The following is a 113190-nucleotide window of genomic DNA, read 5'->3' as shown; positions in this document are numbered from 1 at the left end:
AGCCTGTGGGACGTCAAGTACGGCCTGGACTGGGGCTTCCCGGACAACATGCGCCTCGTGATCCAGATCGAAGCCGTCAAGCAGTGATGCCTCAGTGATGCCTCAGTGATGCCTCGGGGCCCGCGCGGCCCCGACTCAGACCGCACACGGACGCAAAAAAGGGCACTGCCGTTCAGGCAGTGCCCTTTTTCCATGTGACCTTGTCTCGCGGGACCTGTCCAGGTCGGGACCGGGCGCGCTGCCCGGCCGCAACAACCGGATCAGTGTGCGGCGTTCAGGTTGCGGCGACGCAGGCCGGCCGTCGGCATGCGCTTGACCGAACGTGCCAGCCAGGCCAGCGGCCAACCCAGCACCACCACCGCCGAAGCCACGACGGCCGCCGCCAACAGCGCAGGCGTGCAGACCAACACCAGCGACAAGCGCACCAGACCAGCCAGCGTGGCGAGAGTGGACAGGTCGGGTTGGTTGGATGTGCTGTTCATGTTGACTCCAAACGTGGTGGGGAGGGTCAGTCGACGCAACGGGTCATGCGCCTGGGTCACCTTGAACTGCGTGATCCCGAAGACCCGAATATATGCGCCATATCGCCCACTGTCACAGAAATCGTGATCCAGGTCATGAATGAAGGCTGATGTCAGCTTTTTTCAGATTGACGACCATGTGACTGTCGCCCGCCGGCGACAAGAGCGTCCCCGCGCGGCAGTTGTCCGCAGGATTCCACGATCACAACGGATGGTTACCCCCTCGACCCGGGGATCTGGCCATCTCGCCGTTGACCCTGATGCTCGCGGGGCCAGCGTGAAAAGTTGTGAAGCAGAACTGCACAGACCGCATCCGAACCGATGTACTTCAATTCGTAACTGGTTATTCTTCCCATTTTTTTAGGCCGGAATGGGGCCGAATCCGCAGTGCGCCCCAGAAACCGGGCCCGACGGCCGTGTGAAATCGTTCACACCGCGCGAAACGACGCAGCCCCGCTCGTCACAGGGCTGAAACATCGGGGCAGGCATGGGAGGAATGGCGCCGTGACTGACACCGCCGGATCGGGTGTCGGCCGGATCGGACCGGCGGCGCAGGAGGGTGATGTCCCAGGAGGGTGATGTCCCAGGAGCCGGCGTGCGGCTCGAAGAGGGAGGAAACGCTGGAGCGTCGCGCCAGGCGCGGCGCGGGGACGATCAGCGCTTGCGGTCCATGCGCTGGGCCAGTGCCTGGCTGCGCAGATCAAAGCCGACACGGCCGTAGTCGAAGGACTCGTGCTTGTGACCCTTGTCGGTCGGGCGCTCCGGCGTCAGCGGGCGGCGCGGGGCAGGCTGTTCGGTGCGAAGGAGGTGTTTCATGGCAATGGGAGACATGGTGGGTGATCCTTCCGCTCGGCTGGACATCTGGGGCCAGTCCTTGCGACATGGCCCTACAACGACGTGCCCACGCTGGCGGATGACAGGTTTCAGGCCAGGAACATGTAAGCGCCTGCGACGCCCCACCCAAGGGCAAACACTGAGGCGTTTCCACCGTTCACTCGTTTACTAAACGAATTCCGAATCGCAAACTGGTGACGTGAACCGGAACGACACCCTCACCCTGCGCTGGCCACATGGCCAGGCCCACTGGCAGTCGCTGGGCGGCATGCTGGGCCCTGTGACCTTCGAGGCACCCGGCCACGCGCCCTTCCAGCCCCTGCAGGTCGCCCCCTGGGCCGACGAGCCTGGCGCGGACGCCTTGCCCGGCATCGTCCGGCGCCTGCGTGGCGAGTGGCCCTGTGTGCCCTTCGGCCGCACCGACCGCGTCGACGGCCTGCCGCCCGGCTGGACGCCCCGCGCGCCCGGCGACGATTGGGGTCACGGCTACGCCTCGCACCACGACTGGACGCCGGTCGAGCTGGCCGAACCCACCGCCTTGCGACAGACCATCGAGCTGCCCGCCAGCCAGCCGATCGAGCGCCTGACCCGCACCTTGCGCGCCGACCCCGCTGCGCCGACGCTGCACCTGGACCTGGCGATGCAGGCCCGCGCCGCCTGCACCTTGCCGGTCTCGCTGCACCCGACGCTGCGGCTGGACCTGGGCCGGGTCGCCTTCGACATCCGCCACGCCGGACCGGCGCTCAGCTACCCGGTGCCGGCCGAGCCCTCGTCGCGCTTGCGGCCGGATGCCCGCTTCGACCGCCTGTCCGACGCACCCGCCGCCGACGGCAGTCGGATCGACCTCGCCCGCATGCCGCAGCCGGTTGACAGCGAGGAGCTGCTGCAGCTGATGGCGGTCGACGGCCCGGTGCGGGCCCACTACCTCGACGCCGGCTGGACCGTGGAGCTGGACTGGGACCACACGCTGCTGCCCGACCTGATGGTCTGGGTCAGCCACCGCGGCCGCCCTCAGCCCCCCTGGAACAGCCGCCACTGGGCGATCGGGCTGGAGCCGGTCGGCGGCGTCTTCGACCTCGGTCGCGTCGCCACGCCACCTGCGGATCACCCGCTGGCCAGCCGCACCGGCCTGAGCTTTGGGGCTGGCCAGACCCTGCACCTCGCCAGCCGCATCAGCGCCTGGCCGATGACCCCGGCGGAGCGTGCGCGATGGGCGTGACCATCCGCGACGTCGCCGCCGCCGCCGGCGTGTCCATCGGCACCGTCTCGCGGGCGCTGAAGAACCAGCGCGGCCTGTCCGACGACACCCGCAAGCACGTCCGGCAAGTCGCCCGTGACCTCGGTTACGACGCCAGCCGGCTGCGCTCGGGCCGAGCCCAGCGCCTGGTCTTCCTGGTCCACCGCCACCACAGCAGCTTTGCGCTCAATCCCTTCTTTTCGCTGGTGATGCACGGGGTCGAGGAAGCCTGCCGGACCTATGGCGTCGCGCCCACGCTGCTGGCCGCCGGGCCGGCCGATCCGGTGCGCGACCAGCTGCGCCTGCACGAGCCCGATGCGCTGATCGCCGCCGGCTACTTCGAGGCCGAGCTGCTGGCCCTGCTTGGCGGCCTGGACCTGCCGATGGCGCTGATCGACTCGTGGCTGCCCGGCTGCCCGTCGGTCAACCCGGACAACGTCGGCGGTGGCTACCTCGCCACCCGCCACCTGCTCGACCTGGGCCGCCGCCGCATCGCCTACCTGGCTGGCTCGCTGGCCCACTACAGCCTGCGCGAACGTGAACGCGGCTACCGACGCGCGCTCTACGAGGCCGGCGTGCTGGCCGACCCGGACCTGGAGGTCGTCGCCCCGCCCGGCCTGGATGTCAAGGCCGGCGCCGAGGCCGGCATGCGCGCGCTGCTGAAGTTGCGCCAGCGCCCCGATGCGGTCTTCGCCTGCAACGACACCACCGCGCTGGCGGCCCTGCGGGTCTGCCAGGCCGCCGGGCTGCGTGTGCCCGAGGACATCGCCATCGTCGGCTTCGACGACATCCCCGAGGCCTCTTACGCGCCCGTGCCGCTGACCACGCTGCGGGTCGACAAGGAGGCGCTCGGCCGCGCCGGTGTCGAGCTGATCGTGCACGGCGAGGACCTGCCGCTGGAGACCGTGCACCCGGTCGAGCTGGTCGTGCGGGCCAGCAGCGTCGTTGGCAACCACAGCAGCAACAACAACAGCAACAACAGCAGCAGCGGCACCCACCACAACACCGGCGCCGCGGCCTGACCGCCGGCGACCGTTTCCGTCCACCCACCCACACCAGGAGCATCACCATGCGTTGGGGATTCATCGGCGCCAGCAACATCGCCGAACGTGTTGCCGCCTCGCTGCGCAAGCTGCCGGGCCAGACCTTCGTCGGCGTGTGCTCGCGCAGCGCCGAACGGGCCGCGCAATTCGCGCGCGATCAGGGTTTCGAGGCGGGTCACACCGACCTCGATGCCCTGCTGTCGCAAGGCCTGGACGCGGTCTACATCAGCTCGACCAATGAGCAGCATCACGCCCAGACGATGGCCGCGCTGGCGGCGGGCTGCCATGTGATGTGCGAGAAGCCGATCGCCATGTCGCTGGCCCATGCCGCCGAGATGGTCGACGCCGCGCAGCGTGCCGGCAAGGTGCTGGGCACCAACCACCACCTGCGCGCCCAGGCCACCCACCAAGCCATGCGCCAGATGATTGCCGACGGCAAGATCGGCCGTGTGCACGGCGTGCAGGTCTCGCACGCGGTCTACCTGCCGCCCCATCTGCAGGGCTGGCGACTGAGCGCGCCGGAGGCCGGCGGCGGCGTGGTGCTCGACATCCTCGTGCACGACGCCGACCTGCTGCGCTTCCTGCTCGGCCGCGAGGCCCGCCGCATCACCACCGTGACGCAGCGCAACGGCATGGCGCAGGGCGCGCTGGAGGACGGCGCGATGAACCTGATCGAGTTCGACGACGGCATCCTGGCGCAGACCCACGAGTCTTTCGTCGCCCGCGACGCGATGACGCGGTTGCACGTGCTCGGCACCGAGGGCAGCCTCTACGCCGAAGGCTCGCTGAGCCAGGCCGGCGAGGCCACGCTGAGCTGGCGCCACGACGGCCAGGTCGAACACTTGCCCATGCCCAAGGTCGATCTCTACGAGGTCGGCTTCGGCGCCTTCGTGCGCGCCTGCGCCGGACAAGGCCAGCCGCTGGCCACCGGCGCGGACGGCGAACGCTCGATGGCCATTGCACTGGCCGGCCTCGCATCGGCCGCCAGCGGACAGGCCCGGCTCATCGCCTGAGCCACCGATCCGGACAAGACCCGCAGAACCACCTGGAGACCGCCATGGAAGCCTGGATGAACGACGTGCCGCGTGCCGTCACCGAGACCCAACGCCGGCTGCGCGCCGAGGTGCCCGACCTCGCCGGCCGCCACCGCCTGCTGACCGAAGCCCTGCGCGACGAGGTCAGCGCGATCCGCGCCGAGCAGGCCCAGGGCGGCGCGGTGCCGCAGATCGCCTATGCCGACGTGGCGGCGGGCACCGTCTCGGCGGCCGACATCGCACGCATCAAGCGGCGCGGCTGCGTGGTCATCCGCGGCGTGCATGAGCGGGCCCAGGTCGAGGCCTGGAACGACGAAGCGGTCCGCTACATCGACGAGGTCCGCTACCTCGAACGCATGAAGGACAAGGCCGGGCTGGACCAGTACTTCAGCGCGTTGGCCTCCAGCCGGCCGCAGATCTACAGCCTCTACTGGTCCAAGCCGCAGATGATGGCGCGCCAGAACCCAACGCTGGCGACGACACGCAGCTGGCTCAACCGGCTGTGGACCTTCGAGAAGAACGGCACGCGCTACTTCGAGCCCGACCAGCAGTTCAACTACGCCGACCGCATCCGCCGCCGCGAACCCGGCGACAGCACGCTGGGCCTGTCGCCGCACTCGGACGGCGGCTCGGTCGAGCGCTGGTGCGAGCCGACCTTCCGGCACGTCTACCGCCATGTCTTCGAAGGCGACCCGCTGGCCTTCGACCCCTTCGACGCCGAAGGCCGCACCACCACCCGCGAGATTCCGTCACCGGCGGTCTGCTCGGCCTTCCGCACCTTCCAGGGCTGGACCGCGCTGACCCGCCAAGGCCCCGGCGACGGCACGCTGCAGCTGGTGCCGCTGGCGAAGACAACGCCGTGGATGCTGACCCGTGCGCTGCAGCCCGACGTGCCCGAGGGCGACCTCTGCGGCGCCAAGCCCGGCCGGGCGCTGGGTGCGTCGAAGCAGTGGCATCCGGAGTTGCTCGAAGGCCTCGTGCCGATCCCGCAGGTCGAGCCGGGCGACACCGTCTGGTGGCATCAGGACATCATCCACGCGGTCGAGGACCACCACCGCGGCAGCGGCTACAGCAACGTCATCTACATCGGCGCGGCGCCGTGGTGCGAGAAGAACGCGGCCTATGCGGCGCGTCAGGCCGAGGCCTTTCTGGCCGGTCGCAGCAGCCCCGACTTCGCCCCCGAACACTACGAGCTGGACTTCGCCGGCCGCGCCATGGCGTCCGACCTGAGCGAGCTGGGCCTGCGCCAGATGGGCCTGAAGGCCTGGGACTGAACGACGAAAGATGCCGATGAACACGACCCTCCCGAGCCGCCCGGACTTCCGCTCGCCCGATTTCCTGCGCGGCCACATCCGCCACACGCTGGCCTTCTACGACCCGCGCTGCGTCGACCCGTCCGGCGGCTTCTTCCACTTCTACAAGGACGACGGCACGCTCTATGACCGGCGCACCCGCCACCTGGTCAGCAGCACGCGCTTCGTCTTCAACCACGCGAGCGCGCTGTGCCGCTTCGGCGCGGCCGAGCGGCCCGACGACCTGGCCCGCGTGCGCCACGGCATGGCCTTTCTGCAGGCAGGCCATGCGCAGCCGCAAGGCGGCTATGCCTGGCAGGTCGACTGGAACGGCCAAGGCGCCACCGTGCAGGACGCCACGAACCACTGCTACGGCCTGGCCTTCGTGCTGCTGGCCCATGCCCACGCCATCAAGGCCGGCGCCGACGAGGCCCGCGCCGGCCTGGCCGCCACCTTCGATCTGATGGAGCAGCGCTTCTGGGATGCCGGCCACCAGCTCTATGCCGACGAGGCCACGCCCGACTGGCAGGTCGGCAGCTACCGCGGCCAGAACGCCAACATGCACAGCTGCGAGGCCATGCTGGCCGCGCACGACGCCACCGGCGAGGGCCGCTACCTGGACCGCGCGCTGACGCTGGCGCACGCGATCACGCAGCGTCAGGCCGGCCTGGCCGGCGGGCTGGTCTGGGAGCACTACCGGGCCGACTGGTCGGTCGACTGGGACTACAACCGCGAGGACAAGACCAACATCTTCCGGCCCTGGGGCTACCAGGTCGGCCACCTGACCGAATGGACCAAGCTGCTGCTGCAGTTGGAGGCGCGCCTGCCAGCGGCCCAACGCCCGGCCTGGCTGGCCGAGACGGCCCAGCGCTTCTTCGACACCGCCATGCAGCACGGCTGGGACGATCTGCACGGCGGTCTGGTCTATGGCTTCGCACCGGGCGGCGAGGTCTGCGACGGCGACAAGTACTTCTGGGTCCAGGCCGAGAGCTTCGCCGCCGCCGCGCTGCTGGCGCAACGCACCGGCGAGTCGCGCTACTGGGACTGGTACGACCGCATCTGGGGCTATGCCTGGGACCACATGATCGATCACGTGCACGGCGCCTGGTACCGCATCCGCACGCCCGACAACCGCGCCTATTCCGACGAAAAGAGCCCCGCAGGCAAGACCGATTACCACACCATGGGCGCCTGCCACGACGTGCTGCGGGGCCTCACATGACGGCGCTGCGCCACCTGGTGACCTTCCGCTACAAGCCGGGCATCGATCCGGCCACGCTGGCCGACGCGCATGCGGCCTTCTGCGCGCTGCCCTCGAAGGTGCCGGGCATCGTCGCCTTCGAACACGGCGCGGACATCAGCCCCGAAGGCCTCGGGCAGGGCTACGGCCATGTCTACCTGATGACCTTCGCCGACGAGGCCGCCCGCGACGCCTACCTGGTTCACCCGGCGCATCAGGCCTTTGTCGCCGGCATCGGGCCGCTGCTCGATGCGGCGCTGGTGCTGGACTACGCGCCGCAAGCCGTTGCCTGCGCGGCAGGCACCTGATCCCTCACACGCGTCCCAAGACCCGCGTCCCACGTCCAGCCCGAGAACAACATGACCCACGACCACGACCTGCTGCGCCGCGACCTCGACCGCATCACCGAGCAGGAGACCCGGCTGCGGCTGCCGACCTGGAGCGAGGCGGTTGCCTGGCAGTTGGGCTGCCGCTTGCGCGAACTCGCCGCAGCCCGCGGCAAGGCGATCACGATCGAGGCGCGTCTGGCGCGCGAGACGGTCTTCCTCTGCGCCATGCCCGGCACCGCGCCGACCAATGCCGACTGGGCCCGCCGCAAGCGCAACACCGTCGAGTCGCTGCAGCGCAGCTCCTACGCCGTCGGCCTGCAGTTGGCGCTCGAAGGCGGCGCGACGCTGGAGGCCAAGCTCGCCCTGCCGGCCCGCGACCACGCCAGCGCCGGTGGCTGTGTCCCGATCCGGCTGGCCAACGGCGGCGCCTGCGTCGGCACGCTGACGGTCTCCGGCCTGCCGCAGCGCGAGGACCATGCGCTGGTCGTCGAGGTGCTGGCCGAGCACCTCGGCATCGCGCTCGGCGACATCGCCCTGGCGGACTGAAACCGCACGAAACGGGCACGGCGGCACTGGGTTTCAGCGCCGATCCTGCCTACGATGCCCTGCCGCCGAGAACGCTGTCCGAACCCACCCCATGGCCCGAGGCAACCGCCCCCACATCACGCCGATCGCCGGCCCCATCCTCGGCGAGTTCCTGTTCGGCATCAGCGTGGCCATGGCCGGGCTGTGGATGGCCTCGGAGATTTCCGACGCGGCGGCCGGCGCCTTCGGCATGGCCCAGCAGGTCATGGAGACGCTGTTCGTGCTGTTCCGCGTGCTGGCCATCGGCGTGGGCGTGACCATCACCCAGGCGGTTGGCGGCCACCAGCCCGAGGCCGCGCGCCGCACCGCCCTGGTCGGCCTGGGCGCCTGCACCTGGGCGGGCGCCTTCGCGGCGATGTGGGTGCTGTTGCTGCCTGACCAGATCCTCGACCTGCTCAACGCCCCGGCCGAGGTCGCCGCCATCGCCGGGCCCTACCTGCCGCTGATCGCCCTGGCGCTGCTGCTGGAGGCCTACAACCTGACGATGGCCAGCATCCTGCGCGCCCACCTGCATGCGCGCGAGACGCTGATGGTGATGGTCGCCATGCACCTGACGCACCTGGCGCTGGCCTACCCGCTGATGCTCGGCTTCGGCGACTGGGACGGCCTGGGCCTGCCCGGCTACGCCATCGCCCTGACGCTCAGCCGCGCCTTCGGCCTGTGGCTGCACCTGTGGCTGTGGCGCAGCCGCCTGAACCTGGCGCCGCGCCGGCGTGACTGGTACGTCTGCCCCGCCCGTGCGCTGATGCCGGTGCTGCGCGTCGGCGTGCCGGGTGCCGCGCTGGAACTGGGCTACCGCATCGCCTTCATGATGTCGCTGTCAGCCGCCGCCCGCCTGGGCGTGGCTGCGCTGGCAACCCAGGCCTACACGCTGCAGACGCTCAAGTACGTGCTGCTGATCAGCCTGGCGATCGGCTGGGCCTGCGAGATCATGGTCGGCCACCTGATCGGCGCGGGCGAGTTCCGCAATGCCCACCAGCTCGTGCGCAAGGGCCTGCGCAACGGCCTGCTGGCCTCGGGCACGCTGGCCCTGCTGGCGGCGGTTGGGGCGCCCTGGATCATGCGCATCTTCACGCGCGACCCGGCGGTCATCGAGGCCGCGCAGACGCTGCTGTGGATCTCCTTCGCGCTCGAAACCGGCCGGGTCGCCAACCTCGTCGTGCTCGGCGCCCTGCGTTCGACCGGCGATGTGATCTTCCCGGTCAGCGCCAGCATCGCCTCGCTGATCCTGGTGCTGGGCGTCGGCTCGGTCGTGCTGGGCCGCCACTTCGGCCTGGTCGGCATCTGGATCGCCTACGCCGCCGACGAATGGATCCGCGGCGGCCTGATGTACTGGCGCTGGGAAACCCACGGCTGGGTCCAGCATGCCCGCGCCATCCACCAGCGCATGCGGGCGCCAGGGACGGAGACGCGGTTCTAGAGAGGCGGTGACGGCGGTGGGCCATGGCGGCGTCAACCGCTCGGCATCACTCGCTGGCCATCACTCGCACATCGCCCGCCAGTCCTCGGGCACCGCCACCGACTCGATCGCGTGCGGGTCGCTGCCGTCGCCCTTGCGGCGGGCGAAGACGCGGACCTCGGTGATTTCGACCAGCACGACGTCGGCGCGGCGGATCTGGTGCTTCATGACGAAGCTGCGGCGGCGCCATTCGCTGACGTGGCTCTCGATCTGCAGCACGTCGCCATAGGAGGCCGGGCGCAGGAACTTGGCCTGCGTGTCGGCCAGCGGCGTGCCCAGGATGCCGCGCTCGCGTTCGGTCGTCTTCCAGTCGGGCAGGCCACATTGCACGAAGAAGTGGCGGCTGGCCGCGTCGACCCAGCGGAAGAAGTTGGGAAACCAGACGATCTGCGCCGGATCGCAATCGCCGAACTCGACCCGCAAGGTGTAGGTGTGGCTCTTCATGGTCGTGACCTTAGCAGCGCCCGTCTGCGCGCCGCTGGCCCAGCGCTCAGCGCGCAGCGCCCGGGCTGTCCGCCGGTGCGGCCAGACCGAACAGCTCGGCCACCGCCTCGCGGTAGCGGTCCAGGCCGACGGCGTTGGTGTTGTGGTGCGAGCCGCCCTCGACCAGCACGTAGCGCTTGGGCTCGCGGGCGCGTTCGTACAAGGCCCGTCCCAGCTCGGGCGGGATCAGGCGGTCCTCGCTGCCATGGACGACCAGCAGCGGTGAGCCGATGCGGTCGACCTGCTCGACGGCCTCGAAACGCTGCGTGATCAGCGGGCCGACCGGCAGCCAGCCCCAGCGGAACGAGGACACCACATCGGGGATGGAGGTGAAGGTGCCTTCGACGATCACGCCGGCCTCGTCGTCGACCTGAGCGGCCAGCGCGACCGCGATGGCGCCGCCCAGCGAGTGACCAAAAACCGTGCGGCTGCGGCCGGGCCGCTCGCGCGCCAGCCAGTCCCAGGCGGCGCGGGCGTCCTCGATGGCGCTCTGTTCGGACGGCAGCTCGTCGGTGCTCAGACCGAAGCCGCGGTAGTCGATGCCCAGCACCGCATAGCCCAGGCTGTGCAGCCGGCGCATGCGCATCGCGCTGCTGCGCACGTTCCAGCGGGCGCCGTGCAGGTAGAGCAGCACGGGCGCGTCGGCCTGCGGCTGGTCCAGCCAGAGGCCGTTCAGGCGCACCGGCCGGTCCTGCGTGTCGCGGTAGTCGATCCAGACCTCGTCCATGCCGTCAGCCGCCACCGCACCACCGCCCCAGGTCGCCTTGCCGGGCTGGAAGATCCAGGCCCGCTGGCGCTCGTCGAGGCTGGCGCAACCAACCGTGACGGCCGCGCCCATCAAGGTCAGCGTCAGCAGACCGGCGGGTCGGATGAGGCGGCGCAACGACCGCATGAGCGTTTTCAGGACCATGTGGCGATGTTCCCAGAATGGCCGCACTCCCCCGTCACCACGGGGAATACGACGCGTGGTCGGCCCGTGGTCGGCCCGTCGTCGGCCGGATCCATTCAGATCGCCGCGCCGGGGTCGTCCTGCTGGCATTCCCGGAACACCCGCACCTGACAGCGCGCGCAGATCGCCGGGTCCAGGGTCGGGTGGATGGCCGCCAGCGCCACCTGCTTGTCGGCATGCACATGGCCGGGACCGAGTCGGTCGAGGAAGCCGCTGCGCTGCCACAGCGCAAGGACCTGCGGGCGTGGACGATGGAAGTGCAGGTCACCGCCCATCGCCCGGCGTTCGCGCAGCTCGTGTTCCCAGACCTCGGCACCCGCCGCGTCCAGCGAGTTCATGCTCTTGGCCATGACCAGCAGGTGTCGGGGTGCCTGCTCCGGGCTGGGCGCCTGGCGCAAGGCATGCAACTGGGCGTCGACGTGCGACGCCGCGCCGAAGAAGATCGAACCCTCCATGCGCAGCAGGTGCAGCTGCGGACAGGCCGGCAGCGCGCCGGGCGTGTCGGCGCGGACGACAAAGCGGCGCTCGGGCCCCGTCCGGTCGAAGCCCATCAGCCGCATCGCCGGGCGCGAGCTGCGGTAGAGATAGACCAGCAGCGACAGCCCGGCGCCGAGCAGGATGGCGCTCTCCAGCCGCAAGGTCAGGGTCGCCAGCAGGGTCGCCAGCGCGACGCCGGCCTCGGCCCGGTCGATGCGCCAGAGGCGCCGCCAAGCCGACAGGTCCAGCAGTGACGCAGCCACCACCAGTAACAGCCCGGCGATGGCCGCACGCGGGATCTGCGCCAGCGCGTCGGCCAGCAGCGCCACCAGCACCAGCAGCAGCAGGGCCGATCCGACGGCGGCCAGCGGCGTGCGCGCACCGGCCTGCAGGTTGGGCAAGGAGCGGTTGAGCGAGCCGCAGGACAGGTAGCACTGCATCACGCCACCGACCAGGTTGGACAAGCCCTGGCCGACAAACTCGCGGTTGACGTCCAGCCGCTGGCCCGAACGCGCGGCCAGCACCTTGGCGATCGACAGCGACTGGCCCAGTGCGATCACCGAGAGCGCCAGCGCCTTGTCGAACAGCTCGACCCCTTCGGCCCAGCTCACCTGCGGCAGGTGCAGGCTCGGCCACGGATGGGGCAAGGTGCCCGTGACGACCAGCGGCGCCACACGTCCGGCCAGCAGCGCCTGCGCCAGCACACCCGCCGCACTGGCCAGCACCAGACCGATCAGCAGGTGCGGGCAACGCGGCCAGATGTGGCGCGACGCCCAGGCGCCCAGCAGCGCCAAGGCAGCCACGGCCAGCGCCAGCGGATGGCTCGCCGACAGCGTCGACAACAGGGCCCACACCGTGCGAGCCGCGCCCATGCCGGCCGGCACGCCGGACTCGGTCGCGTCACGCAGCGCATGCACGCCGATCAGCAGCGCCGCGCCGGAGGTGAAGCCCAGCAGCGCAGCCGGCGAGATGAAGTCGGCCAGCCGGCCCAGCCGCATCGCACCGACGCCGAGCTGGATCGCGCCCACCATCAGCGTGACCATCAGCGCCAGCTCGATGTAATGGGCCGACCCGGTCACCGCCAAGGGCGCCAGCATCGCGGCGAGCGCCAGCGAGTTGGCGTTGGTGGGCCCGCTCATCACCTGCCGGCTCGATCCGGCCAGCGCCGCCACGATGCACGGCACCACCGCCGAATACAACCCGTATTGCGCCGGCAGACCGGCCAGCGCGGCAAACGCGATGCCCTGTGGCAAGACCAGCAAGGCCCCCAGCAAGGCCGCCTGAAGGTCACTGCGCAGCGTGGCCCGGTCAACCTCCAGCACCCAGTCGCCCAACAGGCTTGCCAGCCTGCCTGGCCAGCGGGGCGGCGGGGTGGGCGACGCGGGTAAGGGTGCGGGCATGGCGGGCGTCAAGCGTCTGAGGAGGCAGACTTATGCTGCCACACACCCTCGGGAGATCGACGATGAGCGCGCTCGACCAACAAGCCGCGATGACGCTGGACGAGTTCCTGGCCTGGGAGGCGACCCAGCCCGAGAAGCACGAGTTCATCGGCGGCGAGATCTTCGACATGGCCGGCGCGGAGGACCACCACGTCACCATCTGCCTCAACATCGCTGTCGCCCTGCGCCAGCACCTGCGCGACTCGCCGTGCCGCACCTACATGGCCGACATGAAGCTGCGGGTCGACGCGGCCAACGCGTCCTTCTTCCCGGACGTGCTGGTGACCTGCAGCGCCGCCGATCGCGAGCGGCGGCAGGACAAGCGCGAGCCGCTGCTGCTGGTCGAGGTGCTGTCGCCGTCGACCGCCGCCTACGACCGGGGCGACAAGTTCAGCGCCTACCGGCAGGTCGACAGCCTGCGCGAGTTCCTGATCGTCGACCTAGCCCGGCGCCGCAGCGAGGTCTACCGCAAGGGCGCCGATGGCCTGTGGGTGCTGTACCCCTTCGACACCGGCCAGACCGTGCACCTGGCCAGCGTCGAGCTGGAGCTGCCTGCGGCGGTGGTCTATGCCGACGTCGACGCGGCCGAAGGCCCTGCCGCCGCCTGAGTCACTCCTCGAACGGCAAGCCCACGTAGTTCTCGGCCAGCGCGGTCATCGCGGCGGTCGAGTTCACCAGGTAGTCCAGCTCGGCCGTCTGCATGCGGTGGCCGACCTCGCCGCTGTCGCCGGGGCCGGCGGGGAAGCGGTGCATCAGGCTGGTCATCCACCAGCTGAAGCGCTCGGCCTTCCAGATGCGGCGCAGCGCCTTGCGGGAGTAGTCATCGAGGCCGGCGTCGCTCTTGTCGGCGTAGTGCTCGATCAGCGCGCGGCTCAGGTAGCGCACGTCGGCGGCGGCCAGGTTCAGGCCCTTGGCGCCGGTGGGCGGAACGATGTGGGCGGCGTCGCCGGCCAGATAGAGGCGGCCAAAACGCATCGGCTCGGCGACAAAGCTGCGCAGCGGGGCGATGCTCTTCTCGAAGGACGGGCCGGTGGGCAGGCGCTCGGCGGTGGCCGGGTCCAGGCGCGACTTCAGCTCGGCCCAGAAGCGCTCGTCGCTCCAGTCCTCGACCTTGTCCTGCAGCGAACACTGCACGTAGAGCCGCACCCGCGAGGCGCTGCGCATGCTGCACAGCGCGAAGCCGCGGGCATGGTTGGCGTAGATCAGCTCGTCGGACACCGGCGGCACATCGGCCAGGATGCCCAGCCAGCCGAAGGGATAGACGCGCTCGAATTGGCGGATCGCGCCGACCGGCACGCTGGCACGCGCCACGCCGTGGAAGCCGTCGCAGCCGGCGATGTGATCGCAGGCCAGCGTGTGCTCAACGCCATCCTTGCGGAAGGTGACGGTGGGCGTGTCGCCGTCGAAGCCGTGCAGCGCGACCTCCTCGGCCTCGTAGACGATCGGCGCGCCAAGGGCGGTGCGGGCATCCATCAGGTCGCGCGTGACCTCGGTCTGGCCATAGACCATGACCGACTTGCCACCGGTCAAGGCCGCCAGGTCGATGCGGTGGCGCTGGCCCGAGAACAGCAGCTCGATGCCGTGGTGCACCAGACCTTCTCTGTGCATGCGCTCGCCCACGCCGGCCTCGTCGAGCAGGTCGACGCTGACCTGTTCGAGCACGCCGGCCCGAACCCGACCGAGCACGTAGTCGGCACTGCGCTGTTCGAGGATGACGTTGTCGATGCCGGCCCGGTGCAGCAACTGGCCCAGCAGCAGGCCGGAGGGCCCGGCGCCGATGATGGCGACCTGGGTGCGGGTGGGAATGGTCATGGCGTGTCTCCTGGGGATCGGGTCGTGACGGTTCAAAGGAATTGCCGCAGGTGCGCCTGCACCTCCAGCAGCATCGGCAGGCAGCGGTCGAGCAGCTCGGCGGTGCTCATGCGCCCGGCATGGGCGCTCACGTTGATGGCGGCGACGACCTCGCCGCGGAAGTTGCGCAGCGGCACCGCCAGCGTGCGCAGGCCGGGTTCGAGTTCCTGGTCGACCAGCGCGTAGCCACGCACCCGCACGCGCTCGATCTCCAGGCGCAGGCGGTCGCGCTGGGTGAGGGTCTGCGGCGTCAGCGGCAACATGGCCTGGCGGGCGATGAAGGCGTCGAGATCCTCGTTGGGCAAGGCCGCCAGCAGCACGCGGCCATTGGCGGTGCACCAGGCCGGCACGCGGGTGCCGGGTTGCAACGTCGCCGAGACCACCCGCCCGGCGGTCGCCGCCGCCACGCTGATGACGTCATGGCCGTCGAGCACGCCGGCCGAGCTGGCCTCCTGCATTGCCAGCGCCATGCGGGTGAGCTGCGGCTGCAGCAGGCGCGGCAGGCGAGCCGAGTGCATGTAGGACTGGCCGAAGCGCAGCACCTTGGCGCTCAGCGCGAACTGGCGACCTGTTTGGTGCGCATAGCCCAGCCGGGTCAGCGTGATCAGGTGGCGGCGCGCGGCGGCACGGGTCAGCCCGGCGCGCTGGGCGACCTCACTGATCGACAGCCGGGGGCGGTCCTGGTCGAAGGCCTCGATGACCAGCAGCCCGCTCGCCAGCGCAGCGACGAAGTCACGCGGCGAACCGGTGTCGGACGATGGGCCGTCGGCGTTTTCGGGAGTGGGAGGGGTTTCGGAGGGCATGGCGCGCTGCATCAACCTGCGTCAGGTCAAGGAAGCGTAGCGCCGGGGGTGCCAGGCAGCGCCGAAAGTTCGCTGTGCGCACAAGTCCTTCGGCGCCGCGAACGCTGTCGCGGCGGGCTCCCGCCTCAGGGCGGGTCTGACAACACGTTCTCGCCAAGCGCCTGAGGACGTCCGAACAGGTAGCCCTGGAACGCGTCGCAGCCCAGCGCCGACACCCGCTCGAACTGGCTGCGGGTCTCGACCCCTTCGGCCACCACGCGCAGGCCCAGCGTGCTGGCCAGTTGAACGATGGTGCGGGCGATCGCCTCGTCACGGCCATCGGCATCGATGTCGCGGATGAAGGACCGGTCGATCTTGACCGCGCTCAGCGGCAGGCGCTGCAGATAGCTCAGCGAGGAGTAGCCGGTGCCGAAGTCGTCCAGGGCGAGGCCGATGCCCATGCGGCGCAAGGCCTGCAGCTTGCGGATGACGTCGTCGACGTCGTGCTGCAGCACCGACTCGGTCAGCTCCAGCGTCAGCCGGTTGGCCGGCGCGCCGCTGCGGCGCAGCACCGAGGCGATGCGCTCGACGATCTCCGGATGGCGCAACTGGACCGCGCTGACGTTGACGGACACGCTCAGGTGGGCGCGATCGGGCAAGGCCCGCCAGGCGGCCAGCTGGCTGCAGGCCTGCTCCAGCACCCACAGGCCGATCTCGTCGATCAGGCCGGTCGCCTCGGCCAGTCCGATGAACTCGGCCGGCCCCAGCAGCCCCCGCGCCGGGTGCTGCCAGCGCACCAGGGCCTCATGGGCCATGCACCGCCCGTCGCGGTCGACCAGCGGCTGGTAGTGCAGGCGCAACTGGCCGTCGGGGACGGCGCGGCGCAGGGCCAGACCGCAGGCGATGCGTTCGGCCAGACGCTCTTCCAGCGCGGGCGTGTAGAGCCGCAAGGTGTCCCGGCCGGCCGACTTGGCTTCGTACATCGCGATGTCGGCCTGCTGGATGGCGCGGTCAAAGCTGATCTGCGCACCGGGCAGCAGGACCACGCCCATGCTGGCCGTGGCGCGGTGCGGCGTCAGCGCGCCCGTCAGCGGTTCGGCCAGCAGACGCAGCAGGCGCGCCCCCAGCGCCGATGCCCGGCCGGGCACCTCTGCGTCGCTCCAGTCATCCCCACCCAGGCTGCCCAGGTCGACCAGCACGATGAACTCGTCGCCCCCCAGCCGGCCGGCGGTCAGGCCATCGACCCCGGTCTCCAGCCGGCGGGCCCATTGCCGCAACAGCTCGTCCCCGACATCGTGGCCACGGGTGTCGTTGAGTTCCTTGAACTGGTCGATGTCCAGCAACAGCAAGGCCCCACGGTGGTGCTGGCGAACCAGGCGCTCGCACAAGGCATCGAAGCTGCGCTGGATGTGCAGGCGGTTGGGCAGACCGGTCAGGGTGTCGTGCAAGGAGAGGTGGGCGATCCGCGCCTCGTCAACCTTGCGCTGGGTGATGTCGCGACAGACGATGTAGGCCCGCTCGGGCGAGCCGTCGCTGCGGTAGACAAAGCGGGTCGAATCCTCGCGCCAGAAATAGTGACCCCGCCCATGGCGGATGCGGTAGCTGTAGACCTGGTGCGGCAAGCGCCGTTCGAGGGCCACGCGCACCGCCTCGGACACGTTCGCGCGGTCATCGGGATGGACACGTTCGAGCATGACCTCCCGGGACCGTCCGCCGAGGCCCACGGCGGCCTCGTCGCCCATCATGCGGGCGTAGGACGGCGAGGTGTAGCGGATCGCGCCGTCCTCGTAGATGGCCAGGCCGTCGGTGGTGTTCTCAGCCAGCAGGCGGAAGGTCTCCTCGCTGCGCTGCAAGGCGTGGCGGGTCTCGTGCTCCAGCACCCGCAAGAGCCGGGCTTCGAGCGCATGCACGACCACACGCGCCAGGTCGCACAGCACCGCCAGACCCGACGCGTCGAGTTGCCTGGGCACCTGGTCGATGACACACAGCGCCCCCACGCAGGAGCCATCGGCCAGACGCAGCGGGGCGCCGGCATAGAAGCAGATGTGGGGCTCGCCCGTCACCAGCGGGTTGTCGGCAAAGCGCGCATCGAGCCGCGCGTCCGGCACGATCAGCGGTTCGCCGCGGGCCACCACATGGCCGCAGAAGGCGATCTCGCGCGAGGTCTGGGTGGTCTCGCCCATGCCGCGACTGGCCTTGAACCACTGCCGATCGGCGTCGATCAGGCTGACCATCGCCACCGGCATCCGCAGCGCACCAGCCGCCGCGTCGACCAGCGCATCAAAGGCCGGCTCCGGGCTGGTGTCCAGGACGCGCAGCCGATGCAGGTTGGCCAGGCGATGCCATTCATCGACGGTGATGGGTGACACGTCCATGTCGACCTCCACGGTTGCCGAGAGGGCCTTGCGAGGGATCAGGCAAGGAGCGGACCGGGCCAGGACGGCCATCGCCGCCCGAACCAATCTGTCCAGGACAATACCGACAAGCAAAGCGCGCCGCAATGCCGTGGATCAAGGCCGATGACATTCACCCCACATCCGCCGGGTCTCGCCCGTCCCGGATTGACTCCGGTCAAGACTGGGGCAATGCCGCCGCGATCACGGCCCCGCCCAGGCAGACATCGCCCTGGTAGAGCACCACGCTTTGGCCCGGCGTGACGGCCCATTGGTCCTCGGCGAAGGTGAGCGACAGGCCGTCCGCATCCACCGCCGTGATGGCGCACGCGGCGTCCTCTTGCCGGTAGCGGGTCTTGGCCGCCAGGCCGCCGGCCCCCCCCTCGGCGCCCAGACCGACCTGCGGCGCACGGCCCGAAACCCAGCTCATGTCGGCCGCCGCCAGACGCGGCGCCAGCAGCCACGGGTGGTCATGGCCTTGCACGATGTAGAGCGTGTTGCTGGCCATGTCCTTGCGGGCGACGAACCACGGCGCGTGGTCGCCGCTGCCGCGTGGCGCGCGCTTGTCCTTGATGCCGCCGATGCCGATGCCCTTGCGCTGACCCAGCGTGTAGAAGCTCAGGCCCACGTGTTCGCCCAGCGTGCGGCCGCGGTCGTCCTTGATCGGGCCGGGCTGGTGGCTCAGGTAGCGGTTGAGGAACTCGCGGAAGGGCCGCTCGCCGATGAAGCAGATGCCGGTCGAGTCCTTCTTGCGCGCGTTCGGCAGACCGATCTCGGCGGCGATGCGGCGCACCTCGGTCTTGGGCAGTTCGCCAACCGGAAACATCGTCTTGGCGAGCTGCGCCTGGTTGAGCCGGTGCAGGAAGTAGCTCTGGTCCTTGAGCGGGTCCAGCCCCTTGAGCAGCTGGTGCTCGCCGCTGGCCGGGTCGTGGCGCACGCGGGCGTAGTGGCCGGTGGCGATGTGCTCGGCGCCCAGCCGCATGGCGTGGTCGAGGAAGGCCTTGAACTTGATCTCGGCATTGCACAGCACGTCCGGGTTGGGCGTGCGGCCGGCCGAGTACTCGCGCAGGAACTCGGCGAAGACGCGGTCCTTGTAGTCGGCGGCGAAGTTGACGTGCTCGATGTCGATGCCGATCACGTCGGCCACCGAGGCCGCGTCCAGCCAGTCCTGCCGGGTCGAGCAGTACTCGCTGTCGTCATCGTCTTCCCAGTTCTTCATGAACAGGCCAACGACCTCATGGCCCTGCTGCTTGAGCAGCCAGGCGCTGACGGCCGAGTCCACGCCGCCGGATAGGCCGACGACGACGCGATGTTTCTTCGTTGCGGTTTCCACACGCCGGATTATCCCGACCGGCTGGGTGACCCTGCGGCCAGTGCACGGGGCGGCCTTGCGATGGCGACGGTCAGTGCCGCAGCTGGCGCATCCGCCGCCATGCCTGTGACGGCAGCTCGCCATACATGCGGCGGAAGTCCTGGGCGAAGTGGCTGAAGTGCCAGAAGCCCCATTGCGCCGCCGCCTCGGTGACGGTCGCCGCACCGCGCAGGGCGCGGCGGGCGCCGGCCAGCCGGACCGCGCGCAAAAACGCCGCCGGGGCCATGCCCAGCACCTGCTGGAAGGCCGATTGCAACGTGCGCCGGCTGACGCCCAGCGTGAGGCAGAGCTGGGCGACGGTCAGCGGCGATTCGGCCTCTTGCTGGACCAGCGCCCGCGCGCCTTCGACCAGTTGCCAGGCGCGCTGCGGGGCGGGCTCGTCGGCCTCGTCGGCACCATGCACCAGCGCTTCCAGTGCGTTCGACAGGGCCGACTGCCGCAGCTGGCCGCGCAGCGCCGCCTGGTCGAGCAGGCCGGGCTGTGTGCGCAGCATGCCGAAGGCACCCTGCATGAAGTCGCGCAAGCCGGCGACGCTGCCCGGCGCGGCGAGGTGCAGGCCGGCGCGGGCGGCCACGCGCTCGATGCGCTCGCGCTCGTCGTCGGTCGCCAGCGCCAGCAGCTCGTCGCGCGACAGCTCCAGCCCCGCCATCGCGAGGCCTTCGGGCGTGTAGAACTCGAAGCCCTCGGAGCCCGAGAAGCCGCAGTAGCGCGCCGCTTCGCCCTGGCCCCAGTCGCTGACCCCACAGAACACCGCCGGGCCCTGGCCCCGCTGCAGAGGCAGGCCGATCGCCACGCGGTCGGGCGCCAGCGCACCGCGCTGCATCAGGCGGCGGCTGGTCGATTCGACGAACAGGTGCACGCCGTCCAGCCACGCTTCTTCGATCTGGCCGTCGAAGCGGCCGGCCGAGAGCTGGGCATAGCCCTGGTTCCAGCCGTCGAGCAGGGCGGCCTGCTCATCGACGTCGCCGGTGCGTGCGACCCGCACGCCAAAGGCGACCGCGGCTGCGGGAGGGTTCGGGGCGTGGGACGGTGTCATGGGCAGACTCCTCGGACGTGTCCCAGCGTCATGCAAGCATCAGGCCATGAACAGCCCGAGTCATCCCCGATGCCGCCGGCCGCTGCACTGCCAAGACTGGATAGCCGGCGTCCCGGCGGGCCCGTCAACATGGGGTCTTGCGCAGCCGCCCTGGCCGATCGAAGGCAGACTCCCGACATGCCCTACCAGCACCGCATCGGCACCCGCAACTGGGTCTTCCGTGACCTGAAGGACGTCATGGCCAAGGCCACACCGGCACGTTCCGGCGACGCGCTGGCCGGGCTGGCGGCCGACAGCGAGGTCGAGCGCATGGCCGCCAAGATGTGTCTGGCGGACCTGCCGTTGCGGCGCTTCCTGGACGAGGCGCTGATCCCCTACGAGGACGACGAGGTCACGCGCCTGATCGTCGACAGCCACGACGCGGCGGCCTTCGCGCCGGTCGCCCACCTGACGGTCGGCGCCTGGCGCGACTGGCTGCTCAGCGACGCAGCCGACGAGGCCGCGCTCAGCGCGCTGCGCCCGGGCCTGACGCCGGAGATGGTTGCCGCCGTCAGCAAGCTGATGCGGCTGCAGGACCTGATGCTGGTGGCGCGCAAGTGCCGCGTCGTCACCCGCTTTCGCAACACCATCGGCCTGCCGGGCCACCTGGCGGTGCGGCTGCAGCCCAACCACCCGACCGACGCGCCGGCCGGCATCGCTGCCTCGGTGCTGGACGGGCTGCTCTACGGCGCGGGCGACGCGGTCATCGGCATCAACCCGGCGAGCGACAACCTCGCCTTGCTGACCGACCTGGTCAAGCTGCTGGACGAGGTCATCCAGACCTGGGACGTGCCGACGCAGAGCTGCGTGCTGACCCATGTGACGCAGACGCTGCGCATGGTCGAGGCCGGCGCGCCGGTCGACCTGGTGTTCCAGTCCATCGCCGGCACCGAGGCCACCAACCGCAGCTTCGGCATCGACCTGGCGATGCTGCACGAGGCCCGCGAGGCGGCGCTGTCGCTGCATCGCGGCACGCTGGGCGACAACGTCATGTATTTCGAGACCGGCCAAGGCAGCGCGCTGTCGGCCGGCGCCCACCACGGCGTCGACCAGCAGACCTGCGAAGCGCGCGCCTACGCCGTCGCCCGCGCGTTCTCGCCACTGCTGACCAACACGGTGGTCGGCTTCATCGGCCCGGAATACCTGCACGACGGCAAGCAGATCATCCGCGCCGGCCTGGAGGACCACTTCTGCGGCAAGCTGCTGGGCGTGCCATTGGGCTGCGACGTCTGCTACACCAACCACGCCGAGGCCGACTCCGACGACATGGACACCCTGATGACGCTGCTGGGCGCCGCCGGCCTGAGCTTCATCATGGGCGTGCCCGGTGCCGACGACGTCATGCTGAACTACCAGAGCACCTCCTTCCACGACGCCCTGGTGCTGCGCCGCCTGCTGGGCCTGCAGCGCGCGCCCGAGTTCGAAGACTGGCTCGCGGCGATGGGGATCGCCGATGGCCACGGCCAGATCCGCCCGATCGGCGCCGATCACCGCCTGCTGCAGGCCGGCGTCGCGCCGCTGCGGCGGCTGGCTTGAAGGAGGTTCACGCCATGAGCCAGCCCACATCGCCCGCGCCCAAGGCCTTGCCGATCGACCCTCTCCAGCCCGATCCGTGGATCGGCCTGCGCCGCCACACGCCCGCCCGCATCGCGCTCGGGCGCAGCGGCGTGAGCCTGCCAACGGCCGAGTTGCTGGCCTTCGGGCTGGCCCATGCGCAGGCCCGCGACGCGGTCCACCTGGCGCTCGATGCGGAGGCCTTCTGCGAAGCCTTGCAAGCCGAAGGCCTGCAGACCCTGCGCAGCGCCAGCGCCGCGCCGGACCGGGCGGCCTACCTGCTGCGGCCCGACCTGGGGCGACGCCTGCCGGAGGCCGAGTCGGCCCGGTTGCGGGCCATGGCCACCTCGCCCCGGCTGCTGGTGGTCGTCGGCGACGGCCTGTCCTCGCTGGCGGTCGCGCGACAGGCCCTGCCGCTGCTGCGCGCCTTGCGGGCCATGACACCGCCGGGCTGGCCGGCGCCGGGCGAGCCAGACGCGCCCGTGGTCGTCACCACACAGGCCCGTGTCGCACTGGCCGATGACATCGGCGAGGCACTCGGTGCGGCCCAGGTCCTGATGCTGATCGGCGAACGCCCGGGCCTGAGTTCACCCGACAGCCTGGGCGCCTACCTGACCGCCGCCCCACGTCGCGGCCGCCATGACGCCCAGCGCAACTGCATCAGCAACATCCGCCCGGAAGGGCTGACCGTCGAGCGTGCCGCCCACAAGATCTGGTGGCATGTGCTGCAGGCCGAGGCCCTGAAGGCCACTGGCGTGGCGCTGAAGGACCTGAGCGATCAGGTGTTGTTGCCGGGCTTGCCCGCAGCGCCAGGATCGCCGGCGCTGGCGGGCTGATGCGTCTTCACCTCCGGCGCCAGCAGCGTCGCATCGACCGTCACGACGTCCAGCGGATGGCGCCGGCCGGCGGCGTGGTCCTCGATGCAGCGCAGGACCAGCGGGCTGCGGTGGCGGGCAACGCTCTCGCGGACCTCGTCGAGGCTCAGCCAGAGGCGGCGCACGATGCCGGTGTCGAGCGCGCGACCGGGCAATGGCTCGCCGACGCTGCCGCTGTAAGCCAGTCGAACATAGGTGACATCTTCGCCACGCTCCGGTCGGACGAATCGGGCCATGTAGAGGCCGAGGAAATGCTGCGGCGCGAAGACGCAGGCGGTTTCCTCCAGCGTCTCGCGGATCACGGCCTGGACGGGGCTCTCGCCCGGATCGAGGTGGCCGGCCGGGTTGTTCAGGCGCAGGCCTTCGGGGGTTTCCTCCTCGATCAGGAGGTAGCGCCCGGCGTGTTCGATCACGGCGGCGACGGTCACATTGGGTTTCCAGCGCAGGTCACTCATGCAGCGATGCTAATGAGCTGTGGACAGGCTCGGGAGGCGGCGCGGTGGGCGTCGCCGCAGCGCACAGCGTCACAAGACGCAACGCTGAGCCACGTCTGAAATGGAACAGGCTGCGAGTCAATACCCGGGTGTGTGCCCCCGGTGAACCTGTGTATGCTCGCCGCCGATTCACGAGGAGGATCTGACATGTTGGTGGGGGTACCCCTTGAGACGGCCGCCGGCGAGACCCGTGTGGCCGTGACGCCGGAAACGGCGAAGAAGCTGAAGGCACAGGGCCACGTGATCCGCGTCCAGAGCGGCGCGGGCCTGGCGGCCAGCGTCACCGATGCGGCCTACGAGGCAGCCGGCGCCGAGATCACCGATGCGGCCGGCGCCCTGGGTGCCGATCTGGTGCTCAAGGTGCGCGCGCCATCAGGCGACGAACTGGCCCACGTCAAGCGCGGCGCGGCGCTGGTCGGGATGCTCGACCCGTTCGACCGCGCCGGCCTGGAGCGCCTGGCCGCTGCCGGCCTGACCAGCTTCGCGCTGGAAGCCGCACCGCGCACGACCCGCGCGCAGAGCATGGACGTGCTGTCCAGCCAGGCCAACATCGCCGGCTACAAGGCCGTGATGATGGCGGCCAACCAGTACCAGAAGTTCTTCCCGATGCTGATGACCGCCGCCGGCACGGTGAAGGCCGCCCGCGTGGTCATCCTGGGCGTCGGCGTGGCCGGCCTGCAGGCCATCGCGACGGCCAAGCGCCTGGGCGCGGTGATCGAGGCCTCGGACGTGCGCCCATCCGTCAAGGAACAGGTCGAGTCGCTCGGCGGCAAGTTCATCGACGTGCCCTACGAGACCGATGAAGAGCGCGAGGCCGCCGTCGGCGTCGGCGGCTATGCCCGCCCGATGCCCGCGAGCTGGATGGAGCGCCAGAAGGTCGAGGTCGCCAAGCGTGTGGCCCAGGCCGATGTCGTCATCTCCACCGCGCTGATCCCGGGCCGACCGGCGCCCACGCTGATCACCGAGGACATGGTCAAGGCCATGAAGCCGGGCTCGGTCATCGTCGACATCGCCGCTGGCAAGGGGCCCAACGGTGGCGGCAACTGCCCCTTGACCGTGGCCGGCCAGACCGTGCAGGTGCACGGCGTGAACATCATTGGCGAGACCAACCTGCCGGCGCTGGTTGCCGCCGATGCCTCGGCCCTGTATGCGCGCAACGTGCTCGACTTCCTCAAGCTCGTGCTGCCCAAGGACGCCGCTGCGATCAACGTGCCGATGGACGACGACATCGTCGCGGCCTGCCTGATGACCCGTGACGGCAACGTCACCCGGAGCTGAACACCATGGATGCGGTAACTCCCACGATCATCAACCTGATCATCTTCGTGCTGGCGATCTACGTCGGCTACCACGTCGTCTGGACCGTGACGCCTGCGCTGCACACGCCGCTGATGGCGGTGACCAACGCGGTCTCGGCCATCGTCATCGTCGGCGCCATGCTGGCCGCCGCGCTGACCGAGACGACCGCCGGCAAGACCTTCGGCACGCTGGCCGTGGCGCTGGCGGCGGTCAACGTCTTCGGCGGCTTCCTGGTCACGCGCCGGATGCTGGAGATGTTCAAGAAGAAGGACAAGAAGCCCGCAGCGGAAGGGAAGCACTGACATGAGCATGAACCTCGTCACCCTGCTGTACCTGGTCGCGTCGATCTGCTTCATCCAGGCCCTCAAGGGCCTGAGCCACCCGACCACCTCGATCCGCGGCAACCTGTTTGGCATGGTCGGCATGACCATCGCCGTGCTGACCACCGCCGCGCTGATCGTCAAGCTGGCGGGCAGCGCCAACGGCCTGAGCTACGTGCTCGGCGGGCTGGTGATCGGCGGCGGCCTTGGCGCCACGATGGCCAAGCGCGTCGAGATGACCAAGATGCCCGAGCTGGTCGCCTTCATGCACAGCATGATCGGCCTGGCGGCGGTCTTCATCGCGGTTGCGGCCGTGCTGGAACCGTGGGCCTTTGCCATCACCGAGAAGGGCGGGCTGATCCCTGGCGGCAACCGCATCGAACTCGCGCTGGGCGCCTTCATCGGCGCGGTCACCTTCAGTGGCTCGGTCATCGCCTTCGGCAAGCTCAGCGGCAAGTACAAGTTCCGCCTGTTCCAGGGCGCGCCGGTGCAGTTCGCCGGTCAGCACAAGCTCAACGCGGCGCTCGGCATCGCCACGCTGGTGTTGCTGGTGGCCTTCTGGAACAGCCAGAGCGTCGAGGCCTTTGCGCTGATCTGCGCGCTGGGCTTCGTGATGGGCGTGCTGATCATCATCCCGATCGGCGGCGCGGACATGCCGGTGGTCGTGTCGATGCTCAACAGCTACTCGGGCTGGGCGGCGGCGGGCATCGGCTTCTCGTTGAACAACTCGATGCTGATCATCGCGGGCTCGCTGGTCGGCAGCTCGGGCGCCATCCTCTCGTACATCATGTGCAAGGCGATGAACCGCTCGTTCTTCAACGTGATCCTGGGCGGCTTCGGCGGTGATGCCACGGCGGCCACGGCAGGCGCGCAGCAGCAGCGCAGCGTCAAGAGCGGCAGCGCCGACGACGCGGCCTTCATCCTGGGCAACGCCGAGACGGTGGTGATCGTGCCGGGCTACGGCCTGGCGGTTGCCCGTGCCCAGCACGCGGTCAAGGAACTGGCCGAGAAGCTCACGCACAAGGGCATCACGGTCAAGTACGCGATCCACCCGGTCGCCGGCCGCATGCCCGGCCACATGAACGTGCTGCTGGCCGAGGCCGAGGTGCCCTACGACCAGGTCTTCGAGATGGAGGACATCAACGGCGAGTTCGGCCAGGCCGACGTGGCGATCATCCTGGGCGCCAACGACGTGGTGAACCCCGCCGCGCTGACCAAGGGCACACCGATCTACGGCATGCCCATCCTGGAGGCCTACAAGGCCAAGACCATCATCGTCAACAAGCGCTCGATGGCCGCCGGTTATGCCGGCCTGGACAACGAGCTGTTCTACATGGACAAGACCATGATGGTCTTCGGCGACGCCAAGAAGGTGGTCGAGGACATGGTCAAGGCAGTCGAGTGAGCAGCCTCTCGGCCTGACGGCCTGGACACTGTCACTGCATCGAAAGGCCGGCAACATGCCGGCCTTTTTCATGGCCGGATGTCGCCCTCGCCTAGGCGTAAAACCCGGGCAGCTCGACGTCAGTCATCCGTCAGAATCGTGTCAGCCCCCAGCTCCATTCGGAAACGATGAACCCCCAGCCCTGGCTCCAGCACTACCCCGTCAACATCCCCGCGACGGTCGACGTGAACCAGTATGTTTCTCTGGTCGAACTCATGGAGGCGAGCTTCGCCCGCCATGCCGACAAGCCCGCCTATCGCTACCTGGATCGCGACTTCAGCTACGCGCAGATCGACCAGCTGTCGCGCCAGTTCGCGGCCTGGCTGCAGTCGATTGGCCTGAAGCAGGGCGAACGGGTCGCGCTGATGATGCCCAACGTGCCGCAGTACCCGGTCGCCGTGGCCGGCGTGCTGCGCGCCGGCGGCGTGGTGGTCAACGTCAACCCGCTCTACACCCCGCGCGAGCTGGAGCATCAGCTCAAGGACTCCGGCGCCAAGGTCATCGTCATCCTCGAGAACTTTGCCCACACGCTCGAACAGGTGCGCCGCACCGTGCCGCTGCAGCAGGTGGTGGTGGCGTCGATGGGCGAGCTGCTGGGCTTCCCCAAGGGCCTGATCGTCGACCTGGTGGTGCGCAAGGTGAAGAAGCTGGTGCCGGCCTGGTCGCTGCCCGGCTCGCTGCGCTTCAAGGACGCGCTGTCGATCGGCGCCGGCCTGACGCTACGTCCGGCCCACGTCGGCCCGGACGACATCGCCGCGCTGCAGTACACCGGCGGCACGACCGGCGTCAGCAAGGGCGCCGTGCTGCTGCACCGCAACCTGGTGGCCAACCTGCTGCAAAGCGAAGCCTGGTACCAGCCAGCCTTGAAGAAGGTCCCCGAAGGCGAGCAGATCGTGCAGGTCTGTGCCCTGCCGCTCTATCACATCTTCGGCTTCAACACGAACATGATGCTGGGCATGCGCATCGGCGCCTGCAACATCCTGATCCCCAATCCGCGCGACCTGCCGGCCGTCTTCAAGGCCTTGCAGGGCCAGCGTTTCCATACCTTTCCAGCGGTCAACACGCTGTTCATGGCCCTGGCCAACCACCCCGATTTCGGCACGGTCGACTGGAGTCACCTGAAGATCTCGGTTGGCGGCGGCATGGCGGTCCAGCAGGCCACGGCCAAGCTCTGGCTGGACAAGACCGGTTGCCCGATCTGCGAAGGCTATGGCCTGTCCGAGACCTCGCCATCGCTGACGTGCAACCCCACCGACAGCACGCGCCACAGCGGCACCATCGGCCTGCCGCTGCCCAACACCGACCTGCGCCTGCTCGACGACGATGGCCACCCGGTGCCAGCCGGCCAGCCCGGCGAGATCGCGGTCAAAGGCCCGCAGGTGATGGCCGGCTACTGGCAGCGCCCGGACGAAACCGCCAAGGTCATGACCGCTGACGGCTGGTTCCGCACCGGCGACGTGGGCGTGATGGACGAGCGCGGCTACTTCCGCATCGTCGACCGCAAGAAGGACATGATCCTGGTCTCGGGCTTCAACGTGTACCCCAACGAGATCGAGGATGTGCTGACGCTGATGCCCGGCGTGCTCGAGTGCGCCGCGATCGGCGTGCCTGACGAACGCACCGGCGAGGCGGTCAAGGTCGTCATCGTGCCGCGCAGCCCGGCCCTGGCAGAGGCCGATGTGCGGGCCTACTGCGAGCAGAACCTCACCGGCTACAAGCGACCCCGCGTGATCGAGTTCCGCACCGAGCTGCCCAAGACCCCCGTCGGCAAGGTGCTGCGGCGCGAGCTGCGCGCCAAGCCGGCCACGGCCAGCGCGCCGGCAATGCCCGTCACCACCGCCGGCTGATCACGGCCGAACGATCCCGGGCCCGACGCGGCCCGCGCCCCACCCTCCTGCCGGCGCAGCCGCAACGCAACGGCGACGTCCGGACGACACCCTCTTGTCCTCCGGGTGCCCCGCATTGCGGCGAAACTGGCAAAGGGAGAAAAATCCGTCATGGCCGAATACTTTCGCAAGACCGAGCGGGGGCGTCGCGAGGTCCGCGAGCGCAGCCTCAACCTGTCGCGCACCGCCCGCAACCTGCTGCTCATCCTCGACAGCTCCAAGAGCTTGACCGCCTGGATCGACATGATCCAGGGCGCCACGCTGGCCGATGCGGTGGCCCTGCTGGAGGCCGGCCTGATCGAGTCGCCCCCGGCGGCCACGGGTGAACGTCCGGCCCAGTTCGAACCCACCGAGCCGATGGGTCACACCGGTTGGCAGGTGCCCTCGCAATACGCCGGCCTGCGCGATCCGGCCAGCCGTCCGCCGCAAGGCCAGCCAACGGCCACGAACCCGGCGTCCGCCGCCCGACCGGCTCAGGGCTTGCCCGCTCAGAGCCTGCCGGCCGGTGCGCGGGCCACGTCCGGCCTGGCCAGCGAACCGATGGGCCAAGACCGGCTGGGCGGCGCGACGCGCACACCGTCCGGGACGGGTGGCCCCTCCACCGTGCCGGCCAGCCTGTCCTCGCGCGGTGGCGGTGATACGGTGCCCGGTGGCCTGGACCCGCTGGTGCGGCCGTCCGGGCCGGCTTCGCGCCCGCCCAGCGATTTTGGTGGCCTGGACGCCTCGCCGCTGCCCGAGGGCACACGCGCGCTGAGCTACACCGAGCTGTACGACAGCCTGAACGCGCTGCTGCGCGAATCGCTGGGCCTGTTCCGCGGCTACCGCTACACGCTGCGCATCGAGAAGGCGCAGAACATCGCCGAGCTGGAGCAGGTCGCCCGCGACTTCATCGACGAGGTGCAGCGGGTGCGTGGCGAAAGCATGGCGCGCATGGTCCAGCGCGCGCTCGGTCTCGGCGGCTGACCTTGGCTGCGTCCGCGATGGCCCGTCCGATCGGACTCATTGGCGCGATGCAGCAGGAACTCGCCGCGCTGCTGGCGCGCTGCGAGACCGACCGGGTGGTGCGCCTGGCCGGTCGCGATTTCCACGTCGGCCGGCTGCACGGACATCCGGTCGTGCTCGTGCTGTGTGGCATCGGCAAGGTGGCTGCGGCCACCACCGCGACCCTGCTGGGCACGCACTTCGGTGCCGACCGGCTGGTCTTCACCGGCGTGGCTGGCGGGCTGGGGCCGGGCGTGCGGGTCGGCGACGTGGTGCTGGCGGAGTCGCTGCTGCAGCACGACATGGACGCCTCGCCGCTGTTCCCGCGCCACGAGATCCCGCTGACCGGCTGCAGCCGCTTCGACACCGACGGGGCCCTGAACCTGTCGCTCGCCGGTGCGATCCGCCGCGTGCTGGACCGGCCGGGCCACCTCGGTCCGGACGCGGCCGCCTTGGGCGTGACGCAGCCGACCCTGCACCGTGGCCTGGTCATCAGCGGTGACCGCTTCATCGGCAACGCCCAGGCCAGCGCCGACCTGCAACGCGAGCTGCCCGATGCGCTGGCCGTCGAGATGGAGGGCGCGGCGCTGGCCCAGGTGGCTCACGACCTGAGCCTGCCCTTCGCGGTCCTGCGCACCGTCTCCGACCGCGCGGACGACGCCGCCCATGTCGACTTCCTGCGCTTCATCGACGTCGTCGCGGCCCAGGTCAGCGCCGACGTGATCGGCCATTGGCTGCGCGACGAAGCCCCCTTCCCGCTCACCTGACCCTGGACCTGCCATGACCGTCGAACGCCTGCGCCCCCACGTCAAGGACCTCGGCGGCGGCCTGACCGTGCGCCGCAGCCTGCCGGCGGCGAGCCGCCAGTCGGTCGGGCCCTTCCTGTTCTTCGACCACTTCGGCCCCCTGCTGGTCGAACCCGAGGATCAGCACGACGTACGCCCGCACCCGCACATCGGGCTGGCGACCGTGACCTATCTCTACGAGGGCGCGATGGTCCACCGCGATTCCACCGGCGCGGTGCGGCGCATCGATCCCGGGGCGATCAACTGGATGACGGCCGGACGCGGCATCGTGCACTCCGAGCGACGTCCCGACGACCTCGCCGGGCGCCACTACCGGCTCCACGGCCTGCAACTGTGGGTCGCCCTGCCCGAGGCCGACGAGGCTTGCGAGCCCGCCTTCGACCACACCGCTGCGGCCGACATCCCGCAGCACGAGACCTGCGGCGTCACCACCCGCGTGCTGGTGGGCGCCGCGCACGGGCTGGTGTCGCCGGTGCGCACGGCGTCACCCACGCTGTTCCTGGACCACCGGATGGAGCCGCGTGGCCGGGTCGACCTGCCGGCGCGCGAGCCCGGCATCGAACAGGCGGTCTATGCCGCCGATGGCGAGGTGGAGTTGGTGTTCGACGACGACGGCCACACCGAGCGTGTCGCCACGGGCGAGATGCTGGTGCTGCCCGAAGGCCGCAGCGCGCGGCTGTGCAGCGGTGCCGAGCCGGCGCGGGTCGCGCTGATCGGCGGCGCGCCGCTGGGCCGGCGCCTGCTGTGGTGGAACTTCGTGGCGACGCGACGCGATCTGATCGACGCTGCCGCCCTGGCCTGGACCGCCGACACGCTGGGCCGCGTGCCTGGCGAGACCGAGCGCATCCCGCTGCCCGAGCGCAAGCCGGGCTGAGCGCTCAGGCGCGAACGACGCGGATCAGGCGCGGGTCAGACGCTGATCGCGCCTTCGACGCCGGCCTGGTGTGCCTGCTGGTCGGCGTGGTAGCTCGACCGCACCAGTGCGCCAACGGCGGCGTGGCTGAAGCCCATCTTGTAGGCCTCGTCCTCGAACATCTTGAAGGTGTCCGGGTGGACGTAGCGGCGCACCGGCAGGTGGTGACCACTCGGCGCGAGGTACTGGCCCAGCGTCAGCATGTCGACGTCGTGGGCGCGCATGTCGCGCATGACCTCGAGGATCTCCTCGTCGGTCTCGCCCAGGCCGACCATCAGGCCGCTCTTGGTCGGCACGCCCGGCGCGAATTCCTTGAAGCGCTTGAGCAGGTTCAAGCTGAAGGCGTAGTCCGAGCCCGGACGCGCTTCCTTGTACAGGCGCGGCACGGTCTCCATGTTGTGGTTCATGACGTCCGGCGGCGCGGCCTTGAGGATCTCGAGCGCGCGGTCCATGCGGCCGCGGAAGTCGGGTGTCAGGATCTCGATGCGCGTGGCCGGCGACAACTCGCGGGTTCGCTGGATGCACTCGACGAAGTGGCCCGCGCCACCGTCGCGCAGGTCGTCACGGTCGACGCTGGTGATGACCACATAGCTCAGCTTGAGCGCGGCGATCGTCTTGGCCAGGTTGAGCGGCTCGGCGGTGTCCAGCGGATCCGGGCGGCCGTGGCCGACGTCGCAGAAGGGGCAGCGCCGGGTGCACTTGTCGCCCATGATCATGAAGGTCGCCGTGCCCTTGCCGAAGCACTCGCCGATGTTGGGGCAACTGGCTTCTTCGCACACCGTGTGCAGCTTGTGCTCGCGCAGGATCTGCTTGATCTCGTAGAAGCGGGTCGTCGGGCTGCCGGCCTTGACGCGGATCCAATCGGGCTTCTTCAGCGTCTCGGCCGCCACCACCTTGATGGGGATGCGCGCCGTCTTGGCCTGCGCCTTCTGCTTGGCGGTCGGGTCGTAGGCGGCGGGCGCGGCAGGGGTGGCGGGCGTGGACGGTTGGTCGGTGGACATGTCGAAGGAATCGTTGCGGGCTGCGGGTGTGCAGCGGATCGGCCTGGGGGTGGAGGCGCAGGGATCGTGCGCCGGATCGGGATCGTGGATCGGGGAGCAAGATCAGGGCGCGAGCAGCGCCGCGAGCCGTTCGCCCAGTCGCTGTGCGGCATCCGGCACCTCGATGGCGAGGCCGAGTTTAGCGAGGTCAACCGTCTGCAAGCCTGCATAGCCGCAAGGGTTGATGCCCGCGAAAGGCGCCAGATCCATCGCGACGTTCAGCGCCACGCCGTGGTACGTGCGGTGGCGGCTGACCTTGATGCCAAGGGCAGAGACCTTGCCCAGGCCGCGGAAGGGATCGCGTGGATCGGCCGGGCCGGTCAGCGCGCGGTGGTCAAAGGGGTCGTCCAGCCGCACGTAGATGCCCGGCGCGCTGTTGACGCGGTGACCCGTCACCCGCCACGTGGCCAGCGTGCGGATCACCGCTTCCTCGATGCGGTAGACGTATTCCTTGACGTAGATGCCCAGGCGCTGAAGGTCGATCAGCGGGTAGGCCACCACCTGACCGGGCCCGTGGTAGGTCACCTGGCCGCCCCGGTTGGTCTGCACCACCGGGATCCCGGCGGGCGCCAGCACGTGGTCGGCTTTGCCGGCCAGCCCCTGCGTGTAGACAGGGTCGTGCTCGCACAGCCAGATCTCGTCGGGCGTGGCCTCGTCGCGGGCCTCGGTCCAGGCGCGCATCTCGGCATAGGTGGGCTCGTAGGGCAGGCGGCCACGCGCGCGGATCAGGGGTTCGGACATCGTCGGCAAGGGCTGGAAACGCCGGTCGGCGGAGGGCTCAAATTGTCGGCCATCGACCTCGTCGCCCCCAGGATCGGACAGGCGCGCAAGAATCGGTCGTCGCGGGCGACTGACCCGACACCGTCCACCTCAGGAACGCCATGACGCACCGCAGACTTTCCCTTGTTGCCACCTTGGGCCTGGCCCTGCTGACGGTTCATGCCGGCCATGCCGTCGCCGCATCGGCCACCGACGGCATCGCCGCCCCTTCGGCATCCGACCGCAAGGGCTATGCGCCGCAGTCGCCGCTGCTGGCGGCCATCCTCGACTACCGCGCCGGGCAGTTCGAGACCGCCGCGCGGGCCTTCACCACACTGGCTCAGGCGGGCGAGCCGGTGGCGATGCACAACCTGGCCGTCATGCACCTGAGGAACGAACTGCCGGGCGCCAGCCTCGCCATCGCCCGGTCATGGCTGGAGAAGGCGGCCAGCGCCGGCTTCGTCACGGCCCAGCTGGCGATGTCCGAACTGCACGAGAGCGGCAGGCTCGGCCGCAAGGACCCGGCCGCCGCGCTGCCCTGGCTGGAGGCCGCTGCCGCGTCCGGCCATGTTGATGCGCAGATCAACGTCGGCTCGGCCCACTACCTCGGTCGCGGCACGGCGCGCGACGAGCGCCAGGCCCTGCACTGGTACCGCGAGGCGGCCAAGGCCGGCGACGTCGGCGCCCAGTACCTGACCGCATCGATGTACGAGTCGGGATTGGGCACCGAGGCCGATGCGCGGCTGGCGCGCTACTGGTACGACCGGGCCGCGCGACAGGGCGACCCGGTTGCGCGGATCAAGCGCGCCGAAATGGATCAGCGGCTCAAGTCCGGTGCTGCGGTCGGCGAACCTTGATCCAGGCCACGGTCGACCCCTTGAGCAGGCGCGCGGCGATCAGCACCACGACGATCGCCGCGTAGATCGACACCTCGTCGTAGCGGTGCTTGGCCGCACGCATCCAGAGCAGGTGCAACAGACCCAGACCGATGACCGGCCAGACCAGTTGGTGCAAGGCCTGCCAACGGGCCGCGCCAAGCGCGCGGATGGCCCGGTTGAACGAGGTCAGCGCCAGCGGCACCAGGCCGACAAAGGCCGCGAAGCCGACCAGCGCGAAGGGCCGCTTGTCGAGATCGCGCACGATGGCCGCCAGCTCGAAGCCCATGTCCAGCCAGGCATAGGCCAGGAAGTGCAGCAAGGCATAAGCGAAGGCCGTCAAGCCCAGCATGCGGCGCCAGCGCGCCAGCGCCGGCAGGCCAGTCCACACCCGCAGCGGCGTGATCGCCAGCGTGACGATCAGCAGCCGCAGCGTCCAGATCCCGGTGCCGCGCAGCAGCGCCTCGGCCGGGTTGGGCCCCAGGCTGTTGGCAACGATGCCCCAGATCCAGCCCGCCAGCGGCAGGAGCGCGATGGCCAGCACCAGCGGCTTGACCCAGGGCCGCAGCAACCAGGCCGACATGGACATCGACGTCAACATCAATAGTTCTTCTTCAGGTCCAGGCCAGCATAGAGCTGTCCGACCTGCGCCTCGTAGCCGTTGAACATCAGCGTCGGACGCTTCTTGGCGAACAGGCCGTCCTCACCGATGCGGCGCTCGGTCGCCTGGCTCCAGCGAGGATGGTCGACGGCCGGGTTGACGTTCGAATAGAAGCCGTACTCCTGCGCGGCGGCCTTGACCCAGGCGGTTGCCGGCTGCTTCTCGACCAGGCGGATCTTGACGATCGACTTGGCGCCCTTGAAGCCGTATTTCCAAGGCACCACCAGACGCAACGGCGCCCCGTTCTGGTTGGGCAGGACCTCGCCGTACATGCCAAAGGCCATCAGCGTCAGCGGGTGCAAGGCCTCGTCCATGCGCAAGCCCTCGACATAGGGCCAGTCCAGCGTGCGGCTGCCGACAAAGGGCATCTGCTTCGGGTCAGCCAGCGTCACGAACTCGACGAACTTGGCGTTGCCGCGGGGCTCGACCTTCTTCAGCAACTCGGCCACCGACCAGCCGACCCAGGGGATCACCATGGACCAGCCCTCGACGCAGCGCATGCGGTAGATGCGCTCTTCCATGGGCGCGAGCTTGAGCAGCGCGTCCAGGTCGAAGGTCCCGGGCTTGTTGCACTCGCCCTCGACCGTGACGGTCCACGGGCGGGTGACGAACTTCTGCGCGTTGCGGGCCGGATCGGCCTTGTCGGTGCCGAACTCGTAGAAGTTGTTGTAGGTCGATGCGCTCTCGAAGTCGGTGAGCTTGTCCATCACGAAGGCGCCGGATACCGCACTGCGTGCACCGGGCAAAGCCGCGCGCTTGCCGGGTCGGGTCACGGTGCCGGCAGCACCTTGCGCCAACGCCGGCAGGCCGCTCAGCGCGGTCGCACCCGTCGCCAGACCCAGACCGGCCTGTTGCAGCCAGCGCCGCCGCTCGGCATGGGCCGCATAGGCTGCGGCCGACGTGATCTCGCTGGACTGCGGATGGACATGGCCCATCGCGTGGGGGTTGCGTCGGACGGTTGGCATGCGCGCTCCTGGGATCGTGTCGGTGGATGTGATGGCTCGGTCGAGCCCACCGGATCGATTCTTACAGGGGCGGTCCGGCCCAGCGGTCGGACAAAGAAAAAGCCGGTCGATGACCGGCTTGTTCGGGGCGCGCCGGTGGACGACGCGCGAGGGGCTGGATCGATCGCTCGATCAGTGCATCAATACAGGCCGGCCATGTAGTCGGCAACGGCCTTGATCTCGCGATCGTTCATCTTCGCGGCCACGCCGGTCATCTGCGCGCTGTTCTTGCGGATGCCGTCGCGGAAGGCCTTGAGCTGCGCTTCGGTGTAGTCGGCATGCTGACCGGCCACGCGCGGGTACTGGGCCGGGATGCCGGCGCCGGTCGGGCTGTGGCAGCCAGAGCAGGCGGGAATGCTGCGGTCGGCGATGCCACCGCGGTAGATCTTCTCGCCCAGGGCGACGAGGTCCTTGTTCTTGGCAAAGCCTGGCTTGGCCTGCTTGCTGGCGTAGAACGCGGCGACGTTCTTCATGTCGGCATCCGACAGGCCCGAGGCGAAGCCCTTCATGATCGCGTTTTCGCGCTTGCCGGACTTGAACTCGGTCAGCTGCTTGGCGAGGTAGCCCGGGTGCTGACCCTGCAGGATCGGGTTGGCGGGCGAGCCGCGCGAGCCGTCCGAGGTGTGGCAGGCGCCGCAGACCTGTCCGGCGATCTCGCCACCCTTGGCCGGATCGGCCTTGGCGGGCGCTGCCGCCTCGTTGGCTTGGGCCGATGCGGCCATCGTGACGGCGCAGATCAGTGCAAGAAGCGGCTTGGCAAGCGATTTCATGGTGGCGAGGTCTGAGAGATCCAAAACCCGACGATTTTACAATGGCCCCCATGAGCCCGACACCCAACCCCGCCGAAGGTGGCGCGGACGCCACGCGCGCCGCCCTGGCCTGGGCCCACACCGCACGCTTCCTGACCACCGCGAGCAAGCTCGAACAGCTGCCCGCGCACGACCTGCCGGAGATCGCCTTCGTGGGCCGGTCGAATGCCGGCAAGTCCACCGCGATCAACACCCTGGCGCAGCAACGTCAGCTCGCCTTCGCGTCGAAGACGCCGGGTCGCACACAACACGTCAACCTGTTCGAGGTGGGCCCCAAGGACGCTCCACACGCCTACTGGGCCGACCTGCCGGGCTATGGCTATGCGGCGGTCGAACGCGCCGCCAAGCTGCGCTGGCAGGCCGTCATGGCCGACTACCTCGCGCTGCGCCGCAACCTGGGCGGGGTCGTCCAGATGGTCGACTCGCGCCACGGTTTCACCGCGCTGGATCGCCAGTTGCTGCAGTTCGTGCAGCCGCGCGTGGCCACCGGCGAGGTCAGGCTGCTGGTGGTGCTGACCAAGGCCGACAAGCTCAACCGCAAGGACGCCAGCGCCTCGCTGCGCAATGCCCAGGCCGTGCTCGGGGAGCTCGCCACCGAGGACTCGGATGTCGGCGTGACCCTGTTCTCCGCGCTGTCCAAGGCCGGCGTCGGCGAGGTCGCCCAGGTTCTGCAATCCTGGGCCCGCCCCCGCGAGGCCCTCGCCCCTTCCGAAGACGTCCCCACCGATGCCTGACGACCAAGACCGCCCGGCCCCACCGGCAGCCCCGCCCGCCAACCAGCCCCGCCGTCGACCGCAGATGGTCGACATCGCCCGGCTGGCCGGCGTCTCGGTAGCAACCGTCTCGCGCGCGCTCAACGGCCACCCGGAGATCAGCGTCGCGACCCGCGAGCGCATCGCCGAACTGGCCCGCAGCCTCAACTACACCGTGAACGCCGGTGCCAAGAACCTGCGCACCAAGGGCAACCGCACCGTCGCGGTCGTGGTGCCGCGTGACCCGGCCGCACCGCAGCCCATCAGCGATCCCTTCCTGCTGGCGATGATCGGCCGCCTGGCCGATGCCTTGACCAGCCGCGGCTACGACATGCTGCTGTCGCGCACGCCGGCCGACCAGATCGCCGCCCTGCATGCCTCGGGCACGGCAGTCGGCATCGTCCAGCTGGGCCAGTGGCACGACACCGGCTCGCTCGAAGCGGCCGCACGCGCCGGTGTGCCGCTGGTGGTCTGGGGCGCCCCGCTGCCTGGCATCGGCTACTGCTGCGTCGGCTGCGACAACCGCGAAGGCGGCAGGCTCGCCACCCTGCATCTGCTGGACCAGGGCCGCCGCCACATCGCCTTCATCGGCGACCGTTCGACGCCCGAACCGGCCGAGCGCTGGCAAGGCTATCGCGAGGCCCATGAAGCCCGCGGCCTGGTGCCGGCGCCCAGCCTGCACCTGACCGAGACCACCGATCTGGCGCACACCCGCGCCACGGTGCAGGCCTTGCTGGATGGCGGCGCGCCGATCGACGGCATCGTCTGTTGCAGCGACATCCTGGCGATTGCCGCCATGTCGGCCGTGCGGGCCCATGGCCTTCGGGTGCCCGAGGACGTGGCCGTGACCGGCTACGACGACATCAGCTGGGCCAGCCATGCCGAGCCGCCGCTGACCACCGTGCGCCAGCCGATCGAGCCCGCTGCCGACGCACTGGTCGCCGCGCTGATGCAGCAGGCCGCAGGCGAGTCCACGGCCAGCGTCGTGCTGCCGGTCGAGCTGGTGGTCAGGCGCAGCTCCGGGGCCTGAGCGGGACGCCCCGCCAGGCACCGCCGGCTCAGGGTCGTCCGAGACGCAGGAACAGCCCCAGGCTGCCCTGCGGCGCCCAGGTGGTGCCGAAATAGAGCGGACCGAGGCCGGTGTCGGCCCCCAGGAACAGGCTGCTGCCCGGACGCAGCGTGCGCAGATCAGCGGCCGCCGCGTCTCGCCATGCGTTGCCAGCCTCCAGCGTCGCCCCGGCGAAGAAGCCACGGGTCAGCACGGGCTGCGTGTTCAGGCGCAGCGTCCAGGTCAGGCGCGCCAGCAGCGTCGCGTTGCCGTCGAGCTGGTCGACCGCGTAGCCCGACAGGTTGTGGAAACCGCCCAGCGCATAGGCCTGACGCCCCAGCGGCGCACTCTGGCTGGCCTGGCGCCAGCGCAGGCCAGCATCGAGCGTGTGCGCCGCCCGGCTGAGCACCCGCTGCGCATCGGCCTCCAGGCGCCGGTAGTCCTCGTCACGGACCGTGCCGGCATCGGGCATCAGGCGCCGTCGTCCGGCCTCCACCATCAGGCGCAGTCGATGGCCGCTGCGCGGGAAGCTGACGTGGTCGAGCTGGTCGATCAGCACGGCAGCACGCAGGCCGCGTTCGCGGGTGCGTTCGCTGGACGGCGAGCCGATCGGGCCGGCATCGCGCGTCAGCTCGGCCACCGTCAGCTCGCGCAGGCTGGACAGGCCGATACGCACTTCACCCAGCGCACCGAGCGTGCGCCCCAGGTCCAGCCCGAGCCGGGCAGCCGATCGGGCGTGGCGGGCCTGCAGCACCGCGTCGGCGCCGTCCTGTTCGGGGCCGATCGCCTGGTAGACGTCAAGCCGGCGGCGCTCCAGCTCGCCCTGCAGCGCGACAAACACTTGCGCCCCGCTGGACGTGACGCCACCCAGCGGCTGGTAGAGCTCGCTGAACCAGCGCGGCACCGAGCCGATCTGGGCCCGGTTGCGCCATTCGGTGCCGCTGCTGCTGAGCCAGTGCCGGTTGTGGCCAAGCTTGAGGTTGAAATCGCCCCGGCCGGCAAAGTCGCTGGCCATCTCCAGGCCGAGCCGGAAGTAGTCCGGCCCCCAGGGCTTCTCGACCAGCGAGAAGACCAGACCGGTGCCGGCCGGCAGGTCCTCCAGCCGGTAGTCGGCATGCAGGTAGTCGCCGGTGGCCGACAAGGTTCGCGTGTCGGCCTCGACCTGGTTGACGTCGAAGGCCTGGCCTGGCCGGCTCGCCAGTGCCGCAGCCTGCTGCTGCGGCTGACTCACATCGGCGCCTTCAAAGCGCAGGCTGATGATGGGCGCGGCGGGCCGCGTCGGACCCTGCCGGCGGGCCTGCAGAGCCAGCCAGCGATCCTCCGTCAACGCCAGCTTGCGCAACTGCGGCAGCAGCGCGTGGGCCGCTTCGCGACCTCGTGCGATCAGCTCGCGCGAACGACCGAAGTCGGCCGAGCTGAGCGTCCCGAGCGCCGGTGCGATCAGCAGGTCCACGTCCGGCCGCAGGCTGGCCAGTGAGCGCTGCACGTTTTGCTCGGTCAGGATGTTGATCATCTGCGCCGTCAGCCCAACCACTGTCCCCAGCGACTCGCGCCCGGCCAGCGGTGTGCCGACGTTGACGGCGATGACCCGGTCGGCACCGCGCCGGCGGGCCACCTCGACCGGCAGGTTGTCGACCAGACCACCGTCCCCAAGCAGCCGGCCCTGCACTTCCGAGGGCGGGAAGACGCCAGGAACGGACATGCTGGCTCGCAGGGCCTGGGCCAGGTCACCTCGGTCGAAGACCACGGCCACGCCGCTCTCCATGTCGGTCGCAACAGCCCGGAACGGGATCGGCAGGCGGTCGAAATCGGACACGCTTCGCACCGGCAGCACATAGCGCCGCAACAGCAGCTCCAGGCCACGGCTGGAGACCGGGCCGAGCGGCAGCATCGGCGTGCCGTCGCGACCCAGGCCGATCTCGATGGCTGGCGAGATCTCCTGATCCTCATCCTTGCGGCGCGGTGGCAGCGACTCGCGCGGCAGACGGTTGGCGAACAGCGCGTCCCAGTCGAGGTCCTGCAGCAGTTGTTCAAGCCGGCCCGCGCCCAGGCCCGAGGCATGCAGGCCGCCGATGATGGCGCCCATCGAGGTGCCGGCGATCAGGTCGACGGGGATGCGCTCACGCTCGAGCACCTCGATCACGCCCACATGCGACAGCCCACGCGCACCACCGCCCGACAGCACCAGCGCGATGCAAGGCCGCAGGCCTCGCGCCAGGCCGCAGTCCGGCAAGGTCGCGTCGGCCGCCAGGGCGGGTCGGGAGGTGCCGATCAGCAGCAGGCACGGCAAGGCGAGCCAGCCTGCGAACAGGGCCTTCAGGCGCTGCGGGCCCAGCCTGTCCTTCGTCGATCGTCGCCATCGCATCGGGCCATTCTGCCCGCCGCTGGACCTCGCCTGGGTTTCCTTGGACTCACATCGACGGGCGCGACCAAGCGCCCGCGACGCGCTCGGCGCCGACCGCGCAGGCGATGCACAGGCCAGCCTCCGGACAGGCCTGCAGACGGGCCCAGGCGATGTCGTCGCCGCACTGCTGGCAGCGGCCGAACTCGGGGCCGTCCAGCCGCGCCAGTGCGGCCAGCACCTGTGCCAGCTCGACCCGCGCCTGGTCGGACTGGGCCAGATCGACCTCGCGGTCGGCGTCGCGTTGCGGCGCGTCGTCGCCGTCCTGCGCCAGCACTTCGGCGGCATGGGCGACACGGCCTTCGCCGGACTCGTGCAGGCGCACGGCTGCGAGCAAGGCATCGCGTCGGCGCAGCAACACGGCACGCAGGGTCTGGCGCTGGGCGATGTCGAGATGACCGGTGCGGGGCGGGGCCAGGACGCGGTCCGGATCGGCATGAACGAAGTGATCGTGGCGTTGACGGGCGGGGCTCATGTCTTTCTCCGGTGGATGCCCCATGCTCGCGCGCCATCGGTCACGCCGACTTGACGCGGGTCAAGCCGCAGCGGTCCAGCCCGCTCCCTAGAATCCTGCCGGCATGAACACCAGTCACCAGACCCCGAACCCCAGCCTGCCGCCCGACGTGGCGGCGCGACTTGGCCGCGATGCCACCTTGCGGGTCGACGGCAGCGGCGACTGGCCCGCAGCGGTCGACGTGCTGGTGGTTGGCGCCGGACCGGCTGGCAGTGCCTGCGCGATCGAACTGGCGCGGGCCGGGCGCTCGGTCCTGCTGATCGACCAGCACGACTTCCCGCGCGACAAGATCTGCGGCGAAGGCCTGATCCCCGATGCCCACACCGCCCTGCGCCACCTGGGCGTGCTCGATGCGGTGCTGGCACGCGCCCAGCCGGTCGCGCATGTGCGCTGCGTCGCGCCGCGTGGCGGCCAGGTCGACGTGCCGGGCCGGCTCGCGGTGCTGCCGCGCCAGGTGCTGGACACGTTGCTGGTGCAGCAGGCGCAGCGCGTCGGCGTGCATGTGCGCACACCGTGGAAGTTCGACGGCCTGATCGAGTCCAACGGCCGGGTGCATGGCGCTCGCCTGCGTGCGGCGGGTGACACGGCGCATGTCCGTGAAGTGGCCACGCGCTGGGTCGTCATGGCCACCGGCGCAGCCGTGCCGGCGCTGATCAAGGCCGACCTCTGCGAACGCCGCACGCCCACCGGCATCGCCTTGCGGGTGCACGTGCATGCGCCTGAACTGGCCGAGCGGCTGACCACCATGGACGTCGTCTGGCACCGCGCGCTGCGGCCCGGCTATGGCTGGATCTTTCCCTGTGGCGACGGCCTGTTCAACATCGGCGTGGGCGCCTTCTTCCAGCGTGGCGAGAGCGGCGACGGCGCCAACCTGCACGCGCTGTTCGACGCCTTCACCCGCGTCCATCCCCCCGCCCGCGAGCTGATGCAGCAGGCCCGCTGGCGCGGTGAGACCAAGGGCGCACCGCTGCGCTGCACGCTGCGCGGTGCCCGCCTGGGTCGACCCGGCGTGCTGGCCACCGGCGAGGCGATCGGCTCGACCTACGACTTCAGCGGCGAAGGCATCGGCAAGGCCATGGAGACCGGCATGCTGGCCGCCGCCTGCATCGGCGAGCCATCCGGCGACGACGCGGCCGTGCTGGCGCGCTACCAGGCCGCCATCGCGGCGCTGCAGCCGCGCTTTGACCTCTACGAGAAGGCCAACCAGGTCAACCATCACCCGTGGCTGGCCGATCTGGTGATCTGGCGCGCCCGCCGCAGCGCGTCGGTGCTGCGGCGCATGAGTGGGGTGCTGGAGGAAACCAGCAACCCCGGCAACCTGCTCTCGCTCAAGGGCCTGATGCGCCTGTTCAGCAGCCGCTGAGACCGACCCGCCATGTGCCAGCTGCTCGGCCTCAACGCCAACACGCCGACCGATCTGGTGTTCAGCTTCACCGGCTTCGCCCAGCGTGCCCAGGAGCACAAAGACGGCTTTGGCATCGCCTTCTTCGAGGGCGCGGGGGTGCGCCTGTTCGTCGACCACCAGAGCGCCACCGTCTCGCCAGTGGCGCAGATGGTGCAGCGCTACCCGATCCGCAGCCGCCACATCCTGGCCCACATCCGCAAGGCCACGCAGGGCGTCGTCGCGCTGGAGAACACCCACCCCTTCCAGCGCGAGCTGTGGGGCCGCTACTGGGTCTTTGCGCACAACGGCAACCTGGTCGACTTCCACCCGAAGCTGCACGCCGCCTTCCGCCCCGTCGGCTCGACCGACAGCGAGCGCGCCTTCTGCTGGCTCATGCAGGAACTGGCCAAGAACCACGCCTCGCTGCCGAGCGTCGAGCACCTGAGCGAGACGCTGGCCGAGCTGCTGCCACGCATCACCCCGCACGGCACCTTCAATCTCCTGCTCAGCAACGGCGAGGCCCTGTGGGCCCATTGCTCGACGCACCTGCACTACGTCGAACGACGCCACCCGTTCGCACGGGCCCAGTTGCAGGATGAGGACCTGACGGTCGACTTCGCCGCCCAGACCACGCCCAGCGACCGCGTCGCCATCGTGGTGACCGAGCCGCTGACCCGTGACGAAACCTGGCAGGCGATGCGACCGCAAGAACTGGCCACCTTCGTCGACGGCAGCCGGGTTCGCTGACGATTCCCGTCAGGCCGCCTGACGCTTTGCGTCAGTCTTGCAATGAGCCATTGCAAGTCCCGCCGCCGGCCGTGATCGGCGACACATTCGCTGCATGGCACGGCTCCTGCGTTTTGCAGATCAGGCTGGGTTCAGGGTCTTGCCAGGATCCTCTGGCCGCAACAAGGGAGCCGCGAGATGAAGAAATTCCGCTGGACCGACTGGCTGGCCGCCGCCGCGCTGGTCATCGCCCTGGGTGCCTTTGCCGGTGCCGAAAGTCCTGAACAAGGCGTCGTCACCGCGCAGTTGCGCTGAGTGCCGCCCCTACGCGTCGAGCAGGTCCAACCGCGTTCGACGCCCGTTTTCCCGTCCCGCCCGGAGCCCCTTCCGGCGCGTCGACGAACCCCGCCGCCGCGCGAGCCTCACCCCGGCGCGGCGACGGTCGAAGCACTACTTTGCGTCTCCTCGACAGAGTAGCGTTCGGGACTGGGTGAGGTCCCAGGGGGGCGGGCAAGCCGGACAAGAGAGAGCGAGCGTCCGGAGCCCTTGTCCCGTCCCCCTTCTTTTTTCGTGCAGCCACCGATCCACGCGGATCCGTCCCGGCGTCACGATGCAGCGCAGCATCCAACCCCTCCGTGTCCACCAGGGCAGCGACAATCGCCCGTTTCGCGGGCGGCTTGCCGGCTTCATGCCCTGCGTTTCCCGCATCCCCTTTCACGGCCGCCCCAGCCGACCACGGAGTGACCATGCCAGCCCTGATCTGCGGCTCCCTCGCCTTCGACACGATCGCCACCTTCCCCGGCCGCTTCGCCGACCAGATCCTGCCGGACCACATCCACATCCTGAACACGTCCTTCCTGGTGCCGTCGCTGCGGCGCGAGTTTGGTGGCTGCGCCGGCAATATCGCCTATTCGCTGAAGAAGCTCGGCGGCGAGCCCTTGCCGATGGCCACCGTCGGCGCCGATGGCGATGTGTACCTGGCGCGCCTGCGTGACCTGGGCATCGACGCCCGCCATGTCGCGCTGCTGAGCGAGTGCTACTCGGCGCAGTGCCACATCACCACCGACCGCGACAACAACCAGATCACCGCCTTCCACCCCGGTGCGATGGAACATGCGGTGCGGCTCGCGATCCCGAACCCGCGCGGTGAGATCGCCATCGGCATCATCGCCCCCGACGGCCGCGACGCCATGCTGCGCCACGCCGAGCAAATGGCCGAGGCCGGCATCCCCTTCGTGTTCGACCCGGGTCAGGGCCTGCCGCTGTTCAACGGCGACGAATTGCGTCACTTCGTCAAACTGGCAACCTGGGTGGCCGTCAACGACTACGAAGGCCGCATGCTGTGCGACCGCACCGGCGTGGACCTGGCGACGCTGTCGCGCTCGCACCTCAAGGGCCTGGTCGTGACGCTGGGCCATGAGGGCTGCGACGTGTGGATCGACGGCAACGTCACGCGCGTGGCCGGCGTGCAGGCCGAGGCGGTGGTCGACCCGACCGGCTGCGGCGACGCGTTCCGCGCCGCCCTGCTCTACGGCCTGGAGCGCGACTGGGACCTGGTGCGCTGCGTCGAGCTGGGCAACCGCGTGGGCGCCATCAAGATCGCCGCCGCCGGCACCCAGAACCACGTGCTGGACCCGGTCGCACTGGGCCTGACCCCGGCCTGATCCAGGCTGCGCCGGCGGTTGCGGCCAGCCGGCGTCAACGCCACAAGGAGCGCGCGATGGATGTCGTCATCAGCCTCTTCGGGGTCCTGGGCCTGATCGCGGGCGTGCTGTTGCTGCTGCTGGCAAGCTGGGACCGCCAGCGCTCGCGCCGCGCGGTGATCGAAGCCGAGACCGAGCTGCGCATCTCGCGCGAGGCCGCCGCGCGCCAGCTGCTGGAGCTGCGCAAGCGCCTGGCCGAAGCCGAGGCCGATCAGGCCCACATCGCCAGCCTGCAGGACGAGGTGCGCCGCCTGCGTGACAAGAATCGTCGCCTGCAGGCACTGCACGCCCTCGACACCGGTTCGGACCGAGCAGGCGCCAGCACAGCACCCGCCATGCCCGCCTTGCCGGTCATCCACACCGGTGCCTTGCCGCACGCGCCAGAGCCCAACCTGGGCCGTCCTGACGCGACCTGACGGGGGACACGGCCAGCGGCCCTTCAATCCGGCAGCGACAGGTCCGGCACACCGGCCGTCCGCAGATCCGCCAGCCAGCCGAGCACGGCCTGTGCATTGGCCTGCGCGTGCAGACGCTTGCGTCGGCTGGTCTGCCCCTGCACCAGGGTGACCGCGCGCTGCGGCAGGCCCAGCGATCGGGCCAGCCACTGCTGCAGCGCCTCGTTGGCGGCACCGTCGACCGGTGGAGCAGCCAGTCTCACCCGCAAGGCGCCATCGTGCAGCCCGACCGCTTCGGTCCGCCGAGCGTTGGGCACGACGGTCACATCGACCAGCACACCGCCAGCGTGCGGCCAGCTCAGGAAGCTTGCGATGACCCGGGGCGCGCTTGGGTCTGCAGGAACAGCATGCGGTGAAACAGGACGCTTGGACATGGTGTCGGTCCGGCCCGTCAGCTCGACGACCGGTCGAAGGACGCCTGGGGAGCAGGCGAAAAAAAACCCGGACATTCGTCCGGGCGTGAGCTCACCGCCGCCTCCGTGGGTCGCAAGACCCGCACGGCGGCGGACGGCTCGATCAGGGCTTGTCGCCGGTCGGGAAGGGCCAAGCCGCCTGAGGGCTCAGCGTGGTCTTCGCCGACGGTGCAGCGGGCGCAGCAGCCGCAGGGGCAGCCGGCGCAGGGGCCGCTTTCTTGGCAGCCTTCTTGGCGGCGGCCTTCTTGGCTGCCGCCTTCTTTGCCGGGGCCTTGGCGGGCGCAGCGGCCTTCTTCGCAGCGGCCTTCTTGGCCGGTGCCTTGGCAGGCGCGGCCGCCTTCTTGGCCGGTGCCGCCTTCTTCAGCGCCGGCTTCGGTGCTGCGGCCTTCTTGGCAGGAGCCTTCGCCGGAGCCTTCGCCGGTGCAGCCGCCTTCTTCGCGGCCGCCTTCTTCGCCGGAGCAGCGGCCTTCTTGGCCGGTGCCGCCTTCTTCAGCGCGGGCTTCGGCGCAGCGGCAGCCTTCTTGGCCGGTGCCTTCGCCGGCGCAGCCGCCTTCTTCGCAGCGGCCTTCTTGGCCGGCGCAGCAGCCTTCTTCGCCGGAGCGGCGGCCTTCTTCGCAGGCGCCGCCTTCTTCAGCGCGGGCTTCGGAGCAGCGGCTTTCTTGGCCGGTGCCTTGGCGGGGGCCGCCTTCTTCGCTGCAGCTTTCTTCGCAGTTGCCATGGGTATCTCCTTGATCAGGTTGACGGGACATGCAGCCCGATGGGCCACATGATCCACAGAGCCCGGGTCATTCTTGCGCCGACCTCGGGTGCTGGGGATGTGTTCAGGCGCGACAGGCCTTCAAGCCTGCCGCGCCAGTGGGGTCGAACCGTCGTCAACGAGTCGCGGGATTCACCGGCAACCGGGCCGGCAAGGCGCTCGCTCAGTCCCAGGACAGCGCACCGCCGGACTGGTACTCGATGACGCGGGTCTCGAAGAAATTGCGCTCCTTCTTCAGGTCGATCATTTCGCTCATCCAGGGGAACGGGTTTTCCTCGTTCGGGAAGAGCTCGTCGAGGCCGATCTGCGTGGCGCGCCGATTGGCGATGTATCGCAAATAGCCCTTGAACATTGAAGCGTTGAGGCCCAGCACGCCACGCGGCATGGTGTCCTCGGCATAGCGGTACTCCAGCTCCACCGCCTTCATGAACAAGGCCTTGATCTCGGCCTTGAACGAGGCGGTCCACAGCTGCGGGTTCTCAAGCTTGATCGCGTTGATCAGGTCGATGCCGAAGTTGCAGTGCATGGACTCGTCGCGCAGGATGTACTGGTACTGCTCGGCCGCGCCGGTCATCTTGTTCTGCCGGCCCAGCGCCAGGATCTGTGTGAAGCCCACGTAGAAGAACAGGCCCTCCATCAGACAGGCAAACACGATCAGGCTCTTGAGCAAGGTCTGGTCGTTCTCGAGCGTGCCGGTCTTGAAGGACGGATCCATGATCGCGTCGATGAAGGGGATCAGGAACTCGTCCTTGTCGCGGATCGACGCGACCTCGTGGTACGCGTTGAAGATCTCGCCCTCGTCCAGCCCGAGCGACTCGACGATGTACTGGTAGGCGTGAGTGTGGATCGCTTCCTCGAAGGCCTGACGCAGCAGGAACTGGCGGCACTCGGGCGCGGTGATGTGGCGGTAGGTGCCCAGCGTGATGTTGTTCGCCGCGAGCGAATCGGCCGTGACGAAGAAGCCGAGGTTGCGCTTGATCAGGCGTCGCTCGTCATCGGTCAGGCCGTTGGGATCTTTCCAGGTCGCGATGTCGCGCGACATGTTGATCTCTTGCGGCATCCAGTGGTTGGCACAGGTCGCAAGGTACTTGTCCCAGGCCCACTTGTACTTGAAGGGCACCAGCTGATTGACGTCGGTCTGGCCGTTGATGATGCGCTTGTCAGCGATGTTGACGCGACGTTCGGAGCCTGCGTCGGTGGCCGATGACGAAGCCCTCGGCAGGCCGACCGCAGCGTGCGGCAGTGACGAGGGCTGCATCGGAGCGTCGCGCGGAACGTTCGATGGATACGGGGTCGCCGACGTTGGCGTGGGGCGCGGAGTGTCTTCCCAGACGAGCATGTCTGACTTCCTGATGAAGTGAATTATCTGAATGTTGCGTCGAAACACCAAGCACTTATTGACACGCTGCAAGAGGGCGCGCGGCCCTCTTGCAACCCATCGGCTGGACGGTCTCGATGCACGCGGGTCTCAGGTCGGACGAGGTCGCCTCAGCTCACTGGCAGGCTTCGCAGGTCGGGTCGTCGATGGCGCAGAAACGCACATCGGTGGCCGGGCTTGCTTCGGCTGCGGCCGATGCAAACTGGGCCTGTGCTTGCAGAGCCAGCGCATCGGACGATGCGGCCTGGAGCCCGCCGCCACTGGCGCCCGGCACCGCATTGAGCGAGCCCGCCTTGACGGTCGACTTCTCCGCATGCGTCGCGCCCATCGTGCGCAGGTAGTAGGTGGTCTTGAGGCCACGCAACCAAGCGAGCTTGTAGGTCTCGTCGAGCTTCTTGCCCGAGGCACCGGCCATGTAGATGTTCAAGCTCTGAGCCTGATCGATCCACTTCTGGCGACGCGAGGCAGCTTCGACCAGCCACACCGGTTCGACCTCGAAGGCGGTTGCATAGAGGCGCTTGAGATCCTCGGGCACGCGGTCGATGCGGCGCAGGCTGCCGTCGAAGTGCTTGAGGTCCATGACCATCACGTCGTCCCACAGACCCAGCTTCTTGAGGTCGCGCACGAGGTACTCGTTGATGACCGTGAACTCGCCCGACAGGTTGCTCTTGACCGAGAGGTTGCCGAAGCAGGGTTCGATCGAGGCATCGACGCCGATGATGTTGGAGATGGTCGCCGTCGGCGCGATGGCCACGCAGTTGCTGTTGCGCATGCCGTGCTGGGCGATGCGGGCGCGCAGCGCGTCCCAGTCCAAGGTGGCTGAACCGTCGACGTCGACATAGCCACCTCGCGCCTCGGCGAGCAGCTTGAGCGAGTCCTGCGGCAGGATGCCGCGATCCCACAAGGAGCCGCGGTAGCTGCTGTAGCGACCGCGTTCGGCAGCCAGCTCGGTGGACGCCCAATAGGCGTGGTAGCAGACGGCCTCCATCGAGCGGTCAGCGAACTCGACCGCTTCCTGTGACGCATAGGGCAAGCGCAGCTGATAGAGCGCATCCTGGAAGCCCATGATCCCCAGGCCGACCGGGCGGTGGCGCAGGTTGGAGTCACGCGCCTTGCGCACCGCGTAGTAGTTGATGTCGATGACGTTGTCGAGCATGCGCATCGCCACCGTGATCGTGCGGGCCAGCTTGGCCTGGTCGATCTGCTTGCCGTGATCGCCGTCGATCAGGTGACGGGCCAGGTTGACCGAGCCCAGGTTGCAGACCGCGATCTCGCGATCGTTGGTGTTGAGCGTGATCTCGGTGCACAGGTTGGACGAGTGCACGACGCCGATGTGCTGCTGCGGCGAGCGCACATTGCAGGCGTCCTTGAACGTGATCCACGGATGCCCGGTCTCGAACAGCATCGTGAGCATCTTGCGCCACAGGTCGACGGCCCGGATGCGCTTGAACAGCTTGAGCTCGCCACGGTCGGCGCGGGCTTCGTAGGCGGTGTAGGCAGCCTCGAAGTCGGCGCCGAAACGGTCGTGAAGGTCCGGGCAGGTCGACGGCGAGAACAGGGTCCAGTCGCCACCTTCCATGACGCGCCGCATGAACAGGTCGGGGATCCAGTTCGCCGTGTTCATGTCGTGGGTGCGACGGCGGTCGTCACCGGTGTTCTTGCGCAGTTCGAGGAACTCCTCGATGTCGAGGTGCCAGCTCTCGAGGTAGGCGCAGACGGCACCCTTGCGCTTGCCGCCCTGATTGACCGCCACAGCGGTGTCGTTGACGACCTTCAGGAAGGGCACGACCCCTTGCGACTCGCCGTTGGTGCCCTTGATGTGCGAACCGAGCGCGCGCACCGGCGTCCAGTCATTGCCCAGACCCCCTGCGAACTTCGACAGCAGGGCGTTGTCCTTGATGGCCTCGTAGATGCCGTCGAGGTCGTCGGGCACGGTGGTCAGGTAGCAGCTCGAGAGCTGCGAGCGGCGCGTGCCCGAGTTGAACAGCGTGGGCGTGCTGGACATGAAGTCGAACGAGGACATGACCTCGTAGAACTCGATGGCACGCGCCTCGCGGTCGACCTCGTTGAGCGCCAGGCCCATGGCCACACGCATGAAGAAGGCCTGCGGCATCTCGATGCGGGTCTTGCGCACGTGCAGGAAGTAGCGGTCGTACAGGGTCTGCAGGCCGAGGTAGTCGAAGTCGAGGTCACGCTCGGCCTTGAGTGCGGCACCCAGACGCGCCAGGTCGTACTGGGCCAGACGTTCGTCGAGCAGTTCCGCCTCGATGCCCTTCTTGATGAAGGCCGGGAAGTACTCGGCGTAGCGCGCACCCATCTCGCCTTGCGTGACCTCGTCGCCCAGCACCTCGCGGCGGATGGTGTGCATCAGCAGGCGGGCCGTCACGCGGGTGTAGGCGGGGTCCTTCTCGATCAGCGTGCGTGCGGCCAGGATGGCAGCCTTGTAGACCTCGTCGATCGGCACGCCGTCATACAGGTTGCGGCGCGTCTCGGCGAGCACCGGAGCAGCGACGACCTCGCTGCCCAGGTTGGCGCAGGCGGCCTCGATGATGCCGCTCAGCTGCGCCAGATTCAGCGGCACGCGCTGACCGCGGTCGGTCACGTAGAAGGTCGGTTCGGCGGCGCGAGCGGCCTGCCCTTGCTGGGCCCGCTCCTGGGTCCGGCGCTCGCGGTAAAGCACATAGGCACGGGCGACGTCGTGATGGCCGCCGCGCATCAGGCCGAGCTCGACCTGGTCCTGGATGTCCTCGATGTGAAAGCTGCCGCCGCTCGGACGCGAGCGCATCAGCGCGCGCACCACGGTCTCGGTCAAGGCATCGACGGTCTCGCGCACGCTGGCCGAAGCCGCACCCTGGGTCCCATGCACCGCAAGGAAGGCCTTCATCATGGCCACCGAGATCTTGTGCGGCTCGAAGGCCACGACCGCGCCGTTGCGGCGAATGATCTGGTAGCTGGCATAGACGCTGGCGACGGGATGACCGTCGGCGCCATAGCCCGTGGCCATGGCGATGTGGGCGGTCTGCGGTTGCGGGGTGCCGGTTGCTTGCATCGGTGCTCCTTGCGTGTCTGGGATGTCGGTCGTCTGGCGTGACAGGCAGCAGCCCATCGATCGGCCATGCCCTGCCGCGCCGGGGCTCAAGCAGCAGCGTCGGATTGCTGTGCGCGCGGTCGCCAGGCGGGTGGCAGGAAACGGTTGGAAGTTGCGGGTCTCGTGTCCCTTGGAGCGCGGACCTGGGTCTCGACAGGCTGTTCAAGCGGACTGCGGAACCAGCGCGTCACGGGATCTGCTGCTGTCTTGATCGGGTCGGAGAATAGCACGAGGAGGCACTATAGCTAGTGCCCCGATCGTTGCGAAGCACTAGCGCTAGTGTGAGGGGAGCATAAACCCCAGGCAGTCCAAATCTCTCATTTCGGGGTCATCCACGCCAGCACCAGACCGCTGCCACGCAACCGTCGACGCAGCCGCGAGGCGTCGAAGCCCGGCCCGGGATCGCGCTTGCGGCCTGGCGCCACATGCTCGTGCCCGACCACCTCGCGCAGCGGCAGGACACGGCCCAGCTGGCGCAGCAGCTGAGCCAGTGCGCGGTATTGCGCGGCCGCGAAGCGGCGGCCTTCAAGACCTTCCAGCTCGATGCCGATGCTGTGGTCATTGCAGTTGTCGCGGCCCTTCCAGTGCGACACGCCGGCATGCCAGGCACGGCCCTGCAGGGCGACGAACTGCAGCAGCGCGCCATCGCGCCGGATCACGAAATGGGCCGACACCTGCAGGCCCGCGACCTCGGCGAAGGCGGGATGGGCCTGCGGGTCGAGGCGGTTGGTGAACAGGCGCTCGATCGCGTCGCTGCCATAGCGTCCGGGCGGCAGACTGATCGAGTGCACCACCGCCAGGTCGATCGCGACACCGACCGGCCGGACCCCGACGTTGGGACTGGGCACCGACCGCGCCTGCCCATGCCAGCCGGCCCGCCAGCGCCACGACGCGCCTGGGCGACGTCGGGCCAGCTTCATGTGCGGCTCACTCGCCGCCGCCCTCGCCGTCGTCGACGGTCAGGCCCTCGCCGGCCACCTGGATGCCCAGCCGCGCCATGCGGTAGCGCATCTGGCGCAGCGTCAGGCCCATCGCCGCGCCGGCCGCCGTGCGGTTGTATCGGTAGCGTTCGAGCGAACGCACCAGCACCGCCCGCTCGACCTCGTCGAGATAGGCCACCAGATCCTGCGGCACGGCGGGCTCGGCGACCGGCGCGGTGACACTCACCGCAGCCGAAGGGGGTGCGGGCTCGATCAGCGGCTTGAAGGGGTCGGTGGTCCACGGCTCAGCGCTGCGGCCCTCGCCCGGTCCGTTCGTCGCGGCCACGGCGTGTGCGAGGGTCCGGGCACGTGGCGGGATCGGCAGTTCCAGGTCTTCGACATCGATCTGGCTGGCACTGCTCAAGGCAACGGCGCGGTGCAGGAGGTTCTCCAGTTCGCGCACATTGCCCGGGAAGTCGTAGTGCGCCAGATGGTCCAGCGCACGCGGTGTCAGGCGCGGCATCACGGCCATGCCGGCCTCGGCGGCGATGCGTTCGAGCACGCGGGCACAAAGCTCGTAGAGGTCGTCGCGGCGCTCGCGCAGCGGCGGCACGCGGATCTGGATGACGTTGAGGCGGTAGAACAGGTCCTGGCGGAAGCGGCCCTCGCCAACCTCGGCGGCCAGGTCGCGGTGGGTGGCGCTGATGATGCGCACATCGACCGACACCTCGGCCACGGCACCGACCGGGCGAACCGCCCGTTCCTGGATCGCGCGCAGCAGCTTGCTCTGCATCGACAGCGGCAGGTCGCCGATCTCGTCGAGGAAGAGCGTGCCACCGTTGGCGGCCTGGAAAAAGCCCTCGCGGTCCTCGGCCGCGCCGGTGAAGGCGCCCTTGCGGTAGCCAAAGAACTCGGCCTCCAGCAACTGCTCGGGGATGGCGCTGCAGTTGACCGCGATGAAGGGCTGCGCGGCCCGCGTGCTGACCTGGTGGATCGAGCGTGCGACCAGTTCCTTGCCGGTGCCCGACTCGCCCTGCACCAGCACCGGCGCCATGCTGCGCGCGACCTTGTCGACCAGCGCGCGAACCTGCTGCATCGCGTTGGACTGGCCGGCCATGCGGCGCAGCGCACCGCTGCCGCGTTCGATCCTCGGCACGATCGAGCGCAGACCTTGGCCGAAGTCGGCCGCCACGCCGGTGACGCCGGTCGCGCCGATCGGCGCCGCGTTGGGGGCCGCGCCACGGGCGGCCGGGCTGCGGCCCAGCGCGGCGGCGACGACGCTGCGGAACACCTTCAGGTCGACCGGCTTGGTCAGGTAGTCGTAGGCACCCGACTTGAGCGCCTGCACCGCGTTCTCGGCCGAGCCGTAGGCGGTGATGACGATGGCCCGCTCGCTGCGGCCGGACTGTTCGAGCCGGCGCAGCAGGTCCAGCCCGCTGCCGTCGGGCAGGCGCATGTCGGTGATGACGGCGCTGTAGGTTCGGTCCTTGAGCTGGGCCCAGGCCTCCTCGACGCTTCCAGCCGTCTCGACCTCATAGCCCTCGCGCAGCAGCGTCAGCTCGTAGATCGTGCGAAGGTCCGGCTCGTCGTCGACCACCAGCAGGCTGTGAAGCGAGGTGGCGCTCATCGTCCCGCTCCGGGACGCATCGGCGGCGGCACCGGGATCATGCGCGGCAACGTCATCACGAAGACGTTGCGGTGACGTGCGCCGACGCCGCGCGGGTGGTATTCGATCGTGGCGCCATAACGTTCACACAGCTCGCGGCAGATGTAGAGACCGAGGCCGCTGCCACGGCTGCGGGTGGAGAAGAAGGGCTCGAACAGGTAGGGCTCGACGTCGGGCGCGATCGGCTGGCCGTCGCTGGCTACCGACAAGACGACCTGCGCGTCGCCGCGCGCATGCACGCGCACCCACAGCGCATCGGTTCGGCCGCTGCCATGGCGATGGGCGTTGTCGAGCAGGTTGATCAGCACGCGGCGCAGGTGATCCGGATCAAAGCGCACCGGCATGACGCCGTCGCCGGCCTCGACCATCAGCGGACTCGGGCCGACATGCGGCAGGCCGGCGGTGCGCCCCCAGTCGTCGCACAGCATCTGGACCTGGGCCGACAGGTCGATCACCGGCGCCTCGCGCGGGGCGCCGGGCGCGACCTCCATCACGTCGTCGACGATGCGCTGCAGGCGCACGACGTTGTCGGCCACCATGCGCGTGAGCTGGCGCTGGGCCGGCTGCATCAGGTCCTCGGCCAGCAGGGCATTGGCCTGCGCGATGGCCGCCAACGGGTTGCGGATCTCGTGGGCGATGCCCGCCGAGACGCGGCCCATCGCCGCCAGCTTCTCTTGTCGGGCCCGTGACTGCAAGGTGCGCACGTCCTCCATGAACAGCACGCACAGCAAGGACTCGGCAGGCTTGTCGTCCAGGCCGGGATCGACGTTGTCCTGCCGCCGCGTGAAGCGCATGCGCAGGCGCAGGCCACGTTCCTCGACCTTGGCGCCCTGGCTCAGGCGCAGCCGGATTTCCTCGCCACCATCGGGCCAGAAACCGGTCGTCCAGGCCCGCTCAAGGGCCAGCCAGAGGGGTTCCCAGGCCTCGTGCTGGCGCAGGTCGAAGGCCATGAAGCGGCGCCCCGGCGGCGCGCCGATCAGCGCCATCGCAGCGGGGTTGGCCGCCCGCACCTGGCCGTCGGCATCGACCACCATGACGCCGTCCTGCATCTCCTCGATCATCAACCGGTTGAGCAGCGCCTGCTGGCGCGCCATCTCCAGCGTGCTGCGCGCGGCGGCTTCCTGGCGGTTCAGGCGATCGGCCATCTCGGCGGTCAGCAGGGCCAGCGCAAACACCATCGCGCCGAACATGCCGGCCTGCGTCAGCTGGGTCGCCAGATCGGCACCTTCGAGCACCCGCCACCAGGCCGCTCCCAGCAGCAGCAGCACGACCGAGGCCGCCACGGCAGCGGCGATGCGGCGCGGCAGCAGCGCCCCCGCCGTCAGCACCGGAAGCAGGAACAGCGCGTTGAGGTTGAGCGGTCCGGAGATGGACGCCAGCAGCAGCGCCGAGAAACCCACCAGATCGACGCCGATGGTCATGAGCTGCCAACGTCGCCGCAGGTGCCCCTGCAGGTCCAGCGGCAGGCCAAGTTGCGGCAGCCACCGCAGTTCGACCTGGGCGACCAGCATCAGCGTGGCCAGCGTGTAGCCGCCACAGATGGTCAGCGCCAGCAAGGTCGAGCCGGAGCTGCCGTAGATCGCGATGACAGCCTGCATGGCCAGCAGCAGCACGGCCAGCAGCGCCCGGGCCACGATGAAGCCACGCAGGATCCGCTTGAAGGCCTTGGGCGGACCCTTGGCACGCGGTGCCGGCGTGGGCTCGATGACGGGCGGCGCGGTGTAGCCGCTGGAGTCTTCGGCGTCGCGGACACCAAGGGCGGCTTCGGCCACCGCTGGCTGGGCACCGGGGTGAGCGGCCCATTCCTCGGCCGGCTGGGTGTCGGCATCCAGGTCGACCCGACCACTGGGCGGCGCCACGCGCGAACTGTTCGAGCCGTCGCCATGGAGGCGCTCGAAGCGCTTGCGGTCGTCACGTTCGACACGCTCTTCGGGCCGGGTTGGCGCGAAGCCCGATCCCATAGGGCGCGTCGGCGCGATCAGTGCGTCGATGTCCTCGGGGCGGGTCGACTCGCCCGCACCACTGAAGCCCGCGAACCATGAGTCGCGCGGCACCGCCGGACGGCCCGGGCGACGGCCGGGCAGATCGGTGTCAAGAAACGGCAGCGGCGGTGTGGCCGGATGTCCCGGAGGTCGGTTGCGGGCCATGTCGCCGGAGCCGTCCTCAGGAAGGCAGGCCGGTGCGCGGACCGGACGTCTGGTGCGCGGGGCTGCAGTAGTCCTGCCCGTCGGCACTGCGCACGGACTCGGACTCCGGCAGGTGCAGGCCACAGTGGGCGCAACGAACCATGCGCCCGGTTGTCGAGGGCGTGGCACCGGTTCGAGGTGGAGCGGCTTATCGGGCCGCTTCTGCGGCCGTCGTCTCGCGCTCGCGTCGCCACTTGCGGATCAGCAGGTAGACCGCCAGGCCGATCAACAACCAGAGCAGCACCCTCATGACGCCAGTCCCGCGACGGCCGCAGGCCGGTGCAGCAACACCTCGAAGACGAAGCGCGAGCCGACATAAGACAAAAGCAGCAGCACGCTGCCGACGTAGAGCCAGCGGGTCGCACGTCGGCCACGCCATCCGAAGGCCCGTCGACCACCGAGCAGGCCGGCGAAGACCGCCCAGCCCAGCACCGAGAAGACGGTCTTGTGATCCCAGCTCCAGGTCGCCATGAACCAACTGCCCAGCACGATGGCGCCTGACAGCACGACAAAGCCGGCCGACACGAAACGGAAGGTCAGCTGTTCGAGCAGCAGCAGCGGCAACGAGCCGCCTGTCGCAGCCGGCACGCGGCGGGAGCGCATCGCCCGCTCAGCCCGGTCCAGCCAGATCGCGTGCAGCACGGCCGCACCGAACAGGCCATAGGACGCAAAGCCCATCAGCCAGTGCAGAGGCGCCCAGGGCGACACGGCATGGATGGCGCCTTCGCCAGGAAAGAGCAGGCCCACCAGCACGGCCAGTCCGCCAAGACCCGCCAGCAGACGGCGGATCGTCGGGACCGGCACGAAGCGGCTTTCGATCGCATGCACCGCGAGGACCAGCCAGACCGTCGACGACAGGGCCGGTGCAAAGCCGAAACGGATGCCGTCACCCGGCAGGCCGACGCCCAGCAATTGCGCGAACAGCGCGGTGCCGTGGGCGACCCACGCCACCGGCAAGGCACGCCGGACCAGCGCCGACTCGCCCTGAGGCCAGGCCAACGCATAGGCCACCAGGGCCAGCACGGCCGGCAACACGGACCAGGGCGACAAGGGGCTTGGAAAGGCGGTCGATAGAATCACTCGCACAGTGTACTTTCGGGCCCCGTCGTGACGACGCTGCACGGCCCGCCACACCAGCCCGACCGCCCTCTTCGGTCACAGATCTCCGGAATCCCCGATGGCCTCAGCCCTCTCCGATCGCCTATCCAAGCTCGTCAAGTCGATGCGTGGCCAGGCCCGCATCACCGAAACGAACGTGCAGGACATGATGCGCGAGGTGCGCATGGCGCTGCTGGAGGCGGACGTCGCGCTGCCGGTGGTGCGCGACTTCATCAACCGCGTGAAGGAGAAGGCGCTCGGCCAGGAAGTCGTCGGTTCGCTCAACCCAGGGCAGGTGCTGGTAGGCATCGTGCACAAGGAACTCGCCGCGACGATGGGCGAGGGCGTGGCCGACATCAACCTGGCCGTGCAGCCGCCAGCGGTGATCTTGATGGCCGGCCTGCAGGGCGCCGGCAAGACGACCACCACCGCCAAGCTGGCCAAGCACCTGATCGAGCGCCGCAAGAAGAAGGTGCTGACGGTTTCGGCCGACGTCTACCGCCCGGCCGCCATCGAGCAGCTGAAGACCGTCACGAAACAGGCCGGCGCCGACTGGTTCCCGAGCCGCCCGGAGGACAAGCCGCGCGACATCGCACTGGCCGCGCTGGACCATGCCCGGCGTCACCTGTTTGACGTGCTGCTGGTCGACACAGCCGGCCGGCTGGCGATCGACGAGGCGCTGATGGCCGAGATCCGCGAGCTGCACGCGGCGCTCAACCCGATCGAGACGCTGTTCGTGGTCGACGCGATGCAGGGCCAGGACGCGGTCAACACGGCCAAGGCCTTCAAGGACGCGCTGCCGCTGACCGGCGTCGTGCTGACCAAGCTCGACGGCGACTCGCGCGGCGGCGCGGCGCTGTCGGTGCGCCAGATCACCGGCGCGCCGATCAAGTTCGCCGGTGTGTCCGAGAAGATCGACGGCCTGGAGGTGTTCGACGCCGATCGCCACGCCGGACGTGTGCTCGGCATGGGCGACATCGTCGCGCTGGTCGAGGAGGTCCAGAAGGGCGTCGACATCCAGGCCGCGCAGAAGCTGGCCGACAAGGTCCGCAGCGGCGAAGGCTTCGACCTCAACGACTTCCTGGCCCAGCTCAGCCAGATGAAGAAGATGGGCGGCCTGTCGGGCCTGCTGGACAAGCTGCCCAGCGAACTGGCCGCCAAGGCCGGTCAGGCCGACATGGGCAAGGCCGAGAAGGACGTGCGCCGCATGGAGGGCATCATCAACTCGATGACCCCGCTGGAGCGGCGCAAGCCCGATCTGCTCAAGGCGAGCCGCAAGCGCCGCATCGCGGCTGGCGCTGGCGTGCAGGTCCAGGAGGTCAATCGCCTGCTCAACCAGTTCGAGCAGATGCGCGACATGATGAAGAAGATGAAGGGCGGCGGCCTGATGAAGATGATGAAGCGCATGGGCGGCGGCAAGGGCAAGTTCCCCGGCATGGGCGGCATGGGCGGTATGGGCTTCTGACCCGTTCTGGGGCGCAACCGTTTCCAAGCACGGTTCGCATCTCGCCGCATCACTTCAAGTGGTGAGACTGTTACATGAATCGCGCAAGGGGCAGCATTGACGACCTTGTGCGTGCACGCTAACTTGTCGTGATGGATCTCACACTGTTGGCCGCCAATCCGATCGCTCTGGTGGTCTTCTCCGGAATCTGCGCGGCGATCGTCGTCTGGGCCTGGCGACGCAGCCAGGGCGACAAGCCGCGCAAGGCCACCGTCGGTCGCCCGCGGGCGCTGGACGCTGTCGACACCGTCATCGGCTGGCCGCCCGAGGCCACCCGGGTACTGACCTTGCGCCATCAGCGCGCCTTCGAGGTGCTGAGGCGTGCGCTGCCCGATCACCTGGTGCTGGCGCAGGTGCCGATCTCGCATTTCGTGCGCGTGCCGACGCGGAACTCCTACGTCGAATGGATGCGCCGGGTCGGCCATGTGTGCGTCGACCTGATGGTCTGCGATGCCGCGTCCAACGTGATCGCGGTGATCGAGGTCCGGCCGGCCGACCGGGTCGAGACCGAGCGCGCCCGCAAGCGCCACCAGCGTGTCGAACGTGTGCTGCGCGCCGGGGGCATTCCGCTGCATGTGTGGACCGAGTCGTTGTTGCCTGACCCGGCCGCAGTGCGCAAGATCTTCGTGGCGCAGGCCGTCACCGAAGTCGTCACCGACGAAGGCCCGGAAACGAGCCCGCTCGAACCCGTTCTGTACCGTGAAGGCCGTGGTCGCGCCGCGCCGGTCGAAGCGGGCAGCGAGCCACCGCGCACCACCTGGTTCGATGACCTCAACGCGACGCGCCCGGCGCCGCTTGATCAGGTCGAGGTCAGAACGGACGAACTGGCCGACAACGGCTCCCTGGGTGGCATCAAATCGCCCGCCCACAGCATCGCCGGACTCGGTCGCTGACACGATCGACCGCTTCACACGGCCACCCCGCCAGCCGCCCGAAGGGCGGCTTTTTCGTGACCGCCGGCAAGCGCGTTGGGGCCGCGCCGTGGGACGGGTCAACAGACCTGTCCTCGATCACTCGACGCCACAAAAAAAAGAGCCCCAGCTCGATGCTGGGGCTGCAAAGCCTTAACGCTGTCAACACGGTAAGGCACCTGCTCAGGGAGGAAAAGCAGGGAACGAGGGCCTTGCGGCCCGTCGCTCGCGGACGAGTGTAGCAGCGGGATTTGTGCGTCTGGATCGGGTTGGCTACTGACCTTGGACAAGTCTGGATGGGCATACGCGGCGCCTCGGCGTGACAATCGCGGCCTCCCTGTCGCCCGCCAAGAGTCGATCCATGCACGTCCCGCCACCCTACCCCCTGGCCCGCCCGCGCCGCCTGCGCCGCGATGCCTACACCCGCGCGCTGGTGCGCGAGCACCGCCTGCATCCGAGCGACCTGATCTACCCGGTCTTCGTGCTCGAAGGCCAGGGCCGCACCGAGGACGTCGGCTCGATGCCCGGCGTGCAGCGCCTGAGCCTGGACCGGCTGCTGCCGGTGGCCGAGCAGTGCGTCGAGCTGGGCGTGCCAGTGATGGCGCTCTTCCCGGTACTGGACGGCACCCACAAGACGCCCGATGGCCGGGAGGCCGCCAACCCCGATGGCCTGGTGCCCAAGGTCGTGGCCGAGCTCAAGCGCCGCTTCCCCGATCTGGGCGTGATGACCGATGTCGCGCTCGACCCCTACACCAGCCATGGCCAGGACGGCCTGATCGACGACGACGGCTATGTGCTCAACGACGTCACGATCGAGGTCCTGGTCCAGCAGGCCCTGACCCAGGCGCGGGCCGGCGTCGACATCGTCGCGCCAAGCGACATGATGGACGGCCGCATCGGCGCGATCCGCCGTGCGCTGGAGACCGAAGGCCTGATCCACACCCGCATCATGGCCTACAGCGCCAAGTACGCCAGCGCCTTCTACGGCCCCTTCCGCGACGCGGTCGGCTCGGCCGGCAACCTCGGCAAGAGCAACAAGAAGGTCTACCAGATGGACCCGGGCAACACCGATGAGGCGCTGCGCGAGGTCGGACTGGACCTCGCTGAAGGCGCCGACATGGTGATGGTCAAGCCCGGCATGCCGTATCTGGACGTGGTCCGCCGCGTCAAGGACGAGTTCCACGTGCCGACCTTCGCCTACCAGGTCAGCGGCGAGTACGCGATGCTCAAGGCCGCCGCCGGCAACGGCTGGCTGGACCATGACGCCGTGATGATGGAGAGCCTGCTGGCCTTCAAGCGCGCCGGTGCCGACGGCATCCTGACCTACTTCGCACTCGACGCGGCCCGCGTGCTGCGCCAGTCGAAGGACTGACGCCTGCCGTCACCGCGAGGCCAGACCTTCCATGACCTCGCGGGCCAGACACAGGTCTTCCCACACGCGCGACTTGTCGACCGGGTTGCGCAGCAGGTAGCCGGGGTGGTAGGTCACCACCACCGGCACGCCGTGGTACTGGTGGACCTTGCCGCGCAGCCGGCCGATCGGCTCGGCGCTGCGCAGGATGGACTGCACCGCGAAGCGCCCCAGCGCCACGATCAGGCGCGGCCGCACCAGTTCGACCTGGCGCTGCAAGTAGGGCTCGCAGCGCTCGACCTCGTGCGGCTCGGGGTTGCGGTTGCGCGGCGGGCGGCACTTCAGCACGTTGGCGATGTAGACCTGGTCCTCGCCGCCGCCATCGGCACGCGTCAGGCCGGCGGCACGGAGCATGTTGTCCAGCAACTGGCCGGCCTCGCCGACAAAGGGCTGGCCGGTGCGGTCCTCGTTTTCGCCGGGCGCTTCGCCGATCAGCATCCAGCGGGCCTGCCGGTTGCCGGCACCGAAGACCGTGTTGCGGCGGCTCACGCACAGCTCGCAAGCGCGGCAGCCGGCGACGGCATCGGCCAATGTGTCCCAACCCATCGCGGCGACCGGACTGGCTGGGTCGATCAGCGTCGTCGACCTTGCCGCATCGGGGACCCAGGCGATCGGTGCTGCAACCGGGACTGCAACCGGGGCTGCAAGCCGTGCGACAGGCGTTGCCGGCCCTGTCGGCGCGGCGATGTCGGCGGGCACCGTGCCGGCGACCACCTCGGCCGGAGCGACCTGCTGCACCGACTCGGCCGTCGGTAGCCGAAGGTGGATGCCCATCTCGGCCAGCATCGCGACCTGCCGTTCAGACCAGACCATGGCCGCCCTCGCTGTCGTGACGTGGCCGGCGATCCGACCGGTCCGGGCCGATGTCCAGCCTCAGCACCAGCGCATCCTCGCGCTGACCGTCGCAGGCGGGGTAGTAGCCGCGTCGCATCCCGACCTGCACATAACCGTGCCGGGCATAGACCGCACGGGCGCGCTCGTTGCTGGGCCGGACCTCCAGCCACAGGCATTCGGCCCCGGTGGCACGGGCGTGTCGGGACAGTTCATGCAACAGCCGCACGGCATGGCCGCGGCCCTGGTGCTCGGGCGCGACGGTGATATTGAGCAGGTGCCACTCGTCGACGCCGGCCATGGCGATCATGTAGGCCACCAGTTCGCCGGCCGGTGTCTGCAGCGCCTGCGCGAGGTAGCCGGCGGCCAGTGCATCGATGAAGTTGCCGCGGCTCCAGGGATGTGTGTAGCAGCGCACCTCGATGGCCAACAGGGCATCGAGCGTGTCCAGCGTGATGGGCCGCATCACCAGCGGCATCGCACGGGGCGCGTGGGGCGCTCGGGCCAGGTAGGCGGGATCGGGTCGGGCGCTCATGGTGCGCGGCGATCAGGCACGGGCCGCCGCCCGTTCGGCGGTGGTCTGCGCGACCTTGTCGCGCACATAGAGCGGCAGGGCCAGGGCCGGGTCGATCCAGCGTTGTGCCGCATGGGCCTGTCGCGTCAGCGCGGCCAGCGCCTCACCGTCGGGCAAGGCCAGCACGCACATGGGCAAGTCCAGGTCCGATGCAGCCGACTCGAAAACCATCCAGCCCGGCCCCGCCAGCGCGGCAGGATGGGCTTGCACGAGGCCGCGCAAGGCCTCTGGTCGCAGCAGAGCCGGACCGGCGATGACGACGCCCGCTGCATCGGTGGCCAGCCGCCAATCGGCTTCACCATGGCGCTGCCAGCAGGCCGCATAAGCCTCACCCATGCGCGCATCCAGCACCGTCCAGACGCGCTCGAAACCCGCTTGCCGATGGGCCGACTCGGCAACCAGCGCCAGCGTGTCGAGCGCGACCAGCGGCCGGTCCAGGCCGATGGCCAGGCCCTGGGCGATCGAGCAGGCGGTGCGCAGGCCCGTGAAGGCGCCAGGGCCCTGTCCGTAGCCGATCGCGTCGATGTCTTGCAAGGTCGCGCCCGCCTCGTCGACCAGCGAGGCGATCGCCGGCAGCAGGTTCATCGAGGCCTGGGCACCACCGGCCAGCTGGCGGGCGTGCACGACGCCGTCGCGCCACACCGCGAGGTGCAGGTGTTCGGTCGCGGCATCGAGGGCAAGCAGACAGGGCAAGGGCATGGCGCAGAGCGGATGTACCGATCCAGTGTAGCGGCGAGGGTGTGGCGACAAGGCCGATGGCAACGGCCTTGTCGGCTGGTGCGGGCCTGCCTGCGGCTCCTATGATCGACCGCGATGCACCCCACCCGACGCCCGTCCTTCACCCTGCCCTGGACCTTGCAGGCCATGGCCTTGATGGCCGCGATGCTGCCGTCTCCAGCACCCGCACAAGCGACCCAGCGGGTGCCGCAACGCATCACCGCCGCCCTGGCCCAGGCCGGCTTGCCGGCCGAAGCCATGCACGTCTGGATCGGCCCGGTCGATGGCGGCGAACCGTGGCTGGCGCACCGCGCAGGCCAGCTGGTCAACCCCGCATCGTTGATGAAGCTGCTGACCTCGGCGTCCGCGCTGGAGACGCTGGGCCGCAGCCACCAGTGGCAGACCCTGGTGAGCGTCGATGCGCTGCCGCGCGAGGGCGTGCTGACAGGCTCGCTGCGCATCCGAGGCGGTGGCGATCCGAGCCTGGTGGCCGAGCGGCTTTGGCTGCTGCTCGACCAGATCCGCCAGCGCGGCGTGCGCGAGATTCGCGGCGACATCGTGCTCGACCGCAGCGCTTACGCCATCCCCGAGGTCGATCCCGCCGCCTTCGACAACGAGCCGCTCAAGCCCTACAACGCCCGGCCCGATGCGCTGCTGGTGAACTTCAAGAGCTTGACGCTGACCTTCCGGCCGCAGCCCTCGCAGGCCTGGGCCGAGGTGTCGGTCGACCTGCCGCTGGCGGGCTGGCGGGTCAGCGAGCGGGTGCCCTTGCTCGACGGGCCTTGCGAGGATTGGCGCGCCAAGCTGCTGGCCGACTTCCGCTCGCCCACGTCATGGAGCTTCGCCGGCGGCCTGCCGCGCAGCTGCGGTGAACGCAGCTGGTCGGTCGCCTACAACGAGCCCGCCACGCATGCCGCCCGGGCGATCGAGGCGCAGTGGCGCGCGCTCGGCGGCGCGCTGCAGGGCAAGGTCAGGAACGGCGGATCGGGCGGCGAGGCGCTGCCGCTGTTCACATTCAGCTCTCCGCCTCTGGCCGACGTGCTGCGGCCGATGAACCTCTACAGCAACAACACCATCGCCCAGCAGATGTTGCTGGCCCTGGGCGGCCCGCCCAACCTGCCCTTGCCACCGGGCGCATCGCCAGCACCCACGCTGGCCGCAGCAACCGCGACCTGGGACGCCGGCCGCGCGGTCGTCACCGGTCTGTTGCCTCGGGTGGGTTGCACGGCAGACGAGTTGAAGCTGGACAACGGCTCGGGCCTGTCGCGCGACGAGCGCATCACGCCGCGTTGCCTGGCGCAGTGGCTGCGCTGGTCGTGGCGCCAGCCGTGGATGCCGGACCTGGTGTCCAGCCTGCCGCTGGCCGGCGAGGCCACCGCACGCCGCGCCACGTCAGTGGCCGGTCGGGCACATCTGAAGACCGGCTCCCTCTCAGACGTGGCCGGTGTGGCTGGCTACCTCGATGGCGCGGACGGTCGTCGGGCCGTTGTGGTGGTCATCCTGAACCACCCGCTGGCCAGCCGGGAAGGTGGCCGAGCGGTGATCGACGCGGTGCTGGGCTGGGGCGCGGAGCGGCTGGGCGGCGCGCTGCGCTGAGCGATCAGAACGGGTTGTTGCGGGCGCGGGCGAGGGCGATGGTTCCGACCTGCAGATGCCACGCCTGACCGGGGTGGACACTGGCTGCCCAGAGGTAGGCTGCGGCGCTCACACCCGCGACGAGATCGGCCGTGTCGCACGCGCTGATGTCATCGTTCAGCCCCCCCACTACGACCGGGCATGCGGCGGATGTCACCTGATCCAGCCCGTAGACATCGTTCTTCGTGCCATTGGAATCCCCCAGTACCGACGCCACCAGGGTCCTCGTCCAGCCTTCACCGTCGACGAACGCCGCATAGCGCCCGTCGTTCGTGACGCCGGGGCCATAGACGACTTCCTGGTAGATGCCGACGCGGAAGATGCTGTTGAAGCGGGCGCTCAGTTCGGTCAGCAGGGCCCGGCAGTCGCGCACACCGCAACTGCCAGCGGCCTGGTCCTGGATCGCCAAGGGCGACAGCCCGAGGTCGGGCACGGCGATGTACACCACGCGGGCGCCCTGGCCTTGCCGGGTGGCACTGTTGACGGCCGCCGACAGCACATTGGCCTTCGTCACGATCTGGTTGTAGATGGGCTGAAGGTCCGTCGCCGTCTTGGCCAGCAGGTAGGCATCGAGCACGTCCCACATGCCACCCTGGATCGTCACCAGCGTCGAAGGGACAAACTCGTTGAGCCGGGCATCGACCTGAAGCTTGATGGCATCCACCCGAGCCCCAGCCACAGCCCCGTTGAAGCCGGTCGCCGGCGTCGCCGGACTGACAGGGCATCCGGGCATCGTCAAGCCGAAGCCATTGGCAACGATCTGATTCCAGCTCGACACCGCAGAGCAGTTCACGACATTGCTGCTGTCCACGACGTTGACGAAGTACTTTCTGCCATCGGCGTTGACGGCACTCAGGTCATCCCCGAACGACATCATCCGCGTCGGCACATAGGGCTCGATCCGGCTGGAGCTGTCGCAGCCTGCCAAGCCTGCCAACGCGAGGGCGAGGACGGTGGCGGTGCGCCAGGCGCGCGCGAGTCGTGACAGGGGATTCATCGAGTCTCCAACGGATACCGGGGGGTCAGGGAATCTGGGGAACTGGGGTCAGGCCGCCGCCGCACGTTGCAGCCGGTCGCGCACGCCGTCCCAGGCGCTGTCGGACGGCGGCTGCTCGACCCAGATCAGCGCGACGTGGGCGTCGTCGAAGTCGCGCAGGGCACCGAACAGCTCATGCGCCGTCGCTGCCGGGTCGGCCGGCATGGTCCGCCAGACCACGCCCTGCAACCCAGCCGGCTTCGGGAGGCGCGAATATACCGCCACGGTCGGCGCCTTTCGTGACGCATCGGGCAGCGCAGCCAGGCTGGACGCCAGCACGCCGAGCGCGTCCTTCAGTGCGGTCGACGTCATCAGGCGGACCTTGGCGCTGGGCGCGTAATGCGCCGCCAGCGTGCCGGATGCGCGCGGCGCATGGGCATCCGGGGCGAGCAGCGGCTCGCCCGCTGACGCCTCGATCAGGGCCCGGCCCAGACTGCCCGGGCGCAACAGCACCGGATGGCCGCGGCTGCAGTCGACGATGGCCGACTCGATGCCGACGTCGCAGTCACCCCCGTCCAGCACCAGCAGCCCGGCGGCTTCGGGCGTGTCGGCGAACTCGCTCATCACATGGGCGGCGCAGGTCGGGCTGACGCGCCCGAAGCGGTTGGCGCTGGGCGCAGCGACGCCGCTGACGCCTGCCTGCCCGGCCGCGCGCAACAGCGCCTGCGCGATCGGGTGCGACGGGCAGCGCAGGCCTACGCTGGTCTGCCCGCCAGCGGCCGCTTCGGCGATGCCCGGCCGGCGCGGCACGATCACCGTCAGCGGGCCCGGCCAGAAGGCCGCCATCAGGCGCTGCGCCAGCGGCGAGATCTCGGCAGCGTAGTGCTCGGCGCCTGCCAAATCAGCCACATGCACGATCAGCGGGTGATCGCTGGGTCGGCCCTTGGCCGCGAAGATGCGGGCGACAGCCTGTGCGTCGTCGGCCCGGGCGCCAAGGCCGTAGACGGTCTCGGTCGGCAAGGCCACCAGGCCACCTTCGACCAGTCTGGCGACGGCGGCGGCCAAGCTGGCCGAGCGCTCGGCCCCGGTCGAGTTGGGCAACAGCACGGGCATGGCGAGAAGGCCGATCAGAACGGTTCGAAACCGAGCACGGCCGCCACCTGCAAGGCCAGCGCTCGGGCGGCTTCCGGCGTCGCGGCGGTCACGGTCAGGTGGCCCATCTTGCGGCCCCTGCGCACCTCGGCCTTGCCGTAGAGATGCAGGTGGGTGCCGGGCAAGGCCAGCACGCCAGCCCAGTCGGGCGTGCGCTCGCGGCCGGCGGCGTCCCACCAAAGGTCGCCCAGCAGGTTGAGCATCACGGTGGGCGAATGCAGACGCGGCTGGACCAGCGGCAGACCGGCGAGCGTGCGCACCTGCAGGTCGAACTGCGAGACGTCGCAGCTGTCGATGCTGTGGTGGCCAGAGTTGTGCGGGCGCGGCGCCATCTCGTTGGCAACCAGGCTGCCGTCGGCCAGCACAAAGAACTCGATGCACAACACGCCGACATAGGCCAGTTCGGCCGCGATCCGGCCAGCCGAGGCGATCGCGGCGTCCTGCGTCGCCGCCGGGATGCCTTCGGCAGGCACGGTGGTGACGGCCAGGATGCCGTCGCGATGCAGGTTGCGCTGAACCGGCAGGTGCACGCAGCAGCCGTCGGCGCCACGCGCCACGATGACGCTCAGCTCGGCCGCCAGCGGCAGCATCTTTTCGAGCAGGCAGGGCACGCGGCCCAGGTCGGACCAGGCCCGCGCCAGCTCGGCGGCATCGGCCACGCGGCGCTGGCCCTTGCCGTCATAGCCCATGCGCGATGTCTTGAGGATGCCGGGCAACAGCGTCGACACATCGACCGCCGCGAGGTCCGCGTCAGACTCGATCCGGGCATGTGGCGCACACGGCACGCCGCTCGCGACGAAGTGGGCCTTCTCGGCGGCGCGGTCCTGGCAGACCGCCACCGCGTCGCCGGCCGGCGCCACCGGACGGTGCGCCGCCAGCTGACGCAGCGAGGCGGCACTGACGTTCTCGAACTCGGTGGTGATGGCGGCGGCGACGTTGGCCAACGCGGTCAAGCCGATGACGTCCTCGTAGCCGGTGCGCACGTGTTCGTGGGCGACCAGACCGGCCGGGCTGGCGGGATCGGGTTCGAGCACTGCGGTGCGGTAGCCCATCTGCTGGGCGGCGTGCACGAACATGCGGCCGAGCTGGCCGCCGCCCATCACGCCCAGCGTGGCGTGGCCGTCGGGGAGGATCACGGGGTGGTGAGCAGACATCAGTCGTCCAGCGTCATCGCACGCGCCACCTCGGTCTGGCGGGCGCGGAAGGCGTCCAGCCGTGCGGCCAGATCGGCATCGCGGTTGGCCAGCAGTGCCACGGCGAACAAGGCCGCATTGGCCGCGCCGGCCGCGCCGATCGCGAAGGTCGCCACCGGGATGCCCTTGGGCATCTGCACGATCGAGTGCAGCGAGTCGACGCCCAGCAGGTGCTTGCTGGCGACCGGAACCCCGAGCACCGGCACCGGCGTCTTGGCCGCCAGCATGCCCGGCAGGTGCGCGGCACCACCGGCGCCCGCGATGATGGCCTGCAAGCCGCGTCCGCGCGCCGCTTCGGCGTAGGCAAACATGTCGTCGGGCATGCGGTGGGCCGAGACCACGCGCGCCTCGAAGGGCACGGCAAACTCGGTGAGAATCTGGGCCGCCTGTCGCATGGTGTCCCAATCGCTGTTGGACCCCATGACGATGCCGACCACGGGCGAGGCGCTGTTCACTGCAGGCTCCGGGCGAGACAAAGGCGGGATTTTAGGCGGCACCCGCCGCACCGCTTGTGTTTGCTGGCCCAGCCCTCAAGTCGAGGTCGGCCGCTTGGGTGGCCACGCAGGTGGCCAAACAGATGGCCACATCCATGGCCGAGCACGTGGCTCACGCCTTCCTTCCGCACGAATTCCTCAGGTGCCGCGATGATCGACATCACCCTCGAAAACTTTGAATCCGAACTGATCCAGGCCTCGCTGCGCCAGCCCGTGCTGCTCGACATCTGGGCGCCCTGGTGTGGCCCTTGCCGCCAGCTCGGGCCGATGCTGGAGAAGCTGGAGACAACCTACGAAGGTCGCTTCACGCTGGCCAAGCTCAACAGCGACGAGGTGCCCGAGATCGCCAGCCAGCTCAGCCAGATGTTCGGCGTGCGCTCCATCCCCTTCTGCGTGATGTTCAGCCAGGGCCAGCCGGTCGACGGCTTCGTCGGCGCGATCCCCGAAGCGCAGATCCGCGAGTTCCTCGACAAGCACGTGCCCAGCGAGGCCGAGATCGAAGCCGAAGCCGAGGTCGAGCAAGCCGAGGCACTGGCCGAGGACGGCAATGCCGAGGCGGCCCTGGCCAAGCTTCAGGAAGCCGTCGCGATCGACCCGTCCAACGAAACCGCGCGCTTCGACTACGTCAAGCTGCTGCTGCAGGAAGGTCGTGTCAGCGACGCCCGCCGTGTCTTCGAGCCGGTCGCCAGCAAGGCCATCGTCGACCAGCGCATCGCCGCTCTGGGTGCCTGGCTGGAGGCTTGCGAGGCCGTGGCCAGCGCCCGCCCCATGGCCGAACTGGATGCCGCCATCGCCGCCAACAAGCGCGACTTCGACGCCCGTTTCGACCGCGCCCGACAGCTCTTCGCGCTGCAGGAACACACCGCCGCGATGGACGAGTTGCTGGAGATCCTGATGCGCGACAAGGCGTGGTCGGACGGCCGGGCGCGCAAGACCTACGTCGCGATCCTGGAGCTGATGACCAAGCCGATGCCCAAGCCAGCGGCGGTCGCGGAGGCCAAGGGCGCCGTCGAGATCGCCGGCAAAACCGCAGCGGTCGCCACCGACCCCTTGCTGGACCAGTACCGCCGCAAGCTCAGCATGGTCCTGTTCTGAGTGGATCCGGGAGGCGGTCGGCCCTCAGGCCGCCTTCGGATCCGCAACCAGCGGGCCAAGCCGGTAACGCGCGAGATCGGCCTGTTCCAGCATCTCCAGCAAGGCCGCGCTCCGGCTGCGGTAGAGCTGCAGCGGTGCCTCGGCAGCGGCCAGATGCCGGGCGCCGATCTCCGGCAGACCCAGGCGCTCGAGAAGGGGCGCCAACAGCGCGTGCGCAATGGCCTGCTCCTCCGGCTCGGTGGCGCTCAGGAAGGCCGATTCGGCCTGCCGCGCCGCCGTCAGCGCCTCATCGCCCTGCCCCAGCGCCAGCAGGCAGGTGGCGCGATCGGCCTGGAACAGGCATTCGGAGAAGGCCAGCCCCTCCCTCAAGGCGGCGTCGAGGTGAGCGTCGTACAAGGCCAGCGCCGCAGCGTGCTCGCCCAGTGCCGACAGCACCAGCGCCTGCTGCATCGGGGTGTGGTGGCTGAGCGCCTTGGTGCGCACGTTCAGGTCGAGCTGGCGCGACGAGTCGGTGCCCAGCCGGGCCCGCTTGACCTTCAGGCCATCGGACGCACCGAAACGTTCGTTGAGCCGAACTTCCATGACCCGCAGGGCCGCCATGTTGTACATGAGCGAACTCAGCGCCGAGCCGTCGCCTTCGGCGGTGGCATGGGCCCGAGCCTGCAGGTACCAGGGCTGGGCCAGGTCCTCTCGACCGGCGTAGTGGTAGGCCCCGGCCACGACCGTGCAGGCGCGTGAGCGGGCCGAATGGTGCGTGGCCGGCGCCACGGTCAGGGCGATGCGCACATGCTCGATCGTTGCGGCGTAGTCGTGGACCCGGAAGTCGAAGTGGGCCAGCCACGCCGCCGCCAGCGAATGAGCCCGCGGTGCGCGCATCTGTGCGGCCTGCACGACGGCGCGACCGACCCGTTCGCGGGCCCGCAGGCTGACGTTCTCGAAGTAGTCGGCCAGCCCCTCGGCCAGCCAAAGCCAGGCACCCAGCACCGTCTGCGTGTGGGTGTCACCCAACTGGCGCAGTTGCTGGACCTCACGGCGCGCCAGGTCCAACTCGCCGAGCCGGGCATAGACGACCGCACGTTCGGCCCGCAGGAAGGGCAGCTCTCGCGGGATGCGAGCCCGTTCGATCGCCTCGTCGAGGTTGCGCAGCAGTCGGTGCATGGCGGGTCGCAGTCGGTCGGGGCTACGGCGCCAGGGGCGGTGCCGTCAGGTGGTGAGGCGCTCGAGCGCCTCCCGATAGGTCGCCGCGGTGTGGGCGACGACGTCGGCCGGCAAGGCCGGGGCCGGCGCCTGCTTGTTCCAGGGCTGGCCGTCGACACGAGCGGCTTCAAGCCAGTCGCGCAGGAACTGCTTGTCGTAGCTCGGCGGGTTACGGCCTTCGGCCAGCGCCTGCTGGTAGTGCTCGACCGGCCAGTAGCGCGACGAGTCAGGCGTCAGCACCTCGTCCATCAAGGTCAGCGTGCCCTTGGCATCAAGGCCGAACTCGAACTTGGTGTCCGCGATGATGATGCCCTTGGTCAGCGCATGTTCGGCCGCTGCCTGGTAGAGCGCGATCGAGAGGGTGCGCACGCGCTCGGCCAGGTCGGCACCGATGATCTCGGTCATGCGCGCGAAGCTGATGTTCTCGTCGTGATCGCCCATCTCAGCCTTGGTGGCGGGCGTGAAGATCGGCGTGGGCAGGCGCTCAGCATTGCGCAGACCGGCGGGCAGCGCGACGCCGCAGACCGAGCGGCTTTCCTGGTATTCCTTCCAGCCACTGCCGGCGAGGTAGCCGCGCACCACGGCTTCGACCGGCAGGGGCTTCAGTCGCTTGACCAGCATCGAGCGACCACGCACACGATCGGCCTCGTCGGGAGAGACCACGGAGGTCGGGTCTTCGCCTGTCAGGTGATGCGGGACGATGTGGCCGAGCTTGTCGAACCAGAACTGCGCCATGCGGGTGAGCAGTTCGCCCTTGCCGGGGATGCCCTCGCCCATGATCACGTCGAAGGCCGAGATGCGGTCGCTGGCGACCATCAGGATGCGGTCCTCGCCTACGGCGTAGTTGTCACGGACCTTGCCGCGCGCGAGCAGCGGCAGCGAACGGAGGCTGGATTCTTGAAGGGCGGCGGCAGCGGTCACGGCGGGATCGTTGTGGAGAGTTTCACGAATTGTAGGGGGGCCTCCCCAGCGAAAAGGCCCGCATGACGCGGGCCTTCCTCAGGGTGACGGACGGGGAAACGAGGGGCCCAAGCGACGCGGCGCCGGGCCTCCCGCGCCCTCAAGTCGGGTTCAACGCACCTGCTGCGCCAGCTTGCCGGCGGCGTACTGGCGGGCAACCTCGTCCAGCGCAACAGCCTTGATCTTGCCGGCCTGGCCTTCGCAACCGAACTCGAGGTAGCGCTGCTTGCAGACCAGCCGCGCGGCCTCGCGGGCCGGCTTGAGCCACTCGCGGGCGTCGAACTTGTCGGGATGCTCGGCCAAGAACTTGCGCACCGCACCGGTCATCGCCAGGCGGATGTCGGTGTCGATGTTGATCTTGCGCACGCCGAACTTGATCGCCTCCTGGATCTCTTCGACGGGCACGCCATAGGTCTCCTTCATCTGGCCGCCGTACTGGTTGATGATGGCCAGCAGTTCCTGCGGCACCGAGGACGAACCATGCATCACCAGGTGGGTGTTGGGGATGCGGGCATGGATCTCCTTGACGCGGCTGATCGCCAGGATGTCGCCGGTGGGCTTGCGGCTGAACTTGTAGGCGCCGTGGCTGGTGCCGATGGCGATGGCCAGTGCGTCCAGCTGGGTTGCCTTGACGAACTGCGCAGCCTCTTCCGGATCCGTCAGCAGCGCGCTGTGGTCGAGCTTGCCGACCGCGCCGACGCCGTCTTCCTCGCCGGCCTCGCCGGTCTCCAGCGAGCCCAGGCAGCCGAGCTCGCCTTCAACCGTCACGCCGACCTGGTGGGCCATGTCGACGACCTTGCGGGTCACTTCGACGTTGTAGGCAAAGTCGGCCGGGGTCTTGCCGTCTTCGCGCAAGGAGCCGTCCATCATCACCGAGCCGAAGCCGAGGTTGATCGCGCCTTCGCAGATCTTCGGGCTCGTGCCGTGGTCCTGGTGCATGACCAGCGGGATGTGCGGATAGGCCTCGACCGCCGCCTGGATCAGGTGCTTGATGAAGCTCTCGCCGGCGTACTTGCGGGCACCCGCGCTGGCTTGCAGGATGACCGGCGCACCGACCTCGTCGGCCGCAGCCATGACCGCCTGGACCTGCTCCAGGTTGTTGACGTTGAACGCCGGGATGCCATAGCCGCATTCGGCAGCATGGTCGAGCAACTGGCGCATCGAGACGAGTGGCATGGTGGGAACCTCAGGGAGTGAATGGGACTTGGAAGAGGCAGTCAACGGTGGACGTTATCGATACAGCCGAATCACCGACTCGGGATCTACCCCGCTTCGGGCCCGGGCAGACGCACCTTGAAACCGCCTTGTAACTCGCAGGATTCTAGGGTCGCCCCATCGACAACCCGAGCGAGCGCCGACGGCCTGCGACACCCGGCTCGCGGGGATTGCGCAAGGCACAACGAAAAAGGCCGCCCTGTTGGGCGGCCTCGTGTGGCGGAGCGCTGACGCTGGCGGGTCAGCCGACGCGGCAGACCTTCAGCATGTTGGTGCCGCCCGGGTAGCCCATCGGCTCGCCGCAGGTGATCGCATAGGTGTCGCCCGGGCGCAGCACGCCCTTGTCGACCAGCAGGCGCTCGGCAGCGGCCAGCGCGGTGTCACGGTCGTCGAACTTCGCCATCAGGATGGGGCGCACATTGCGGTAGAGCGCCATGGCGCGCTCGGACTTGGCCTGGGTCGTCAGGCCATAGATCGGCACGTCGATGCGGTAGCGGCTCATCCACAACGCGGTCGAGCCCGACTCGGTCAGCGCCAGGATGGCCTTGCAGCCCAGGTGGTGCGCGGTGAACAGCGCGCCCATCGCGATCGACTGGTCGATGCGGGCGAACTTCTTGTTGGTGAAGTTGGCGTCGAGCTGGAAGTCCTCGGCCCGCTCGGCGGCCAGCGCGATGGCGGCCATTTGCTCGATGGTCTCGACCGGGTACTTGCCGGCGGCCGTCTCGGCACTCAGCATGACCGCGTCGGTGCCGTCCAGCACGGCATTGGCCACGTCACTGACCTCGGCGCGGGTCGGCACCGGGTTCTGGATCATCGACTCCATCATCTGCGTCGCGGTGATGGTGACCTTGTCCATCTCGCGGGCCATGCGGATCATGCGTTTCTGCAACGCGGGCACCGCTGCGTTGCCGACTTCCACGGCCAGGTCACCGCGGGCGACCATGATGCCGTCGCTGGCCTTGAGGATCTGGTCGAGCACGGGGATGGCCTCGCTGCGCTCGATCTTGGCGATCATGCCGGGCTTGTGGCGCCACGGCTCGCCGGCCACGTTGGCCAGCTGGCGCGCCATTTCCATGTCGGTGGCGTTCTTCGGGAAGCTGACCGCCAGGTACTCGCACTGGAAGGACATCGCGGTCTTGATGTCCTCCATGTCCTTGGCCGTCAGGGCCGGCGCGGTCAAGCCACCGCCCTGCTTGTTGATGCCCTTGTTGTTGGACAGCTCGCCACCGATCTTGACGATGGTGTGGACCTGCTCGCCGCGCACCGCCTCGACCACCATCACGATCAGGCCGTCGTTGAGCAGCAGCGTGTCGCCGGGCTTCACGTCGCGCGGCAGTTCCTTGTAGTCCAGGCCGACACCGCCGAGGTCGCCCGGTTCGGTGCGACCGGCGTCCAGCACGAAGGGCTGGCCCTGTTCGAGCATGACCTTGCCTTCGGCGAACTTGCCGACGCGGATCTTCGGGCCCTGCAGGTCGGCCATGATGGCCACCGGCTTGCCGACGCGGCGGGCAGCCTCGCGCACCATGGTCGCGCGGTCGATGTGGTCCTGCGCCTTGCCGTGGCTGAAGTTCAGTCGCACGACGTCGACCCCGGCACGGATCATCCGTTCCAGCACCTCGGGGTCCGACGAGGCGGGGCCGAGGGTTGCAACGATCTTGGTATGGCGGGGCATGGGTCAGTCTCCTAGGGGGTCGGTCACCGCGTCAGGGCCTCGTCAGCGACGGGCTGCAAGGGGGCTCAAGCGGTGTGGCGGCGGATTATCAGCCTGACTCTGGAACAGCGCGGTTACGAGCCGCGCTGCCCTCGTTGTGCGCCCGCCGTCCGTGGCCCCAACCCCGAAGGACGATCCGCCTCAGCGCCGCGACGCCGCCGCGTCCGCCACCGCCAGCGCGGTCATGTTGACGACACGGCGCATCGACGCCGACGGCGTCAGGATGTGCACCGGCGCGGCGGCACCCAGCAGCATCGGGCCGACCGTGACGCCCTTGCCCGATGTCATCTTCAGCACGTTGAACAGGATGTTTGCAGCGTCGATGTTGGGCAGCACCAGCAGGTTGGCGGCGCCGCTCAGGCGGCCGTCGGGCAGGATGTTCTGGCGCAGCTTCTCGGACAGCGCGGCATCGCCGTGCATCTCGCCGTCGCACTCGATGTGCGGGTTGCGGGCCACGAAAAGGTCACGTGCAGCCCGCACCCGCTTGGCCGACGGCCGGCTCGACGAGCCGAACATCGAGTGCGACAGGAAGGCCACCTTGGGCGGCACGCCAAAGCGGCGCACCTCCTCGGCCGCCATGCGGGCGATCTCGGCGAGTTCCTCGGCGCTGGGCTGTTCGTTGATGAAGGTGTCGGTGATGAAGAGGTTGTGCTCCTCCAGCATCAGCGCGTTCATCGTCGCCATGGTGTGCACGCCGGCCTGGGCGCCGATCACCGCCTTGACGTGCTCGTAGTGGCTGTCGAAGCGGCCATGCAGGCCACACAGCATCGCGTCGGCATCGCCCCGGCGCAGCAGCAGCGCCGAGATCAGCGTGGTCGAACGCCGCACCGCCGCCTTGGCGGCCTCGGGCGAGACACCCTCGCGGCCCATCAGGCGGTGGTAGTCCTCCCAGCAGGCGCGAAAGCGCGGATCGTCTTCCGGGTCGACCACCTCGAAGTCGGTGCCGGCCTTCAGGCGCAGGCCGGCGCGCTCGATGCGCATCTGGATCACGTTGGGTCGGCCCACCAGGATGGGCTTGGCCATGCCTTCGGCCAGCACGGCCTGGACCGCGCGCAGCACGCGCTCGTCCTCGCCTTCGGCGTAGACCACCCGCGACGGCGCACGCTTGGCGGCGGCGAAGACCGGGCGCATGAACATGCCGGTCTGGTAGACGTAGCGGGTCAGCGACTCGCGGTAGGCGTCCATGTCCTCGATCGGCCGCGTCGCCACGCCGGACTCGGCCGCCGCACGCGCCACGGCCGGTGCGATGCGCAGGATCAGGCGGGCGTCGAAGGGCTTGGGGATGATGTATTCCGGGCCGAACTGCAGCTCCTGGCCCGCGTAGGCGGCGGCCACCTCGTCGCTGGTTTCTTCCTTGGCCAGCGCGGCGATCTCGCGCACGCAGGCGAGCTTCATCGCCTCGGTGATGCGGGTCGCGCCGCAGTCCAGCGCGCCCCGGAAGATGTAGGGGAAGCACAGGACGTTGTTGACCTGGTTCGGGTAGTCCGAACGGCCGGTCGCGACGATGCAGTCGGGCTTGGCCTGGCGCGCCAGCTCGGGCCGGATCTCCGGCTCCGGGTTGGCCAGCGCCAGGATGATGGGCTTGTCACCCATGGTCGCAACCATCTCCGGCGACAGCACGCCCGCGGCCGAGCAGCCCAGGAAGACGTCGGCACCCACGATCACGTCGGCCAGCGTCTTCAGTTCGGTGGACTGACAGTAGCGCTGCTTGGACTCGTCGAGCTTGTCGCCCCGGCCCGCACGGATGACGCCCTTGGAGTCGCAGACGTAGATGTTCTCGAGCCTCACGCCCAGGCCGACCATCAGGTCCAGGCAGGCGATGGCGGCGGCCCCCGCGCCCGACACCACCAGCTTGACGCTGCCGATGGCCTTGCCGACCAGCTCCAGGCCGTTGAGCAGGGCGGCGCCCGAGATGATCGCGGTGCCGTGCTGGTCATCGTGGAAGACCGGGATCTGCATGCGCTCGCGCAGCTTCTTCTCGATGTAGAAGCACTCCGGCGCCTTGATGTCCTCGAGGTTGATGCCCCCCAGCGTCGGCTCCAGCGCGGCAATGATCTCGACCAGCTTGTCGGGATCGCGCTCGGCCAGCTCGATGTCGAACACGTCGATGCCGGCGAACTTCTTGAACAGGCAGCCCTTGCCTTCCATCACCGGCTTGCCAGCCAGCGGGCCGATGTCACCCAGGCCCAGCACGGCCGTGCCGTTGGTGACCACGCCCACGAGGTTGCCGCGCGAGGTGTATTCGGCCGCCTTGCTCGGGTCGGCCTGGATGTCCAGGCAGGCATAGGCGACACCCGGCGAGTACGCCAGCGACAGGTCGCGCTGGTTCATCAGCGGCTTGAGCGGCGTGACGGAAATCTTGCCGCGCACGGGCGAGCGGTGGTATTCCAGCGCGGCTTCGCGCAGGGCTTGTTCGGCGGGGGTGAGGGCGGCCATGTGTGTCTCCAGGGCGGATGTTCTTCGCGGGGCGCGAAGGTTACAGCGCAGGCACACACGTCGCATGCCCGGAAACGCCCGCTGCAGGGGCGTTTCCGGGGTTCATGTCAGCGGTCAGCAAGGCCCATGCACAAGTCGCATGGGTTACCGACCGCCGGTTCGGGCTCAGTCTTCGGCGCGCTTGGAGAGGATCTCAAAGGCCGGCAGGGTCTTGCCTTCGAGCACCTCCAGGAAGGCGCCGCCGCCGGTCGAGATGTAGCTGACGTCGCGCTCGATGCCGTACTTGGCGATGGCCGCCAAGGTGTCGCCGCCACCGGCGATGCTGAAAGCGTCGCTCTTGGCGATGGCCCGGGCGATGGCCTCGGTGCCACCGGCAAAGGCGTCGAACTCGAACACGCCGACAGGCCCGTTCCAGACGATGGTGCCGGCTGCGGCCAGCTTGTCGGCCAGGATCTTCGAGGTCTTCGGGCCGATGTCGAGGATCAGGTCATCGTCCTCGACCGCATCGGCGGCCTTCACGGTCGCCTCGGCGTCGGCTGCGAAGCGCTTGGCGCAAACCACGTCGACGGGGATGGGCACCTCGGCGCCACGGGCCTTCATCGCCTCGATCACGGCGCGGGCCTCGCCCAGCAGGTCGGGCTCGGCCAGGCTCTTGCCGATCTTCAGGCCGGCGGCCAGCATGAAGGTGTTGGCGATGCCGCCGCCGACGATCAGGCCGTCGACGTTGCGGGCCAGCGCCTGCAGGATGGTCAGCTTGGTGCTGACCTTGCTGCCCGCGACGATCGCCACCAGCGGGCGCTTCGGCTGGGCCAGCGCCTGGCTGATCGCATCGATCTCGGCGGCCAACAGAGGGCCAGCGCAGGCGACCTTGGCAAACTGGGCGATGCCGTAGGTCGACGCCTCAGCGCGGTGCGCGGTGCCGAAGGCGTCGTGCACGAAGACGTCGCACAGGGCCGCCATCTTGCGGGCAAGGTCCTCGTTGTTCTTCTTCTCGCCCTTGTTCAGGCGGCAGTTCTCCAGCATCACCAGCTGGCCCGGCGCGACCTGCACGCCATCGGTCCAGTTGGCCACGACCGGGATCTCGCGCCCCATCAGCTCGCCCATGCGGGCGGCGACCGGCGCCAGGCTGTCCTCGGGCCTGAACTCACCCTCGGTCGGGCGGCCCAAGTGGCTGGTCACCATCACGGCGGCACCGGCCTTGAGCGCCATCTCGATGCAGGGGATGCTGGCGCGGATGCGGGTGTCCTCGGTGATACGGCCCGCATCGTCCTGCGGCACGTTGAGGTCGGCGCGGATGAACACGCGTTGGCCAGCCAGCTGGCCGGCGGCGATCAGGTCGGAAAGGCGCTTGATCTTCATGGGTCTGAGCCTCGTTTCGGAAGGGTTGGAAGGACAGGAAGTCGGGGGCTTGTTCTTGGAATCGAATGCAAAGGGATGCGGGCGACGGCCTTCACCAACCCAGGCCGATGCGCAGCGGCAGGAAAACCGCCATGCCGAACAGGATGGTGCCGAGCATGCCGCGCCGGATGACGAACCAGGCGATGCCGGCGATCGCGCCGATCAGACGGGCATCGGCCAGCGTCTCGATCAGCTGACCCTGCGTCAGCAGCACCTCGGGCACGACCACGGCGACCAGCGCGGCCAGCGGCGCGAACTTCAGCGCCCGCTTGCTCCAGGCCGGCAACGGCACCTCCTCGCGCGGCATCAGCAGCAGGCCACGCGTGATGAGGGTGACGATCCCCATGCCAATGATCGTGAGGGCGGTGATCCAGGCGTCCATGTGTCCAACCCTCCGTTCAGGCGGCTGCGTCCGGTGCGGCGCCCTTGCGGGGACGTCGGCCGGCGCCACCTTCGCCGTCCAGCATCAGCCCGGCAGCGACCGCTGCGGCGACCGCCACGATGATGTGCAGCTTGTAGGGCAAGGCAAACGCGGCCACGGCGGCCAGTGCCGCCACGGCTGCGGCCACCCAGGTGGCGCGGTCGACCAGCAGCGTGCAGGTCAGGCCGATCAGCGCCAGCGTGCCGGCGAAGCCCAGGCCCCAGGCCGGCGGCACCGAGTCGGCCAGCACGATGCCGGCGATCGACGGGATCTGCCAGGCGAACCACATGATGAAGACGCCGCCGAGGAAATACGGGACCTGACCGGGCGCCGGTTCCGGCTCGGGCCAAGCTTTCAGGAAGACGACGTAGTTGAGGTCGGCGGCGAAATAGGTCATCGCCAGGCGTTTCGGTCGGCTCAGGCCGCCGAAATACCAGCGCCATTGCGCGCTGTAGATGACGAAGCGCAGGTTGACGACGAAGGACGTCAGCCAGATCACCCACATCGGCGCACCCACCGCCAGCAGCGGCAGCGAGGCCAGTTGCGAGGAGCCGGCAAACACCACCAGGCTCATCAGCAAGGCGAGCGGCAGGCTCAGGCCGCTCTTGATCATCGCCACGCCGGTCACCAGGCCCCAGGCCGCGATGCCCGGTGTCATCGGCAGCATGTCGCGCACGCCACGCCGGAACTGCGGCTCGGCCAGCAGGTGGATCAGTTCGGAGCGCCAGGCGGCCAGTCGGGACATCCGGACATTGTCACATCGGCCTCGCCGGCCGAGGAAGCGACGGCGCTCAGTGCGTCGTGGGCTGACGCGGCGTCGATGCACGCGCCTCGCGCACGGCAGGCGTGGCGGTTACGCCGGCGTCGCCGTGGCTGTTGCGCGACTTGGCCGGCCCGGCCTCGTGAGCGTCGGCCTTGTCCGCCGGCTCGGCATGGCCGTCGGCCGCCGCACCTTCGCCGTCGGCGGCAGACGCCGCCGGCGCGGCAGGCTTGGCCGACTTGCGCGGGATCACCGGGGCGATGCCGTCGATCTTGTTCTCGCGCATGTACTCGTCCATATCGCGCCAGCCGGCGTAGACCGCCGACTTGGTCGCCTTCGGATTGAGCGTGTAGCAGTCCTCGATCGCACGGGTCGCGTGGCGGCAGGCGCTGCCGATGGCCATGCCGTCGGCCTCCTTGCGGGCGGCGGCGGCCGTGCCACTCTCGATGCCAAGGGCATCGCAGCCGACCATCAGGCCGGCGGCCAGGAGCAGGGAAATCAGGTTCAGGATGCGGCGCATGGTCAGCTCGGGCAAGGGACGGAAAGCGTTCTCCCCCGTGCTATCGACCGGCGCGGGCGCTGCTTGAGGCGGCCCCCGCTTTTCGAGCGATCAAACCAGCCGGCCGAATCGACTCAGGACAGAACCAGCCCGGCCGCCAGCGGTCGCACCTGCAGGAATTCACGTGCCGTGACCCGCTTGCCGCCCGGCCGCTGCAGCCGCGTCAGCCACAAGGCGCCTTCGCCGCAGGCCACGCACAGGCCGTCGGGCTCGACCGCAAGGACTTGACCGGGCGCGCCCGCCGGCATCGCGGCATCGGCCAGCCGCGTCGCCCAAACCTTGACGGTTTCGGCGGCGCCGCCGTCGACCGGCATGGCACAGGTCGCCCCGGGGAAGGGGTCGAAGGCGCGCACGCGGCGCTCGATCACGGTCGCCGCGTAGCGCCAGTCGATCGCGGCCTCGGCCTTCTCGATCTTGTGCGCATACGTCACGCCCTCGGTCGGCTGGACCACCGGGTTCAGGCGGCCAAGCGCCGCATCGGTCAGCCCCTTCAGCACCAGCGCCGCGCCTTGTGCCGCCAGACGATCGTGCAGCGTCGCGGTGGTCTCGTCGACGCCGATGGCGGTCTGGGCGCGCAGCAGCATCGGCCCGGTGTCCAGGCCGGCATCCATCTGCATCAGGGTGATGCCGGTGAACGGGTCCCCCGCCTCGATGGCGCGATGAATCGGCGCCGCACCGCGCCAGCGCGGCAGCAGCGAAGCGTGGATGTTCAGGCAGCCCAGTCGCGGCAAGGTGAGCACCCACTCGGGCAGGATCAGGCCATAGGCGGCAACCACCAGCACGTCCGGCGCGGCGGCCAGCAAGGCCTCGCGCGCGGCGGCGGCATCCGCCGGGTGGCGGCCATCGAGCTTCAGGCTGACGCTCTGCACGACCGGCACGCCGTGTTGCTGCGCCAGTTGCTTGACCGGCGAGGCCTGCAACTTCATCCCACGGCCAGCCGGCCGGTCAGGCTGGGTCAGCACCAGCGGCACGACATGACCGGCGGCCAGGATGGCTGCCAGCGCAGTGGCCGCAAACTCCGGCGTGCCGGCATACGCCACCCGCAAGACCGGCGCAGCGACGGTCGCCGTCATGCGTCGGACTCGTCGTCGCGCGTGCGCTTGATCATCTTGCTGCGGATGCGGTTGCGCTTGAGCGGCGACAGGTATTCGACGAAGACCTTGCCCTGGAGGTGGTCCATCTCATGCTGCACGCAGACAGCCAGCAGGTCCTCGGCGTCGAAGCGGCAGGTCTTGCCGTCACGGTCCAGCGCCTCGACGGTGACGCGGACGTGGCGCTCGACCTTGTCATAGATGGTCGGCACCGACAGGCAGCCCTCGTCGCCGACCATCATCTCGTCGCTGACGGCCACCAGCTTCGGGTTGATCAGCACGCGCGGCTCGGAGCGGTCCTCGGAGGTGTCGATGACGATGACACGCTCATGCACGTCAACCTGGGTTGCCGCCAATCCAATGCCGCGCGAGGCGTACATGGTCTCGAACATGTCGTCGACCAGACGCCGGATGCGGTCATTGACCTCGGCCACCGGCTTGGCAATCTTGTTCAGGCGCGCATCGGGATAGCGCAGGATGGTCAGCAGGCTCATGGGGACTCGCTCAAGCGGCGCCAGTCGTCGCCGCGGGAATGTTGACGTGCAGGACGGGACGGATCAGCACCAGCCAACGGTCACTGGCAGATACGGTCCGGCGACCCGTTTTCGTTGCAGCATCAAGGGTTTACAGGCAGAATTTATGAAACTGAATGAAGATTTTCGCGCAAGGCCGAGCCGCCTGCAGAGGATGGCATCGCATCCCCTGCACCGCTGGCAGACTGCCGAATCAGCTTCCACGGAGCAGCGGTCCATGTTTCTGCGTCACGCAACTGTTTTCCGCCGCCGGTTTGCCGCGCCGGGTTCGCTCGCAGCGGCCTTGAGCGGGCTGGTCTTGCTGGCCGGCGCCCTGGGTCCTGACGGTGTCCAGGCGGCCGAGCCGAATTATCCGGTCACCGACGCACAACGCGGCACCGCACGCCAGGTCGCCCAGGCCGGCGTGCCGCTCAGCGAGCTGTCGCCCACGGCGCCTGACAGCTACACCGTCAAGCGCGGTGACACGCTGTGGGACATCTCCAGCCTGTTCCTGCGCACCCCCTGGCGCTGGCCCGAGCTGTGGGGCATGAACCTCGACGCGATCCGCAACCCGCACCTGATCTACCCGGGCCAGATGCTGGTGCTGGTCAAGAACGGTGGACGGGCCCAGTTGCAGGTCGGCCGCGTCATCGACGCCAGCGGGACCGAGAAGCTCTCGCCTCGGGCTCGTGAGACCGCGATGGACCGCGGCCCGATCGGCGCCATCAACCTGACCCTGATCCAGCCCTTCCTGACCGATGCGGTCGTGCTCGACAGCAACGAGCTGGAGACCGCACCGCGCATCGTCGCCGGCCGCGAGGGTCGGGTGCTGCTCGGTCGCGGTGACGTCGCCTACGTGCGCGGCGAGATGGCGCCGCGGCGTGACTGGCAGGTCTTTCGCCGGGCCCAGCCGCTGACGGACCCGGAGACGGGCGAAGTGCTCGGCTTCGAGGCCGCCTTCGTCGGCACCGCCGAATACCTGCAGCCGGGCGAACAGCGCACGCTGGACGACGGCAAGCCGGAGATCATCCCCGCCACCGTCAGCCTGAAGACCCTGCGCCAGGAAGCCGGCGTCGGTGACCGCTTGACGGCGCCTCAGCCCCGCGACGACGGCCGCCACGTGCCGCACGCGCCCTCCTCGCCGCTGGACGCCATGGTGGTGTCGGTCTATGGCGAGGGCCTGCAGGCCGGCCAGAACCAGATCATCGCGATCAACCGCGGCCGCTCCGGCGGCGTCGAGCCGGGCCACGTGCTGGCCATCTGGCGAGCCGGCAGCGTGGTGCGGGACCGCGAGGACCCGGAACGCACCAGCGTGCGTCTGCCGGCCGAGCGCAACGGCCACCTCTACGTCTTCCGCGTCTTCCAGCGCGTTTCCTACGGCCTCATTCTGGCGTCCGAGACCCCCGTGCGCCGGGGTGACCACATCACGCAGCCCTGACGCGCGATGGCGCGACAGGCCCTCACCGGACCGGCGCCATGACCCTGACTGACGAGAAACCCAAGCTTCCCAGCCTGACCCGGGCCGAACTGGCCGATTGGCTGCATCTGCTGGAAACGCCCGGCATCGGGCGAGGCACCGCACGTCGCCTGCTGGCCACCTTTGGCAGTCCGATGGCGGTGCGGCAGGCCGGTCGAGCAGCCCTGGCGGCGCACGTTGGCACGTCCTTGGCGGACGCTCTGCACCGCCCGCTGACGGGCGTCGAACCGTTGGTCGCGTCGACCTGGGACTGGCTGCAGGCCTCGCCGCTGCGACAGGTGCTGACGCTGGACCAGCCCGGCTTCTACCCCCGTGGCTGGCTCGACAGCGCCGACCCGCCCCTGCTGGTCTGCACAGAAGGCGACCTGAGCCTGTTGCAACGGCCGATGCTGGCGATCGTCGGCACCCGCCATCCGACCCCGGACGGGCTGGCCCACGCCCACGACTTTGCAGCCGCCGCCAGCGAAGCGGGCCTGTGCGTCATCTCGGGTCTGGCCATCGGCGTCGATGGCGCCGCCCACGAAGGTGCGCTGACCGGGCCGGTCGGCACCGTCGCGATCCTTGGCAGTGGCCTGGATCGCATCTATCCGCGCAGCCACATCCAACTGGCGCAACGCATCACCGGCCATGGCTTGCTCGTCAGCGAGATGCCGCTGGGCACCGCGCCGCTGCCGTCGCACTTCCCGCAACGCAACCGACTGATCGCCACGGCGGCGCTGGGCACGCTGGTGGTCGAGGCGGCGCTGCGTTCGGGTTCGCTGCTGACCGCTCGCCTGTCGGTCGAGGCGGGCCGCGAGGTCTTTGCCATCCCAGGTTCGGTCCACAACCCGCAGTCACGCGGCTGCCATGCCCTGATCCGGCAGGGCGCCAAGCTGGTTGAGAGCCTGCAGGACGTCCTGGAGGAGTTGCACCTCGCGGCCCGCCCCGGCTCGCCCAGGGAGTCCGACGCGGACGGGCAGATGCCCCTGGATCAGGCGAGCGAGCACGCCACCGCGGCGGCCGACGAGGCGCCCGAAGACCCGCTGCTGGCCGCCCTCGGCTGGAGCGCGGCCACGCTGGATGTGCTGCAGGCTCGCACCGGCTGGAGCGCCTCGGCACTGTCGGTCCGGCTGCTCGACCTGGAACTGTCGGGCGCCGTTCTGCGGCTGCCCGGCGGGGTGTTCCAACGCCGTGCCAGCGCGTGAGACCCGGTCCGACGAAACCGGTCAGGCGTGATCCCGCGCACGGCGCCGGCAAACGGCCTGCGGAAGTCGCTGGGGTATAGTGGATTCATGTTCGACGTGCTCGTGTACCTCTACGAAAACTACTGGCGCCCGGACGCATGTCCGGACCATGAGCAGTTGTCCAAGAAGCTCAGCGCGGTGGGTTTCGAGAGTGAAGAAATCGCCGATGCCCTGACGTGGCTGGACGGCCTCGCGAGCGTCGCCGAGTCCTACGTTGCCAATCAGCACGACCTGTCGGTCCGCGTCTACCTGCCCAACGAGCAAGACCATCTGGGCGTCGCGTCGATCTCCTTCCTGAGCTTCCTCGAATCGGCCGGCGTGTTGCCACCATCGATGCGCGAGATCGTGGTTGACCGCGCGATGGCCTTCGACGGCGCCCCTGTTCCGCTGGAAGACCTGAAGATCATCGTGCTGATGGTGTTCTGGAGCCTGGGCGAGGAACCCGATGCGCTGATCCTCGACGAGCTCTTCGTCGATGCCGAGGACAGGCTGATCCACTGACCCGGCACAAGCCAACAGACGAACAAACGAACAGACAACAAAAACGGAGCCCTCGGGCTCCGTTGTCGTTTGCGGCTCAGGCGTTCACTGCAACAAGCGCGTCGGATCGGCGTCGAGCTTGGCCAGCGCGCTGCGCGTGGCGCGCACCGTCAGCGATTCCTCTTCGACCGGCACCAGCAGGCCGGCCTGCAGGAAGGCCGCCAGGCGGTGCTTCTGGAACATGATGCCGCGCCCGGTCGGCGTGACGAACATGGCGAGCTGCTTGCGCAAGCCCTGCCAGGCCAGCTGGACCGGATCCACCCGGTCGCGGTAATCGAGCTTGAACCAGGCGCCGACCTGCAGCTCGGCGGTCCAGGCCAGCATGGCCGGCGTCGGCATCGAGCCGCCCTCGGCCACGACCTCAAGATCACCCTCGTCATGCCCGGACAGATCGCGCACCATCGACTCGTCGATCTCGATGTGGTCCGCGTCGGGCAGCAGTTCCTCGAGCGTCTCCATCTGCATCATCAGCTCATCCAGCCGCTCGGACGGGATGGTCGCGGTGCGGGCCGAGAAGGCCGCCGCCAGCGAGTTGTTGAGGGCCTGGATGTATTCGTCCTGCTTGGCCTGCGGCACGCCAGCCGAGGCCATGCCCTCGCGCAGCTTCTTGAGCAGCGGCGGCAGGCGGCGGATGGCCTCGGAGCGCTCCTCGCGCGAGACCTTGGCACTGGCCAGCCAGATCAGGTCGGCGGCGGCGCGCTGCATCTGCTTGGTCGCGTCGCTGCCCTGGCCGGACTTGACACCGGTGGTGGCCAGCACGTCGGCCCAGACGTGGAAGAGGAACTCGCGCACGCCGTCGTGCACCGGCACCTCGTTGAGCATCTTGCGCAGCTCGATCGTGTACTGGATCGCCAGCGTCTCGCGCTGCTCGATCTGCTGGGCGAGGCTCACGCCCTTGCTGGCTGCGGCGTGGGTGGTCTTGAAGTAGTTTTCAAGGAAGCGCTCGAACTCGGTCAACACGGTCTGGAAGACCCGCCGGCCGGTGTCGGGATAGGCTTCGACGACCTGCACGACGCGCTTGATCTCTTTTTCCAGCTCGTCGCTGACCCCTGCGCTGCCGACCTCAAAGCCCATGACACAGGCGCCCATGCGGTCGATCAGCTTGCGCGCCGGGTGGTCGGTGGTGGCAAAGAAGTCGGGCTCGGCCACGGCCACGCGCAGCACCGGCATCTGCAGGCGGGCGAACCAGACGCGGATCGAGGTCGGAATGCGCTCTTCGGTCAGCAGGCTCTGGAACATCAGCGCGACGATCTCGATGGTGGCGCGTTCGACCGGCGTGGTCGCAGCCTGCTTGAGGGCCTGCTTGCGCTGCTGGAGTTCCTGCAGCAGCGCCGGCGCACTGACCATCTGCGACGCCCCGAGCACCGGTGGCTGGCCCACCCCGGCGGGCATGCCGCCGGCCGGCCCGCTCGCATCGAAGCGCTGGCGCACGGCGACCTGGGCATCGTGGATGGCGGCGCGCAGCCCGGGAGACGCCGGGTGAGGCTGCTGGATGGTCGAGCGATTGAACTCGGGGACCTGGCGCGAGACGAACTGGTTGAGCCGTCCCAGCACCATCTCGGCCTGCTCGAAGGTCCGCGCGAGACCCGGCGAGCGGGTCATCAGGCGGGTTTCCTCGTGCACATCCCCCCGGCCGGAGCTGGCACCCGCCGGCGACAGGTTGCCCGGGCTGGTCGAGCTGGGACCCGGATGCCGGGTCTGGAGCGGCAGGCCGGCGACCACGGTCGGTGCAAACAGGTGCGCGGTCTCGGGGGTCGGCTGGAACTTGTCCTTGTCCTTGCTGAAGCCGGTGGGCGTCGGGTAGCGCTGGCCCGGCGCACCGCCAGCCGCTGACGATGCAGGTGACGGCGAGGACGCGACTGGCGGCTGCGCCGCCGGCGTCGTCAACGGTGCGCCGGAGCCGGTCGTCTGGGCATGACCATGCCCGCTCGCCGCGCCGGAGCCACCTTCGCGGCTACGACGGATGAAGGGGCGCAGGTTGACGTCCGTGCAGACCCCCTGCCCGATCAGCCAGCGGTTGGTCTCGTGATAGCCCTCATGAACCAGCACACCGAATTCTTCGTGCAGCTGCGACTGCGCGGTGCGCCAGTTCTCCAGCGTCAGGCCGGCGGACCGCCAGCCGTCGATCGCCGCACGCGCGATGACGTTCGGGCGCAGGATGTCGCCGGTGTCGAGTTCCTCGCGGCGTTCGAGCGCAGACATGCGATAGCGCAGGTCCGAGAACTCCCACGACACCTTGTCCATGATCGCCAGTGCCATGCGCGAGGCAACGATCTCCAGCTCAATGGTGTCGTCATCGACCAGCGCCAGCTCGCTGGCCTTGGTCGCGTTGTGCGAGGTCATCGAACGCGGCGTGCCTGGCGGCGGGGGCGTCACCGCATTGCGCAGCGACTGGACCATGATCTGGTGCCAGCGCGGCGCCAGGCGCGGCAGGTCGAGCACCAGGTCACGCCGACGCGACAGCAACTCGGGCGAGCCACTCTGGCTCATCTGCTCGCGCGAGGACTGGTGCACGGCCTTGATGACACGCGGCAGTTCGCGCAGCAGCAGCTCGAAATAGAACCGTCGTGCCTGCGAGGCGAGAGCCGGTGAATGGATGGCAGGCGCCATGGATCAGGTCGTCGCGCTCGGCTGGTTGGGTTGAAGGAACTCTACACCAGCCTCAGACCACGGCACCCGCATTCGGGTCGTTCGGATCGTGATCCTTGCGCGTCGGGCCACCGCTCACGAGGTCCTCCCGCTTCACGCCCAGCCACATCGCGACGGCCGCCGCCACGAAGACCGAAGAGTAGATGCCGAAACAGATGCCGATGGTCAGTGCGAGGGCGAAATAGAACAGCGTCGGGCCACCGAAGACCAGCATCGACAACACCATCATCTGGGTCGAACCGTGGGTGATGATGGTCCGGCTCATCGTGCTGGTGATGGCGTGGTTGATCACCTCGGTCGTGCTCATCTTGCGGTACTTGCGGAAGGCCTCGCGGATCCGGTCGAAGATGACGACCGACTCGTTGACCGAGTAACCCAGCACCGCCAGCACGGCCGCCAGCACCGACAGCGAGAACTCCCACTGGAAGTAGGCGAAGAAGCCCAAGATGATGATGACGTCGTGCAGGTTGGCAATGATGGCCGCCACCGCGAACTTCCATTCGAAGCGGAAGGCGAGGTAGATCATGATGCCGACGATCACGAAGGCCAGCGCCTTGGCACCGTCCTCGGCGAGTTCCTTGCCGACCTGCGGGCCGACAAATTCGCTGCGCGAGAGCTTGACCGGCTCGGCGCCCGCCGCTTCGCAGACATCCCGGCTGATCTGCTCGCCCTTCTCGGACGTGAACTGCCGGCTGGCGACCACACCTTGTTCGGACGCGCACAACGCGGCGAAAACCCTGCCGACCAGCTCGTTCTGCTTGACGCCTTCACGCAGCGGCAGGCGGATCAGCACGTCGCGCGACGTGCCGAACTTCTGCACCTGCACCTCGCCGAGGTTCATCGCCTCGACCGTGGAACGCACCTTGGCGATGTCCGCGCTCTGGGCGTATTCGGTCTCGATGACCGTGCCGCCGGTGAACTCGATCGACAGGTGCAGGCCGCGGGTGATCAGGAAGAAGACCGCAGCGGCAAAGGTCAGGAAGGAAATGATGTTGAAGATCAGCGCATGCCGCATGAACGGGATGTCGCGGCGGAAACGGAAGAATTCCATGGATGCTCCTGCGTGCGACCGCGTTCAGGCCTGTTCGGCCGGGGTGGATTCGGGGCTGACAACCGCGCCATTGGGGCGCCAGACCTGACCGATCGAGACCTTGGCGAGCTTTTTCTTGCGGCCATACCAGAGGTTGACCAGGCCACGCGAGAACATCACGGCCGAGAACATCGAGGTCAGGATGCCCAGGCAGTGCACGACCGCGAAGCCACGCACCGGGCCGGAGCCGAAGGCCAGCAGTGCCACGCCGGCGATCAAGGTGGTGACGTTGGAGTCCAGGATCGTGGCCCAGGCACGCTCGTAGCCGACGTGAATGGCGGTCTGCGGCGAGGCACCGCTGCGCAGTTCCTCGCGCACGCGTTCATTGATCAGCACGTTGGCATCGATGGCCATGCCCAGCACCAGCGCGATCGCCGCGAAGCCCGGCAGGGTCAGCGTCGCCTGCAGCATCGACAGGATGGCCACCAGCAGCAACAGGTTCACGCCCAGCGCCAGCGTCGAGAAGACGCCAAACAGCAGGTAGTAGGCGCACATGAAGATCGCGATGGCGATGAAGCCGTACAGCACGCTGTCGAAGCCCTTGGCGATGTTCTCCGCGCCCAGGCTCGGGCCGATCAGCCGCTCCTCGATGATCTCCATCGGCGCAGCGAGCGAGCCCGCGCGCAGCAGCAGTGCGGTGTCGGCCGACTCGACCGGCGTCATCGCGCCGGAGATCTGCACCCGTCCTCCGCCGATCTCGCTGCGGATCACCGGTGCGGTCACGACCTCGCCCTTGCCCTTTTCGAACAGCAGGATGGCCATGCGCTTGTTGATGTTCTCGCGCGTGACGTCGCGGAAGATCCGCGCGCCGCGGGCATCGAGGGTCAGGTGCACGGCCGGTTGCTGGTTGTCGTCGAAACCGGCCTGCGCATCGGTCAGGTTCTCGCCGGTCAGGATGACCTGGCGCTTGACGATGATCGGGCGGCCGCCGCGCTCGTTGTAGCGCTCGGTGCCGAAGGGCACGGCGCCGGTGCCGGTCGCCGCCGCCTGGGCCTCGGTGCTGTCGTCGACCAGGCGGATCTCCAGCGTCGCCGTGCGGCCAATGATGTCCTTGGCCTTGGCCACGTCCTGCACGCCGGGCAGCTGCACGACGACGCGGTCGATGCCCTGCTGCTGGATCACCGGTTCGGCCACGCCCAGCTCGTTGATGCGGTTGTGCAGCGTGTTGATGTTCTGCTGCAGCGCCTGCTCCTGGACCTTGCGGCCAGCCTCGGGCTTGAGCGTGCCGACCAGCTTGAACTCGCCGCCGGTGTTGGTGTCGACCCAGACGAGATCGGGCAAGGCGGTGCGCAACTCGGTGGCAGCGCGTCCCAGGCCTTCGGCATCGCGCAGGCGGACCTCGACGGTCTCGCCATTGCGGACGATGCCGGCGTGGCGGATGTTCTTGTCGCGCAGCAGGGTGCGCAGGTCGCCGGTGAGCGATTCGGCCTTCTTCGTCAGGGCCGCCTTCATGTCGACCTGCATCAGGAAGTGCACGCCACCGCGCAGGTCCAGACCCAGGTACATCGGCAGCGCGCGCAGCGAGGTCAGCCATTGCGGCGAGCGCGAAACCAGGTTGAGCGCGACGATGTAGCTGGGGTCGGTCAGATCCGGGTTGAGCGCCCGCACCACCGCATCACGCGCCTTGAGCTGGGTGTCGGTATCGCCGAAGCGGGCCCGCACCGAATTGCCTTCGAGCTGGACAAAGTCCGGCTTCAGGCCAGCACCTTCCAGCGCCTGCTGAACGCGCGGGACCAGGTCGGCATCGACCTTGATCGTCGCCTTGCCACTGGACACCTGCACCGCAGGCGCCTCGCCGAAGAAGTTGGGCAAGGTGTAGAGCAACCCGATCGCGACCGCGAAGGCCAGGATCAGGTACTTCCACAGGGGATAACGGTTCATCGTCGGATCCTCGGGGCGGTGGCCCCGGATGCGGCAGGCGCGGGGAGGAAGGCCCGGTGGCGGGCCAGGTGTGAGACCGCCGGGGCCGACCGCGCCGGCGCGGTGGCGGTCACCCCGGGAGGGCCGTCAGCGTCTTATTTGATGGTGCCCTTGGGCAGCACCTGGACGATCGAGCTGCGCTGGCACTGCGCCTCGACGCCCGTGGCCAGCTCGATCGAGATGTAGGTCTCGCCGACCTTCGTCACCTTGCCCAGCAGGCCACCACCGGTGACCACCTCGTCGCCCTTGGCCAGGGCATCGATCATGGCGCGATGCTCCTTCTGGCGCTTCTGCTGCGGGCGGATCATGACGAAATACAGCACCACGAACATCAGCACCAGGGGCAACAGGCTCATCAGGGACGAACCGGCGGCCGGGGCTGCGGCGGGGGCTTGCGCAAACGCGTTGGAAATGAACACCTTCAGGGCTCCTCGAGCAGGACACAAAGCGCTCGATTGTAGGTCGCGGTCCCGGTCAGGACCGCGAAACCCGAGCCAGACCCCGCAGGGGCGGTGGGGCGGCGTGCGCGAGGATCGGTGAGCGACGTCAGAACGTCATCGACAGCGTGTAGGTGCCGGTGGCGCCGCTCAGGCCGCTGTAGCGGACCACCCGCAGCACCAGCGTCAGCGGGGTCGAACCGGCATTGCGTGCGCTTAGCCGGTCGATCTGACCCATGCCTAGCACGCTGCGCGCCAGCAAGGTGCCATTGGTGGTGTAGGCCATCAGGTCGTAGTCGGAGCGCGCATTGGGCGCCAGCGCAACGCTCAAGGTCTTGCCGACCGGGATCACCACGCTCACGTAGTCCGTGTCGCTGGCCGAGCCGATCGTGCCCTTCAGCTGAGAGGGCACCACCAGCACCTTCTGGGCCCGTGCCAGGGTGTTGTTGTTCTCCACCTCGATGACCTGGGTGACGGGCGCCGGGGCCGGCGTCGGGTTGGGCGCTGGTGCGGGAAGGGGCGCGGGTGTCGTGGTCGATGTCCCGCCTGCGGCGACGATCGCCCGGTGCGCGTCGAGCAGGCCGCTGCCGCACTGGCTGCAGGCGACCGGGAAGCCACGTGCGACGGCGCTGGACTTCAGCAGGGTCTCGACCTGGTCAGGCGTCAGCGCCGGGTTGCGGGCCCGCATCAGCGCGGCAACGCCGGCCACGTGCGGGGCGGCCATCGAGGTGCCCATGTAGCTGCGGTAGGTGTCGGCGCCCGGCGTGGTCGTGCCGGCGTTCAGCGTCGACAGGATGCCGAAGGCCGCATCGCCGCCCGGCGCTGCCAGGTCGACCGAGGCGCCGTAGTTGGAATAGGACGCCCGAGCGCCCGTGCGCCCGACCGCCGCCACCGAGACCACACCGGCACAAGAGGCTGGCGAATAGCCCGACGCATCGGCGGCCGAGTTGCCGGCCGCCACGACCACCACCGCGCCACGGCTGCGGGCGCTGTTGATCGCGTTCTGGGTCGTCAGGTCACAGGCCCCGCGGCCGCCCAGCGACAGGTTCAGCACCTTGGCAGGCGTCGGGTTGGCCGGCACGCCCGTGATGGTGCCGCCGGCCGCCCAGATGATGGCGTCGGCGATGTCCGAGGTGTAGCCGCCGCAGCGGCCCAGCACCCGCAGCGGCAGGATGCGCGCGCCGGGCGCCACGCCGGCCATGCCCACGCCGTTGTTGGCCACCGCCGCGATCGTGCCGGCGACGTGCGTGCCATGCCAGCTGCTGTTGCTGGCGACGCTGCCGGTGCCGCAGGCGCCGGCCGGCGCCCAGTCGCCCGGGTCGCTGGCATCGGCGTCGCGGCCATTGCCGTCGTTGGCCACCGTCGTCATGCTGATGAAGTCATAACCCGGCAGCAGGTTGGCCGAAAGGTCGGCGTGCGGGCGCACGCCGGTGTCGATCACCGCGACGACCACGCCGGCGCCACGGCCGAGATCCCACGCGGCCGGCAGGTTCAGGCCAGCCGTCGCATCGCTGAGGTCCCACTGGTTGATGAACTGCGGGTCGTTGGGCAGCCACTGGGCCGTCAGGATGCGATCGAGTTCGACGTATTCGACGGCGTTGTCGCCGTTGCGGATGTCGTCGGCCAGCTGCCGCAGCGCGGCACTGCCCAGGCGGCGGTCAAGCTGCAGGACATGGCCGCCTGCCTGCGCCATGCCGCGCAGACGCGACAGCCGCACGCCGGCCCGGTTGCCGGCCACGCGGACCGAAGGCCGGGCGCTCGGATCGGCAATGGCGGTGGCCTGCGCATCGCGCAGCTTGACGATCAGGCGATCCGACGGCGGGCCGTCGTCGACGGCCTGGGCGGCGCGCAGGGTCGGGCCGTCGCCGCCACGCTGCAGGGCCGAAGCCCCGCCGACATACAGCAGCAGCAGCCCGATCAGGATGCCGATCAGCCAGTCCCGCAGGACGGCCAACCAAGGCATCGGGAGTGGTCTGTGGGTCGCTGCGCGCATGGTGCCCTCCGGGATCGCGTGTCGTTGTGATCCGCATGTTCGGCACCCAAAGCGACCAACTTGAGGTTTGAAACGAGCCGATGCCACTGTGACCGGTAGAAGGTCACGAATCGACGCACCCGTCACCCGCCCGCACACACCTTGCGGTCGATGTGCTGGACAGCGCGCTGCAAGCGTCGCGGCGAGCCTTCGCGCCGGTGTCCGTCAGGTCTCGCGTCCGCCACGCCCGATGGCAAAAGGGCGCCCGATCGGGCGCCCTTGCGGTGTGGAAGGTCCGGCCTCGAAGGGGCGGACCGGTCGGCGACTCAGCGCCTCACTGGCTCGCCTTCAGCGTGTAGGCGCCGCCGGTCGCGCCGACATTGCCGCTGTAGTAGACGGTCTTGGCCGTCACCGTGATGGCGGCGGTGCCGGAGTTCAGCAGCGAGACCGAGTCGGCCGTGCCGGTGCCGTTGTTGCTCTGCGAGACCATCGTGCCGGCGCTGTTGAACACCTGCAGGTCCAGGTCAGAGTTCGGTCCCGGCTGCAGGGTCAGCACCAGCGTCTTGCCGGCGCCGATCGTGAACTTGAAGTGATCGAGGTCACTCAGGCTGGCGACATTGGCATTGACCGTGACCACCGTGCCGGTGATGACCTGCGGCGCCGCCAGGGTGTCGTTGGGTTCGACCTCGGCGACCGTGGTGGTGGTCGGGACCGGCGTGGGGGTCGGGGTCGGGGTCGGGGTCACGCCCAGGGCCGCGTCGATAGCCGCGCTGGCGTCGACGATGCCCACGCCACACTGGGCGCAGGACACCGGGAAGCCCCGGGCCGCCGCGCTGGTCTTCAGACGCGCCTCGACCTGGTCGGGTGTCAGCGCGGCATTGCGGGCGAGCATCAGCGCCACGATGCCTGCGACATGGGGCGTCGCCATCGAGGTGCCGCGGTAGCCGGCGTAGCTGTCCGAGCCGGGCTTGCTGGTGCCGCTGTTGAGCGTCGACAGCACCGTGTAGCTGCCGTCACCGCCCGGGGCTGCCACGTCGACGTTGGCGCCGAAGTTGGAATAGCTGGCGATCGCGCCGGTACGGCCCACGGCCGAGACCACGATCACGCCGGTGCAACTGGCCGGCGTGTAGCGCGCGGCATCGGCCGTCGCGTTGCCGGCGGCCACCACCACCACCGCGCCGCGGCTGCGCGCGCCGTTGATGGCGGTCTGGGTCGTGACGTCACAGGCCCCGACGCCGCCCAGCGACAGGTTGAGCACCTTGGCCGGATAGGGGTTGGCCGGCACGCCGGTCACGCTGCCGCCGGAGGCCCAGGTGATCGCGTCGGCGATGTCGGAGGTATAGCCACCGCACTTGCCCAGCACACGCACCGGCACGACCTTGGCGCCGTAAGCCACACCGGCCACGCCCACGCCGTTGTTGGACACGGCGGCAATCGTGCCCGCCACATGGGTGCCGTGCCAGCTGCTGTTGGCGGCCACCGATCCGGTGCCGCACTCGCCGGCGCCGCGCCAGTCGCCCGGGTCGACCGGATCGGTGTCGCGGGCCGTGCCGTCGTTGGCAATCTTGGTGTCGGTGATGAAGTCGTAGCCCGGCAGCAGGTTGGCGGCCAGATCGGCATGGCGGCGCACGCCCGTGTCGATCACGGCCACGCGCACGCCCGAGCCGGTGCTCTTGTCCCAGGCCTGCGGGGCGCGGATGCCGGCGGCTGCCTCGGTGTAGTGCCACTGGGTGCCGATCTGCGGGTCATTGGGCATGACCTGGGCCTGCATCAGGCGGTCCGGCTCGACGTATTCGATGTCGTTGTCGCCGTTGCGCAGGTCCTGGGCCAGGCGGCGGAGCTCGGCGATCTTCAGGCGACGGTTGGCCTTCACGACATGGCCGCCGTCGGCGTGACCACGGACCCGCTCCAGCTGCAGGCCCGCACGGTTGCCGGCCACACGCAGGCCGTCGCGGGAGCGCACGCTCAGGTCCTGCCGGTTCTCGGCGCTGCGGTACTTGACGATCAGGCGATCGGTCTCGTCCTCGTCGTCGGCCGCACCCACGCTCGCCGGACGCTGGCTGGCACGCGGAGCATCGTCGGATTGGTAGGCCAGCGCCGGCAGCGACAGGACCGCCAACAGCGCCATACCGATCACCAGCGGCAAGACCTTGGAAGGTGCCGACAGGCAAGGAACGGGGGTGACGGACGTGGCGGGCATGTGGTGCTCCTGGCTGGTATGAATGGGACTTTATCCCACCTAGCCGCCCAAACAACCCCCTATTCGTGGCACAGATCACAGGCCGTTGCGGTCATTACACCCACTCGGGCACATATTGATTCACTTGACCCACTTCGGAGACACGCGTTTCGGGTCCAGATCAAGACGCGCAGGCCTTGATACCGATCAATGAGGGAAATGCCCCGCCCACGCTGCGGCCCCGCCCGGTTGGGCTCAGGGTTTGTTGTCAAAAAAAAGCGCGACCGTTACAAGTTCACGCCATGTCCAGGACGGACGTGGCGGCGGCGCTCAAGGCCGCTGGTTCGCGGACTGTGCTGCCCGGGCGGCGAACTCGGCGCGCAGCGCCTTGAGCTTCTCGCGCGGGTCTTCGCGGGCCGTGCGCTCGTCGAGCTTCATCTCGGCGATGAAGCGGCTCGGGATGGCCTTGCGGACCTCGCGCCCGCGCTTTTGCCGCAGCAGCGTGCTGACCAGCAGCGTGCGGCGCGCCCGGGTGATGCCCACGTACATGAGGCGGCGCTCTTCTTCGAGCCGCTCGACCGTCATGTCCTCCTCGTCGCGCTTGAAGGGCAAGGTGCCCTCGTTGACGCCGACCAGCACGACGTGCGGCCACTCCAGGCCCTTGCTGGCATGCAGCGTCGACAGCGTGACCATGTTCTGGTCCTCGCCACGTTCGGCCAGGCTCAGGATCACGCTGATCGACTGGGCGATGTCGAGCACGCTCTTGCGCTCGGTTTCGGTGCTGATGCCGCCATCGTTCTCGATCTGGCCGCCGCAGCGCTTCGCGATCCAGTCGATGAAGTCGACGACGTTGTTCCAGCGCGCGGCGGCGACCTTCTCGTTCTCTTCGCCGTCGTAGAGGAACTGTTCGTAGCCGATGTCCTGGAGCCAGGCCATCAGCATCGGCTTGGCGGCCTCGCCGCCGATGGTGTGGCGGGCGCTGTGCTGCAGGTCGTTCACATAGCGGCCGAACTCGTGCAGCGAGCCGATCGCCTTGGCGTTGAGCACGGCGGCCAGCGACTCCTGGAACAGCGCCTCGAACAGGCTGACCTTCCAGCGCCCGGCGAACTCGCCCAGCGCGCCGAGCGTGGTGTGGCCGATACCACGCTTGGGCGTGGTGACCGCGCGCAGGAAGGCCGGGTCGTCGTCCTGATTGACCAGCAGGCGCAGCCAGGCACACAGGTCCTTGATCTCGGCGCGGTCGAAGAAGCTCTGGCCGCCCGAGACCTTGTACGGAATCTGGGCCTTGCGCAGCGCCTCTTCAAGCTTGCGGCTCTGGTGATTGGCCCGGTAGAGGATGGCGAAGTCGCGCCACTCGGTCGTGCCGGTGTACGCGCCGGTGGCGTTGGCGCGGATGCCCTGGATGCGCGCGACGGCCCGTTCGGCCTCGTGCTCCTCCTGGTCGCACTGGATGACCCGCACCGGCTCGCCCTCGCCGAACTCGCTCCAGAGCTTCTTCTGGAAGATCTTGGGGTTCAGCGCGATGACGTTGTTGGCCGCGTTCAGGATCGCGCCGGTCGAGCGGTAGTTCTGCTCCAGCGGGATGACCTTGAGCTTCGGGTAGTCCTGCGGCAGGCGCTTGAGGTTCTCGATGGTCGCGCCGCGCCAGCCGTAGATGCTCTGGTCGTCGTCGCCCACCGCCGTGAAGACACCGTCGCTGCCGACGATGGCCTTGAGCATCTCGTACTGCGTCGCGTTGGTGTCCTGGTACTCGTCGACGAGCACATGGCGCAGCTGGGTCTGCCACTTCAGGCGCGCCGTGTCGTTGCTCAGCAGCAGCTTGAGCGGCAGGCCGATCAGGTCGTCGAAGTCGACCGCCTGGTAGGCCGACAGGCGCTCGTGGTAGAGCTTCATGACCCGCGCGGCCTGAACCTCGTCGGCATCCTGCGCGGCGCCTTCGGCCTGTTCCCAGGTGAGGCCCTGGTTCTTCCACAGGCTGATGGTCCATTGCCAGCGCCGCGCCAGCGCCGCGTCGGTGGTGCCACCGGCATCGCGCAGCACGCCCAGCACGTCATCTGCATCCAGGATGGAGAACTGCGGCTTCAGGCCGAGCGACTCGCCGTCCTCGCGCAGCATGCGCACGCCCAGCGAGTGAAAGGTGGCGATCACCAGCTTCTGCGCCGCCCGGGCACCAACCAGCTGGCGGGCCCGCTCGCGCATCTCCTGCGCCGCCTTGTTGGTGAAGGTGATGGCGGCGATCTGCTCGGGCCGCAAGCCGACCTGCAGCAGCCGGGCGATCTTCTGGGTGATGACACGCGTCTTGCCCGATCCCGCACCCGCCAGCACCAGGCAGGGCGTGGCCAGGTGGTTGACCGCCTCCATCTGGGCGGGGTTGAGCGACGACGGGGCTTCAGCCATGGCAGGGAATGGACGCGTTCAGCCGACCGCAGGCACAGCCGCGCCGAAGGGCCGCACGCCGATCCAGGCCGCGTGGGCCCACATCGCGAAGCCGGCCCAGGCCAGCAGGCCGATCAGCAACACCAGCGCGGTGCGCAAGCCGCTCGTCGGCACGCTGGCGGCGGGTGCCGGGCGGCGCCGTGCGCTGCGGAAATCGAGCACCCCCCAGACCAGGAAGCCGCCGAACAACAGCAGGTCGGCCAGCGTGTGGTTGGCCAGCAGGTGGGCCAGCGCCCAGACCTTGACCGCCAGCACCATCGGATGGCCCAGCCGCGCCTTGATCGCATTACCCGGCACATAGGCCGCCGCGAGCAGGATGAAAGCCACCAGCGTCAGCAGGGAGGCGAGGTGGCGACCACCCACCCAGGGCGTCCACAGCGGGACCGGTTCAAGCCTTGCGAGGCCGTAGCCCCAGACGATCAGGCCGAAACCGACCAGCGAAACGGCGGTGTAGACGCCCTTCCAGGCGCCCTCGCCCAGACGGGCGATCTGGCGCGTGCGCCAGTCGTCGGCCACGATGCGCACCGAATGCGCGCCCAGGAACACCAGCAGGCCGAGGATCAGGAAGGTCATGACGTCAGGCTCCAGCGGCCACCCATGCGGCCATCGGCGCGCATTGTCGGGCCAGCCGGATGACGGGGCAGCGACGTCAGGTGCGCCGGGCGAGCGTCATCGACCGCCCAGGACGAAGCGCCGCGCCCAGCCCAGTTCGAGCAGCGGCGACGACAGCCCGCCCTGGCGGGTGCGGGCCTGACCAACGCCGATGCGCCATTCGCCGATGGCGCCTTCGGGCTGCCAGCCGGCCCAGGCCACGCCCTGCATCAGCAAGCCGCCCCCGGTGGCGACACCGCCGCCGCCGGCCGCACCGGCCAGCGCCTCGGCACCGAGTTGCCAGCCCCAGCCCGGATGCATCGACACACCGGCACCGATCAGGCCGATCGAATAGGCGCCCGCCTGACCGGCAAAGGCGCTGTGGGCCTGGCCGCTGAGGTAGACGTGCTCGCTCACATAGCGGTTGAGCTTGAGCCCGATGGTGTCCAGCGCCAGCGAACGACCGTCGTTGCGGCGCACGTCGGTGTAGCGCAGCAAGGCGCCGGACCAGTCGCTGCGGACCGGCAGACCGGTCGGCTGCCCGGCACCGATGTGTTCCAGGTCGAAGGCCAGCCACGCCGCCGCGACGCGGGCGCGCAAGTGGCTGCCGATGCCACGCAAGCTGCCGGCCTCGACGCCGGTCGTCCAGCCGCTGGCGGGACTGGCCTGGACGCCGACGACGAGCCGGCCGATCGGCCCGCCCTCGGTCGGCACCGAGCCACCGCCGCCCAGGCCGGCCGACAGGCGCACGTGGCCGCGCAGGCTGGGCAGGCGCGCTGGCAAGGGCGCGACGCTGGCCGCGCCGGTCGCGAGGATCTCCATATAGCCCGCCGCATCGCCGCGCGCAGCGGCGGCCGATTCGATGCCCCAGGACATCCCGCTGGCCAGATCGATGCGCTCGGCCCGCGCGCCGACCAGGCCGATGCGGCGCGTGCCGCCGGGCGTGCGGATCGACCAGTCGGTCAGCGTGCCGGCCATGCGGTCCAGGCCGAGGCCACTGCGCCCGGCGTCCGCGTCTGGCGCAGACCCGGTCGGCAGATGCCGGAAGGCGCCGTCCCAGGCCAGAGCCAGGCCCAGCTGGCGGCTGCGGATGTCGCCGCTCGGGAAGGACACCCGAGACGCCGTCAGCCCGGCCTGCCAGCCCGGCCCGAGGCGCTGCCACAGCGTCAGCGCGGGGCGCAGCATCAGTCCCCCGCCGACCGGCGCCGCCGCGCCGCCGCCGCCGCCGGCATAGACGCTGGCGCTCAAGGTGCGCCCGCCGCCCAGCCGCCAGTCGCCTTCGACCTGCAGTCCGCCGACGAACAGGCCGCCGCGTCGGCCGCTGGACGCGCCGTAGACGGCCGGACCGGCCCAGAGACCATCGGCGGCCTCGAACAGCAGGGCCCCGGACATCAGGCCCATGCCTTCACGCCCCGGCAGTTCGACCCGTTCGAGGCCCAGGCTGGCGCGGGTCGGGAGGGTGTCGAAGCTGGCTGCATGCGCCGTCGGAAGCACCCCCGCAATTGCGGTGACGCACAAGGCGAAGCAGCCGGCCAGTGGCCGGAAGAAAGGTCGCGTCATGGGGCGGGGGATCCGGCGAGCAAGGAATCAGGGGTGTTCGGCGATCACCTGCGCCACCGCCGCCGTCAGGCGCCGGGCATAGGGCAGGTGCAGGAACTCGTTCGGACCATGGGCGTTGCTCTTGGGGCCGAGCACGCCGCAGACCAGCATCTGGGCCTTGGGGAAGCCCTGGGCCAGCAGGTTCATCAAGGGAATCGTGCCGCCCTGGCCGATGTAGCCCAGCGGGGCGCCGAAATGGTTTTGCGAGGCAGATTCCAGGCTGCGTTCCAGCCAGGGCTGCAGGCCGGGCGCGTCCCAGCCGGTGGCGCCTTCGGCACCGGCGCGGCCGTCGGGCACGAAGGTGACGCGGGCGTTGTAGGGCGGATCGAGTTCCAGCAGACGCTTGAGCTCACGCCCGGCGGCCGGGCCGTCCACCGTCGGCGGAAGGCGCAGGCTGAGCTTGAAGGCGCTCCAGGGCCGCAGGACGTTGCCGGCGCTGGCGATCGCCGGGAAGCCTTCGGCGCCGGTCACCGACAGCGTCGGCCGCCAGGTGCGGTTGAGCAGCGCCTCGACCGGATCGGTGGTGGTCGGCAACACCGGGTTGCCGTCCAGCCCGCAGGACCAGGGCAGGCCCTTCCAGACCGCATCGCCCAGCCGGCCGGCCGCCGCGCGCGCCTGGGCGATGCGCCCGGGCGGGATCTCGGCATGCAGACTGGCCGGCAGCAAGCGGCCGGTGGCGCTGTCTTCGAGGCGATCCAGCACCTGGCGCAGCACCCGGAAGCTGGACGGCACGACGCCACTGGCCTCGCCGGAATGCACGCCCTCCTCGATCACCTCGACCCGCAAGGTACCGGTGACGTTGCCGCGCAGGCTGGTGGTCAGCCAGAGTTGTTCATAGTTGCCGGCACCGGAATCGAGGCAGACGACCAGGCTGACCTCGCCCAGCCGGTCGCGCAGCGCATCGAGATAGGCCGGCAGGTCGTGCGAGCCACTTTCCTCGCAGGTCTCGATCAGGCCGACCAGGCGCGGATGGCCCACGCCCTGCGCCTGGATCGCCTCGATCGCGGCGATGCTGGCGTAGATCGCGTAGCCGTCGTCGGCGCCGCCCCGGCCGTAGAGCTTGTCGTCGTCGACCTTGGGCGTCCAGGGGCCGAGGTCGTTGCGCCAGCCGGTGAATTCGGGCTGCTTGTCGAGGTGGCCGTACATCAGCACGGTCGGCGCGGCCGAGCCCGCAGGCTCGGGCCGGGTCGCCGGGACCTCGAAGAAGATGACGGGTGTGCGCGGCCGGCCGGCGGCGTCGTTCAGGCGCACCACCTCCAGCTTCAGACCGGAGACGCGGCGCGATTCGGCCCAGACGGCCGCCCGCTGCACCACCGTGTCGATGTGGCCGTGTTCGGCCCATTGCGGGTCGAACATCGGGCTCTTGGCGGGCACGGCGATGTAGTCGCGCAGCGCCGGCAGGATGTCGGCGTCCCAGGTGAGGGACAGCTCGCGCGAGAGGCGCTGCAGGTCGAGCGCGGGCGCGCGGTCGGTGACGTGGCTCATGCAAGGACTCCTCTGGACAGCGCGACGACCGGCCGTCCGGCGAGCCAGTTTAGGCGTCGCTGCGGGCCCGGGCGCGGGCGTGCGCCGACCAGGCGTCGATGGCCACGTGCTCATCGGCCCGGCCATCGCCGGACAGGCCCAGGGCCCGGCCGGCACGGTGGCGCAGACCCGTGGGAGCGACCGGCCCGATCAGTGGGCGTTCGGCCTCGCCGAGCGCCGTGCCGACCAGCGCCGGCAGCGCAGCCAGGCCGTCGCGCAACTCGCCGGGCAAGGCCTGGGCGCCGGCCATGCCGAGGTCGTGGAAGCTGACTTCGGCGTGGCCGTCTTCGGTCGTGTGCACATGCAGCGCGAGCGGCAGGGACAGGTCGTGGGTCTGGTCGCGCACATGGTCATGCTGGACCACCGCCGTCTCGCCCGGGTAAGGGCCCAGCACGACCAGTTCGGCGTGCTGGCCCGGCATCGGGATCACGGCGATGACCGACAGGCCATGCGCGCCAGCGGCCGACTTCAGCCGGTCGACCGTGCGCGCCGCGTCCAGGTGGCTGCTGCGGCGGCGCTGTTCGAAGGTCTCGACGCGGACCGCACCGGCGGCCAGCATCACGACCGCCATGCAGCCCGTCAGCCAGCTGCGCCACGCAATGGCGGTGCCGGCCGTCGCGGCAGCGGCATGACCGTTCCGGGCGCTTTCTCGGGCGGCGTCGGCCGTCTGGGACAGCAGGTGACGAACCATGGGTGAACCTCCGGAATGTGGGTTGCCAGCAAGGAGGAGCCATGGTGTGCGGGACCACACGAACCGCCTGTTTCAAGCCGTAAGTGGCGCACGGATTTGCCAGATCGGGAACAGGCCTGCGGCAGGGGGCTGCGCCTGCCCGCGCCGCGATGCCCGTGCCCATCGGGCTTGTTGGCGCACAACCGTTTGCGACCCGTCGACGCGGTCGAGCGCGCCGTCACACCCGCTTACGAAGCCGCCGGCTTCAGGCGCGCTGGAACTTGAACACCGCCGTGCTGGCCAGCAGGTTGGGGTGGCGGGTCACGATGCGCCCGTCGTGCAGGCCGAAGGATTCGAGGATGCGCAGCCCGCATTGCTCGGCCAGCACCTCGAAATCGGCATAGGTGCCCACGCGGATGTTGGGCGTGTCGAACCACTGGTAAGGCAGCGTCTTGGTGACCGGCATGCGCCCGCGCAGCACCGACAGCCGGTTGGGCCAGTGGGCGAAGTTGGGGAAGGAGACGATGCCGATGCGGCCCACACGGGCGGTCTCGCGCAGCATGGCCTCGGTGTTGCGCAGGTTCTGCAAGGTGTCGAGCTGCAGCACGACGTCGAAGCTGTTGTCCTCGAACAGGGCCAGGCCCTCTTCCAGATTGAGCTGCAGGACGTTGACGCCGCGCTGCACGCAGTCGTGCACCTTGGCGTCATCGAGTTCAACGCCGTAGCCGGTGCAGGCGCGCTCGCGCTGCAAGAGCGCCAGCAGGGCGCCACCGCCGCAGCCGAGGTCGAGCACGCGGCTGCCTTCGGGCACCAGGCGGGCGATGGTGTCGAGGGTCTGACGCCGGGTCATGCGCCGATCTCCTGGGCGATGCGGTCGTAGCGGCTGCGCACGACCGCGTGGTAGCGCGGGTCGTCGAGCAGGAAGGCGTCGTGGCCGTGCGGCGCGGCGATCTCGGCGTAGCTGACGTCGTGGCCGTTGTCGACCAGCGCCTTGACGATCTCGCGCGAGCGCTGCGGCGAGAAGCGCCAGTCGGTCGTGAAGCTGATGACCTGGAACTTGGCACGCGCCTGGGCCAGCGCGGCACTCAGGTCGCCGCCGAATTCGCCGGCCGGATCGAAGTAGTCGAGCGCGCGGGTGATCAGCAAGTAGGTGTTGGCGTCGAAGTACTCGCTGAACTTGTCGCCCTGGTAGCGCAGGTAGCTCTCGATCTGGAACTCGATCGCCTGGGTGCTGTAGGCCAGCTCGGCGGCGCGCAGCGAGCGGCCGAACTTCTCCTCCATCGAGTCGTCCGACAGGTAGGTGATGTGGCCGATCATGCGGGCCACCGTCAGGCCACGCTTGGGCACGACGCCATGGGCCTGGTAGTGACCGCCGTGGAAGTCGGGATCGGTCACGATGGCCCGCCGCGCCACTTCGTTGAACGCAATGTTCTGGGCCGACAGGTTGGGCGCACTGGCGATCACCAGCGCATGGCGGACACGCGCCGGGTGGCGCAGCGTCCAGCTCAGCGCCTGCATGCCCCCCAGGCTGCCGCCCTGCACGGCGGCCAGCTGCGTGATGCCCAGGCGGTCGATCAGGCGGGCCTGCGCGTCAACCCAGTCTTCGACGGTGACGACCGGGAAGTCGGCGCCGTAGATCTGGCCATTCGCCGGGTTGACATGCGTCGGCCCGGTCGAGCCGAAGCAGGAGCCCGGGTTGTTGACGCCGATGACGAAGAAGCGGTTGGTGTCCAGTGGCTTGCCCGGTCCGACCAGGTTGTCCCACCAGCCCTGGCTGCGCTCCTGGCCAGCATAGGTGCCGGCGACGTGGTGGCTCGCGTTCAGCGCGTGGCACACCAGCACCGCGTTGCTGCGCTCGGCGTTGAGGGTGCCGTAGGTCTCGTAGACCAGCTCGTAGGGCCCGAGCGTCGCGCCGCTGCGCAAGGGCAGCGGTTCGGCGAAGGCCATGGTCTGGGGCGTCACATGCCCGAGTGTCTGCATCGATCCCGATCCACAAAAAAACCCGGCGCCGCCTCGAAGCGGACACCGGGTTCGCGGGTGTCCCCCTTTAGCGGAATTTCTAGAGCGCCCGCAAGCCGGACCAAATCGGCGCTGAAAAGGAGTTTAACGCCGCGTCCCTGGCCCCGACATGTGGGGCCGCCGGGTGCAAACGACGGTTCGGGCGCGAATCGGGCCCGTTGGTCCGGCCCCCACGTCCTTGGGGTGTGCGGCGAGCCGGCGCGATCGGAGAATTTCGTGCAACGGATCACGCTCAATCACCCCGCTTTCCTCACCCGCACCGTGCCCTTCCTGCTGCGCCCCGAGCCCACCGCGCCCTGCCCTGCCGAGCCCTCCGCACGGCCGGGACTGTGGCGCACGCCGCTGGGTCGGTCGGCCGTCCTGAGTGCCAGTGCGGTGTTGGTGGTGGGGATCGGCCTGCCATGGCTGGCCGGCGTGCGGGCCGACGACAGCGGCGCGCCGCTGCCGATGCTCGGCGGCGCGTTGTTTGGCGCGACGCTGGCGATCGGGCGACGTTGGTGTGGCGTGTCCTGGCTGCCGGGCGGCGTCCGGACACCCGAGGCGCTCGGCAACGCCGAGACGCTGGGGCGCAGCGTCGATCACGCCTGTCGACAGCAGCAGGCGCGGCTGCGCGCCCAAGGCGTCCGTCTGGTGGGCCATGTGCACCCGGCGGCGCGCGACGTGGCCTTGCCGCCGGCACAGCAGGCCTGGCTGCTCGCGTCGCTGGATGCGGCGACCCACCTGCTGGGCGATGCGCCCGCTGCCGATGCACCGGCAAGCCCGGATGGCGCGGCGGTCCTGCGGGTCGAACTGGATCGGCTGGATGGCGAGACCGGCAGCCATTTGCGGCTGCGTCTGAGCGGGGGACCGCGCAGCGTGCAGGCCCGCTGCGCGCGCCGGCTGCGCCAACTCAGCACGCGCCTGGGGGCCCAGCTCGACATCGTCGATCAGGGCGGCACGCTGCAGGTCGAGGTGGTGTTGGCCTTGCCGGCGATGCCGGCCTGAGCGCCTCAGGCAGTCGGCGGCAACGTCTGCTGGAAGCTGGGCCGTTGGCTGAGCTTGTCCATCAGGCGGGCCAGCGCCGGATGGCGATCTCGCCACACCACTGCCGGGTAGCGGAAATCGAGGTAGCCGAGCGCGCACCCCACGGCGATGTCGGCCAGCGAGAGGTGCAGGCCGGAGAACCAGGGCTTGTCGCCGAGGTGATCGGCCATGGCCGCCAGCGAGACGTCGATCTTGCCCAACTGGCGATCGATCCAAGGCTGGCAGCGCTGGGCTTCCGGGCGTGCCGGCCAGATCATCTCCATGCGGGCACCGACCGCGGCGTCCAGCAGGCCATCGGCCAGCGCCTCCCAGGTCCGCACCTCGGCGCGTTCACGGCCACGCTCGGGGATCAGGCGGCCCAAGGGCGAGAGGGTGTCGACGTATTCGACGATGACCCGCGAGTCGTAGAGCGCATCGCCGCCTTCCAGCAGCAGACAAGGCACCTTGCCAAGGGGGTTGTGGGCAAGCACAGCAGGCGTGGCGGACCACGGGTCGTCGAGCTCGAGCTTGTAGTCGAGCTTCTTCTCGGCCAACACGATGCGCACCTTGCGGGCATAGGGGCTGGTCAGCGAAGCAATGAGTCTCATGGCGGGTACGGCAGGTGGGCCCGGCAACCCGGACCTCGAGATTTCATTCTATCCATCGGCCTTCCCGGGGGTTGCCCCTGTTCGGGCCCAGGGGACAGCTCGCCACACCTGCTGCACGGCGGGTCGAGTTGTGGCAGGGCGGGCGCCCTGCGCGGCGCTCAGGCGGCGTGCACGACCTTGCGGTATTCGCGTCGCAGGCTGGCAAAGCGCGAGGACTCGCAGCGGCGCATCAGCGCGTCGAGCGTGTCGCCCACGCGGGCGCTCGCATGGCCGAGGCAGACGCGCACGTCCAAGCCGGTGGCCAGCGACGACCAGTCGTGCTCGCGCACGGCCGCCTGGACACGCTCGCAGACCCGCGCGACATCCTCGCCGCTGGCCCGGTGCAGCAGCGCGGCCAGCTCGTCATGGCTCCAGCGTGCGGGCAGGTCACCCGCGCGCAAGACCTGTCGCATCAGCGCGGCCAGCGTGCACAGCACGCGGTCCCGCACCAGCGGGCTGTGATGGGCGGCCAGCACCTGGCCCGGGTCCAGCGCCAGCACCAGCACCGAGACCTGCGCGCGGGTCGGGTCGGTGCGCTGGAGCAATTCTTCGGTCTGGGCCTGGAAGTGCTCGCGGCTGGCCAGTCCGGTCAGGCTGTCCTCGCGTCGCCAGGCCGGCAGCTGCGCGGCTTCGCGCAGGCTCAGGTCGCGCATGCGCAGCTCGAAGGCCAGCATCTCCTCGGTGACCGCGCCACTGCTGTCTGAGCCCGGGCTGGGCCACAGCTTCAAGGTGGCAAGGTCGTGGGCATTGAACTGGCCCAGCCGGCTCTGCGCCAGCAGCCAGCAGCGCCGGCCCTGTTCGATCAGGGGCTGGTGACCAAGGCCATGCGCCAGCTCGATCAGCGCGCGCGCCTGGGCCTCCGCCCGCACGTTGTCGCGCAGCACCAGCGCATGGACCGCCTGGGCCCAGCGCGACAGGCCGCCCATCCAGGCGCGTTCATGCGGCAGCAAGGCCTGCATGCGCTGAAGGTCGACGGCGGCATCGACCGGCTCGCCACGCCAAATGGTCAGCATGAAGTCGACCCAGGCCAGTAGGAAACGGCCGCTGCGCTGCGTGCCCGCCGCCATCACCCCCGGGGTCGCTTCGCAGCGCGACAGCGCCGATTGCAACGCCACCTCGACCTGGCGACGGCGCGCCAGCGAAGGCAGGCCCAGGGCGATGTCCCAGGAGCGCGCCAGCAGCAAGGCTTCGGCAAAGGCGGCGTGGATGAGCAGGTGGCTCTCCCAGTCGACCCGGCCGGCATCGCGGGCCAGGCTGCAGCCTTGGGCCAGACTCTGGCGCGCGGATTCGACATGGCCCAGCCACGCCTGCGCGATGCCCAGGCTGTCGCAGACCTGGACGGTGACGAGCGGCTCGGCCAGCTGGCGGGCCAGTCGGCGCGCGAGTTGTCCGGCCTCTTCGGCGCTGGCGTCCTGGCCCACGACGGCCGCTGCCGACCCGAGCACGGACAGGGCCTCGATCTCGAGTGCGAGATCGCGTTCATGCCTTGCAAGTTCGGACGCCCGGCGTGCATGCGCCATGGCCGCACGGAATTGGGCCTCGCGTTGGGCACACATGGCGAGGTGCAGCTCGGCCCGACCTTCGTGCAGCAGGTCGCCGGCCTCGAGCGCGCGGGCGCGCAGCAGGTTGGCGGCGTTGCGGCACCGCTCGACGGCCCCCTGACGCCATTGCGCGACGCAGGCGGTGTCGAGTTCGTCGAGGCTGAGGAGTCGGTACATGGCGGTGTGGGCTCTTCCGTGTGTCGTCTTGCAAGGTGCGTCACAGTATCCGCACGGGTGGCCGGAAGGGTCCGCGAACTGCTGCGCAGTTTTTTCATTCAAGGCGTTCGAAGCCGTAACAAAGCGGGGCCCGCGCCACACTTTGGGGGCCTCGTTGGCGCGCCGAGAACAGGTCGACCGCAAGCCTGTTGTTGCCGCGATGCCCGTGTTGATCGGGGTTCTACGATGGATCGCACCCTGATCTGCCGGAGCCCGCGATGCCCGCCTGGCTGTTGACGCTGGACCGCCACGTGCCGGTCCGCTACCTGATGCTTGCGAGCTGCGCGCTCGCGCTGGCGGCCGGCCTGTGGTCGGACTGGCCGCTGTCAGGACAAGGCCCCAGCGGCTGGACCGTGATGGGCGCGGTGCTGTTGCTCATCGGCCTGCATGACCTGGCGCAAAGCCGCCAAGCCGTGTGGCGCCACTACCCGGTGATCGGGCATCTGCGCTTTTTGCTCGCATGGGTCCGCCCGGCAAGGGGTGGGGACATCATCGACAGCGAGCCAGACGCCCCGCCATTCTCGCGGGTCGACCTCCGTGCCGAAGGCGTCTCGGACATGCGCCCCGTCGGCAACCCGCAAGACGAGAAGGCCGGCGGACATGAGTGGCTGTCCCACGCGCTCGCGCCCACCACCGTGGCCGGTCACGACTTCCGAGTGCTGATCGGCTCGGCAGCGTCTTGTCGGCAACCCTACAGCGCCTCGGTCCTCAACGTCTCCGCCTTGCGCTTCGGCCCCTCGTCGGCGGCCACGATCGAGGCGATCAACGGCGGCGCGCGGCAAGGTCGCTTTGCCCATGAGACGGGCGAAGGCCCGATCAGCGAGCACCACCGCCGCCACGGCGGCGACCTGATCTGGGCGATCGGCTCGGGCGACGTCGGCTGCCACGAAGGCAACGGTGGTTTCGACCCGCAACGCTGTGCGGAGCAGGCCGCCGATCCACAGGTCCGCATGATCGAACTTCAGCTCGCTCACAGCACCTTTTCGACGCCGCTGGCGCTGATGCTGTTCGTCGAGCGTTTGCGACGCCTGTCGGGCGGCAAGCCGGTCGGCATCAAGCTGTGCATCGGCCCTGCCTGGGAATGGTTCGCGCTGGTCAAGGCGATGCAGGTCAGCCGCGTGGCGCCTGATTTCATCGTCGTTGACGGGTCCGAAGGCGTCACCGGCGCAACGCCGCAGCAGCGGGCGGACCCCACGGGCTTGCCGCTGCTCGAAGGCCTGCAACTGGTGCACGACACGCTGGTCGGCGTCGGCCTGCGGGAACGCGTGCGGATCGGCTGTGCGGGTGAGTTCGTCAACGCCTTCGACATCGCCCGCGCAATGGCCCTGGGCGCCGATTGGTGCAACGCCACGCCGGATGGGCGACGTCTGCACGCGCGGGTCGTGCCCGACACCATCGAGCAGGTGGCCGCATGCCACCGGCACATGCTCGAAGCGCTGCACGAACTCGTGCAGGCGGCTGGGCTGCATCACCCCGGCGAGTTCACCCGCAGCCACATCGTCCGCCGACGGCCCGATGGCAGCACGGCGATCTTGGCCGAGTGCCTACCACCGCTGCGCAGCGGGGTGTTGCTGGCCGCTGAGCGCGGCGAAGTGCCGTGGCCGTCGCCGATCCATGCCCGCGACTGGCCGCGCGCGCAAGTCGGCTCGTTCAGCCCGCTGCCGATGGACGCCGTCCCGGACGACTCATTTGGTGCCAAACATGCGGTCGCCGGCATCGCCCAGTCCCGGGACGATGTAGCCATGGTCGTTGAGCTGCCGGTCGATCGCAGCGGTGTAGACCGGCACGTCCGGGTGGTGGGCATGGAAGCGTGACAGGCCCTCGGGCGCGGCGAGCAGGCTGACGAAGCGGATCGAACGTGGCCGCGTCTCCTTGAGCCGCTCGACCGCAGCGGCGGCCGAGTTGCCGGTCGCCAGCATCGGGTCCAGCACGATGGCGTCGCGTTCGTGCATGTCGCCGGGCATCTTGAAGTAGTACTCGACGGCCACCAGCGTCTTCGGGTCGCGGTACAGGCCGATGTGGCCGACGCGCGCGCCGGGCACGACCTCCAGCATGCCGTCGAGAAAGCCGCTGCCGGCACGCATCACAACGACGAAGACGGTCTTCCTGCCCTCGATCACCGGGCTCATCATCTTTTCGAGCGGCGTTTCGATCTCGATCAGCTGGGTCGGCATGTCGCGCGTGACCTCGTAGGCCATGAGCATGCTGATTTCGCCAAGCAGGCGACGGAAGCTGCTGGTGGAGAGGTCCTTCTGCCGCATCAGCGTGAGCTTGTGCTGGACCAGCGGGTGATCGATGACATGGACCTGCGGGGTCGTGGTGGCGGTGTTCATGGCGCTCTCCGGATGGGTGGCTCGATGGGGTCAGGGATGTTCAGAAGACGGTGCCATCGCTGTCGATCAGGACCGGCGGCGGTCCGCCCAGGCGGCGCTCGGCGGCGATCTGCCGGCCGGCGGCCCAGCTGCCGCCCTCGAGCATGCAGGCCAGCGGCAGCTGCTCGGCGTTGACACCCAGCTCGGCCCTGACCCGGGGGGCCAGTTCGTCCAGCAGGGCGACGGTCAGCGCGCGCCACTCGATCACCCACGGGTCGGCCGGTAGGTGCGGTCGGGTGAGCATGGCCGGGTCGCGCGGGACGATCACGCCCGCGTCGAGCAAGAGACCGCCATTGCGGTATTCGGGCAAGCCGGTGAGCGCGTCCAGCCCGGTCACGGGGATGCCGGCCCATTCAAAGGGTTCGAGCAGCGAATAACTCAGCCACTGCGACAGCTTGTGGAACGGCACGAGGCCGGCGTCCAGAGCCTCGCCGCCAGCGGCAGGGTGTGGCCAGACGTCGCCCAGCGGCTGGTCGTCGGGCGTGTGACCGTCGCGCTGTCCCAGCCACTGGCCACTCGGCCAGATCGTGCTGGTCGCATCGAGCAAGGCGCCCAGGATGTCGGCGGCCTTCAGGCTGCGGGTAGCCGGGTCCAGCCGGGCCTGCAACACGTCGTAGAGACGGCCCGGACGCGCCGCGCCGCCCTCCTTGTGGGCGAGCGCTTGCAGCGCGGCACCAAGGCGGTGCATCAAATCGGTGCGGCCGTCCAGACCGACCAGCGGGTTGCCCTCGTGCACCTGGAAGATCGTCGCGAGATGCCACGGCTGCAGCGCCAACAGAGCCGTCGCGTCGACCCGGCAGGGCTGCGCCGGGTCGCTGGAGAACTGCCCCGTCATGAAGGCATCGAAGCTGGCGACAGCCAGGCCTTCGCTGCGGGTCAGGATGGCGTCGGTCTCGGGCTCCTGGTAGCGCCAGGCCGGCCCGGCGCCGGCATCCAGCAACACGCTGACGACGGTCAGGTCGATCCGCGCGCGGGCGGCTTCAGGCGCGCCCAGCCCTTGCAACGCCACGTCCAGCCGGGCCTGACGGTCGACGCCGCCGGCTTCGAAGTGGCGCCAGCGGCTGTGATACGGGATGCGCAGGGTCGGGAATCGCGCCAGGCTGAGCTTGGCCACGCGGCGTGCCACGGCATCCAGGCGTGATCGATCCAAGGTGAAATGGGGCGAGGCGCAGGCGTCCACATGGGCGGCGATGGCGGCGCAGCGACGACGGATTTCGGCGGGGTCACGCAAGCGGCGGACGGCCTGCTCGGCGGCGGACAAGGGAGTGACGTTCGGGCTCATCGGCAGCTTGCTTCAGCGCAGGTCCCGGCCCTTGACGGCGGCCAGCGCGGTGTCGTCGGGCACATCGCCGGTCGTGTAATAGCCGGCGGCGATCTTGGCCTCGATCTCGACGCGGGCGTCGGCCGGCACGAGGGCGTCCGGAATCTTGACGCGTTCGCCGACCTCGATGCCGCTGCAGGTGATGGCGTCGTACTTGTCGTTGCTCATGCTGACGAGGCGATGGATCTTGCGCACGCCCAGCCAGTGCAGCACGTCGGGCATCAGTTCCTGGAAGCGCATGTCCTGCACGCCGGCCACACATTCGGTCCTGAGAAAGTACTTGTCGGCCGAATCACCGCCGACCTGCCGTTTGCGGGCGTTGTAGACGAGGAACTTGGTGACCTCCCCGAGCGCCCGGCCTTCCTTGCGGCTGTAGGCGATCAGGCCGACGCCGCCGAGTCCGCCGTGCGCACGCGACTGGGCACCGGCGATGCATTCCTCGATCGCGTGCGTCAGGTAGGGCCGGCAGGTGCAGATGTCGGAGCCGAAGACGTCCGAGCCATTGCATTCGTCATGCACCCGCGCGGTCAGCGTGATGGCCGGATCGGCCAGGTCCTGGATGCGGCCGAAGACGTAGAGCGTCTGCCCACCGATCGGCGGCAGGAAGACCTCGATGTCGCTGCGTGTGACCAGTTCGGGGTACATGCCGCCGGTCTCCTCGAACAGCGTGCGGCGCAGGTCGGCCTCGCCGACGCGGAAACGCGCCGCCACGCCGGGCAACCACCAGACCGGCTCCAGCGCCACCTTGGTGACGACGGCCGAGCCGTTTTCCAGCAGCACCTCGCCGTCGGGCTTGAGCCGCTGAAAGGCGATGGCCTGCCGGATCTCCGGCAGGTCAATGTGCGCTTGTGTCACCGCGATCGTCGGGCGGATGTCGTAGCCCTCGGCGATCTGCTCGGCGTAGACCTGCGCAACCGAGGCACCCCAGGGATCGATGGAGACGATCTTCTGGGCGTCTGCCCACGACGGATGGGGGCCGACCGGCGATGTCGGGGACGTGTTGGTCAGGTCCGCCCGGTGTCCCTTGGTCAGGTTGCCGGCTGCCACCGCCAAGGCCCGATACACGCCGTAGCTACCGCTGTGGGTCCCCACCACGTTTCGGTGGCTGCGGTTCGTGGTGGTGCCGATCACCGGTCCGCGGCGTTGCGGGTCGGCCTCGCCCCAGTGGATCACGGGCGTGCCGTGGGCGGTCTGACCCGGATGTGAGGTCAGACGGATGTGGGACAGCGGCGGGACATCGCTCGACATGGCGGACTCCGAGGGAGGTGGGCTTCAGCATCGTGCGGAAGGACGACAACCCCGTGTGCGCAATACCCGTGCCGGCCAGTGGCACGTCCCCGTCATGTGCGGGGTGTCAGGTCAACGCGGCGCTGCGTCGCAGATGTTCGTCAAGCACGGCCTGAATGATCGCGATGTAGCGCTCATTGGTCCATCCGGTCAGTTCTGCGAGGTGCGCCGGCAACGGGATGGTGTCCTCCGACAAACCCGCCGTCTCGATGCTGCGGCTGAGCACCAGCAAGCGTCGCACGGGCAGGTCCATCGCCATCCACGTCTGGCTCGGGGTTGCGCGCGCACGGACGTAGCGCACCACCTGATTCGACAACCCCCATTGCGCGCAGAGCGCGGATCCCACGGCGTGGTTTCCGACGCCGATCGCCTTGATCTCAGCGTCGGCCAGGGCCTGGGGATCATGCGTGTGGGTGTCGAACAGAAGGTCGTAACCGCCGGGAAACAGATCCTTGCGAGACGCAAAGACGGCTGCGCCCGATGCGGCAAACAGCCCCGCGCTGTGGGCGAGCCAGGGATCCAGGTCCAGGGGCACAGCCGCTCTGCCCATGACCCAAGCCAGTCGCGCGGCGCCGCCCCAGATCCGGTCCATCAAGGGCGTCGGCGGAAACGCCCGGCGCAAGGCGGTTTGCAAGGTGATGGCCATCACCTGATCGTTGCCGAGGAAACGCAGGGCTTCTCCGACGTGATCAACCCGCCGCAAGAGGCCAAACATCGCGGAGTTGACGGTCTTGACCACCTCGGCGGCCAAGGCCATGTCGGCCGAGATGACGTCGGCACAGGCCTGTGCGTGAACGGCAGGCTCGCGCAACAGGGCCTGCAGGTCCAGCAAGGCCCTTGGGCAGGCCGGCAAGGCGATCTGAAGTCGACGGAGTTCTTCGGGGAGCGTCATGGCTACGCGATGTTGCCCGCGCCACATGGCCTCGATCCGTCAAGTTGCGCCAGAGTTGGGGTCGACTTCGTTCGCGTCGATGTTCAATGAGCGTCGCTGAATCGCCGGAATTAATCCTGGCAGCATCTTCTTCGCCCAAAAGAACAAACCCCCTGCAGTTTTCACTGAGGGGGTTTGGGGATAGTAGCCTGACGATGACCTACTTTCACACGCGAATGCGCACTATCAT

98 protein-coding genes, 2 pseudogenes and 1 riboswitch (1 of these 101 only partly in view) are annotated in these 113190 nt (G+C 69.4%); of the genes and pseudogenes, 36 read left to right on the top strand and 64 right to left on the bottom strand.

Annotated features, from left to right (window positions below):
* Positions 1–87: the 3' portion of a YceI family protein gene (locus tag EV685_RS19475; RefSeq protein WP_130483733.1), read on the top strand. 483 nt of this gene lie to the left of the window's left edge; only the last 87 of its 570 coding nucleotides appear in the window; its start codon lies off the left edge, out of view; the stop codon is at positions 85–87.
* A gap of 173 nt (positions 88–260) precedes the next feature.
* Here the strand turns inward: EV685_RS19475 and EV685_RS19470 are convergent, their stop codons facing one another.
* Entirely contained in the window at positions 261–482 is a 222-nt protein-coding gene (locus EV685_RS19470; protein WP_130483732.1) for a hypothetical protein, read from the bottom strand.
* Between the two features lie 693 nt (positions 483–1175).
* A complete protein-coding gene (locus EV685_RS20720) occupies positions 1176–1337 on the bottom strand; it encodes a hypothetical protein (RefSeq protein ID WP_165396871.1) in 162 nt (53 codons plus the stop codon).
* Positions 1338–1554: 217 nt separating this feature from the next.
* Between EV685_RS20720 and EV685_RS19465 the strand changes: the two genes are divergently transcribed.
* From EV685_RS19465 to EV685_RS19430, 8 genes are all read left to right on the top strand, one after another.
* Positions 1555–2574, top strand: coding sequence for a hypothetical protein (locus EV685_RS19465; RefSeq protein WP_130483731.1), 1020 nt, complete (start codon positions 1555–1557; stop codon positions 2572–2574).
* On the top strand, positions 2565–3614 hold the full coding sequence (locus EV685_RS19460) for a LacI family DNA-binding transcriptional regulator (RefSeq protein ID WP_130483730.1): 1050 nt from the start codon (positions 2565–2567) through the stop codon (positions 3612–3614). Before EV685_RS19465 ends, EV685_RS19460 begins: the two co-directional genes overlap by 10 nt.
* 47 nt (positions 3615–3661) lie before the next feature.
* Positions 3662–4648 (top strand): Gfo/Idh/MocA family protein, encoded by a 987-nt coding sequence (locus tag EV685_RS19455; protein WP_130483729.1) that lies wholly within the window; start codon positions 3662–3664, stop codon positions 4646–4648.
* A gap of 44 nt (positions 4649–4692) precedes the next feature.
* Positions 4693–5943, top strand: coding sequence for a YbiU family protein (locus EV685_RS19450; RefSeq protein ID WP_130483728.1), 1251 nt, complete (start codon positions 4693–4695; stop codon positions 5941–5943).
* A 16-nt stretch (positions 5944–5959) separates the two neighbouring features.
* A complete protein-coding gene (locus tag EV685_RS19445; protein ID WP_242615684.1) occupies positions 5960–7183 on the top strand; it encodes an AGE family epimerase/isomerase in 1224 nt (407 codons plus the stop codon).
* On the top strand, positions 7180–7509 hold the full coding sequence (locus tag EV685_RS19440; RefSeq protein WP_130483726.1) for a Dabb family protein: 330 nt from the start codon (positions 7180–7182) through the stop codon (positions 7507–7509). Before EV685_RS19445 ends, EV685_RS19440 begins: the two co-directional genes overlap by 4 nt.
* Positions 7510–7560: 51 nt before the next feature.
* On the top strand, positions 7561–8076 hold the full coding sequence (locus EV685_RS19435; protein ID WP_130483725.1) for a heme-degrading domain-containing protein: 516 nt from the start codon (positions 7561–7563) through the stop codon (positions 8074–8076).
* A 91-nt stretch (positions 8077–8167) separates the two neighbouring features.
* Complete coding sequence (locus tag EV685_RS19430) at positions 8168–9535, top strand: MATE family efflux transporter (protein WP_130483724.1); 1368 nt, start codon at positions 8168–8170, stop codon at positions 9533–9535.
* A gap of 60 nt (positions 9536–9595) precedes the next feature.
* On the opposite strand, the gene EV685_RS19425 is transcribed toward EV685_RS19430, so the two are convergent.
* From EV685_RS19425 to EV685_RS19415, 3 genes are all read right to left on the bottom strand, one after another.
* Positions 9596–10018, bottom strand: a complete 423-nt coding sequence (locus tag EV685_RS19425; protein ID WP_130483723.1) for an acyl-CoA thioesterase — start codon at positions 10016–10018, stop codon at positions 9596–9598.
* Positions 10019–10064: 46 nt separating this feature from the next.
* Positions 10065–10949 (bottom strand): alpha/beta hydrolase, encoded by an 885-nt coding sequence (locus EV685_RS19420; RefSeq protein WP_130483722.1) that lies wholly within the window; start codon positions 10947–10949, stop codon positions 10065–10067.
* A gap of 113 nt (positions 10950–11062) precedes the next feature.
* A complete protein-coding gene (locus EV685_RS19415) occupies positions 11063–12883 on the bottom strand; it encodes a SulP family inorganic anion transporter (protein WP_130483721.1) in 1821 nt (606 codons plus the stop codon).
* 62 nt (positions 12884–12945) lie between these two features.
* Here EV685_RS19415 and EV685_RS19410 point away from each other — a divergent pair, with 62 nt between their 5' ends.
* On the top strand, positions 12946–13530 hold the full coding sequence (locus tag EV685_RS19410; RefSeq protein ID WP_130483720.1) for a Uma2 family endonuclease: 585 nt from the start codon (positions 12946–12948) through the stop codon (positions 13528–13530).
* Position 13531: 1 nt separating this feature from the next.
* On the opposite strand, the gene pobA is transcribed toward EV685_RS19410, so the two are convergent.
* From pobA to EV685_RS19385, 5 genes are all read right to left on the bottom strand, one after another.
* A complete protein-coding gene (gene pobA / locus EV685_RS19405) occupies positions 13532–14734 on the bottom strand; it encodes a 4-hydroxybenzoate 3-monooxygenase (RefSeq protein ID WP_130483719.1) in 1203 nt (400 codons plus the stop codon).
* A 32-nt stretch (positions 14735–14766) separates the two neighbouring features.
* Positions 14767–15576, bottom strand: a complete 810-nt coding sequence (locus tag EV685_RS19400) for an IclR family transcriptional regulator domain-containing protein (RefSeq protein ID WP_130483718.1) — start codon at positions 15574–15576, stop codon at positions 14767–14769.
* A gap of 125 nt (positions 15577–15701) precedes the next feature.
* A complete protein-coding gene (locus EV685_RS19395) occupies positions 15702–17930 on the bottom strand; it encodes a putative bifunctional diguanylate cyclase/phosphodiesterase (protein WP_165396870.1) in 2229 nt (742 codons plus the stop codon).
* Between the two features lie 196 nt (positions 17931–18126).
* Positions 18127–19281, bottom strand: a complete 1155-nt coding sequence (mnmA, locus tag EV685_RS19390) for a tRNA 2-thiouridine(34) synthase MnmA (RefSeq protein ID WP_242615683.1) — start codon at positions 19279–19281, stop codon at positions 18127–18129.
* A 70-nt stretch (positions 19282–19351) separates the two neighbouring features.
* Complete coding sequence (locus tag EV685_RS19385; RefSeq protein WP_130483715.1) at positions 19352–20356, bottom strand: helix-turn-helix domain-containing protein; 1005 nt, start codon at positions 20354–20356, stop codon at positions 19352–19354.
* Between the two features lie 177 nt (positions 20357–20533).
* Here EV685_RS19385 and EV685_RS19380 point away from each other — a divergent pair, with 177 nt between their 5' ends.
* Both EV685_RS19380 and eutC read left to right on the top strand, forming a co-directional pair.
* On the top strand, positions 20534–21931 hold the full coding sequence (locus tag EV685_RS19380; RefSeq protein ID WP_130483714.1) for an ethanolamine ammonia-lyase subunit EutB: 1398 nt from the start codon (positions 20534–20536) through the stop codon (positions 21929–21931).
* Between the two features lie 14 nt (positions 21932–21945).
* On the top strand, positions 21946–22785 hold the full coding sequence (gene eutC / locus EV685_RS19375; protein ID WP_130483713.1) for an ethanolamine ammonia-lyase subunit EutC: 840 nt from the start codon (positions 21946–21948) through the stop codon (positions 22783–22785).
* Here the strand turns inward: eutC and EV685_RS19370 are convergent.
* Positions 22728–23279 carry an NUDIX hydrolase gene (locus EV685_RS19370; RefSeq protein WP_130483712.1) on the bottom strand — a complete coding sequence of 184 codons (552 nt, stop codon included), beginning with the start codon at positions 23277–23279 and terminating at the stop codon, positions 22728–22730. The genes eutC and EV685_RS19370 overlap by 58 nt on opposite strands.
* Before the next feature lie 186 nt (positions 23280–23465).
* Here EV685_RS19370 and EV685_RS19365 point away from each other — a divergent pair, with 186 nt between their 5' ends.
* The 7 genes from EV685_RS19365 (at position 23466) to EV685_RS19335 (ending at position 30928) form a co-directional block, all read left to right on the top strand.
* A complete protein-coding gene (locus EV685_RS19365; protein WP_130483711.1) occupies positions 23466–24596 on the top strand; it encodes a Re/Si-specific NAD(P)(+) transhydrogenase subunit alpha in 1131 nt (376 codons plus the stop codon).
* Between the two features lie 5 nt (positions 24597–24601).
* A complete protein-coding gene (locus EV685_RS19360) occupies positions 24602–24919 on the top strand; it encodes an NAD(P) transhydrogenase subunit alpha part 2 (protein WP_130483710.1) in 318 nt (105 codons plus the stop codon).
* 1 nt (position 24920) lies between these two features.
* A complete protein-coding gene (locus EV685_RS19355) occupies positions 24921–26342 on the top strand; it encodes an NAD(P)(+) transhydrogenase (Re/Si-specific) subunit beta (RefSeq protein ID WP_130483709.1) in 1422 nt (473 codons plus the stop codon).
* A gap of 167 nt (positions 26343–26509) precedes the next feature.
* A complete protein-coding gene (locus tag EV685_RS19350; RefSeq protein WP_130483708.1) occupies positions 26510–28228 on the top strand; it encodes a long-chain-fatty-acid--CoA ligase in 1719 nt (572 codons plus the stop codon).
* A 150-nt stretch (positions 28229–28378) separates the two neighbouring features.
* Entirely contained in the window at positions 28379–29230 is an 852-nt protein-coding gene (locus EV685_RS19345) for a hypothetical protein (RefSeq protein ID WP_130483707.1), read from the top strand.
* Positions 29231–29247: 17 nt separating this feature from the next.
* The gene (locus EV685_RS19340) at positions 29248–30015 is read left to right on the top strand and encodes a 5'-methylthioadenosine/adenosylhomocysteine nucleosidase (protein WP_130483706.1); all 768 of its coding nucleotides are present in this window, start codon (positions 29248–29250) and stop codon (positions 30013–30015) included.
* A 13-nt stretch (positions 30016–30028) separates the two neighbouring features.
* Positions 30029–30928 (top strand): pirin family protein, encoded by a 900-nt coding sequence (locus tag EV685_RS19335; RefSeq protein WP_130483705.1) that lies wholly within the window; start codon positions 30029–30031, stop codon positions 30926–30928.
* A gap of 35 nt (positions 30929–30963) precedes the next feature.
* Here EV685_RS19335 and lipA read toward each other — a convergent pair whose 3' ends face one another.
* Both lipA and lipB read right to left on the bottom strand, forming a co-directional pair.
* Positions 30964–31968, bottom strand: a complete 1005-nt coding sequence (gene lipA, locus EV685_RS19330; RefSeq protein WP_130483704.1) for a lipoyl synthase — start codon at positions 31966–31968, stop codon at positions 30964–30966.
* A gap of 102 nt (positions 31969–32070) precedes the next feature.
* Positions 32071–32748 carry a lipoyl(octanoyl) transferase LipB gene (lipB, locus tag EV685_RS19325; RefSeq protein WP_130483703.1) on the bottom strand — a complete coding sequence of 226 codons (678 nt, stop codon included), beginning with the start codon at positions 32746–32748 and terminating at the stop codon, positions 32071–32073.
* 140 nt (positions 32749–32888) lie between these two features.
* Here lipB and EV685_RS19320 point away from each other — a divergent pair, with 140 nt between their 5' ends.
* Positions 32889–33623, top strand: a complete 735-nt coding sequence (locus EV685_RS19320; protein WP_130483702.1) for a tetratricopeptide repeat protein — start codon at positions 32889–32891, stop codon at positions 33621–33623.
* Here the strand turns inward: EV685_RS19320 and EV685_RS19315 are convergent.
* The 3 genes from EV685_RS19315 to EV685_RS19305 all read right to left on the bottom strand — a co-directional run bounded on the left by EV685_RS19315 (position 33592) and on the right by EV685_RS19305 (position 36076).
* Positions 33592–34242 carry a protein-methionine-sulfoxide reductase heme-binding subunit MsrQ gene (locus tag EV685_RS19315; protein WP_242615682.1) on the bottom strand — a complete coding sequence of 217 codons (651 nt, stop codon included), beginning with the start codon at positions 34240–34242 and terminating at the stop codon, positions 33592–33594. The genes EV685_RS19320 and EV685_RS19315 overlap by 32 nt on opposite strands.
* Complete coding sequence (gene msrP / locus EV685_RS19310; RefSeq protein ID WP_242615681.1) at positions 34242–35267, bottom strand: protein-methionine-sulfoxide reductase catalytic subunit MsrP; 1026 nt, start codon at positions 35265–35267, stop codon at positions 34242–34244. The genes EV685_RS19315 and msrP overlap by 1 nt, the downstream gene beginning before the upstream one ends.
* Before the next feature lie 179 nt (positions 35268–35446).
* The gene (locus EV685_RS19305; protein WP_130483701.1) at positions 35447–36076 is read right to left on the bottom strand and encodes a c-type cytochrome; all 630 of its coding nucleotides are present in this window, start codon (positions 36074–36076) and stop codon (positions 35447–35449) included.
* 50 nt (positions 36077–36126) lie between these two features.
* Here EV685_RS19305 and yihA point away from each other — a divergent pair, with 50 nt between their 5' ends.
* Positions 36127–36849, top strand: coding sequence for a ribosome biogenesis GTP-binding protein YihA/YsxC (yihA, locus tag EV685_RS19300; protein WP_130483700.1), 723 nt, complete (start codon positions 36127–36129; stop codon positions 36847–36849).
* Positions 36842–37897: a LacI family DNA-binding transcriptional regulator gene (locus EV685_RS19295; RefSeq protein ID WP_242615680.1), complete on the top strand. Its 1056-nt coding sequence runs from the start codon at positions 36842–36844 to the stop codon at positions 37895–37897. The genes yihA and EV685_RS19295 overlap by 8 nt, the downstream gene beginning before the upstream one ends.
* A 28-nt stretch (positions 37898–37925) precedes the next feature.
* Here the strand turns inward: EV685_RS19295 and EV685_RS19290 are convergent, their stop codons facing one another.
* Positions 37926–40280: a patatin-like phospholipase family protein gene (locus tag EV685_RS19290; protein WP_130483699.1), complete on the bottom strand. Its 2355-nt coding sequence runs from the start codon at positions 40278–40280 to the stop codon at positions 37926–37928.
* A 46-nt stretch (positions 40281–40326) separates the two neighbouring features.
* Positions 40327–40791: a TraR/DksA family transcriptional regulator gene (locus EV685_RS19285; protein WP_130483698.1), complete on the bottom strand. Its 465-nt coding sequence runs from the start codon at positions 40789–40791 to the stop codon at positions 40327–40329.
* A gap of 103 nt (positions 40792–40894) precedes the next feature.
* Here EV685_RS19285 and EV685_RS19280 point away from each other — a divergent pair, with 103 nt between their 5' ends.
* The 4 genes from EV685_RS19280 to EV685_RS19265 all read left to right on the top strand — a co-directional run bounded on the left by EV685_RS19280 (position 40895) and on the right by EV685_RS19265 (position 45059).
* Positions 40895–42193: an NAD(P)/FAD-dependent oxidoreductase gene (locus EV685_RS19280; protein WP_130483697.1), complete on the top strand. Its 1299-nt coding sequence runs from the start codon at positions 40895–40897 to the stop codon at positions 42191–42193.
* A 12-nt stretch (positions 42194–42205) separates the two neighbouring features.
* Positions 42206–42961 (top strand): class II glutamine amidotransferase, encoded by a 756-nt coding sequence (locus tag EV685_RS19275; RefSeq protein ID WP_130483696.1) that lies wholly within the window; start codon positions 42206–42208, stop codon positions 42959–42961.
* Positions 42962–43686: 725 nt separating this feature from the next.
* The gene (locus EV685_RS19270) at positions 43687–44604 is read left to right on the top strand and encodes a carbohydrate kinase family protein (RefSeq protein WP_130483695.1); all 918 of its coding nucleotides are present in this window, start codon (positions 43687–43689) and stop codon (positions 44602–44604) included.
* A 56-nt stretch (positions 44605–44660) separates the two neighbouring features.
* On the top strand, positions 44661–45059 hold the full coding sequence (locus EV685_RS19265) for a hypothetical protein (protein WP_130483694.1): 399 nt from the start codon (positions 44661–44663) through the stop codon (positions 45057–45059).
* A gap of 23 nt (positions 45060–45082) precedes the next feature.
* Here the strand turns inward: EV685_RS19265 and EV685_RS19260 are convergent, their stop codons facing one another.
* From EV685_RS19260 to EV685_RS19220, 9 genes and pseudogenes are all read right to left on the bottom strand, one after another.
* The gene (locus tag EV685_RS19260; protein ID WP_130483693.1) at positions 45083–45472 is read right to left on the bottom strand and encodes a DUF167 domain-containing protein; all 390 of its coding nucleotides are present in this window, start codon (positions 45470–45472) and stop codon (positions 45083–45085) included.
* Positions 45473–45614: 142 nt separating this feature from the next.
* Positions 45615–46229 (bottom strand): histone, encoded by a 615-nt coding sequence (locus EV685_RS19255; protein ID WP_130483692.1) that lies wholly within the window; start codon positions 46227–46229, stop codon positions 45615–45617.
* A 202-nt stretch (positions 46230–46431) separates the two neighbouring features.
* Positions 46432–47526 (bottom strand): ribonucleotide-diphosphate reductase subunit beta, encoded by a 1095-nt coding sequence (locus EV685_RS19250; RefSeq protein ID WP_420820842.1) that lies wholly within the window; start codon positions 47524–47526, stop codon positions 46432–46434.
* A 235-nt stretch (positions 47527–47761) separates the two neighbouring features.
* Positions 47762–50650: a ribonucleoside-diphosphate reductase subunit alpha gene (locus tag EV685_RS19245; protein WP_242615689.1), complete on the bottom strand. Its 2889-nt coding sequence runs from the start codon at positions 50648–50650 to the stop codon at positions 47762–47764.
* A gap of 401 nt (positions 50651–51051) precedes the next feature.
* Positions 51052–51654 (bottom strand): 1,6-anhydro-N-acetylmuramyl-L-alanine amidase AmpD, encoded by a 603-nt coding sequence (gene ampD, locus EV685_RS19240; protein WP_207224875.1) that lies wholly within the window; start codon positions 51652–51654, stop codon positions 51052–51054.
* A gap of 7 nt (positions 51655–51661) precedes the next feature.
* Positions 51662–53281, bottom strand: a complete 1620-nt coding sequence (locus EV685_RS19235) for a sigma-54-dependent transcriptional regulator (protein ID WP_130483689.1) — start codon at positions 53279–53281, stop codon at positions 51662–51664.
* Entirely contained in the window at positions 53278–55467 is a 2190-nt protein-coding gene (locus EV685_RS19230) for a sensor histidine kinase (RefSeq protein ID WP_130483688.1), read from the bottom strand. The genes EV685_RS19235 and EV685_RS19230 overlap by 4 nt, the downstream gene beginning before the upstream one ends.
* 16 nt (positions 55468–55483) lie before the next feature.
* Positions 55484–55621, bottom strand: a pseudogene (locus tag EV685_RS21235) (PP0621 family protein); the annotation flags it as partial.
* A 131-nt stretch (positions 55622–55752) separates the two neighbouring features.
* Complete coding sequence (locus EV685_RS19220; RefSeq protein ID WP_130483687.1) at positions 55753–56556, bottom strand: cytochrome C assembly family protein; 804 nt, start codon at positions 56554–56556, stop codon at positions 55753–55755.
* A 127-nt stretch (positions 56557–56683) separates the two neighbouring features.
* On the opposite strand from EV685_RS19220, the gene ffh reads away from it, so the two are divergent.
* The 3 genes from ffh to hemB all read left to right on the top strand — a co-directional run bounded on the left by ffh (position 56684) and on the right by hemB (position 60391).
* Positions 56684–58069, top strand: coding sequence for a signal recognition particle protein (gene ffh / locus EV685_RS19215; RefSeq protein ID WP_130483686.1), 1386 nt, complete (start codon positions 56684–56686; stop codon positions 58067–58069).
* A gap of 131 nt (positions 58070–58200) precedes the next feature.
* Entirely contained in the window at positions 58201–59001 is an 801-nt protein-coding gene (locus tag EV685_RS19210; RefSeq protein ID WP_130483685.1) for a DUF2726 domain-containing protein, read from the top strand.
* Positions 59002–59380: 379 nt separating this feature from the next.
* Complete coding sequence (gene hemB, locus EV685_RS19205) at positions 59381–60391, top strand: porphobilinogen synthase (RefSeq protein WP_130483684.1); 1011 nt, start codon at positions 59381–59383, stop codon at positions 60389–60391.
* 9 nt (positions 60392–60400) lie between these two features.
* Here the strand turns inward: hemB and EV685_RS19200 are convergent, their stop codons facing one another.
* Genes EV685_RS19200 through tsaB form a run of 3 tightly spaced genes read right to left on the bottom strand, consistent with a single transcriptional unit; the run spans position 60401 to position 62534 of the window.
* Positions 60401–61243 carry a uracil-DNA glycosylase gene (locus EV685_RS19200; protein ID WP_130483683.1) on the bottom strand — a complete coding sequence of 281 codons (843 nt, stop codon included), beginning with the start codon at positions 61241–61243 and terminating at the stop codon, positions 60401–60403.
* Positions 61230–61796, bottom strand: coding sequence for a ribosomal protein S18-alanine N-acetyltransferase (gene rimI, locus EV685_RS19195; RefSeq protein WP_130483682.1), 567 nt, complete (start codon positions 61794–61796; stop codon positions 61230–61232). Before rimI ends, EV685_RS19200 begins: the two co-directional genes overlap by 14 nt.
* Before the next feature lie 12 nt (positions 61797–61808).
* Positions 61809–62534, bottom strand: coding sequence for a tRNA (adenosine(37)-N6)-threonylcarbamoyltransferase complex dimerization subunit type 1 TsaB (tsaB, locus tag EV685_RS19190; protein WP_130483681.1), 726 nt, complete (start codon positions 62532–62534; stop codon positions 61809–61811).
* 114 nt (positions 62535–62648) lie between these two features.
* Between tsaB and dacB the strand changes: the two genes are divergently transcribed.
* On the top strand, positions 62649–64148 hold the full coding sequence (dacB, locus tag EV685_RS19185; protein WP_130483680.1) for a D-alanyl-D-alanine carboxypeptidase/D-alanyl-D-alanine endopeptidase: 1500 nt from the start codon (positions 62649–62651) through the stop codon (positions 64146–64148).
* Positions 64149–64152: 4 nt separating this feature from the next.
* Here dacB and EV685_RS19180 read toward each other — a convergent pair whose 3' ends face one another.
* Genes EV685_RS19180 through purE form a run of 4 tightly spaced genes read right to left on the bottom strand, consistent with a single transcriptional unit; the run spans position 64153 to position 67930 of the window.
* Positions 64153–65184, bottom strand: coding sequence for an SGNH/GDSL hydrolase family protein (locus EV685_RS19180; protein ID WP_130483679.1), 1032 nt, complete (start codon positions 65182–65184; stop codon positions 64153–64155).
* 48 nt (positions 65185–65232) lie between these two features.
* A complete protein-coding gene (locus EV685_RS19175; protein ID WP_130483678.1) occupies positions 65233–66276 on the bottom strand; it encodes an L-threonylcarbamoyladenylate synthase in 1044 nt (347 codons plus the stop codon).
* A gap of 14 nt (positions 66277–66290) precedes the next feature.
* Positions 66291–67469 (bottom strand): 5-(carboxyamino)imidazole ribonucleotide synthase, encoded by a 1179-nt coding sequence (locus EV685_RS19170; protein WP_130483677.1) that lies wholly within the window; start codon positions 67467–67469, stop codon positions 66291–66293.
* The gene (purE, locus tag EV685_RS19165) at positions 67469–67930 is read right to left on the bottom strand and encodes a 5-(carboxyamino)imidazole ribonucleotide mutase (RefSeq protein WP_130483776.1); all 462 of its coding nucleotides are present in this window, start codon (positions 67928–67930) and stop codon (positions 67469–67471) included. Before purE ends, EV685_RS19170 begins: the two co-directional genes overlap by 1 nt.
* Before the next feature lie 222 nt (positions 67931–68152).
* Here purE and EV685_RS19160 point away from each other — a divergent pair, with 222 nt between their 5' ends.
* Positions 68153–69097, top strand: a complete 945-nt coding sequence (locus EV685_RS19160) for a tetratricopeptide repeat protein (protein ID WP_130483676.1) — start codon at positions 68153–68155, stop codon at positions 69095–69097.
* Between the two features lie 24 nt (positions 69098–69121).
* Here EV685_RS19160 and EV685_RS19155 read toward each other — a convergent pair whose 3' ends face one another.
* The 11 genes from EV685_RS19155 to def form a co-directional block, all read right to left on the bottom strand.
* Positions 69122–70255 carry a hypothetical protein gene (locus tag EV685_RS19155; RefSeq protein ID WP_130483675.1) on the bottom strand — a complete coding sequence of 378 codons (1134 nt, stop codon included), beginning with the start codon at positions 70253–70255 and terminating at the stop codon, positions 69122–69124.
* Positions 70256–70300: 45 nt separating this feature from the next.
* Positions 70301–71215 (bottom strand): phosphoribosylaminoimidazolesuccinocarboxamide synthase, encoded by a 915-nt coding sequence (locus tag EV685_RS19150; RefSeq protein WP_130483674.1) that lies wholly within the window; start codon positions 71213–71215, stop codon positions 70301–70303.
* A 150-nt stretch (positions 71216–71365) separates the two neighbouring features.
* Positions 71366–72430 (bottom strand): class II fructose-bisphosphate aldolase, encoded by a 1065-nt coding sequence (gene fba, locus EV685_RS19145; protein WP_130483673.1) that lies wholly within the window; start codon positions 72428–72430, stop codon positions 71366–71368.
* A 280-nt stretch (positions 72431–72710) separates the two neighbouring features.
* Positions 72711–74141: a pyruvate kinase gene (gene pyk / locus EV685_RS19140; protein ID WP_130483672.1), complete on the bottom strand. Its 1431-nt coding sequence runs from the start codon at positions 74139–74141 to the stop codon at positions 72711–72713.
* 180 nt (positions 74142–74321) lie between these two features.
* Entirely contained in the window at positions 74322–76616 is a 2295-nt protein-coding gene (locus tag EV685_RS19135; protein WP_130483671.1) for an NADP-dependent malic enzyme, read from the bottom strand.
* A gap of 165 nt (positions 76617–76781) precedes the next feature.
* A complete protein-coding gene (locus tag EV685_RS19130; RefSeq protein WP_130483670.1) occupies positions 76782–77975 on the bottom strand; it encodes a phosphoglycerate kinase in 1194 nt (397 codons plus the stop codon).
* A gap of 91 nt (positions 77976–78066) precedes the next feature.
* Positions 78067–78396 (bottom strand): AzlD domain-containing protein, encoded by a 330-nt coding sequence (locus tag EV685_RS19125; protein ID WP_130483669.1) that lies wholly within the window; start codon positions 78394–78396, stop codon positions 78067–78069.
* Positions 78397–78412: 16 nt separating this feature from the next.
* Positions 78413–79180: an AzlC family ABC transporter permease gene (locus tag EV685_RS19120; RefSeq protein WP_130483668.1), complete on the bottom strand. Its 768-nt coding sequence runs from the start codon at positions 79178–79180 to the stop codon at positions 78413–78415.
* 46 nt (positions 79181–79226) lie between these two features.
* A complete protein-coding gene (locus EV685_RS21275; RefSeq protein WP_338054471.1) occupies positions 79227–79715 on the bottom strand; it encodes a hypothetical protein in 489 nt (162 codons plus the stop codon).
* A gap of 113 nt (positions 79716–79828) precedes the next feature.
* Positions 79829–80800: a methionyl-tRNA formyltransferase gene (gene fmt, locus EV685_RS19110; RefSeq protein ID WP_130483775.1), complete on the bottom strand. Its 972-nt coding sequence runs from the start codon at positions 80798–80800 to the stop codon at positions 79829–79831.
* A 23-nt stretch (positions 80801–80823) separates the two neighbouring features.
* Positions 80824–81339: a peptide deformylase gene (gene def, locus EV685_RS19105; protein ID WP_130483667.1), complete on the bottom strand. Its 516-nt coding sequence runs from the start codon at positions 81337–81339 to the stop codon at positions 80824–80826.
* A 256-nt stretch (positions 81340–81595) separates the two neighbouring features.
* On the opposite strand from def, the gene EV685_RS19100 reads away from it, so the two are divergent.
* From EV685_RS19100 to EV685_RS19090, 3 genes are all read left to right on the top strand, one after another.
* A complete protein-coding gene (locus tag EV685_RS19100; RefSeq protein WP_130483666.1) occupies positions 81596–82795 on the top strand; it encodes a LysM peptidoglycan-binding domain-containing protein in 1200 nt (399 codons plus the stop codon).
* 38 nt (positions 82796–82833) lie between these two features.
* Positions 82834–84018 (top strand): DNA-processing protein DprA, encoded by a 1185-nt coding sequence (gene dprA / locus EV685_RS19095; protein WP_242615679.1) that lies wholly within the window; start codon positions 82834–82836, stop codon positions 84016–84018.
* An 87-nt stretch (positions 84019–84105) separates the two neighbouring features.
* Complete coding sequence (locus EV685_RS19090; RefSeq protein WP_130483665.1) at positions 84106–84558, top strand: Smg family protein; 453 nt, start codon at positions 84106–84108, stop codon at positions 84556–84558.
* Between the two features lie 84 nt (positions 84559–84642).
* Here the strand turns inward: EV685_RS19090 and EV685_RS19085 are convergent, their stop codons facing one another.
* From EV685_RS19085 to metX, 13 genes are all read right to left on the bottom strand, one after another.
* Entirely contained in the window at positions 84643–87207 is a 2565-nt protein-coding gene (locus EV685_RS19085; protein WP_130483664.1) for a DUF1631 family protein, read from the bottom strand.
* 52 nt (positions 87208–87259) lie between these two features.
* Complete coding sequence (gene secF / locus EV685_RS19080) at positions 87260–88297, bottom strand: protein translocase subunit SecF (protein WP_130483663.1); 1038 nt, start codon at positions 88295–88297, stop codon at positions 87260–87262.
* Positions 88298–88321: 24 nt separating this feature from the next.
* Positions 88322–90217 carry a protein translocase subunit SecD gene (gene secD, locus EV685_RS19075; RefSeq protein ID WP_130483662.1) on the bottom strand — a complete coding sequence of 632 codons (1896 nt, stop codon included), beginning with the start codon at positions 90215–90217 and terminating at the stop codon, positions 88322–88324.
* 134 nt (positions 90218–90351) lie between these two features.
* A complete protein-coding gene (yajC, locus tag EV685_RS19070; protein WP_130483661.1) occupies positions 90352–90675 on the bottom strand; it encodes a preprotein translocase subunit YajC in 324 nt (107 codons plus the stop codon).
* 127 nt (positions 90676–90802) lie between these two features.
* Positions 90803–92656, bottom strand: coding sequence for a S8 family peptidase (locus EV685_RS19065; RefSeq protein WP_130483660.1), 1854 nt, complete (start codon positions 92654–92656; stop codon positions 90803–90805).
* Positions 92657–92999: 343 nt separating this feature from the next.
* Positions 93000–94865, bottom strand: a complete 1866-nt coding sequence (locus EV685_RS19060; protein WP_242615678.1) for a S8 family peptidase — start codon at positions 94863–94865, stop codon at positions 93000–93002.
* Between the two features lie 309 nt (positions 94866–95174).
* On the bottom strand, positions 95175–97241 hold the full coding sequence (locus EV685_RS19055) for a UvrD-helicase domain-containing protein (RefSeq protein ID WP_130483659.1): 2067 nt from the start codon (positions 97239–97241) through the stop codon (positions 95175–95177).
* 18 nt (positions 97242–97259) lie between these two features.
* Positions 97260–97853, bottom strand: coding sequence for an NnrU family protein (locus EV685_RS19050; RefSeq protein WP_130483658.1), 594 nt, complete (start codon positions 97851–97853; stop codon positions 97260–97262).
* A 96-nt stretch (positions 97854–97949) separates the two neighbouring features.
* Positions 97950–99431 carry a hypothetical protein gene (locus EV685_RS19045; RefSeq protein ID WP_130483657.1) on the bottom strand — a complete coding sequence of 494 codons (1482 nt, stop codon included), beginning with the start codon at positions 99429–99431 and terminating at the stop codon, positions 97950–97952.
* Positions 99432–99458: 27 nt separating this feature from the next.
* The gene (locus EV685_RS19040) at positions 99459–100955 is read right to left on the bottom strand and encodes a M20 family metallopeptidase (RefSeq protein ID WP_130483656.1); all 1497 of its coding nucleotides are present in this window, start codon (positions 100953–100955) and stop codon (positions 99459–99461) included.
* 49 nt (positions 100956–101004) lie between these two features.
* Positions 101005–101685, bottom strand: a complete 681-nt coding sequence (locus EV685_RS19035) for a DUF302 domain-containing protein (protein WP_130483655.1) — start codon at positions 101683–101685, stop codon at positions 101005–101007.
* Between the two features lie 244 nt (positions 101686–101929).
* Positions 101930–102514, bottom strand: coding sequence for a methionine biosynthesis protein MetW (gene metW / locus EV685_RS19030; RefSeq protein ID WP_130483654.1), 585 nt, complete (start codon positions 102512–102514; stop codon positions 101930–101932).
* Positions 102511–103644 carry a homoserine O-succinyltransferase MetX gene (gene metX, locus EV685_RS19025; RefSeq protein WP_130483653.1) on the bottom strand — a complete coding sequence of 378 codons (1134 nt, stop codon included), beginning with the start codon at positions 103642–103644 and terminating at the stop codon, positions 102511–102513. The genes metW and metX overlap by 4 nt, the downstream gene beginning before the upstream one ends.
* Before the next feature lie 51 nt (positions 103645–103695).
* Positions 103696–103766: riboswitch (SAM riboswitch) on the bottom strand.
* 133 nt (positions 103767–103899) lie between these two features.
* On the opposite strand from metX, the gene EV685_RS19020 reads away from it, so the two are divergent.
* On the top strand, positions 103900–104667 hold the full coding sequence (locus EV685_RS19020; RefSeq protein WP_130483652.1) for a hypothetical protein: 768 nt from the start codon (positions 103900–103902) through the stop codon (positions 104665–104667).
* 5 nt (positions 104668–104672) lie between these two features.
* Here the strand turns inward: EV685_RS19020 and EV685_RS19015 are convergent, their stop codons facing one another.
* Together EV685_RS19015 and EV685_RS19010 are read right to left on the bottom strand one after the other, a co-directional pair.
* On the bottom strand, positions 104673–105293 hold the full coding sequence (locus EV685_RS19015) for a glutathione S-transferase family protein (protein ID WP_130483651.1): 621 nt from the start codon (positions 105291–105293) through the stop codon (positions 104673–104675).
* A gap of 158 nt (positions 105294–105451) precedes the next feature.
* A complete protein-coding gene (locus EV685_RS19010) occupies positions 105452–107050 on the bottom strand; it encodes a GGDEF domain-containing protein (RefSeq protein ID WP_130483650.1) in 1599 nt (532 codons plus the stop codon).
* Positions 107051–107307: 257 nt separating this feature from the next.
* Here EV685_RS19010 and EV685_RS21270 point away from each other — a divergent pair.
* Positions 107308–108420 (top strand): annotated as a pseudogene (locus EV685_RS21270) (glutamate synthase-related protein); the annotation flags it as partial.
* 354 nt (positions 108421–108774) lie between these two features.
* Here the strand turns inward: EV685_RS21270 and upp are convergent.
* The 4 genes from upp to EV685_RS18985 all read right to left on the bottom strand — a co-directional run bounded on the left by upp (position 108775) and on the right by EV685_RS18985 (position 112961).
* A complete protein-coding gene (gene upp / locus EV685_RS19000) occupies positions 108775–109422 on the bottom strand; it encodes a uracil phosphoribosyltransferase (protein WP_130483648.1) in 648 nt (215 codons plus the stop codon).
* Positions 109423–109462: 40 nt separating this feature from the next.
* Positions 109463–110743, bottom strand: a complete 1281-nt coding sequence (locus tag EV685_RS18995; RefSeq protein WP_130483647.1) for a URC4/urg3 family protein — start codon at positions 110741–110743, stop codon at positions 109463–109465.
* A gap of 12 nt (positions 110744–110755) precedes the next feature.
* Entirely contained in the window at positions 110756–112030 is a 1275-nt protein-coding gene (locus EV685_RS18990; RefSeq protein WP_130483646.1) for a GTP cyclohydrolase II, read from the bottom strand.
* A 106-nt stretch (positions 112031–112136) separates the two neighbouring features.
* Positions 112137–112961 (bottom strand): HDOD domain-containing protein, encoded by an 825-nt coding sequence (locus EV685_RS18985; RefSeq protein WP_165396869.1) that lies wholly within the window; start codon positions 112959–112961, stop codon positions 112137–112139.
* Between the last annotated feature and the right edge of the window lie 229 nt (positions 112962–113190).

It is taken from the genome of Sphaerotilus mobilis (assembly GCF_004216565.1).
GTDB classification, from domain to species: domain Bacteria; phylum Pseudomonadota; class Gammaproteobacteria; order Burkholderiales; family Burkholderiaceae_C; genus Sphaerotilus; species Sphaerotilus mobilis.
Note: the sequence above shows the minus strand (reverse complement) of the source record. Positions and strands in the feature narration are given on the sequence as shown.

What these genes read in the sequence shown, in the direction of transcription:
- EV685_RS19470 (WP_130483732.1), bottom strand. Translation starts at nt 482, where the DNA reads ATGAACAGCACATCCAACCAACCCGACCTGTCCACTCTCGCCACGCTG.
- EV685_RS20720 (WP_165396871.1), bottom strand. Translation starts at nt 1,337, where the DNA reads ATGAAACACCTCCTTCGCACCGAACAGCCTGCCCCGCGCCGCCCGCTG.
- EV685_RS19460 (WP_130483730.1), top strand. Translation starts at nt 2,565, where the DNA reads ATGGGCGTGACCATCCGCGACGTCGCCGCCGCCGCCGGCGTGTCCATC.
- EV685_RS19455 (WP_130483729.1), top strand. Translation starts at nt 3,662, where the DNA reads ATGCGTTGGGGATTCATCGGCGCCAGCAACATCGCCGAACGTGTTGCC.
- EV685_RS19450 (WP_130483728.1), top strand. Translation starts at nt 4,693, where the DNA reads ATGGAAGCCTGGATGAACGACGTGCCGCGTGCCGTCACCGAGACCCAA.
- EV685_RS19445 (WP_242615684.1), top strand. Translation starts at nt 5,960, where the DNA reads ATGAACACGACCCTCCCGAGCCGCCCGGACTTCCGCTCGCCCGATTTC.
- EV685_RS19440 (WP_130483726.1), top strand. Translation starts at nt 7,180, where the DNA reads ATGACGGCGCTGCGCCACCTGGTGACCTTCCGCTACAAGCCGGGCATC.
- EV685_RS19435 (WP_130483725.1), top strand. Translation starts at nt 7,561, where the DNA reads ATGACCCACGACCACGACCTGCTGCGCCGCGACCTCGACCGCATCACC.
- EV685_RS19430 (WP_130483724.1), top strand. Translation starts at nt 8,168, where the DNA reads ATGGCCCGAGGCAACCGCCCCCACATCACGCCGATCGCCGGCCCCATC.
- EV685_RS19425 (WP_130483723.1), bottom strand. Translation starts at nt 10,018, where the DNA reads ATGAAGAGCCACACCTACACCTTGCGGGTCGAGTTCGGCGATTGCGAT.
- EV685_RS19420 (WP_130483722.1), bottom strand. Translation starts at nt 10,949, where the DNA reads ATGCGGTCGTTGCGCCGCCTCATCCGACCCGCCGGTCTGCTGACGCTG.
- EV685_RS19415 (WP_130483721.1), bottom strand. Translation starts at nt 12,883, where the DNA reads ATGCCCGCACCCTTACCCGCGTCGCCCACCCCGCCGCCCCGCTGGCCA.
- EV685_RS19410 (WP_130483720.1), top strand. Translation starts at nt 12,946, where the DNA reads ATGAGCGCGCTCGACCAACAAGCCGCGATGACGCTGGACGAGTTCCTG.
- pobA (WP_130483719.1), bottom strand. Translation starts at nt 14,734, where the DNA reads ATGACCATTCCCACCCGCACCCAGGTCGCCATCATCGGCGCCGGGCCC.
- EV685_RS19400 (WP_130483718.1), bottom strand. Translation starts at nt 15,576, where the DNA reads ATGCCCTCCGAAACCCCTCCCACTCCCGAAAACGCCGACGGCCCATCG.
- EV685_RS19395 (WP_165396870.1), bottom strand. Translation starts at nt 17,930, where the DNA reads ATGGACGTGTCACCCATCACCGTCGATGAATGGCATCGCCTGGCCAAC.
- EV685_RS19385 (WP_130483715.1), bottom strand. Translation starts at nt 20,356, where the DNA reads ATGACACCGTCCCACGCCCCGAACCCTCCCGCAGCCGCGGTCGCCTTT.
- EV685_RS19380 (WP_130483714.1), top strand. Translation starts at nt 20,534, where the DNA reads ATGCCCTACCAGCACCGCATCGGCACCCGCAACTGGGTCTTCCGTGAC.
- eutC (WP_130483713.1), top strand. Translation starts at nt 21,946, where the DNA reads ATGAGCCAGCCCACATCGCCCGCGCCCAAGGCCTTGCCGATCGACCCT.
- EV685_RS19370 (WP_130483712.1), bottom strand. Translation starts at nt 23,279, where the DNA reads ATGAGTGACCTGCGCTGGAAACCCAATGTGACCGTCGCCGCCGTGATC.
- EV685_RS19365 (WP_130483711.1), top strand. Translation starts at nt 23,466, where the DNA reads ATGTTGGTGGGGGTACCCCTTGAGACGGCCGCCGGCGAGACCCGTGTG.
- EV685_RS19360 (WP_130483710.1), top strand. Translation starts at nt 24,602, where the DNA reads ATGGATGCGGTAACTCCCACGATCATCAACCTGATCATCTTCGTGCTG.
- EV685_RS19355 (WP_130483709.1), top strand. Translation starts at nt 24,921, where the DNA reads ATGAGCATGAACCTCGTCACCCTGCTGTACCTGGTCGCGTCGATCTGC.
- EV685_RS19350 (WP_130483708.1), top strand. Translation starts at nt 26,510, where the DNA reads ATGAACCCCCAGCCCTGGCTCCAGCACTACCCCGTCAACATCCCCGCG.
- EV685_RS19345 (WP_130483707.1), top strand. Translation starts at nt 28,379, where the DNA reads ATGGCCGAATACTTTCGCAAGACCGAGCGGGGGCGTCGCGAGGTCCGC.
- EV685_RS19340 (WP_130483706.1), top strand. Translation starts at nt 29,248, where the DNA reads ATGGCCCGTCCGATCGGACTCATTGGCGCGATGCAGCAGGAACTCGCC.
- EV685_RS19335 (WP_130483705.1), top strand. Translation starts at nt 30,029, where the DNA reads ATGACCGTCGAACGCCTGCGCCCCCACGTCAAGGACCTCGGCGGCGGC.
- lipA (WP_130483704.1), bottom strand. Translation starts at nt 31,968, where the DNA reads ATGTCCACCGACCAACCGTCCACGCCCGCCACCCCTGCCGCGCCCGCC.
- lipB (WP_130483703.1), bottom strand. Translation starts at nt 32,748, where the DNA reads ATGTCCGAACCCCTGATCCGCGCGCGTGGCCGCCTGCCCTACGAGCCC.
- EV685_RS19320 (WP_130483702.1), top strand. Translation starts at nt 32,889, where the DNA reads ATGACGCACCGCAGACTTTCCCTTGTTGCCACCTTGGGCCTGGCCCTG.
- EV685_RS19315 (WP_242615682.1), bottom strand. Translation starts at nt 34,242, where the DNA reads ATGTTGACGTCGATGTCCATGTCGGCCTGGTTGCTGCGGCCCTGGGTC.
- msrP (WP_242615681.1), bottom strand. Translation starts at nt 35,267, where the DNA reads ATGCCAACCGTCCGACGCAACCCCCACGCGATGGGCCATGTCCATCCG.
- EV685_RS19305 (WP_130483701.1), bottom strand. Translation starts at nt 36,076, where the DNA reads ATGAAATCGCTTGCCAAGCCGCTTCTTGCACTGATCTGCGCCGTCACG.
- yihA (WP_130483700.1), top strand. Translation starts at nt 36,127, where the DNA reads ATGAGCCCGACACCCAACCCCGCCGAAGGTGGCGCGGACGCCACGCGC.
- EV685_RS19295 (WP_242615680.1), top strand. Translation starts at nt 36,842, where the DNA reads ATGCCTGACGACCAAGACCGCCCGGCCCCACCGGCAGCCCCGCCCGCC.
- EV685_RS19290 (WP_130483699.1), bottom strand. Translation starts at nt 40,280, where the DNA reads ATGCGATGGCGACGATCGACGAAGGACAGGCTGGGCCCGCAGCGCCTG.
- EV685_RS19285 (WP_130483698.1), bottom strand. Translation starts at nt 40,791, where the DNA reads ATGAGCCCCGCCCGTCAACGCCACGATCACTTCGTTCATGCCGATCCG.
- EV685_RS19280 (WP_130483697.1), top strand. Translation starts at nt 40,895, where the DNA reads ATGAACACCAGTCACCAGACCCCGAACCCCAGCCTGCCGCCCGACGTG.
- EV685_RS19275 (WP_130483696.1), top strand. Translation starts at nt 42,206, where the DNA reads ATGTGCCAGCTGCTCGGCCTCAACGCCAACACGCCGACCGATCTGGTG.
- EV685_RS19270 (WP_130483695.1), top strand. Translation starts at nt 43,687, where the DNA reads ATGCCAGCCCTGATCTGCGGCTCCCTCGCCTTCGACACGATCGCCACC.
- EV685_RS19265 (WP_130483694.1), top strand. Translation starts at nt 44,661, where the DNA reads ATGGATGTCGTCATCAGCCTCTTCGGGGTCCTGGGCCTGATCGCGGGC.
- EV685_RS19260 (WP_130483693.1), bottom strand. Translation starts at nt 45,472, where the DNA reads ATGTCCAAGCGTCCTGTTTCACCGCATGCTGTTCCTGCAGACCCAAGC.
- EV685_RS19255 (WP_130483692.1), bottom strand. Translation starts at nt 46,229, where the DNA reads ATGGCAACTGCGAAGAAAGCTGCAGCGAAGAAGGCGGCCCCCGCCAAG.
- EV685_RS19250 (WP_420820842.1), bottom strand. Translation starts at nt 47,526, where the DNA reads ATGCAGCCCTCGTCACTGCCGCACGCTGCGGTCGGCCTGCCGAGGGCT.
- EV685_RS19245 (WP_242615689.1), bottom strand. Translation starts at nt 50,650, where the DNA reads ATGGCCACGGGCTATGGCGCCGACGGTCATCCCGTCGCCAGCGTCTAT.
- ampD (WP_207224875.1), bottom strand. Translation starts at nt 51,654, where the DNA reads ATGAAGCTGGCCCGACGTCGCCCAGGCGCGTCGTGGCGCTGGCGGGCC.
- EV685_RS19235 (WP_130483689.1), bottom strand. Translation starts at nt 53,281, where the DNA reads ATGAGCGCCACCTCGCTTCACAGCCTGCTGGTGGTCGACGACGAGCCG.
- EV685_RS19230 (WP_130483688.1), bottom strand. Translation starts at nt 55,467, where the DNA reads ATGGCCCGCAACCGACCTCCGGGACATCCGGCCACACCGCCGCTGCCG.
- ffh (WP_130483686.1), top strand. Translation starts at nt 56,684, where the DNA reads ATGGCCTCAGCCCTCTCCGATCGCCTATCCAAGCTCGTCAAGTCGATG.
- EV685_RS19210 (WP_130483685.1), top strand. Translation starts at nt 58,201, where the DNA reads ATGGATCTCACACTGTTGGCCGCCAATCCGATCGCTCTGGTGGTCTTC.
- hemB (WP_130483684.1), top strand. Translation starts at nt 59,381, where the DNA reads ATGCACGTCCCGCCACCCTACCCCCTGGCCCGCCCGCGCCGCCTGCGC.
- EV685_RS19200 (WP_130483683.1), bottom strand. Translation starts at nt 61,243, where the DNA reads ATGGTCTGGTCTGAACGGCAGGTCGCGATGCTGGCCGAGATGGGCATC.
- rimI (WP_130483682.1), bottom strand. Translation starts at nt 61,796, where the DNA reads ATGAGCGCCCGACCCGATCCCGCCTACCTGGCCCGAGCGCCCCACGCG.
- tsaB (WP_130483681.1), bottom strand. Translation starts at nt 62,534, where the DNA reads ATGCCCTTGCCCTGTCTGCTTGCCCTCGATGCCGCGACCGAACACCTG.
- dacB (WP_130483680.1), top strand. Translation starts at nt 62,649, where the DNA reads ATGCACCCCACCCGACGCCCGTCCTTCACCCTGCCCTGGACCTTGCAG.
- EV685_RS19180 (WP_130483679.1), bottom strand. Translation starts at nt 65,184, where the DNA reads ATGAATCCCCTGTCACGACTCGCGCGCGCCTGGCGCACCGCCACCGTC.
- EV685_RS19175 (WP_130483678.1), bottom strand. Translation starts at nt 66,276, where the DNA reads ATGCCCGTGCTGTTGCCCAACTCGACCGGGGCCGAGCGCTCGGCCAGC.
- EV685_RS19170 (WP_130483677.1), bottom strand. Translation starts at nt 67,469, where the DNA reads ATGTCTGCTCACCACCCCGTGATCCTCCCCGACGGCCACGCCACGCTG.
- purE (WP_130483776.1), bottom strand. Translation starts at nt 67,930, where the DNA reads ATGGGGTCCAACAGCGATTGGGACACCATGCGACAGGCGGCCCAGATT.
- EV685_RS19160 (WP_130483676.1), top strand. Translation starts at nt 68,153, where the DNA reads ATGATCGACATCACCCTCGAAAACTTTGAATCCGAACTGATCCAGGCC.
- EV685_RS19155 (WP_130483675.1), bottom strand. Translation starts at nt 70,255, where the DNA reads ATGCACCGACTGCTGCGCAACCTCGACGAGGCGATCGAACGGGCTCGC.
- fba (WP_130483673.1), bottom strand. Translation starts at nt 72,430, where the DNA reads ATGCCACTCGTCTCGATGCGCCAGTTGCTCGACCATGCTGCCGAATGC.
- pyk (WP_130483672.1), bottom strand. Translation starts at nt 74,141, where the DNA reads ATGCCCCGCCATACCAAGATCGTTGCAACCCTCGGCCCCGCCTCGTCG.
- EV685_RS19135 (WP_130483671.1), bottom strand. Translation starts at nt 76,616, where the DNA reads ATGGCCGCCCTCACCCCCGCCGAACAAGCCCTGCGCGAAGCCGCGCTG.
- EV685_RS19130 (WP_130483670.1), bottom strand. Translation starts at nt 77,975, where the DNA reads ATGAAGATCAAGCGCCTTTCCGACCTGATCGCCGCCGGCCAGCTGGCT.
- EV685_RS19125 (WP_130483669.1), bottom strand. Translation starts at nt 78,396, where the DNA reads ATGGACGCCTGGATCACCGCCCTCACGATCATTGGCATGGGGATCGTC.
- EV685_RS19120 (WP_130483668.1), bottom strand. Translation starts at nt 79,180, where the DNA reads ATGTCCCGACTGGCCGCCTGGCGCTCCGAACTGATCCACCTGCTGGCC.
- EV685_RS21275 (WP_338054471.1), bottom strand. Translation starts at nt 79,715, where the DNA reads ATGCGCCGCATCCTGAACCTGATTTCCCTGCTCCTGGCCGCCGGCCTG.
- def (WP_130483667.1), bottom strand. Translation starts at nt 81,339, where the DNA reads ATGAGCCTGCTGACCATCCTGCGCTATCCCGATGCGCGCCTGAACAAG.
- EV685_RS19100 (WP_130483666.1), top strand. Translation starts at nt 81,596, where the DNA reads ATGTTTCTGCGTCACGCAACTGTTTTCCGCCGCCGGTTTGCCGCGCCG.
- dprA (WP_242615679.1), top strand. Translation starts at nt 82,834, where the DNA reads ATGACCCTGACTGACGAGAAACCCAAGCTTCCCAGCCTGACCCGGGCC.
- EV685_RS19090 (WP_130483665.1), top strand. Translation starts at nt 84,106, where the DNA reads ATGTTCGACGTGCTCGTGTACCTCTACGAAAACTACTGGCGCCCGGAC.
- EV685_RS19085 (WP_130483664.1), bottom strand. Translation starts at nt 87,207, where the DNA reads ATGGCGCCTGCCATCCATTCACCGGCTCTCGCCTCGCAGGCACGACGG.
- secF (WP_130483663.1), bottom strand. Translation starts at nt 88,297, where the DNA reads ATGGAATTCTTCCGTTTCCGCCGCGACATCCCGTTCATGCGGCATGCG.
- secD (WP_130483662.1), bottom strand. Translation starts at nt 90,217, where the DNA reads ATGAACCGTTATCCCCTGTGGAAGTACCTGATCCTGGCCTTCGCGGTC.
- EV685_RS19065 (WP_130483660.1), bottom strand. Translation starts at nt 92,656, where the DNA reads ATGCCTTGGTTGGCCGTCCTGCGGGACTGGCTGATCGGCATCCTGATC.
- EV685_RS19060 (WP_242615678.1), bottom strand. Translation starts at nt 94,865, where the DNA reads ATGCCCGCCACGTCCGTCACCCCCGTTCCTTGCCTGTCGGCACCTTCC.
- EV685_RS19055 (WP_130483659.1), bottom strand. Translation starts at nt 97,241, where the DNA reads ATGGCTGAAGCCCCGTCGTCGCTCAACCCCGCCCAGATGGAGGCGGTC.
- EV685_RS19050 (WP_130483658.1), bottom strand. Translation starts at nt 97,853, where the DNA reads ATGACCTTCCTGATCCTCGGCCTGCTGGTGTTCCTGGGCGCGCATTCG.
- EV685_RS19045 (WP_130483657.1), bottom strand. Translation starts at nt 99,431, where the DNA reads ATGACGCGACCTTTCTTCCGGCCACTGGCCGGCTGCTTCGCCTTGTGC.
- EV685_RS19040 (WP_130483656.1), bottom strand. Translation starts at nt 100,955, where the DNA reads ATGAGCCACGTCACCGACCGCGCGCCCGCGCTCGACCTGCAGCGCCTC.
- EV685_RS19035 (WP_130483655.1), bottom strand. Translation starts at nt 101,685, where the DNA reads ATGGTTCGTCACCTGCTGTCCCAGACGGCCGACGCCGCCCGAGAAAGC.
- metW (WP_130483654.1), bottom strand. Translation starts at nt 102,514, where the DNA reads ATGACCCGGCGTCAGACCCTCGACACCATCGCCCGCCTGGTGCCCGAA.
- metX (WP_130483653.1), bottom strand. Translation starts at nt 103,644, where the DNA reads ATGCAGACACTCGGGCATGTGACGCCCCAGACCATGGCCTTCGCCGAA.
- EV685_RS19015 (WP_130483651.1), bottom strand. Translation starts at nt 105,293, where the DNA reads ATGAGACTCATTGCTTCGCTGACCAGCCCCTATGCCCGCAAGGTGCGC.
- EV685_RS19010 (WP_130483650.1), bottom strand. Translation starts at nt 107,050, where the DNA reads ATGTACCGACTCCTCAGCCTCGACGAACTCGACACCGCCTGCGTCGCG.
- upp (WP_130483648.1), bottom strand. Translation starts at nt 109,422, where the DNA reads ATGAACACCGCCACCACGACCCCGCAGGTCCATGTCATCGATCACCCG.
- EV685_RS18995 (WP_130483647.1), bottom strand. Translation starts at nt 110,743, where the DNA reads ATGAGCCCGAACGTCACTCCCTTGTCCGCCGCCGAGCAGGCCGTCCGC.
- EV685_RS18990 (WP_130483646.1), bottom strand. Translation starts at nt 112,030, where the DNA reads ATGTCGAGCGATGTCCCGCCGCTGTCCCACATCCGTCTGACCTCACAT.
- EV685_RS18985 (WP_165396869.1), bottom strand. Translation starts at nt 112,961, where the DNA reads ATGACGCTCCCCGAAGAACTCCGTCGACTTCAGATCGCCTTGCCGGCC.